Raw genomic sequence first — 115,343 nt, forward strand, 5'->3', positions numbered from 1 at the left:
CGGCTGAAGCTCTTATTTTCCGGGGTAGTCCAGCCATCTTCTGCATATGCAGCGAGGCGCGGATATACCTGGTGGTTCATGCTTTTGTTATCCGGTATCCACTCACCCCACATCTGGCACCCGCTTCCGAGTATTTTTGAGTAGTACTGCGGCGCCAGTCCTGCCGGGATCGGATCAAAGCTATAGGCTTTCTCCAGAGAAATAGAGGTATAGTCATAATCCAGGTAGGTCATGGCATGATAAGAATTGATCACATCATATCCTTTGGAAACCGCATCGGTGATCAGGTTCAGTTCTCCCTTCCAGAATTGTACAATAGTACCGGTGGCCAGTTTTTCGGTCGCTGGTGCATCTTTGGAATCGGAAAAATCATGCAGTTTGCTGCCCATGATCTCGTTCCAGCCGGCCATACGGCGGTTTTTACCTGCCAGGAAATTGGAAATGCTGTTGGTGAAAGCAATCTGCAGATCTGCCGGAGAAGCGAGATGATGTGCTTTCATATATGCATTGACGTTAGCATCGGCTTTCCACTGGTCATATTTTACTTCATCGCCGCCAATATGTATCACTTTAGACGGGAAAAGCGCAATCACTTCCTGTAATACGTCTTCGAGGAAGCTGACTACTTTAGGATCTGTTACATTGAATACATCGTAGTGCACTCCGAATTTGGTAGACACCTTCACCGGCTGATGGGTGGTTCCCAGCCAGGAATAGGCTGCAATAGCGGCGGTAGAGTGGCCGGGCATTTCTATCTCGGGAATGATAGTGATATGCCTGTCGGCTGCATACCTGATGATGTCTTTGATCTGCGCCTGGGTATAGAAGCCTTCATGCACTTTGCCGTCGTATACTTTACTGTTCCAGGTACCGATCTGGGTGGAGTCACGTTTACTGCCGATTTGCGTAAGCAGTGGATATTTCTTTATTTCTATGCGCCAGCCCTGATCATCGGTCAGGTGCCAGTGAAATACATTCATTTTTAACAGCGCCATTTCATCCAGTATCCGTTTTACGGTTTCTCCGCCCTTGAAATAGCGGCCTTCATCCAGCATGAACGCTCTCCAGCCGAAACGGGGCTTGTCCTTGATGGATACGGCGTTGATCGTATAACCGTTGCCGTTGGAGGTGATCAGCTGCCGCAGCGACTGTATCCCATAAAAGATACCGGCATTATCGGCCGCCGTGATCTGGATTTTACCAGGATTTACCTGCAGCAGGTAGCCTTCTTTTCCCAGTTCTTTCTCCAGTTTATTGTCCAGGGTGAGTTTGATAAAGTTATCAGGTGCATTGGGTTTCAGGGAGAGAGACAATCCCAGGGCGTCCTGCAATGATTGCTGTAACTGGTTGGCTTCGGTAGTACTTTTGCCTGGAATAATGGCAGTTGCAGCTGATAGTGTGAAAACGCCTGATAAGGTCTTAACCTCAGATGGCTGCGGAATGATATTAATGGCATGAAGCGGCAGGCTCTGCACCGATAACAGGAACAGGCAGGCAGCCGCCAGCGTGGAACGTAGTTTAGTCATACTAAGATTTTAATTGTTCACTATATTATGGAGTGATCAAAATACAAAGAAAATCTTGTGATTTGAAAAAAGCTACGTCAGGGCAATTTTACGGGAAACAGCCATATCTGTAATAGCCTCTGAATAAAAAATCGACGGAACATTTTTCAATGGCAGCAGGTAATCGGGTATTTCTGTGTCCCCATTCCGGAGGTGCCGCTTCTCGGCTTTGGTTTTATCAATGAAATAAAGCTTGCCCAGTTTACACAGGTTGTTGTTATTCCTCAAATTACTGCTCATTTCCATGATCACTTCCAGCTGGTGCTCATCGTCGGTTTTATACCAGGCATGACTGTATTTGCCGTCGGTTTGCTCACTCAGTTTCCAGCCCTTCTGTTCCATATACCGGTTGAGGGCATCACTTTCCAGGGAAATGTCTTCGAAATCATGCACTAGGGTAGTGGCTTCCAGTTGTGGTAGCAACGCGGCTACCGGTCTTTCCAATTGAGGAAAGACCGGCACCACAGACAGTGCATCAAATTTATGTTTCCATTGCTGGAGCACAGGCTGCTCCAGGTTAATCGGGTGAATGATCTTTACGGTACCATTCGGAGGCAGCACCACTGCGGTATCGTATATGCTTAACAGTGAGCCGTTTGCCCGGCAGTAGAAAGGAGTGATCAGCTGATCCTTTTCATCGAACAGGCCCCATAGTAGCCTGTTCGCGAATGCAAACAGGAGAGGGTTCTGAAGGAAGAGCAGCTGCCATCTGGCTGCGCTCCATTTCCGCTGTATCACCATGAAATGTTCCATTCTGAGCGCCTGTACTTTCGCTGCTGCCATTATCTCCCTGGTAACTGCTTTCAGGGCAGCACGTGTTTCAGGAGGAGTGGAGGCGGGTACCGCTTTCAGTCGCCGGCGTTTGTCGTTGAAGTAAACAGCCTTGAAGTTGCTGTCTACATAATAATGATAACGATCTTCGTTAACATAGAAAGGCTTGTACAGGCCCAGGAAGCCGAAATCCGGCACGAGCTGGTCGCCCAGCTCGTGGTAAGAAATGCCTGTTTCATCGGCTTTGTGCTGCAGGGTTTCTACCGCTGCTGCTCCTACTACGGACTTGCGGAAGCGGTATCTTCTGGAAAGATATTCCACTTCCCTCAATGCCCGCATACTTCCCTGCAGGCCCAGGGCGGCTACGCCGTGTTCGGCCATCTTCAGCCGCTTGGTATCGATCCAGTACTGGATATTGTGCCGGAGCTCCGGTATCAGGGTTTCATCGCCTACAGCGGCTGCGAGGGTCATCAGGTATTTATATTTAGCCTCGCCGCTTTGCGCCATATATGTTTTGAAGAGTTGTACTGCGAAATCCCCGCTGCGTTTGCGGTCTACCAGTTTCAATACCGGCAGCGCTTCCACGTTGGGTTGTATTTCTGCTTCGCGGCCCATGCGATAAAAAAGGAAGCGCATCATATCGGTGGACATTACCTCACCGTTCAGCAAATACATTGGCGGCAGGGCTTTATCATCGAGCCATTTTTCAGCAGGCTTGTTGAGCTTGAATCTCTTCTTCGCCAGCAGCACCAGCTGAGTTGCTATTTCTTCATCAGTACCAACGAGGTTATGTCCGCCCAGGGTTTCGAGCATGATATCGCGTGCGTCGTCGTTTACTTCGCTGTGAAGCGCCTGGAGCAGGAGCAGCCTGGCCTGCGGATGATCGAGCCGGCTTAGTATCTGTACGGCGGTCAGGCGCTGGTCGGCCTTCTTGTGCGTCAGCAGTTCGGATGCCCGCTCCAATGCCTGCGGATGTTCTGCAAGTACAACGGCAACGAGCGTACGAACCGACTTCAGTCGGTGTAAAGTGAACGGCCAGAGCTGTTCGAGGTAAAGTGACTTATCGAGTGTAGTCAGTGCCGGCAGCACGTCTCTTGGATCATAGTCGCCATCCAGTGCGGTTAACAGCAGGGGGGCGGCTTGTTCCTTTAACCCGTCGGCCAGTGCCAGGAAACTGCCAGGATGCAGATAACGGTTTTCTGCGATGTGCGCCCGCATGAACGGAATGCTGTTTCCGGGATCTTGCAGTAATATTTCCTTTATAGCAATAACACCCGCGGGGAGCCTGTCAGGAACCGGTTTGCGTAGCACCTGCGAATAAGGTATTTCACGATCCCCGCTTACATCACCGGGGGCAGCAAGATAATCGTAAGCAGTTTTCAGCAGCAGCAGCGCATACTTTTCCGGCAGTTGTGAAGCCAGAAGGTGATAGCCATACAGGGCAGCTCCAAAGTTGGACCGGGCTACCTGGTTCGCGGCAATATCGCCGATCAGCGGCTCATACCGGGTTACATTGCTGTGTAGCAATACCCGGCTCACTTCCTGCTGATCGATGAGATGTCCGGGTTGCTGCAATACGTTTTCGAGGTATTCCATTTCCCGGTCGGGATGTCCCTTCAGCAGGAGGCGATAGAACAGCGAGTTCCAGCCTTTATCCTTCCAGAAAACGAGATAATCGTCGATCATCGGCTTCTCCGCGCTTTTGATCAGGTCCTGGAGGAACTTGCGCATGGGAGAAAATTTCACCGGCGTCAGGTCAAAGTTATTCCCGTCGCCTGACCAGGAGATCAGCAGGGAGCCTACTTCCTGTGGTGAGCATCCCCGTTGCTGGAGGAAGCTGGTAAAGAAGCTGAAACGTAGCACCACCGAGCTGGTGGTGGCCGGCAGATCCAGCAGCGGTACAATGGTAGCCAGGAATCGTTCCCGGCATACATTCCATGTAACGGACGGCGAAATTAGTTGCAGAACAAGTCGGTCGTTGTCGTTCCATAGGTCAGGTATTTGCAGCAGGGGGATAAAGTACCCCATTAACTGGGCCTCTCCGGCAGAGGAAAATACCGGTACTTCAAAAGTTCGGCCTGTAAGGAAATCTACCCCGGATTGTAAAGTGGATGAGATGTTTTCATAGTCGGTCCGTTGTTTCAGTTTTTCAACAATAGGTAGTAATATTTCCTGTGTGTATGGCATAGAGTGTAAATAAATTCTTTTATTTTTTCAGCACAATATCTTCTTTAGCGGCCCATTGCGCAATATCCTGTTTGCTCAGGGCCATGGCCATCATGTCCGGGAATTTATCCGGTGAGCAGGCAAAAACGGGAATTCCCAGGTTAGCCAGGAATTGCGCATTTTCATGGTCATAACTGGGAGCGCCATCGTCATTTAATGCCAGCAATACGATGGTTTGTACCCCGGCAGCGGTCAATTCAATAAAGCGGTTACGCATATTTTTTTCATCGCCTCCTTCAAAGAGGTCTGTAACTAATACCAGTACAGTATCTGTTGGTTTGCTGATAATCTGGCTGCAGTATTTCAATGCAGCATTGATATCCGTGCCTCCTCCGAGCTGCACCCCGAACAACAGCTCCACCGGATCCTGCAATTCCTCCGTAAGGTCTGCAACGGCGGTGTCAAACACGACCATCTGCGTTTTCAGCGCCGGTATGGAAGCCATTACAGCCCCAAATATACCAGAATAAACGACAGATGTACCCATCGATCCGCTTTGATCGAGGCATAAAACTACTTCTTTCAGGGCGGATCGTTTCCTGCCGTATCCAATGAGGGTTTCGGGGATTATGGTTTTATAGTCGGGCTGATAGTGGCGGAGATTTTTTTGTATGGTCAGGTGCCAGTTGACCTCATTATGCCGGGGGCGCCGGTTGCGGGCGCTTCGGTTAAGGCTGCCGGTGATGGCTTGTTGGGTGGGGGCCGACAATTTCCTCATCAGCTCATCCACCACTTTACGTACTACCTGCCGGGCAGTGTCTTTGGTTTTTTCCGGAATCACCCGGCTAAGTGTCATCAGGGTGGCTACCAGGTGCACATCTGCTTCGGTATTTTCCAGCATCTCTTTCTCGAAAAGCATCTGGGTAAGGTTCAGGCGCTTCAGGGCATCCTGTTGCATCACCTGTACTACGGAAGCGGGAAAGTAAGTGCGTATATCGCCCAGCCAGCGGCTCACATTGGGCGACGAAGGGCCCAGGCCTCCCTGGCGGGTGGTATCATATAGTGCTTCCAGCGTTTTATCTAACTGCAGGTCGGCCTTATCTAATGTATAAGCAGTACCGTCGTGCTGAGCTCCTCCGAGGATGAGCCGCCACCTGCGGATCATTTCTTCATGCTCCATCACTCGATGATTTAAAGTCAGCCAATCCGAGCAGTTGCATGACAACCGGGATTCCCCTGTTGCCGCGTTCACCGTCGATGTTGTCAGGGGCTGCCACCCGGATACCGGTACTGGCGCCGCGATGCTTTACTTTATCTCCCAGTTTTTTCCGTTCCGGGGCGGTAAAGTTAGAAAAGGTGCGGCGTAATAACGGTAATACCTGTATGAAAATATCATTTTCCAGTTCACCTGCCCAGTTATATACCATGTTCCAGAGTTCTTCATCGAGCAGGAGCAGGGTGCCGCTACCGCGCAGAAAGCCTTCCAGCCAGGCGGCGGCCGAAGCCGGCGGGTTGGCAACGGACATGGATACACTGAAAGTCCGGGCCAGGGTATTGCCGTCGATTGCTTTGGTGTCGAACAGGAGCCTGGTAGCATATCCGGCGATCATCGGGGCCGAGTGGCTGTTACCGGAAATACTTTTCAGCGTTGCCTGCCAGGCGGCAGCCAGGTCAGGAACCTGCAACAGGCCGATGGCATCGTTCATGGCAAAGAACAGGTCGAGCAGCGGGAGGGCGGCATCGTCGGCAATGGCCGTACAGGCGGAAGGTAAACTGATACAGATGCGGCCTATCATGCTTTCCGTAATACTATTTACCAGCGCAGCATCCGTTTTACGGACGTTTCCATACCGGCTGATATTGACGAGGGAAGGGATGACCTCCATCAGCTGAAGCACATCGCCCGAAGCAGCAGCCAGGTTATTGATCCGTTGTATCAGCACATCTACAACGGCCGGTAGCTCGGCAGGAATGGCCGATTCCAGCATGCTGCAAACCTGCGGCAGGGTAGTCGTATTTTGGGCGGTATGGGTCACGTAGCGGGAGGCAGCTTCCCCGACAGTATTTCCCCAGTTGCCTTTTTCTATAATATCTATTGAGTAAGATGGATCCCATTGCAGTCGCCACTGCTCCTTGAAAGTCCCCTTGCCGGATACTTCGAACCGCTGCCCCCAGTTGATGCCCAGGAGTTGCAGGCGGTGCAGGAAAATACTTCGGTCGAGGTCCGTATCCTTTCGGAGGTCGAGGGTATAATCCTTGAAATCCGCCGTTTGCGGCAGGCGTAGTTTTTTCTGCAGCCGGGTAATGTCGGCCTGCAGTGGGGGAATGGGCACCTCCGATGGTACGGAGCCGATCTTGTTGCGTACAATCAGCTCGTCCCTTATCAGCTGCATCAGGATGCTTTCGCCATTACACAATACAGCGAGGGTAGCTTCATTGAGTTCCTCCAGGCCGGGGCGGGAAAAGTGCCGCAGCGAGGCGAGGGCGTTGGCAAGACGTACGGCTTCCATGACATGCGCCACCGAAGTGTCCTGTTGCTGCTCCCTGAATAATCGGGCAACCAATGCCATCCAGCGGGTACCATCGTCTTTGGGATGCTCCCAGATATGTTCGTACCAGCCCGGGGAGGGGATACCGGCGCCGTAGCCGCTTTCATAACTCAGGCGGCTATAGGTCCAGGGAATCCAGGTGCATTCCACTTTGGCTTTAGGTAATCCTTTCAGCAGGTCGTTGTCTTCTTTTTGTTTGGGCATTTCCTGTAAGGCCGGGGCATGCCAGGCGCCACATATTACCGCAATGCGCTGGAACATTTCCTTTTCAGCCTGCCGGATGCATTTCCGCATCCATGCCTCCCGGAGTTTTTCGCGCCGGCTTTCGCGACGGGGGAGTTCCTCCCGGAGTGCTTTCATGGCATCATGCACGGCGTCAAAAACCTGTTCCTGATCCTGGCGGTATTCAAACATATGTTCCCACCATCGCTCTCCATCGTCGTAACCAGCGGCCTCAGCAAGATGGGAAATAGGGTCCTGATAAGCGAACTGTGCCTCAACAGGGAGCGTTTCGGCAATTTCTTTTTCATTTTCAGCTGCAGAAAGGTAAAATGCGAGACTGTTTAATGATTTATTTGAATAAAATGCTTCTTTATTATTGACAATCAGATTATTATAGTCTTTTGATGGAAAAGAAGGCATTTTCGGAGAAAAACCCTGACAAAAGTGCATTTTCCGATCGTCCGGAAGGCTGTTTTTTCTTAATGAAATAATTGAATAGATATCATTTATTGAATTGATAATCTTTTTGTTATTATCTATTTCATTTTGTGTTGAAATAGATGAGTGAATTCCATTTATTTCCACCTTTTTGCTATCAGATCCTGTAGAGCTTGCTTGAATTGTCATATTGGTTCTTTTTTCAGAGAACCAGTCATTTTGATCGATATTCGCGTGTTTTTCGGACAATATTGCAGTTTTACTTCTCCAGGTTGAAGATTTACTTCCGGCAGATTTTTGAGTATTTTCCTGTCGTTCACTGTCCGGTTGATCCGTAATAAATGATGTATTTCCATCATGTGTTTCGCGGATTTCAGCGATGAAAGGTTCACTTTTTAACCTGCTTTTTTCATGATGAGAGCCGCAACATTTTCCAAAATGATCCGTGAAAGATAATGTGTTTTTATCATATGTTTGACAGATTTCAGAGAGGAATGTTTCACTTTTTGACCCGCTTTTTTCATGATGAGGAAGGCAAAATTTTTCATCAGGATCTATTGGAGATGATGAATTTTTATCATTTGTTTCGCGAATTTCGGGGGTTAAAATTTCACTTTTTGACCTGCTTTTTTCATGATGAGGAAGGCAAAATTTTTCATCAGGACCTATTGGAGATGATGTATTTTCATCATGTGTTTCGCGAATTTCGGGGATTAAAGTTTCACTTTTTGACCCGCTTTTTTCATGACGAGGGAGGCAACATTTCTCATCAGGGCCCATGAGAAATAATTTATTCTCATCATATGTTTCGCAAATTTCAGGAATGAAAATTTCACTTCTTAACTTGCTTTTTTCATGATCCGGAGGACAACATTTTTCGCAAAGTAATCCTGTTGGGAATGGTATATCTTGTAAATAGTCCTGCCGATTTTTTAACAGGCCGGAATTTTCGTTACTTTTTTTATTATCGGGAGATGGGAAGATGATAGGTTGATCCTCACGGGGATCGTTGCCAAAAGGTCCCGGGTGATTGCGGGTGAACCTCATCTGGCTGTTTTGAAGGCCCTGTGAAGGGCCTGCTGCCTGATTATTATTCAGGTGCTCCTTCCCGGAGGTACCTCCCTTCTCCGTATTAGCTACGCCGGTTGCCGCCCACCGGAATTGATTACCATTCAGGTGCTCCTCCCCGGAGATACCTCCCTTCTCCGTATTAGCTACGCCAGTTGCCGCCCACCGGAATTGGCTATCATTCAGGTGCTCCTTCCCGTCCTCCCCGGACGTATTCCCATTCTCCGTATCCGCCGCCGCTTTGGCCTCAGCTTCGTTATCTAATCCGAATACATGTGCCAGCGGAAGATCCATAAACCTGGCATGTATGTTATGCTCCCGGGCATACAGCATTGCCTGCCACTCCGGCGAAAAAGCTGCAAACGGATAAAAACAGGCCTTCTGCGGACTATCAGGCTGGTACGCAAGAATCGCCACCGGTGGCTGCAGATCTGCGTGCCCCGCCCATTGAATCAACCCATCGGCTTCCGGCGGACCTTCAATCAGCACTATATCCGGCTGCAGCTGTTCCAGGAATGCTCTTACATTCCTCGCCGACCCCGGGCCATGGTGCCGTATACCTAAAATATGTACAGACATAAATCTCTCTTTATCATAAAAACAATCCGGCTGCTAACACCGCCTTTCTCTCGTTCTCAATTCCACATTCCTCATCCTTAATTCAAATCACGGCAGGCCCTGTACACATCTTTCCAGTCTTCCCGTGTTTTCACTACCGTTTCCAGATATTCCTGCCAAACCAGTTTATCCTGAACCGGATCTTTAACTACTGCGCCCACAATACCTGCCGCCAGATCCGCTGCATTCAAAGTACCATCGCCGAAGTAGGCCGCCAGCGCCAGTCCATTGTTTACTACCGATATTGCTTCTGCCGTACTGAGGGTACCACCGGGCGATTTCAGTTTGGTTTTGCCATCCAGGGTAACGCCATTACGGAGCTCGCGGAATATGGTAACGATACGGCGGATCTCTTCCAGTGCAGGCTTCTCTGCCGGGAGCTCCATTACTTTTTCGAAACTTTCCACCCTTCTTCTTACGATATCAATTTCTTCCTCCATAGAATCCGGAACCGGGAGGATCACCGTATTAAAGCGGCGTTTCAAAGCGCTCGACAGTTCGTTGACGCCCTTATCACGATTATTGGCCGTGGCAATTACGTTGAACCCTTTGCTGGCTTGTACTTCCGTGTTCAGCTCCGGAACTGGCAGCGTTTTCTCCGACAGGATGGTGATCAGGGTATCCTGTACATCGGCACCGATACGGGTCAGCTCTTCTATACGTGCCAGTTTGCCTTCTTTCATGGCCCGCATCACCGGAGTTTCCACGAGTGCCTGTTGGGAAGGGCCTTCTGCAAGAAGACGCGCATAGTTCCATCCGTACCGGATGCTCTCTTCACTGGTACCGGCAGTTCCCTGTATAATCAGGGTAGAGTCGCCGCTGATAGCAGCAGCCAGGTGCTCGCTTACCCAGCTTTTAGCAGTACCGGGCAGCCCGTACAGCAACAGGGCCCTGTCGGTAGCCAGCGTAGCTACAGCAATTTCCATCAGCCGCCTGCTGCCTATATATTTAGGAGTTACTTCAAATCCGTTTTTCAGTTTTCCGCCTATCAGGTAGGTGACAACCGATTGGGGCGACAACTGCCAGTTAAAAGGACGTTTCTCCTGGTCCTGTTTTTTCAACTCCTCGAGTTCCTGCGCGTACAGTTGTTCGGCGTGATAACGTAAAATGTCTGACATGGTATGACAATTAAGCGGTTTGTGTTAAAGTGATTGAATCTGACTTTTGGCTTGCAGCAGCTTGCCAAGATGTACTTTGATATTGTTCCAGTAGCCGGTATGATAGGAAGCTGTTGGCGCTATTTCATCCAGTTTAGCCATAATGCCCACTGGTATCTGCCGGATAACATTACTCATGAATTGCTGGTTATAGGAATAAGGCTGCGTGGCCGCATACTTCAATATACGTTCACATAGCGGAAGGCTCCATTCATCTTCAATGGCTGCAACATACCCGATAACGGCCGCCGGATCCTGGTCGAAGCTGACTTCGGCAAAATGCTGTTGCAGGTCGGGGGGAAGTATGGGAATCAGCTCTATATAAAAGGTGCTACTCTCCAGCATAAACGACAACGCCCTTTGTTTATCTTCAAACCAGGTGATAGCCAGCACCAGCGCGGGAACAAATGGCTGCAGTACCTTGTCGAACAGGAACAGGCGTATCATTTCCCGGGTATTTTTCCCGAAGTATTTTTCCCAGCGGGAGGGATGTACGAAACTGAAAAGCTGATAGAGTATATGCGTTTCGTCGGATATCTTACTATCGCTGCTGAGCTTTTCAATACCGCTGCGGAAAACGTCTTCATTAATATTTTCTGGTAAGGATAGATGTATGTTACCATCGGCATCTACCTGAACGGAGGATTCCAGTACCTGCCAGTAAAGCTCATGCAGGGAAGAGCCGGGAATCTTTTTAAGCAGTTGCACCGCAGTTTCCCTGACCTGTTTGCTTTTATCGTTCAGTAAGTACTCCAGCCATTCCAGGTCTTCCGGATCGGCAGGCTGACCAAATACGCTCAGCAATTCTGCCCTCACGGAGGCACTTTCCTTAGCCCAGGTTTGTTGCAGCCAGCTGCGGGCGGCGGGCGGATCGGAGGCCCGTAGCTCCTTTAGTGCCTCCACCCGCTGGGCGGTAGCACCGTTCTGCCACCGTTCTTCGAGGGATTCTGCTACCCTGGAGAAATTCCAGTCGGGGTTGAGTTGTCCCAGCCATTCTGCCCGGTAGCCACCCGCTGCAGCAATGAATGTGCGAAGGGATTTGTTCCGCCAGCCACGGTCCAGCATCACCGGCAGAATGTCCGGCTGCATCAGGAAGCCTTTCTGCGTGCAGTATTCCAGCCACAGCTGCAGCAACTGAATACTGTCTGTATCCAATACCTGTTGCAGCACGCGATTGGCGGCGGGGGAGCAATAAGGTTTGGTCTCTGGCCGGCAGACGGCCAGTGGCGCGGCATTCGCTTTCACTGGCTGGGTACCGCTCTGGCGGAAATTATATATAAGAGAAGCCAGTTGCAAAAAATGCTCTTCCCGATCGCTGGCAGTAGCGGCGGAGATATTGTCTGCGGCCTGTTGCAGCACGTTACTTAGCGTACCTGCATCCGCAACTTTTTTACCGGTTCCTAATAATGCTGAATTGATGATGTTGGCCCACTGCTCCATTATAGTATTTTATATTCCTGGTTGTGCCATACTCCCAGTGGTTCATATTGCATTTCCTTTCCGGTTACAGCCATGGGCAGCGGTTGCCCGCCACTGAGCGCCAGCAGCTTCCAGATTTGCTGAAAAGTTTTCCGCACCGGCATCATGTGTTGATGGCTGTCTTGCAGCCACCATTGTTCCTGGTACCATACCGGTGTCAGTGAAGCGATGGTATACAGCTGGTCGCCATATATGGGCAATACTTCACTGATGGCGGTTTGCGCTTCCACGACTTCCTGCCAGCCGTGAAGGCCATGGAAGCTATGGCGGGCCGGCACAATTGTTTGTTGTTTGATGATGGCGCGCAACGGAGCTGCTGAAGGATAAAACACCAGCTCGGCATTAATAGCGGTTCCGGGAGTCAGCGGCTGGGTGATATTGCTCTGGCCCCGCACATAAAACTGTAGTATCAGCGCAGTTTTGCCGGTGTTGGTACCATACAGCCAGTAACGGTCTACTACCAGTTTGTCTTCTTCGGAAGTTTGTTTGCCGAGGATCTGCCAGGTATCCGTAATGCCTGTTTGCTCCTTTAATTCTTCCTGCGACCGGGAGAAGCCAATCAGTCCGCGTATATCCTGTTGCAGGGCTCCGGGCAGTTGTTCAATCCGCTGATATCCCTGTATCACGAGGTAAATGCGGATCAGCTGATTGACGAAAACAGACTGCCAGCCTTCATGGAAGTAGCTGATGTCGCCCAGTTCGCGCAGCATGGCAGCCAGGCCGGGAGCCTGAGCATCTACCATACGCCGTATCATATTTTCAAAGAAGGAATTGTCTTTTTCCGGAACATCCATGATACCGCTTCGCACCAGGTCTTTTATCCAGCGCACCAGATCTGCAGCACCGTCGGCTACTTTTTGTTGCCGGGCCTGTTGCCGCTTTGCCTGGGCGGCTGTATCCACTGTTTTTTCACCGGCAGCTGCCTGCGTGCTTTTCTTTTCTTCTTTTTCGGTGCGCTTCGACAGCCATTCACTCACCCAGTCGGGCGGGGTTTCCGAAGGAAACGAATCAGGCTGACGGGAATACAGCAATAGCAGTCCGAGTCCGTGTTTACAGGGAAATTTACGGCTAGGGCAACTGCATTTGAAGGCAGTATTGACGGTATCTATCTGGGTCCGGTACGGTTTGCTGCCGCTGCCCTGGCATTCGCCCCAGAGGGCATTTTCGCTGACACCTTTGCTCACCCATTTCGCCGGGTTCGCCAGATCCTTCCCCGATTTCCTCGAAGAATCGTCAGGTGCCATCGCTAGTACTTGTTCGTCGGATAGGTTCAATGGATTAACGGTTTTGCGCACAAATTAAAGAAGAATTACGAATTAGGAATTACGAATTACGAAATACCCCGGAGACCATAGCGATTGATAATATTATCCGCTATGGTCTCCGGGGTATTTCGTAATTCGTAATTCCTAATTCGTAATTCTTCTTTAATACGAGGGCATCATTAGTCATTAAATTGTAATGCTGCTAAAACTCTATGGGACATCAATTTGTGGTGGCTGTTCTTTTTAATATCTATTTATTCACTGTTATATTATCACGCCCTGTCATTTTTACTCCATAAAAACAGGATAATTTTATCAGATAAGATGTAAAAAGTACTTTTAATAGAGACGATCGTAAAATCCGTAGCACCGTTTTAGTGAACAAGCCCGCATTCCTTTGTACATGGAGCACTTAACGTATACCCAAACCCAAACCAAAATTCAAACCCACAAACATGAAAAATTATCCAATGATTTTGCTGTGCAGCCTCCTGCTGGGCGCATGTGCCAAACCCAACAACAGTGAACTTGTTAGCGATGCCGGTAAGAAACCTGTTACCGAGCTGGTATCGAAAAATGATACTGTAACGCTTTACAGCAATGGTTATGTTTACCCGAAAGATCAAAGCAATGGCTATGGTTCGATATCTGCATCAGGACTAGGCGCCTGGACCGATTCGAGCGGCTTTACACGCGTGTTCTTCTATCCTCAGCTTACAGGTACCATGAATGTATCTGTCGTGGTGAAAGCGCCGTCCAATACCAATACGTTGCGTATCCGGCTGGATAGCTCCGGCACCAGCTACAACGTAACAGTAAACCAGACTTCCGGCTATGTGACCCTGAATGTGGGCGCGTTCAACATTACCTCGGCACAATATCATTGCCTGGAAATAAAGGCGGTGACGAAGAACGGCACGTACCTGCCGGATGTGCAATCTGTAATCATCAACAGCGCATTGAATCTGAAATATAACAAGAGCCAGTACAAGAGTGCGCCTGCAACGCATCTGTCGTACCCGGTTCCTGGTGGTGGGCAGATGGAGTGGTTCTATACAGAGATCAATGTACCTGCCAGCGCTGATCCGCTGAATGCTTATTACATGACCAATGGTTTCTGGGATGGCTACTTTGGTATCCAGGTGAACAGCCCTACTGAAAGGCGTGTGCTGTTTTCTATCTGGAGCAACTATAACACCAACGACCCTACGCAGATACCATCCGACTATGCGGTTACGTTAGTGAAGAAAGGTAGTGGCGTTACCGCTAATCCTTTTGGGGGAGAGGGCTCCGGAGGACAGAGCTATCTGAAATTCTCCTGGCAAACCGGTAACACTTACAGGATGCTGGTGCATGCTGTTGCTTCCGGCACGCATACTATTTTTACCGCTTATTTCTATGCACCGGAGAATGGCGCGTGGCAGCTCATAGCACAGTGGGATAAATCCAAAACGAACGGGCAGTTACTCGGTGGACTTTATTCATTTGTGGAAAATTTTGGCAGCAATGGTAACGATTTCTTCAAAGCGCGTTATGGCAATCAGTGGGTGCGTAATACCAGTGGTACCTGGACAGAGCTGACGCAGGCTTCCTTCAGCACTACTGCCAGTGACGCTTCGCATCAACGTTATGATGAAGGGGCCGGCATTGAGAACGGTGTTTTTTATATGTTCAGTGGTGGTTTCAGGCAGGTGGGCAATAGTGTAGGGCAAACCTATACGCGCCCGGCAACGAACACACCACCGAATGTGGATCTTTCCGCATTGCCCAACAACTGATGACCATCGTGCTTCATGTAAAAGAAAAGCGGATAGCATCTACAGCTATCCGCTTTTTATTCAGGTCAGTGGCCGATCTTATTGGCAGGCTTACAAAAAGCCCAGTTCCAGTTTGGCCTCTTCACTCATCATATCTTTATTCCAGGGTGGATCAAAGGTCAGGTGAACATCTACATCAGATACGCTTTCTATGTTCCTTACTTTTTCTTCTACTTCCCGGATGATGTCGCCTGCAACCGGGCAGCCGGGGGCCGTCAGCGTCATTTCGATCCATATCCTGTTGTTCTCTTTGATGTTTACGGCGTAAACCAGTCCGAGCTCCCATATATTTACCGGTATTTCCGGATCAAATACAGTTCTCAGCTGTGCTTCTATCTGTTCTCTTAATATAGCTTCACTCATTGCTGGTTAATTTTTGCCTGGTAGGCCACCGCGTATAATTTCATCTGTTTGAGCATACTCAGTAATCCGTTGGAACGGGTAGGAGAGAGATGGCTGCTCAGGCCGATGGCATCGATGAAATGAATATCTGCGGCAGCTATATCCTTGGGAGTATGACCGGAAAGTACATATATCATCAGGCTAACCAGACCTTTTGTGATCACGGCATCGCTGTCGGCAGTGAAAAAAAGTTTTCCGTCTTTCAGCTCTGTATGTAACCACACGCGCGACTGGCAGCCTTTGATCAGATTATCCGGTGTTTTGTATTCGTCGGCAATCAGTGGTAATTCCTTACCGAGCTGGATGATGTATTCATATTTATCTTCCCAGCTGCCCATTACCGAAAAATCCGATATTATTTCTTCTTGTATTTCCTGAATCGTCATAGTCGCCTGTTTACAAAAGCATGGCAGCCGCACGTTTTATACCGGCTACCAGTTTGTCTATTTCTTCTTTCGTGTTATAAAAAGTCAGGGAAGCGCGCACCGTACCGGGTATTTTGAATAAGTCCATCAATGGTTCTGTACAGTGATGGCCTGTTCTTACCGCAATACCCTGCTTATCCAGCAATTCGCCCATATCGAAGGGGTGAATATTGTGTACCAGGAAGGAAATGACCCCGTTTCTGTGGGCGGCATCGCCGATAAAGCGGATACCGTCTATCTTACGCATTTCCTGCAGGGCATAGGCCATGAGTTCTTCTTCCCGTTGTTGTATTTTATCGAGACCCACCTGCTGCAGGTATTCGATGGCAACGCCCAAGCCGATGGATCCTGCGATATTCGGTGTGCCTGCCTCAAATTTATACGGCAGTTCGTTATAGGTGGTTTTGGCAAACGTAACGGTCTTGATCATATCGCCACCGCCCTGGTAGGGAGGCAGTTTGTTCAGCCATTCCGAGGTACCGTATAAAACACCGGTACCGGTGGGGCCGTAGATTTTATGTCCGGAGAATACCAGGAAATCCACCTGCAGGGCCTGCACATCAATAGCGATATGTTGTACGGCCTGTGCGGCATCCAGCATTACCGGGATATTACGTGCATGCGCCAGCGTTATGATATCCTGAACCGGGTTCACAGTACCCAGTGTATTGGAAACATAAGTGATGGCTACTATTTTCACGGTATCATCCAGCATGGCCTTGTACACATCCATCTCGAGTTCTCCGCGTTCATTGATCGGGATTACTTTCAGGGTAGCGCCGGTTTCCTCGCAGGCAATCTGCCAGGGTACAATGTTGCTGTGATGTTCCATGGCGGAAATAATCACGCTGTCGCCCGCTTTCAGGAAGCGGCGGCTCATGGTATTTGCCAGCAGGTTGATACCGTCGGTAGTGCCTTTTGTGAAGATGATCTCATGGGAGTGAGCTGCATTGATATACCCGGCTATGATGCGGCGGGCATTTTCATATGCTTCAGTAGCCACCTGGCTCAGGTGGTGTACGCCACGGTGCACATTGCTGTTATAAACTTCATAATAGCGCGCTTCGGCATCTATTACAACCTGCGGCTTTTGCGTGGTAGCTCCGTTGTCGAAGTACACCAGCGGTTTGCCATATACCTGTTGTTGCAGTATCGGAAAGTCCTTTCTAATCTGCGCTATATCCAGGTCGTCGGTTACTATATTAGCAATATGTTCCATCTTCTTTCTAGTTATTCATGATCTCTGCAATCTGCTCCTGCAGGTAATGTTGCAGGGCAGGTACCTGTATCGTGTCTGTGATGTCGTGAGAGAATGCGTTTACCATCAGGGCTTTGGCGGATTCTTCCCCGATTCCGCGGGAGCGGAGGTAGAACATCGCTTCTTCGCTGAACTGGCCGGCGGTAAAACCGTGGCTGCATTTCACGTCATCAGCATATATTTCCAGCTGTGGCTGGGAGTTGATATCTGCTTTGGCGCCCAGCAGCAGGTTGTTATTCTGCTGGAAGGCATTTGTTTTCTGGGCTTCCTGGTGCACCAGGATCTTACCGGTGAATACTCCATTGGAGTTATCCAGCAATACGCCTTTATACAGTTCATTACTGTGGCAGTCGGGCATGATATGATCCATGAAAGTATGGTTATCTACATGCTGATGTTTGTTGGTAATGTATAAGCCATTCAGGTTCGTTTCAGTATGGCTGCCATTCAGGGCCACGTTCAGGTTGTTACGGGTGAGTGGCGTACCTGGCAGGGTGAAGCTGAAATGGTGGTAGCGGCTGTCTTTTTGCTGGGCTGCAGCAGTAGTAAGTACTTCGCGGAAGCTATCAGCTCCCTGTTGTATGTTATAGTGCCACAGTTCAGCGTTTTCCATCACCACAGTTTCCTGTACGCTGTTGGCAAATGCCACGGCAGTGGCGCTGGCATGAACAGCAGTTTCAATGATGGTAGCGGAAGCGCTCCGGTTCAGCACCCACAGGTGGCGGGGCTGGATAAAGGAATGGTTGGTGCAGGCATATACGTGCACAATGTGCAGTGGTTTGTCCAGCACTGTATTGGCAGCCAGCTCCAGGTAAAGACCGTCTGCGAACAGGGCGGTATTCAGCTGTGCCAGCGATTCGGCGCTAAGATGCTGTTGTTTGTTGAAATGGTTCACAAAACCGGGAGCAGCCGTATGAGCGCTCAGCGCGCCGATGGTAATGCCTTTGCCTTCCGGGAGTACGGATTGGTTGGCCTGCAGATGACCATTTACCAGTACCGCACGGTAGCAATCGAGCTCCGGTATAGCGGCAGCTGCCGTGGTGGCGGCATCTACCGGGGCTGCTGAAGTCAGCAGCTCATATGGGAATTCTTTCAGATAACGCTGAATATTAGTGTAGCGCCATGCTTCCGTTTTCAGCGTAGGAAGCCCTATTGCTGAAAAGCGCTCCAGCGCCTCGCGGCGGATGTCTTGCAACCCGTCTGTAGCCAGTACCGGAGCCTGTGCCGACAGTGCTGTTACATCTTCTGTTAACGCCTGGTAAAATGGCAATATCATATCGCTTGTCATAATTCTTTCTTAAACGGATTCTTTCAAATGTAATTCCTCTTTCAGCCAGTCGTATCCTCTTTCTTCGAGTTCCAGTGCCAGTTCTTTGGTACCGGTTTTTATGATACGGCCATTGTACAGTACGTGTACAAAGTCGGGGATGATATACTCCAGCAGGCGCTGATAGTGAGTGATTACTACGAAAGATTTTTCTGCGTCACGCAATTTGTTCACGCCGTTGGAAACGATACGGAGCGCATCGATATCCAGACCGGAATCGGTTTCGTCCAGTATAGCCAGCTGAGGATCCAGCATAGCCAGCTGGAATATTTCGTTACGTTTCTTTTCACCACCGCTGAATCCTTCGTTCAGGGAACGGTTCATCAGGTTGGAGTGGAAGTCAACGAGTTGTTGTTTGTCTTTGGTCAGCTTCAGGAACTCCCTGGCTTCGAGGGCAGGAAGACCTTTATACGCCCGGATTTCATTCAGGGCTGTTTTCAGGAAGTTGAGATTGGAAACGCCTGGGATTTCCACAGGGTATTGGAAAGCGAGAAACACACCTTCGCGGGCACGGTCTTCGGGCGACAGTTCCAGCAGGTTTTTTCCATTGAACCACACTTCACCTTCAGTAACGGTGTAGTTATCGCGGCCTGCTAATACAGATGCCAGCGAACTTTTACCGGAACCGTTAGGCCCCATGATGGCATGCATTTCTCCTTTGTTGATTTCGAGATTAATGCCTTTCAGTATCTTTTTTCCTTCTACCTCTGCGTGCAGATTTTTAATCGTCAGCATGATTGTTTTTGTTTCGTTCTGTATTTTATTCATTGGATAATGAATTATCCAACGCTTCCTTCAAGTGTAATAGATAATAATTTCTGTGCTTCTACCGCAAATTCCATCGGCAGCTGGTTCAGTACTTCTTTTACATAACCGTTTACGATCAGGGCTACTGCTTTTTCGGTGTCGATACCACGCTGATTCAGGTAGAAGATCTGATCTTCCCCGATTTTAGAGGTCGTGGCTTCGTGTTCGATCATAGCAGTTTTGTTCCTGGATTCGATGTATGGGAACGTATGGGAACCGCATTGGTTACCGATCAGCAGGGAGTCGCACTGGGTGAAGTTACGAGCCTGGTCGGCACGTGGGCCGATAGATACGAGTCCACGGTAACTACCATCGCCATGGCCGGCTGAGATACCTTTGGAAATGATGCGGCTCTTGGTGCCTTTACCGATATGGTGGATCTTGGTACCGGTATCTGCGATCTGGCGGTTGCGGACAACGGCCACAGAGTAAAATTCACCTTCGGAGTGGTCACCCTGCAGAATTACGCTGGGATATTTCCAGGTAATAGCGGAGCCGGTTTCCACCTGCGTCCAGGAGATTTTGCTACCTGCACCTTTGCAGATACCTCTCTTGGTGACGAAGTTGTAAATACCGCCTTTTCCGTCTTTATCGCCGGGGTACCAGTTCTGTACGGTAGAGTATTTTATTTCGGCATGCTCCAGGGCTACCAGTTCTACCACGGCCGCGTGCAGCTGATTTTCATCGCGCATGGGAGCGGTACAACCTTCGAGGTAGCTCACGTAGCTATTGTCGTCGGCTATGATCAGGGTACGTTCAAACTGGCCGGTGTTCTGAGCATTGATACGGAAGTAAGTGCTCAGTTCCATCGGGCAGCGTACGCCTTTGGGAATGTAAACGAAAGAACCATCAGAGAATACAGCGGAATTGAGCGCGGCAAAAACATTGTCGGTATGCGGAACCACGCTGCCCAGGTATTTCTTTACCAGCTCAGGGTGTTCCTGCACGGCTTCACCGAATGAGCAGAAGATGACGCCCATTTCTTTCAGCTTCGTCTTGAAGGTAGTAGCTACGGAAACGCTGTCGAATACAGCATCTACGGCAACACCGCTCAATGCTTTCTGTTCGTTCAGCGGAATACCCAGTTTTTCGAAGGTAGCCAGCAGCTCAGGATCTACTTCGTCGAGGCTGTTCAGCTGTTTCTTTTTACGGGGTGCTGCATAGTAAGATACGGCCTGGAGGTCCAGTTCCGGCATTTTAAAATGCTGCCATTTGGGGAATTCCATCTTTTTGAACGCGGCAAACCCCTTCAGGCGCCATTCCAGCAGCCATTCAGGTTCATTTTTCTTCGCCGAAATAAAACGGATGACATCTTCATTCAGCCCCGGGGGAGCTATCTCCATTTCAATATCGGTGCTAAAGCCAAACTCATACTCCTTATTGGCTATATCATCAATTATTTCGTTACTGTTGATCATACTATTTTAAAATTTATACTGCAAAGCTTTCGCCGCAGCTACACGTTCTGGTTGCATTCGGATTGTTGAAGAAAAGACCTTTGCCATTCAGTCCGTCTGAATAGTCCAGTTCGGTACCATACAGGTACAACAGGCTTTTCATCTGTACCACCACCTTTACGCCTTTATCTTCAAATATCTGGTCGCCTTCTTCTTCTGTTGATTCAAATTTCAACACATACTCAAGACCTGAGCAGCCGCCACCCTTCACGCCTACACGTACAAAAGTGCCGGGCGCATGATGTTCTTTTTCCATCAGCGCTTTGATATATTCTACTGCTTTTTCTGAAACGGTTATCATACTCAGAATTGTTTTAATTAACTATCGCCGGTATACCGGTTTTTCTATCCTTCAATACCCGCCACTACATGCGATTTAGCCGCACATAGGAGTTGTATCATCGTATCCAGTTTATTTTTATAGAACGTCGTAAACCCGTGGGTTTCCGGGTCGTATAGGTTGTTTTTCAGGATAGGCAGCGAAAAAGGTAAAACCCATGCCCTCAACGCTTTAGCTACCGCATCCATCGCATTTATGCCCTGCATGGCTTGTGTGCCGTCTGCCCAGGACAGCAAAGCTACAACCTTTCCGGTTAAGTATGGGCGCTGGTTCCTGCTGGTCATTTCCAGCCAGTCCAGGCAGTTTTTCATGGCCCCGGTCATACTCCCATGATATAATGGCGTCATCCATATATGAAGGTCTGCCCTGCAAAAAGCCTCACACATTGCTTCCACCGCTGCGGGTTTTCGCCCCGCTTCCTCCATGGAGAAAAATGGAATGTTCGCATTGCCGAGGTTAAATATCTCCGGAGAAAAGCCCTTCTCTTTTAACCCGTTCGCCAGGTATGCCCCCAACTGGTTAGAAGTGGCATAAGGACGATCATCTATGGCTCCATTAAATATCAGGACGTTCATTAATATTTAATATTTAGAGATTTAAATGATTGTGAGATTAAATTTTGATGAACCTGGTCTCAAAATCATTAAAATCCCAAAATCTTTTTTTTAGCTTCTACAAAATTACGAGATTTGAAAATAAAACAAGTAAGAACTTGGAAAATTATCCAATACGAACCAAAAATGCTGCTGACCGTGTTTTGACTTTGCTCAAAACCAGGGGCCCTCTGTCTGCAGCCGAACTGGCCGGCGAATTGGGTATCACTGGCGAAGGAGCCCGGCTTCAGTTGCAGAAGCTGGGTGATGAGGGACTTGTACACGCCGACAGCAGCTCCAAAGGGGTGGGGCGCCCGGTATTAATCTGGAGCCTGACGGCCCTGGGCAATGCCCGCTTTCCGGATACGCATACCGAGCTTACCCTTGATTTCATACAAACCATCAAAACGGTATTGGGTAAGGAAGCGCTCGATAGCGTGGTGAACGCCAGAGAGAAAAATCAGCTCGACAAGTACAATAAAGCGCTGCAGGGTATAAGTGGACTGGAAAACAGGCTGAACTCGTTTGCCGAAATCCGTTCTACGGAAGGTTACCTGGCTGAGTGGAAAAAAGAAGGGGATACCTATTATTTTATAGAGAATCACTGCCCGATCTGCTGCGCCGCCAACGAGTGCGACAATATCTGTACGTCCGAAATGCGGACCTTCGTGAGTATATTAGGCGAAGAAATGAATGTTTCCAGGATGGAACATATCATTAATGGCGCCCGCCGCTGCGTTTATAAAATAGAGTCTCCCAGCCACTAGCTTCCGTTTATTTAATGATCAGCACTAATGTGCCTGCCATGATCAGCAGCGCGCCCACTGCCGTTTTCCAGGTCAGCGATTCATGCAGGAAAATGACGGACAGCGCTATCGTTAGCGCCACACTGAGTTTGTCGACCGGCGCTACCTGCGATACTTTCCCCACCTGCAACGCTTTGAAATAAAAAAGCCAGGAGGCACCTGTTGCTAAACCCGAGAGCACCAGGAAGATCATACTGTGTTTCGACAGTGCCCCGAAGTGTTTATACTCCCCCCGTGCCAGTACAATCCCCCAGACCATGACCAGGATAATGGCTGTTCTGATGGCAGTAGCCAGGTTGGAAGGGATGTCCGTAACGCCGATTTTCGCAAAAATGGCTGTCAGCGAGGCAAAGACGGCCGACATTAATGCATAGATCCACCACATAGTCCTGTTTTTTTATGAACGAATGTATTTCGGGAAGTTGAAGCGTTTCTGAAGCCGGAGCTAAACTTTTAGTCCGAATATCTTGAGGCTTCTCTTTTCACCATCCAGTATGGCAATCTCCGGGAGATGTCCCCATTCTTCGAAACCCATATCCATAAAGAGTTTGATGCTGGGCAGGTTATGGGCAAAAATCAATCCCATCAGCGTATCTATGGCTAACTGCGGAGCAATGCCGATAGCGTATTGTAATATCTTCTTACCATAACCTTTACCCCGGGAACTTTCATGCAGGTAAATACTTACTTCCACGGTACCATTGTAGGCGGGCCGGCCATAAAACGATTGAAAGCTCATCCAGCCTATATTCTGACCATCGGCATCTATCATCCATACAGGCCGGTTGGTAGTATTATGCGCATTAAACCAGGGCAGGCGGCTTTCTACCGAAACGGGGTCAGTATCTGCCGTTACCATTCTGCCGGCTATGGTACTGTTGTATATGTCAACTATCCTAGGCAGGTCTGTTATTGCGGCATGTCTGAATTGTAAACTCATATATAATAAAAAAATGTCAGTAAATAGTTTCGCGGGCATGTTCCCGTTTTAACAGGCTATATAGTTCTGCGTCCACAAATCTTCCTTTCTCAAAAAAAGCATCTCTCAGGAAGCCTTCATGCCGGAATCCCAATCGGGTCAACAGCCGGGATGAGGCCAGGTTATCGGGATCCACAAAAGCCTCTACCCTGTTGTATTGCAGCTCTTCATAGCCATAGCAGAGCATTAGCGATACCGCTTCACGCATAATTCCCTTACCCCAGTAAGCAGGCCGCAGGTCGTAGCCTATTTCCGCCTTGAAATGAGATTTGCTGATTTTATGATAACCGCAGGTACCAATTAATTCATCTGCTTCATTAAGGGTAATGGCCCAGCGCATACCTTCTCCTTTCTCCAGGCTTTCCCTGAAGAAGCGGATAATATGAGTAGCTTCGCTTATATTGGAAAAAGAATCTATATCCATATATTTTGTAACCGCATCATCCGAAAAATGTTGGAACAGGGCTGCGGTATCTTTATCTTCGATAGGTCTCAGTACCAGGTCGCCGGTACTTAAAACGGGTAAATGCATGATCCGGTTACCGATTTAGGTTGAGACAAAGCTAAAAGATATTGCTAAAATCTCCATGTGATAATTGATTTTAATCCGGCTTTAATTGGGCAACAGGTAAACAATGTTACTTTTGCCGGGGTTATTGCCTTAAATATTATATATGAAGATATTGGTTATTGAAGACGAGAATAAAGTGGGCGCGTTTATAAAACGGGGACTGGAAGAGCATAATCATCAGGTAGAAATATGTATAGATGGGATAGCAGGCCAGCAGGCCGCACTGGAACAGGATTTTGACCTGATTATTCTGGATCTGATGCTGCCGGGTATCAACGGACTGGCGCTTTGTAAAAATCTTCGCGCCCTTGATGTGAGCACGCCTATATTGATGTTAACAGCATTGAATGCCACTCAGGATATTGTAGACGGCCTCAATTCCGGAGCGGACGATTATCTCGCCAAGCCATTCCATTTTTCTGAGCTGGTAGCCCGGATCAATGCGCTATCCCGCCGTAAGAATCAATTTCATCAGGAACAGGCGGTAATATCGTTCGCCGGCCTGCAACTGAACACCCATACCAAAACCGCTACCCGCGAAGGCCAGGAAATCACCCTCACCGCCAAAGAATATGCCCTGCTGGAGCTGCTGATGAGAAATACCGGCAAGGTTTTATCCCGTGCCCTGATATCCGAAGCCGTATGGGGACTTGAATTCGATACCGGTACCAACACAATAGATGTATACGTCAACTATCTCCGGAATAAAATCGAAAAAGGCTTTGCCGGGGAGAAACTGATTCATACCGTAGTGGGAATGGGTTATATTATGAAACAGAAATAGCAGTTAGCAACTAGCAGCTAATAGCCAATGAAGATTCGCCATCGCCTCTCCTTACAGTTTACGTTGATTTCCGGGATCATACTTACGGTTGTTTTCGTATTGATATACCTGTTGTCAGCCCAGTACATCCAGAACAGCTTCTATAAGCTGCTGCAGATGCGAGCACTGGTAACAGCACAGGTGTACCTGGAAAAGGACGAGCTGACGAAAAAGAAATTTCTTGAAATAGAAAAGACCTACCGGGAACGTATACCCGATGAATCCAGTAATATTTACGACCAGAACAATCAGCCGGCGTTTATAGAGAACACCAGGTATAACTGGCCGGTGCCGCTGCTGGAAGCCATCCGCCAGAAGGAAGTATACCGGTTTACCTTTCAGAATAAGGCGGGATTGGGCATCTACTACCCGGATAACCAGGGCGATTTTGTGGTGATCGTAACGGCGCGTAACTCCGCCGGGGTACAGCAGCTGAACTACCTGTTATGGATACTCGTGATTATGTTCTTTGTAGCCCTGCTGGTGACTTTCCTGATGGGGCAGTGGTATGCCAAAAGGGCCCTGGGGCCTATCAAAAGCATTAACCGTCAGGTAAAGAACATACGGTCCAACAACCTGCATCAGCGGGTTAACCAGGGGCGTAATAAAGATGAAATCGACGAACTGGCTACCAACTTCAACGGGCTGCTGCAGCACCTGGAGCAGGCTTTCGATATGCAGCGTTCCTTTGTATCGAATGCTTCCCATGAGCTGAGAACGCCGCTGACCACTATTATAGGGGAGATAGAAGTAACCTTACAGCATGTTCGCAGCCAGGAAGAATATATACAGACCCTCGGATCCGTACTGGGCGAGTCGGAGAAGCTGAAGGTGATTACCGACGGCCTTTTGCAGCTGACCCGGGTAGATGCGAACCTCACTGATGCCAATACAGAACTGATCCGGCTCGATGAGCTGCTCTGGGAATTACAGGAGTTCTGGTTGCATAAGTCGCCTCCGCTGAAACTCAATGTCAGGCTCAATAATATGCCCGATGAGGCTATGAAGCTGTGTATACGGGGAAATCGCTCCCTGATTACCCTGGCCCTGCAGAACATCATCCGCAATGCCTTTAAGTTTTCTTATGATAAGGCGGTAAACTGTCAGCTGACCTGCGAGCCGAATGGCATTATACTGTCTGTCAGCGATCACGGGATAGGTATAGCGTCTACCGATTCAGAGAAGATCTTCATGCCCCTTTACCGGGCGGATAATGCGCATAGCTTTGAAGGATACGGTATTGGCCTGTCGATGACCTATAAAATATTACAGCTGCATAAAGCGGCTATTTCGGTCAGCAGCGTACTGGGAGAAGGCACTACGTTTAACATTTTCTTCCTGCCTGTAAATAATTTCTAATTTTATTTTAATCCCATTCTAATATGTAATTAATAGGCTATAGCCATCTTTGCAGCGAAATAAAAAGTTGTATGATCTATAGACCAGCATTTAGAGCCTATCTTGTACTGTTTGCTGCTTTGTTCCGCTTTAGTAGTGCATCTGCACAAATAAAAGACACGCTCCGGCTTACGCTTCCGGAAGCAGAACAACAGCTCCTGCAAAAGAATATTCCTTTATTGACCCAACGCTACAGCATCGATTCGGCCAAGGCCGGCGTGATTACAGCCAGGTTATTCGACAATCCGCAGGCGACCTTTGAGAATGTCCTGTACAATCATAGTAACAAAAAATGGTTCGACTTTTCCTATGAAGGGCAGAACTCTTACCAGATCCAGCAACTTTTCAAACTGGCAGGCAAGCGCAATAAGGAAGTAAAACTGGCTAAAAGCGGCGTGAAAATGTCGGAGTTCCAGTTTTTTGACCTGCTGCGTACCCTGCGTTTTTCGCTGAGAGATAATTTCTATGATCTCTATTATAAGCAGCGTTCCCTGCAAACATTCGCCAGCCAGATCGCCTTTTTACAGACAGTTGTTACTGTTTTCTCCGCTCAGCAGGCACAGGGGAACGTGGCGCCTAAGGAGGTTATCCGTATAAAATCTTTGTTATACGACCTGCAGCACGATCATCTGGCGCTGCAACAGGATATACAACAAACCCAGTCCGACCTGGCCACTCTCATCAGAGTACCAGCTACCACGCTTATCAGACCAGAGCTTTCCAGCACCGATACCGGGATGATGAAGGTGCCGGACTATACATTTGACGCTTTGCTTGATACCGCCCGGGAAAACCGGTACGACCTGAAAATTGCGCAGGAAAGCGTGAATTACAATCAGCTGAACCTGCGTTTGCAGAAGGCAATGGCCGTTCCTGACCTTCAGGTGGGCTTTTCCTTCGACAAGCAGGGCAACTTTGAGCGCAACTATAACGGTCTCAACGTATCCATGCCGCTGCCGTTCTTTAACCGTAACCAGGGTAATATCAAAATGGCGAAGGCACTGGTGGAAAGCAGCAAACTGCAGCTGCAGGGACAGGAAGATGATTTGTCGCACGATGTCATGAACAGCCTGCAACAGGTACTCCAGACAGAAAAGCTGATCAGGGAATTTGATCCGGGCTTCGAGAACGACTATACGAAAATGATGGTGGAGATAGAGAAAAACTTCCGTCTGCATAACATCGGTTTGCTCGAGTTCATTGATCTCTATGACGCCTACCGTAATAACGTACTTAAAATGAATGAACTGAAATACGATCGCCTGCGTGCATTGGAATCACTCAATTTCAGCACCGGCGCTACAATATTTCATCCCTGATAAATTTTTTGAACATGCAACATTCAATCAAGCAATATATCCCGTTTATCTTTTTTGCAGCAGCTGTTGGCCTTACCAGTACAGGATGCGGCAGCAAGCACGAATCTGAAGATCCTCAGCCCTGGAAGCTGACAGACTCCATGTTGAACACGCTGATAGTGGACACAGCTACCTCCCGGCCTGTGGAAAATGAGATGCTGCTCACAGGGAAAATATCTGCCAATGAAGATAAAACCGCCCGCATCTTCCCAATGGTAAGCGGTGTGGTAAAAGACGTAAGGGCACAAGCTGGCGATCTCATACAGAAAGGTCAGGTGCTGGCCATCCTGAAAAGTCCTGAAATGGCTGGGTTTACCGCTGATCAGCGCGTGAATGCCAACGACATGGCCATTGCAAAGCGGAACATGGAGGTAGCGGAATCTTTCTACAAAAGCGGACTGAATTCCCAGCGCGAATACGAAGAAGCAAAGAGCAATTACGATAAAGCGGTTGCCGCCTATAGTAAATCCCAGGCCATCCTGGAGATCAATGGTGGCGGACATCAAACCAACTATGCGGTAAAATCGCCGGTGCCGGGCTTTGTGATCAGTAAGAAAGCCGCTGAAAATATGCAGTGGCGACAGGATAACACTGATCCCATCTTCGTAGTGGCAGACCTGGCCAATGTATGGGCTATGATTAATGTCTTCGAATCAGATATCTCCAGCATCCGCATAGGCGATAAAGTACAAATGACTACACTGTCGTACCCCGATAAAACATTCTCCGGTACGATCGATAAAATATACAATGTACTCGACCCCGATAACAAAGTGATGAAAGCCAGGGTAGTGGTGGATAATCCAGGCTACCTGCTAAAACCGGAAATGTTCGTGCGGGTAAAAGCCAACCGCCACTCTGATACGAATATTGTCAGCATCCCGTCGAGAGGTATCATCTTCGACCACGACAAATATTACGTATTGGTACGTTCCAACGCAAAAGCGGGCGTGGAAACGAGGGAAGTGAAAGTTGACAAAACCGTGGAAGGCAGGGCCTATATCAGCGCCGGCCTGAAAGAAGGCGAGCGGGTGATAGCCTCCCGGCAGGTATTCATTTATGAAACGCTGAAGGATCAGCAGTAAAAAAGGCCATCGCTATGAACAAATTCATTAAGAAAGTTCTTGCTTTCTCACTAAAAAATAAATACTTCATTTTCTTTGCCACCGGCATCCTGGCGGTTGCGGGATATATAAGTTTTAAGCAAATCGGCGTTGATGCGTTCCCGGATGTAACCAATACTTCTGTGACTATCATTACACAATGGCCGGGAAGAAGTGCGGAAGAAGTAGAGAAATTTGTAACAAGACCTATAGAAATAGCCATGAACAGGGCGCAGAAGAAGACGCATATCCGCTCTTCCTCCCTGTTTGGCCTGTCGGTCGTAAAAGTGATTTTCGATGACGATGTAAACGATACATTCGCCCGTCAACAGATCAATAATAACATTACTTCAGCTGGCCTTCCCGACGGTGTGGATCCGGAAATAGAGCCGCCTTATGGTCCGACGGGAGAGATTTACCGCTATACCCTGCAAAGCAATAAACTGTCGATACAGGAACTGAAAACGCTGCAGGACTGGGTCATAGAGCGGAACCTCTTGTCGGTGCCCGGCGTTGCGGATATCGTAAGTTTCGGGGGGGAAGTAAAGATTTACCAGGTAACTATCAATCCTGATAAGGCCGTTCAGTATAATATTACGGCGCAGGAGATGTTCCAGGCGTTATCAAAAAGTAACATCAACGTAGGTGGAGATGTTATCGTGAAGAATGCGCAGGCCTATGTGGTGCGTGGTATCGGTATCCTCAATAATGCAGAGGAGATCCGGAACATTATCGTAGATAATATCAATGGAACGCCGATTTTGGTGAAAGATGTGGCGGAGGTAAATATCGCTTCTTTGCCGCGACTGGGCCAGGTGGGCCGCGACAGGGATCATGATGTGGTGGAAGGTATAGTTGTGATGCGTAAGGGAGAGAATCCGGCAGTAGTGATCACATCGCTGAAAGAAAAGATTGCAGAGCTCAACAACCGTATATTACCGGATGATGTTAAGATCAATACCTTTTACAACCGTGAGGATCTGATCAACTTCTCCACACATACCGTGCTGCATAATATGATCGAAGGGATCATCTTTGTAACGGTGATTGTGTTCCTGTTCATGGCCGACTGGCGCACTACGGTGATTGTATCGGTAGTGATTCCGTTGTCGCTGCTGTTTGCCTTCATCTGTCTGAAGCTGAAGGGAATGAGTGCTAACCTGTTGTCGATGGGAGCTATCGACTTCGGTATTATCATCGATGGGGGCGTGGTGATGATGGAGGGAATCTTTGTGATACTGGATAAGCGGGCCCACCAGGAAGGTATGGAGAAGTTCAACAAGCTGAGTAAGCTGGGAATGATCCGCAAGGCTTGCCTGGAGAATGGTAAAGGTATCTTCTTTGCGAAGCTGATTATTATTACCGGGTTGCTGCCCATCTTTACATTTGAAAAAGTAGAGGGCAAGATGTTCTCGCCGCTGGCATGGACACTGGGCTTCGCGCTGCTTGGAGCGCTGATCCTGACATTTACACTGGTGCCGGCACTGGCGAGTGTGCTGCTGAGAAAGAATGTAAAGGAAAAGCACAATATTTTCCTGGAGTTCATCCATAAAAATACCCTGAGGATCTTCAACTATTGTTTCCGTCATCGCCAGATTGCCTTCGGTATAGCGCTCGTCGTACTGGCATTCGGGTTATACTGCTTCCGCTTCCTGGGAACGGAGTTCCTGCCGCAGTTAAATGAGGGAGCTATTTATATCAGGGCAACGGGTCCGTTGAGCACATCCCTGGAAGAATCGGTGAAAGTGGCCAACGATATACGCAAAAAGCTGCGGACATTCCCGGAAGTGAAACAGGTGATGTCGCAGACCGGCCGGCCGAACGACGGTACCGATGCTACCGGGTTTTACAATATAGAATTCCATGTTGATATTTATCCGCAGGGAGAATGGAAAAGCAAGCTGACAAAGCCGGAGCTGATCGAGAAGATGAACCAGAAGCTGGCAGGTATACCGGGTATTACGCTGAACTTCTCCCAGCCAATCATGGATAACGTGGAAGAAGCGGTATCCGGTGTAAAGGGATCTATTGTAGTGAAGTTGTTTGGCGACGACTTCAAGCTGGTAGAGGAGAAAGAGGAATCTATAGAGAAGATACTGAAAGGAGTACATGGTATTGAGGATCTGGGGATATTGAGAAATATTGGCCAGCCGGAGCTACGCATTAACCTGAACCAGCAGAAGATGGCCCTGTACGGGGTTACTACAGAAGATGCGAACTCCGTTATTGAGATGGCCATCGGTGGTAAAGCAGCTACGCGTATCTATGAGGGAGAGAAAAGCTTTGATCTTCGTATACGCTATCCCGAGAGTTTCCGTGAGAACGAAGAAGCTATTGGTAACCTGACGATACCCACTCTGAGGGGGAACAAAATTCCGCTGAAGGAAGTAGCCGATATTCAGCATATCATAGGGCCCAGCATGATTTACCGCGATAAGCATATGCGTTACGGCGCCATTAAATTCTCTGTACGTGGAAGAGACTTAGGTAGTACTATTGCAGAAGCGCAGCATAAAGTAAATTCACAAATCACGCTGCCTAAAGGTTATTCCCTGGAATGGGCGGGTGACTTTGAGAACCAGCAACGTGCCACCAAACGGCTTTCGCAGGTAGTGCCGATCAGTTTGCTGCTGATATTCCTGATCCTGTTCATCCTCTTCGGTAAGATCAAGGATGCCCTGCTGGTGTTGAACAACGTGCCGTTTGCGATCATCGGGGGGATCTTCTCCCTGTGGCTGACCAACGTGAACTTCAGTATCTCCGCTGGTATCGGCTTCATTGCGTTGTTTGGGATTTGCGTACAGAATGGGGTGATCCTGCTGTCGAAATTCAAGACCAACGTACGAACGATGAACGCCTCGTCCAACTTCAGCCTGGCGCATGCCATCCTGGAAGGTGTGGAATCGAGGATACGGCCGGTTGTCATGACCGCCATGATGGCGGCAATAGGCCTGTTGCCAGCTGCCATGAGCTCCGGTATTGGCTCTGAAACAGCCCGTCCGCTGGCCCGTGTGGTGATCGGTGGGCTGATCACAGATACTTTTTTCAACCTCTTTATTTTCCCGATAGTATTCTATTGGGTGTATAGAAGGATGCTGAGAAAGGATACGGGCGATCCGGCAGGAAAGAAATAAGAATAGGGAATGAAGAATAAAGAATGAAGAATGAAGAAACAGAGCGAAGACCTAAGAGGATATAATAATAACTATATCCTCTTAGGTCTTCGCTCTGTTTCTTCATTCTTTATTCTTCATTCTTCATTCTTTATTCTTCATTCTTCATTCCCTATTCTTCATTCTCAGCTTCAGTTTCTTCTTCTTAGGCTTTTCCTCATCGCCGAGTAATATAGCCCAGGGGTTCATTTGTTCGATGTTTTCGCAGACAATCTTAATGATAGCGATGGTAGGAATGGCGAGGAACATGCCCGGGATACCCCATAGCATATTGCCAAGAACAACGCCTATAATAGTAACCAATGCGTTTATTTTTACTTTGGAACCTACGATACTCGGGAATAGTACGTTGCTGTCGAGTATATGTACGAGGAATAGCGCGATACCTGCCTGTACAGCCTGGAAAGGAGTACCGGTGGCCAGTGTAACCATTATGATAAGAATAGCAGCGGAAAGGATGCCCACATAGGGGATGATATTGAAGATGGCAGCCATTACTCCCAGGAGGATGGCATATTTGATTCCGAGAATGAGAAAGAGGACGGTATTCAGTATTGCAACAATCACCATTTCTATCATGAGGCCGCCCACGTAGCTTTTAATGATACTGCGGGTGCTGCCAATTACATTCAGTATTTTGGCGCGGTGTTCTTCCTGGAAGTTGCTGACAAGAAATTTTACGAGCAGCCGGCGGTAATAAAGAATGAAGAAGGCGTAGAGAAAAACAAAAACGATGAAGATCAGCAACGAGGAAAGCGACAGGAAAGTTTGGCTGATCACGGTGGTAGCGGTGCCTAGTGTTCCCATGAGTGCTTTCTGCACGTAGTTGAGCTGATCGTTGGAATTAATATGGAACTTTTCATTGATCCAATCCTGTGTAGTGGAGATGAGGGTCGTCAGCTTTTGCTGCAGTTGCGGAAAATCGCTGACGAATGCCTCCATCTGTTTACCCAGCAACAGTATGATCAGCAGAATGAATATGACAAATAACAGCACCGAAATAACAGCTGCCAGGCTCCGGGGCAGACGCCACTTTTCCAGCAGGTGTACTACTGGTAACAACATGATGGCAATGAGCATGGCAAACATCATGGGAATGATGATATTGCTGCCCATATGCGCCACGTAGATGACGAGTATAATTGACATCAGGGTAAAAGTCAGCCTTGCGGAAAACGGTAACTTAACTTCATTCATAGCGGTAGTGCTTTTACCAAAGATATTAAAAACCATCATGTATAACATTAGAATTACCGGTATACATTTATTCATGTATTAGGATTGCAGATACGGCCGGCTTTCATTATTTTTCCATTAGCCTGAAAAAATAACCTTATGAAAAAACTATTTGTGTTCTTGTTGCTGGTTTCCAGCCATATATTATCTTCCTATGCAGGAGCATTGCCGGTGGACAGCCTGCCTGTTCGTGGTTTTTGTATCGCTGCTCCCCGGGCGGCAGACCTGCCGGCGTTTATCCGGTTCATAGAAACAGAGCTGTCGCCGCGTCATATCAATACACTGGTATTGCGGGTAGATTTCAATTATGAGTTTAAATCGCATCCCGAACTCCGCGATGCGGGCGCCTTGACGGAGCAGCAGGTAAAGCAGCTGGTGCAGACCTGCCACAGGCTGAATATCCGGATTATACCGCAGATCAATCTTCTCGGGCATCAGTCATGGGCAGATAACACTACCAACCTGCTGCGGGTATACCCCGATTTTGATGAAACGCCCTGGGTAAAGATGCCGGCGAAATATGAATGGCCCAATGCCGACGGGCTGTATTGTAAGAGCTATTGCCCGCTGCATCCGGGTGTTCATAAGGTCGTATTTGAGCTGGTAGATGAAATATGCGATGTGTTTGAGGCTACCGCCTTTCATGCGGGCATGGACGAGGTGTTTTACATAGGGGAACATAAATGTCCGCGTTGCGGCGGAAAAGATAAAGCCGAGCTTTTTGCCGGAGAAGTATGGACGATCCGTAATCACCTGGCGGAAAAGAATCGTATGCTCTGGATCTGGGGCGACCGTTTGCTGGATGGCAAAACTACCGGCCTGGGTGAGTGGGAAGCCAGCTACAATAATACCTATCGTGCAGTAGATATGGTACCGAAGGATATCGTTATCTGTGACTGGCACTATGAGCGTCCTGATAAAACACCGGTGTATTTCGCGATGAAGGGGCTTTCCGTTATTACGTGTCCATGGCGGATGCCGGCCAATGCCCGGCTGCAGCTGCAAGACATGTACAGCTACCGGAAAGGCGCCACTGCTGAAATGAAACCCCGCTTCCAGGGAATGATGCAAACCATATGGTCAGATGCAGGCAGCTTCCTGCATGAATTCTATGGAACAGGAAAGCCGCAGAAAGATACGGTGAATACAAGTGCGAATTGTTTCAGGGCGGTATTTGAGAAATAGCTACCAGGATTATATCTTCCTCAACAACGGAATATAAATCTCCGAATATCTACGGGTATCTTCCATAGATATAAAGAAATGGTTGCCGCTCATTTTGAACACGCCTTCTTTACAACAGAGGCTGATGAAATTGTACATGGGAACGCCTGCAGTGGCGAAGTCCATTGGCACCGGCAGTTTCAGGTAATAGCCTCCGTTGATTCTTTTCGCCATGAGGTAGCCGAAGTTTTGTTGTAGTTGTATATGAGCGGTGATGGCGCTGGCGGGAACAAGCAGACCGGCGAACATCGAGAGTTTTTCGTAATTGGTAACCGGGATGGCATCGAGGGTACCTGTGATGATCCTGGTTTGCGGAAGATCGTACAGCAGTTTTATCTTGTTAAACAATGTGTAGTGTGTATTCATCCTGGATATCATCTCACCGATAGGATCCTGTCCCTTGGCGGCAAAAGAGTAGTATAAGATGCTATCGGGCAGCTTCACTTTTTCGCAGCGCTCATAGTTGAAAATATCCCGCAGCACATCATGGCCAAGCGTCATGGTGATGGCTTCCGTGATTTGCAGCGTTCTTTTTTCGTTGGGAAGAATGATGATCTTGCGGAAATCTTTCGGGCTTTCTCCGAAGTGCATCCGGAAGGCTTTGCTGAAAGCGGCCGTGGTAGCATATCCGCAGTAATCTGTTATTTCCCCGATGTTGTAACCACTGTGGCGGAGCAAACCAGCCGCAAGTTCCAGGCGGTGGCGCTTTACATAGTGCCAGAATGGCTCACCCATATAGGCAGTGAAAGTATGATAGAAGTAAGAATAAGAGATCCCAAGTCGTTCTGCTACGTCCCTTATGTTGAACGGATCACTCACGTGGTCGTCCGCATAGGATAATCCCTGGTAGGCGAAATTTTCGAGTTGTTCTTTTGTCAATAGGCTGCCCATAAAATAGGGGGTATTTTGAGATGCTCACCAGTTTGGCCATAGGCTGATGCGCAGTCAGCTAATTTAAATTTTTTTATGGTTTTGCAGAATGTAAATTTTTGAATCATTTTAATTGATTGGTTATCAATCTTCTGTTGTGTGGTATTTATTTAGAATTATTATAATATTTCAATTTCCTCTATGGAAGCCATTTTATTTTTCAGGTTATAATCAAAAAAAGCTAAAACGGACAAATGGGAATTAAATTGAATGGGTAATTTTAGCAGCATCGTCATGTTTATGTTTCGGCCATACTACACTATTGGAGGTTAAGTACTGAATTTTATTTGTCCTATCAATCCTGTTGTGGCGTTGCGCTGATCGCAACTCCATTGGGTTGCGGCAGACACACGGATATAATATTAATGAAGTATGATTATCGTTGTTGTTATTCTGGCTGCCATGTTATGCCTTGGATGGATTTTGCTGATCCGGCATTTCAGGGCTTTACAGCTGGCCCGCATTCATCTTGTCAGGCGGGAGCAGCGGGAGGTTTTCCTGCAGCAGGAACTGGAGGACGTAAAAGAAAAATACCGGAAGCTGGAAGATAAGTTCCGGAAACTGCAATATGAGCTATATGCAGCACGGCATAGAGATGATACCAACTGAAGATAAAGACACAGTAACATCCACCTTGTTTTCCCGGAATGCCGATATTTAGGTAGGTTTGTTCCCATGGAAGCAGTTTTTCAGATCACATCGGGCGAACGGGATGCGCAGTCAGCCATGCTCGGGCAGCTCAGGAATCTTCTCAGGTATACAGATGAAACCAATACCCGTGTAGCCGTGGAAGTGGTGGTGCATGGTCAGGCCTGGACTATGTTGCTGGCGGTTGACAATCCGCAGGCAGCAGGGGTGCAGGAGTTACATCAGCGGGGAATACGTTTTCTTATTTGCAGAAATACGATGAACAGTCATCAGCTGGAACTCTCATTGCTATTCCCTTTCGTGGAAGTGATCCCTGCCGGGGTAGTACACCTGATTATGCGGCAGCAGGAAGGTTGGGGGTATATCAGAGGTTAAGTGTTGAAAATTAATTTATTAGTTTATTTTTACATTTTAGAAGAAGGCACCAAATAAAAATTGTAAAATAACGTTAAAATGGGTGCACGATTAACAGGACTAACCTCTTAAAAACAAAATACATTGAAACTCACAAAAATTACCGGAATACTGTGGTTATTCATGGCAATCCCTATTTTCACTTTTGCTCAGGACTGGCACGTGGGTGCTTTTCTGGGTGCTTCCAATTATAGCGGCGATCTGGTAGAGAAAAGAGTGGACCTGCGGTATACCCGTCCGGCCCTGGGCATTTTACTAAGAAGAGACATCAACCGTTATATCACCATTCGTGGTGCGTTCACCTGGGGAGTTGCTACAGGAGCCGACAGTACCAATAGTTCGCCTGATCTGAAGGCCAGGAACCTCAGTTTCCGCAGTAACGTATTTGAGGGAAGTATCATAGGGGAGTTCAATTTTTTTGATATGGATGAGAAGGGGTTTACTCCTTATGTGTTCGTTGGGGTAGGTGGTTTTGGATTTGACCCTACAGCTAAAGACCGGTCGGGTAACCGGGTGAGATTGCGTCCGCTGGGTACAGAAGGAGAGGGCCTGCCGATGTATCCTGGCCGTCAGCCATACGATCTGTTTGCATTTTCATTTCCGTTCGGAGCAGGGGTGAAAGCTAACCTGAACGACAGGTGGACACTGGGTTTCGAGATCGGTCTGCGCCCTACTACTACCGACTACCTGGATGATGTGAGTAAAACATATGTAGATAAGAATACATTACTTACCTATCGCGGCCAGGAGGCCGTGGATATGGCTTTCCGTGGAGATGAGCTTACGGGGAAAGGAGCTACACCCGGCACCTATCCGCCTGACGGCACTATCCGGGGCTCGGATAAACACAAAGACTGGTACAGTTTCTCCGGGTTTACGATTACCTATCGCTTTGGCGGTGGTGGTGGTGGCAACAAATGGGGTAAGCAGAAGGCTACCCGTTGTCCGGTGTTGAGACCGTAGAGGAGAGAATGAAGAATATGGAATGAAGAATTAAGAAACAGAGCGGAGATATAAGCGATATCGAATAACGACATCCGCTTATATCTCCGCTCTGTTTCTTAATTCTTCATTCCATATTCTTCATTCTTTTGGCATAGTTGTTGGTTTTATCAGTTCAAACAGGTAATACTTTGCAGCCACCAGCTTATGGCGGAATAAGTATCACAAAATCGCGGAGAGAGTAATGGACCGATAGCCGCAAAAAATAAGTTGGTGAGCAGCTGCCTGTTAAGGTTAAAAAAAAGAACCATGAAAAAGTTTCTGTCGATAGTTTTAGTGATGTTGATTACAGGCAGCTCGGTTCTGTTTGCGCAGCGCAGGCCGCCACTTCCGCCGCCGCCTCCACATCCACGTCATCTACCGCATCCTCCAAGGCCACCTTTGCCGCCATTTCCGCCGAGGCCACATCATCACCGGCCGCCTTATCACAGACCGCCGCATCCGCCAAGGCCATACTGGCATAGAGGGCATTATCACAGGCCTCACCGTAAGCATCACAGGTACGCCTACGTAGTATATCCGGGAGCCGGTTATACTTTCAGTGAGGGAATGATATCAGCTTTAAGTTAAAAACACCACAACATTTAATTGCCAACCAATCTTGAACAAAAAACCGAAAAACATGAAAAAAGTAATGCTGATAATGCTGCTTATAGGTGGCACCGCGATTACGACCTACGCACAACGCGGTTGGGACAGGGGCTATCGCGATCATGGCCGTGGACATGGCCGTTGGGAAAGAGAGGGCAGATGGAGGGGGGATGATGATGACGACAGATGTGAAAGACGTCGTTATTATCGCGACGACTGCGAACGCCCGGACCGTTATTACTATGGCCGACGGGCCTATTATGCACCGGTTCCTGCTGTAATACCAGTGCCGGTTCCTGCTCCGGTCTATTATCCTTCAAGGCCGAGAGCCGTGTTCCATGCAGGAGTAACTATCGTGAACTGATATCTGGAATAAATAAAAATGAGATGCCTCCCATAATTAATGGGGGGCATTTTTTATTGCGGTGTGGGTTGGTTACTTTTGTTGGCTGGAATAAGCTTCAAACATGGCATATAAAAATCTCAGGCATTTTATTGATACGCTGGAACAGGCAGGAGAGCTGGTTCGCATTAAAACCTATGTGGACCCTAAACTGGAGATCGCTGAAATTACGGATAGGGTAAGCAAAACACCAGGTGGCGGGAAGGCCCTTCTTTTTGAAAATACCGGTACTGATTACCCGGTGCTGATTAATGCTATGGGCAGCTACAAAAGGATGTGCCTGGCACTGGGTGTGAGTGAGCTGGACGATATAGCCGGCGAGATTGAAAATCTCTTTAAACTATTATCAAAACCTAAAGAAAGTATACTGGACAAACTGGCGCTGCTGCCCAAGCTGGGGCAGTTTGCTTCCTGGATGCCCAAGGTAATTGCCGGTAAAGGCAGCTGTCAGGAAGTGGTGATGACCGACCCGGATTTATCCAAACTGCCGGTGCTTACCTGCTGGCCTAAAGACGGTGGCCCGTTCATTACCCTGCCGGTGATTCATACGAAAGATCCGCTGACGGGCACCCGTAATGTGGGGATGTACAGGATGCAGGTTTTCGAAAAGAATATGACCGGTATGCACTGGCATAAACACAAGGTGTCGGCCAGGCACTTTAATGAATATAAAAAGCTGAATAAACGTATGCCCGTTGCCGTTGTACTCGGCGGCGATCCGGTGTACACCTATTCGGCTACTGCACCTTTGCCGGAGAATGTGGATGAGTACATGCTGGCAGGTTTTCTTCGCAAGAAAAAAGTAGAACTCGTAAAGTGTATTACGCAACCTGACCTGGAAGTGCCGGCTGACGCTGATTTCGTGATAGAAGGTTATGTAGAGCCGTCGGAAGATTTGATCTGGGAAGGGCCTTTCGGGGATCATACCGGGTACTATTCCCTGGCCGACTGGTATCCGCGGTTTCACGTAACTGCTATTACCCATCGTAAAGATGCCGTTTACCCTTCAACTATTGTGGGGATACCTCCGCAGGAAGACGCCTGGATTGGTAAGGCAACGGAACGCATTTTCCTGGCGCCTATCAAGATGACGCTGGTGCCGGAGATCATAGATATGGAAATGCCTGTGGAAGGCGTATTTCACAACCTGGTGATTGCGCAGATCCGGAAAGACTTTGCCGGCCAGGCGCAGAAGGTAATGAACGCCATGTGGGGCGCGGGCCAGATGATGTTCAACAAGATCCTGGTAGTGGCGGATGAAGGCACGAATATCGGCAACTATAAAGAGCTGGCCCAGTACGTATTCCGGCATCTGAACCCGGCTACTGATATTTACCTGAGCCAGGGCCCGATGGATGTGCTGGATCACTCCTGTTCGAAGATGGGATTCGGCGGTAAAATGTGTATCGATGGTACCCGCAAATACGAAGAAGAAACAGATACCCGGTATCTGCAGCTGCCTACGCCACAGTTGATAGACACGGCTTCGCTGATGCAGCAATTCCCGGAGATCAAAGCGATCAACAGCACGCTGCTGCAAATGGATATCTCCTGTATTCTTGTGGCGGTAGAAAAGAGCCGTCCGTTTCATATACGCGAACTGAATGAACAGCTGTATATGCTGCCAGCCTTGTCGGGAGTGAAGATGGTGCTGTATGTTGAGCATACGGTAGATGTAAGTGACCTGGCTTCTGCGTTGTGGCGGTTTTGCAATAATCTTGATCCTAAGCGCGACAGCTTTGTCATTAGCCGGCCATCGGCCGTTGGTGCGCAGCATATTGGTGGCATCGGGATGGATGGTACGCTAAAGAACAAAATACTGGACAATTTCGAACGTGACTGGCCCAATATCATTGTGGCGGATGATGCTACCATTCAGAAGGTAGACGCCAAGTGGGCCGAATTAGGTATGGGACCGTTGTTGACGTCCCCGTCTCTCAAATATAAACATCAGATTTATGGGGAGGAAGCAGTGGTTCAGCAATAGCATCGCTCTTATCCTGATATGCCTGGCCGGAAGCTTTCATGCCGCCGGTCAGGTAAATACAGCGGATATCAGGTACCTGCAGCAACTGGAGGGGACCTGGAAGATGAATACGCGCAAAAGCACCATCATAGAAAGCTGGAACCGGGTCAACGATTCTACCTGGGCTGGCAAAACCTGGAGGGTGGTGGGGCCCGACAGCTCTGTGCAACAGTCGATGAAGCTGGTACGCCGCGGCAACGATATCTATTTTATGCCTACTTACGAGGGCAACACAAAAACGAATCCTATAGCACTGAAACTCCGTGTGCTGAAGCCTGTTGGCTTTGTAGCAGAAGACCTGAACAACGATTTTCCGCGTAAGATTACTTATCGCTTTAAAGACGCACGACATCTGGATGCCCGCGTGGAAGGCACCAGAGATGGCACTATTGAAGAATACATCTTTCAGTATACCAGCTTCTAGAATGAAGAATATGGAATGAAGAATTAAGAATGAGAGCGGAGATTAAAGCGGATAACAATACATCTATCCGCTTTAATCTCCGCTCTCATTCTTAATTCTTCATTCCATATTCTTCATTCTCCAATGTTTCCCGATTTCGTAAATCATTTTCCCGGTTTGAGATAACCGGCGGAAGGGGTATGCTGTACCTTTGTATCACACACGATACAAGCACTGAATCAAAGTATTCTCTATAAAGTAATAATTTGAGTTGGTCGTACAAGCGATACCGTTTCTGTTTCCAGAAACGGTTTTTTATTGGCTCCCGGCAGCCAGCTGCCGGGAGCTGTAGCTTATTTATGTATCTCTGAAGAGAAGTTGAATTGTATATCGGGGTTGTTGGTACGTTCTGTATTGAGGTACCATTCAGACTGGGCCAGGTATACGAGGTGTCCGTCTTTATCTTCCACGATGTTGGCGGATTTGAAGCGGATGAAATCTTCGATCTTATCTTTCGGTCCGGTGAGCCAGCAGGCTTTATAGAAGGGCAGTGTATTGAACTGGCACGCCGCGCCATATTCCTGCAGGAGGCGGTACTGGATTACTTCAAACTGGAGATCGCCCACGCAGCCGATGATTTTGCGGTTGCCGCCGTGCTGGGTGAAGAGCTGTGCTACACCTTCATCTGTAAGCTGGCGGATACCTTTTTCCAGTTGTTTGGTTTTCATCGGGTCTTTGTTCACCAGTTCCTTGAACAGTTCCGGAGAGAAGCTGGGGATACCGCTGAAGTAGAAGTTTTCGCCTTCTGTGAGGGTATCGCCGATCTTGAAGTTACCGGTATCGAACAGGCCTACCACGTCGCCGGGGAAAGCATCATCCACCACATTTTTTTCGCGGGCGAGGAAGCTATACGGGTTGCTGAACCTAACGTCTTTGTCTAAACGAACATGATGAAAGAATTTGTTCCTTTCAAATTTTCCGGAGCAAACACGCAGGAACGCAATACGGTCGCGGTGACGGGGATCCAGGTTGGCGTGTATCTTAAAGATGAAGCCACTGAATTTCTCTTCGTTCACGTCTATTTCCCGGGTCGTAGCTTCGCGGCTACGTGGTATGGGCGCGATATCCACGAAGGTATCGAGGAGGTCTTTCACTCCGAAGTTATTAACGGCGCTGCCGAAGAAAACGGGCGCCAGTTTGCCGGCGAGGTAGTCTTCGCGGTTGAAGGTATCGTATACACCTTCTATCAGCTCTACATCTCCGCGGATCTGGGTGGCATCTTTTTCGGAGAAATGTTCGTCTACGAAGTTGCTGCTGAGATCGGGGAGTGCCACCACATCTTCGTCGGTAGCTTTTTTATTGGGCTGGAACGCCACGAAGCTCTTATCGTAGAGGTTATACACGCCTTTAAAATCGGAGCCCATATTAATAGGCCAGCTAAGCGGACGAACGCGGATGTTCAGTTTTTCTTCCAGTTCATCCAGCAGGTCGAATGGATATTTACCATCGCGGTCCATTTTATTCACGAAGATGATCACTGGTGTATCGCGCATGCGGCACACCTCCATCAGTCTTTCTGTTTGTTCCTCCACGCCCTTCACACAGTCGATCACCAGCACCACACTGTCAACGGCAGTGAGCGTGCGGTAAGTATCTTCAGCAAAGTCTTTGTGGCCGGGAGTATCCAGCAGGTTAACAAGGATATCGCGGTATTCGAATGTCATTACAGAAGTAGCTACGGAGATACCTCTTTGTCTTTCAATTTCCATGAAATCCGAGGTAGTATGCTTCTTTATCTTGTTGGATTTTACGGCTCCGGCAGTCTGGATAGCCCCGCCGAACAGGAGAAATTTCTCTGTCAGTGTGGTTTTACCGGCATCCGGGTGAGCGATGATCGCAAAGGATTTTCTTTTACTGATTTCGTTAGCGTACTTCATATATATCCGAAAAATGGCAGCAAAGGTAACTAAATTTTTTGTCCGGCTATATTTCGTGTTTATTGGCTTCGTGCGTGCCAATAAATCCGCTAAATTTGAAATATGATAGCGACGCTTAAAATATTGTGGAATAGCTTCAAAATGGCGATGCAGGAATTACGGGTAAATAAGCTCCGGACTTTCCTGTCGTTGTTTGGGATTACGATTGGCATCTTCTGTATTATCGCGGTATTTACCTTAACAGGTAGTCTGGAGCATAATATCCGTAAGGATCTGGCGGATCTGGGCGACGATGTGATTTACCTGCAGAAATGGCCCTGGGGTGGAAACGGGGAATACGCCTGGTGGAAGTATATGAACCGTCCGCTGCCGGAGTATAAGGAGTTGAAGCTGATACAGGAAAAGGTACAGAGTGCGAGCTATGCCTCCTTTAACTTCGATGTAGGCGGTAAGAAGGTGGAATTTGGGGATGATTATATGGACGGGGTGACGATGATGGCCGTGAGTAATGATTTTGACCAGATACAGACATTACAGATCACCAGTGGCCGCTTTTTCAGCAATAGTGAGAGCAACAGTGGCTCTAATGTGGCTATACTGGGGTACAATATCTGGGACGGGCTTTTTTCGTCGCCGGAGTCGGCTATGGGAAAGATGGTGAAAATTGCGGGCCGGGATGTAAAGGTAATTGGCTTGCTGAAGCGAAAGGGAGAGAGTATGATTGGAGGCATTGGCTACGATAATGCGATTCTGGTGCCTTACCGTTTCGGGCGGACGGTGGTAGATGAGCGGCGTAACGCGGATCCTTACATACAGGTGAAGGCGAAGCCGAATGTATCCATCACGCAGCTGAAAGATGAGATGCGAGGGATTATGCGGGCGGCACACCGGTTGAAACCCAGGCAGGAAGATGATTTCGCTTTGAATGAGATCAGTGCGGCCAACGATAGCCTGGCCACCATGTTTGCCACCATTAACTCGGTAGGGTTCCTGATTGCGGTATTTGCATTGATTGTGGGTGCTTTCGGGATTGCCAATATTATGTTTGTGACGGTAAAGGAGCGGACAAATATCATTGGATTGAAGAAGGCGATTGGGGCGAGGAGGAGTATTATTATGATGGAATTTCTGCTGGAAGCGATGTGCCTTTGTTTGTTCGGAGGGGTGCTGGGACTGTTGCTGGTATATCTTATAGTAATAGCTGTTAATATGAGTGGAGTGTTTGAAATGGTACTTTCTCCGGGAGCCGTTATTTTCGGGCTTTCCGTATCGGCTATAGTGGGATTGCTGGCAGGTTTTATACCGGCTTATACAGCGAGCAAGCTGGATCCGGTGGTGGCGATCCGGAGTTCATGATAAAAATTAAATCAAAGAAACTACCATATCCTGTGCCGGGAGGCAGTAAATCGGTGAAAACGGACCCGGGCTCCCATGGAAGGAGTAGCTCTCCCGGAAATTTAATAGCAGCGATTGATACCTGAATTAGCTGATGGCTTCACGTTATCATTGGCTGCAAGGCTTTTACAGGCGGGTTTTCCCGCCTTTTTTTATTAATTTTGCCCCTTATGTCAGTTAAAATCTTAGCGATAGAATCGTCTTGTGATGATACAGGAGCGGCCGTGATAGTAGATGGGAAAGTATTATCCAATCATATTGCGGGTCAGAAAGTGCATGAGCAGTATGGCGGGGTGGTGCCGGAGCTGGCGTCGAGGGCGCACCAGGAGAACATTGTGCCGGTGGTGGATGTAGCGTTGAAAACAGCGGGTGTAGCGAGGGAAGAACTGAGTGCGATCGCATTTACGCAATCGCCGGGCCTGATAGGTTCCCTGCTGGTAGGCAGTTGTTTTGCGAAGTCGATGGCGATGGCGCTGAATATACCGCTGATAGGCGTGCATCATATGCAGGCGCATGTACTGGCGAATTTCATAGACGATCCCAGGCCGGATTTTCCTTTTCTGTGTTTGACCGTATCCGGGGGGCATACCCAGATAGTGTTGTGTGAAAGCCCGTTGCGTATGCGGGTGATTGGAGAAACCCTGGATGATGCAGCGGGAGAGGCTTTTGATAAAACAGCGAAGATACTCGGACTGCCTTATCCGGGAGGGCCGTTGATCGATAAATACGCTGCCACCGGGAATCCGGAGCGGTTTAAATTTCCCGAGCCGCGTATACCGGGACTGAATTTCAGTTTCAGCGGTTTGAAAACATCTATCTTATACTTCCTGCAGGATAATCAACAGCAGCAACCTGATTTCATCGCACAAAATCTGGCGGATATCTGTGCTTCTATACAGCATCGCATTGTCAGCATCTTGCTAAACAAGGTTATAAAAGCTTCACAGGAAACGGGTATCAGGGATATTGCCATTGCCGGCGGCGTAAGTGCCAACAGCGGGTTAAGAAATGCGTTGGAGGTATATGGGAAGAAGTATAACTGGCGCACTTTTATTCCTAAATTCGAGTATTGTACAGATAATGCCGGTATGATAGCCATCACGGCATATTATAAATACCTGGCGGGCGAGTTTGCAGGTTTGGATGCTGTGCCTACCGCCAGGGCTGCATTTTAAAGGAACAGCGGGAAGAGAAAAAGTAACCGCTAATGGGTAAAATCCTATACCTAACCATCATAAAATCGATTTAGTTTTATAGCAAAGCTATAATGATTATTATCTATGAAGAAAGTACTGACTGCTTTACTGGGTCTGACACTTGCCTATAACGTAGTACCGGCGCAGGCACCGGCAGCGCAAACGGAGTGGCAGCAACAGAAATATTCCATGTTTATTCACTGGGGGGCCATTTATTCCACTTTGGGCGGCGTTTGGGAAGGGAAACCGGTTACCCGGGGCTATAGCGAGCAAATACAGGCGCATGCCGGTATTTACAGCGATATATACGGCGCCATAGCGAAACAGTTTAACCCGCAGTACTGGAATGCAGATTCGATTGTATTGCTGGCGAAAGCAGCGGGTATGAAATCGGTGGTGATGACATCGAAGCACCATGATGGCTTTTGCATGTTCCATTCTGCCTATACCGACTATAACGTAGTAGATGCCACTCCTTTTAAAAGAGATGTACTGAAGGAATTATCGGAAGCCTGCCGGCGTCATGGTCTGAAATTCGGGATGTACTTTTCGCTGATCGACTGGCACTATCCGCAGGCGTACCCGATTTCCAGCACGAACAGTGATCCGATAACACCGGAGCATCATGAGTTTAACAAGAAGCAGGTAACGGAGCTGATGACCAATTATGGTCCGGTTTCGGAGATCTGGTTTGATATGGGATCATTGACAGAACAGCAAAGCCGTGATCTGGCGGAGATAGTACATCGTTTACAGCCGGGATGTATGGTGAGTGGGCGTTTGGGGAATGATGCCGGTGATTTTTGTGTAATGGGAGACAACCAATACCCGGATTACAAAATTGCATCGGCCTGGCAGACGCCGGCCTCTGTATATGACGAAACCTGGGGTTACCGTAGCTGGCAACAGCATGGAAAGGCGGTGGACAAAGCACATGAGAAGCTGCTGGGATTGATTAAAGTGGTGAGTCGCGGTGGTAATTACCTGTTGAATATTGGTCCGCGTGGAGATGGTTCGGTAGTAGATTTCGAGAAAGAAGTATTGCTGGCAAACGGCGCCTGGCTGAAACTCAATGGGGAAGCCATTTACGGCGCATCTGCAAATCCGTTTGATACCACTTTTGCCTGGGGAGAAGTAACCACTAAACCTGGAAAATTGTATCTGCACCTGCTGCAGACGCCACAGAACGGGGTGATTGAGTTACCGGGATTGAACAGCAAAGTGAGTCAGGTAACGTTGTTGAGCAATGGTAAAAAGGTGGCGGCCCGTGTATCAGTAAAAGATGGAAACACCCGTATTCAGCTGCCGGCAGATTTCAGGATAGCCGACAATGATGTTGCCGTATTAGCGTTGCATTGCGGAAACAGTGTGAGCATCACTCCCCTGCATTTATTGAAACATGCTACGGCCCTGAACCGTTATAATGCCACACCGTTATACAGTTTCTCCGGTGCCGATTATCCGAGTTACTATCGTAGTGAAGTAGGAGAGCGGTGGGCATTTACTGTGAAGAAACCGTCGTCATTGAAGCTGGTATATAGTGATGAAGAGAAAGGAAAACAGGCGAAGATTACGCTGAACGGCGTTACAAAAGACGTATTGCTGGATGGCAGTCAGCGTGCTCAGTTTTATAACGATCCCGCATCATTGCAATGGGGCCCGATATACAGCACGTCGTCTTTCCCTTCGTATATTGATGGCGCCAATGGATCAGTGAAGGAGGTGAATCCGGATCAACCGTGGCCGGGGGATAAAGATCAGCCGTGGACAAAGCACAGCGATTGGAAGAACGATGAAGTGCTGAAGATCCCGTCTGATCGTGGGCGGAGCCGCGCGGCTTACCTGTTGCAGGAGATCACTGCCCCTAAAGCGGGAGATTATCTGGTGGGATTTACGAGCGGCGATGGGATTGGCGTATTCCTCAACGGAGAAGAGCAGGTATTGCATAATAATCCGGCCAGGGGTACTACCGGATCGGAAGTAGCGTTATTATCGCTGAAGGAAGGGAAGAACCAGTTGATCGTTAAATACTATAATCGTTTTGCGAAGGAGATTACAGCCGGTATCAACAGGAATGTTCCGCAGGTAATGTATGAGCAGCCGGTAGATCTGAAGCTGAAGGGAAATGGCAGAGTGGAGACCGCAGAGATCAGGCAGGCTAATCCGGTTTCTATCCATCGTAATCTTCGTATGCCCAATCTTTCTGTAGTATTGGATCAGTAAAAAATAAATGAGTAACACTTACTTCAGATTTAAACAATTTACAGTTCACCAGGAACACTGCGCCATGAAAGTGTGTACAGACGCCTGTATACAAGGCGCATTCACGGCGCAGTACCTGAGCGACAATGATATAACGGTACCGGCTATACTGGATATAGGAGCCGGTACGGGTTTGTTAAGCCTGATGCTGGCTCAGGAGGTAGCGGGCAATATCACCGCCATAGAACTGGACGAGGGAGCGGCTAAGCAGGCTACTGCGAATTTCATGACATCGCCCTGGGACGACCGTCTGCAGCTGATCCGCAACGACATACGGAAAATGGAGAAGACCCGGGAGTATGATTTTATTATAACGAATCCGCCATTTTATGAAGATGCCCTGAAGAGTGGCCATGAAGGCAAGGACCGGGCGATGCATGCCACCAGCTTGGGTTACAGTGAGCTGATTGCCGCTATCGATCTGCACTTATCGCCGCAGGGAGAGGTATCGTTGTTGTTGCCTTATCAATCGTTCGAAGCATTTCACGGCCTGGCATTGGCGGCAGGGCTGCATCTGAAGCAGGCGCTGTATATCCGGCAAAGTGAGCAGCATGGCTTTTTCAGAGTGGTAGGTATCTTGTCGAGGCAACCGGTGAACACCGTAGTAACAGAAATGGCCATTCACGATAGCAACCGGAAATACACCCCTTTGTTTGCCCAATTGCTGCAGCCTTATTACCTGTATTTATAATCATCACGCCACATAATCTGCGAGGTAGCTGAAGTGATCGGTGAGTTTGCCACCGGCCGCAATGGTTGCGGCTGCGATCATTTCGCTTTCGGGCCGGAGTAGTTCTTCAAAAACATATTTCATCAGCTGATCGCCGAAATATTGGGAAGCATCGCGTGGAAGTTCGTTGGGCAGGTTGCTGACGCACATCATATCTACGCTGTTTTCGAGATAGGGAGCGGTTTTTTCCATGGTATACCGGTTAACGCCGTAAACGGGATCTTCGATGGTGCTATCGCCCAGGTTGGAGGGAACGGAGCCGTTGGTATCGTCGGTAATATCGGCGATGACCTTAATGCGGAAGTTTTCTTTTTTGAGGTCATCTTTCTGAAAAAGCGGTGGGATATTATGATCCCAATAGATGCCATTCATCAGTATATCGCTTACCGTTACATAGGGAAGGAACCGGCATTCATATAATTCAGGATGTGCGTGGAAGTCGCTGCGGCTGTAGGTTTTATCGTTTTTACGCAGGTATAGTTCGCCGGCTTTGAGCTGGGTATATACGGGGTATGCGTAGGAGTTGATGAGGTATTCTTCCGGCGGGATGTACTTGATACCGAGCAGTCCCATTATTTCGAGAGCGCCGGCGGCCACGCGGCCGGAGCCGGTGATGACGATTTTTATGGGAGGAAGTTTGATACCGAAGTAATGGCTGATCATTTCCTGGAAGTCGTGGCTGGTATGTACGCGTTTGAACTGGAAGCTGTTGGTTCTGTTGCCGTAGGCCATGAGGCCGTTGTGAGCGCCGACTACGCCGGCGAAGAAGCCGAAGCCGAGGATGCGTTGTCCATCGGGATGTACAAGGCATTCATAGTCGATAAGGGTAATATTTTTCTTCAGGATAGTCTGGAGCATTTCCCTGTTATGCGGTTGTTTCTTTTTGGTATGGCTGAAGAACAGGTAAGTTTTGCCAGCGATCAGTTTATCGGCGGGCACTTCTTTGATGCCGAGGAGGATGGAGCAGCGGGAGAGATCCTCCAGCAGTGCAGCGCCGGCTTTTTCGTATTCTTCGTCTTTGTAGCACCGGATGGGCGAAGGTTGTACATATAGATGGATGTGAGGGAAGTGGTGCCGTATCCATTGGCATTGTTTGGGGGTAAAGGCGACCCTGTTATCGTGTGGGTGTTTTTCTTCGCGAATGAGGCCTATGTGAATGGGAGTTTCCATTTTTGAAGTTAAGATATTTTGGGGTGTAGCGTGTATAAGATATAGTTGAGATATTTTTTTTGTTGAAAATGATAAAAATATTTGTGAGTTAAAGAGGAGTTGCTATATTTGCATCCCGCAATTGACGCGGAGAGTTCTTAAGGAGAATGCCCAGATGGCGGAATTGGTAGACGCGCTAGACTCAAAATCTTGTTTTCGAAAGGGAGTGCAGGTTCGATTCCTGTTCTGGGCACATTGATTTACAATAGTTATAAAGGCTCCTAAAAGGGGCCTTTGTTGTTTTTTAATGTTATGCAAACAATTAAGCAAACAAATGACTGGCCGGGAAATAAAGAACCAGATTTTCCAAAAATGCATTATTTCTTTTTCTAAGTAAACAATCCCATTCGAGTAAGTGCCAGTTTATCCTTTTCGTTGGATTAAGTTGAATTCCTGGGGAATATAGAAACAGTTCTCCTGGTATGGATGATGAACAATTGCTTACATCCATACAAGCCAATGCGGCAGCATGAAGGAGTGATAGGAGAAAGCAGGAGGATTAATGGGAGAATGATGCAGGTAAGGTGGAGTTGATCTGAAGATGGATGGATGATGTGGGGTCTTGTCCTTATATAGGTTTTACCTGTCGTTAGAAAACCCTGAATGAAGTTTACAAAGTAACAAAATGATCCTGAATAAGGTTTACGTGATTTCTAAGCCTCAATCAGGCATATACCTGTAAGAAAAGCGGGTATTCATACATCCGGACATGGGTATCCATGAACCAATTCCCTGGAAATAATATAAGAGCACCTAATAACAATCTCCGGTCAGGAAAAAGCTATACCTGTTCATTCCCGTTGTAAGGCTAATGAAGAGTAGCCAATAGCAGGACCCTTCAGTAACAGTACGTCCTGGTACAATGGCCATCGTTTCAATAGTGGCTTGCCGCGTTTTTTACCGGCTTGTGGGATTGGAGATGCTGCTGTACTTACAGCGACCACTTCTGCAGTCATGTATTTACTGTTGTCCGTAACCAGGCTCCCCTGGAAAGCGCGTACCTGTAATACGACGATCCCTGTTCCTTTTCCCGGAACGGTCATGTTCAGTTCCATGCCTTCGAACGGTTTACTGAGATCAATCCTCTTTGTGATGGAGACTGCGCCTGTAACCCGCCGGTGGGCAAAATGAGCCCGCACAGCGATGGCTTTTATCTCAAAATGGGTGAATCCGGACAATCGTGATAATTCCTGTGCAGGAATCAGCAGTATGCCATCGGGTGTGAATATGGGGGAGTGAGAGAAGAATTTTTCCAGGCTGGTGTGCCGGTTGAACCGGTATCCTTTTATGCCCTGTACGCCGGATTGTATCAGCACTTTGTTCAGCCGGTTTACGAAAGTACCGTCGCAACGAAGATCCAGGTGCGGGGCGAATGCTTTACGTATGAGGCTACCTTTACGGCTGGCCATACCAAAATTGCGGGCAGCCTGCCGGGTGGCCGTTGTTTGTTTTACCTGGGCAGGCATACTACGCAGGAAGTGAACTCCATTGCGTTCGTAGCCAATCACGTTATCCAGCCTGCCGGTAAAGAGGAATGGGCCTGTTTGTGTTGCCATGTTACCTACATTTTTCTTAAAGTTATGACAACCAGGGGATCAGCTCCCTAGACTTCTTTAGCCATTATCAAATGTGTCTGGCTTGTATGTTAGCGTATATTCAACGGGAGGTGCCCCGGAAGAGAGAATTGTTCAGTACTGATTACACGGGTATTAGAAGATTTCGAAAAGTTGGATGGCAAACTATTACAGGTCGCCTGCCCCCAGGATTTCAACTTGATCCCTTACCGTTTACAGCTATTAATATCATAACGTCTTACCATATAGGAAAAGGGGCCGTCTCGACACTATAACATAAACTGTGTAAACATAGAAAAACCAATGTTCGTAAGAGCCCCGATTTTCTATGTTTACACAGTTACCGGACCACTTCAAGGTAAATATGTTTTACGGTATTGACTAGGCGTTTGCTGTTTTACTTCCGCAAATTGTTTACTGAAATGTGCCCAGCTTTTATAACCACTTTCATAGCAGATATCCAGTATTGATTGATTACCGGTAGTAAGCAATTTGCACGCATGACTGATCCGCAGATCCCTCAGGAAATCAAAATAGGTTTTTTTGATATTCTTCTTAAAAAAACGGCAAAAGTTGGGTATACTCATATTAGCGATGGCTGCCACTTGTGTAAGGGTAATTTTTTCCTGGTAATGTTTAAAAGAGAAATCAATAACTTTTTCGATAACAGGATTTACCACGTTGCCGGTATCTGTGAAATCTTCCGTCAGTATTTTATATTGGGTGGAAAGCCCTATTTTATGGAGGCACTGCAATAATAGCATGAGTTTATCAAAGCCCCTTTTTCGATACATCAGTTGTATGCTCTCGGTTATCTCCTTTTTCAGGTTTTTTTCCAGTTGTATTCCGTTATTCTTTCGTAACAAAGATTGTATTGCTTTCATTTCGGCCATCTGCAGCAATTCCCCGCCCCAGCAATCGTTCGTGAAATGTATCACCAGCGCGGCCCCCGTCATTTTAGGATGATTTTTCCTGAACCAATGTGGCAGGTTGCCGGCTATAAAAAACAGGTCGTTAACGGAATAATCGCATACGTAGTCACCGATCATGGCGGTGCCATGTCCTTTTAGAATAAGGATCAGTTCATACTCGACATGTTTATGCCAGTTGGTTTCAAACTGAGGTGTTTGATAAATCCGGCAGGCAAAGCTCTGGCTGACATCATTGGTGATTTTTTGAAGAATTGTTTTCATATTTCCGGCAGATAGCCCATTTTATCATATAAAGTGCTAAATATTGCTCATCGTTGATAAGATAGCATATTTTATTTCAAAAATAGCAGTTGCCAACTTTTTAAATTCAAACAATATTTGCTAAAAATAATTCACGATATGAAAATAATAACAGGGAAGAAAGAATTTTTTAGCGGCATTTCCGCAGTTCAGTATGAAGGCCCACGTACAGACAATCCGTTAGCCTATCGCTGGTATGATGAAAACAAAATAGTAGCCGGTAAACCCATGAAAGAGTGGCTGCGTTTTGCGGTAGCTTACTGGCATTCTTTTAATGGAACAGGTGCAGATCCTTTTGGTGAAGCCACACATCTGTTTGAATGGGATAAAAGCACTGACCCGATTGAGCGGGCAAAAGATAAAGCAGATGCTGCTTTTGAAATGATCACTAAACTTAATCTGCCTTATTACTGCTTCCACGATGTGGACGTGGTGGATTATACCAATAACATTGAAGACAACGAAAAGCGTTTGCAAACGCTGACCAAATACCTGAAGCAAAAACAGGAGGAAAGCGGGGTTAAATTACTATGGGGCACTGCTAACCTGTTCAGTCATCGCCGTTACATGAATGGGGCGTCCACCAATCCCGATTTTCACGTACTTACCCATGCAGCTGCTCAGGTGAAAGCAGCCCTTGATGCTACCATAGCGCTCGGGGGAGAAAACTACGTGTTCTGGGGTGGCCGGGAAGGATATATGAGTCTTTTGAATACTAATATGAAGCGGGAGAAGGAACACCTGGCAAGATTCCTGCAGGCCTCAAGAGATTATGCCCGCAAAAATGGATTCACCGGTACTTTCTTTATCGAGCCAAAACCATGTGAACCGACCAAACATCAGTACGACTATGATGCAGAGACTGTGATAGGCTTCCTCCGTCAATACGATCTGCTGGGTGACTTCAAGCTGAACCTCGAAGTGAACCACGCCACTTTAGCAGGACATACATTCCAACATGAACTCCAGGTAGCGATTGATGCTGGTTTGCTTGGAAGTATTGATGCCAACAGGGGAGACTACCAGAATGGCTGGGATACAGACCAGTTCCCTACCAACCTCAACGAACTTACCGAGGCCATGTTAATTATCCTGGAAGGCGGTGGCTTTAAGGGAGGAGGTATCAATTTTGATGCAAAGATCAGGAGAAATTCCACCGACCCGGCCGATCTTTTCTATGCTCATATAGGAGGGGTAGATAGTTTTGCACGCGCCCTTATCACTGCTGATGCCATCCTGGAAAAAAGTGCTTATAAGAAGATCCGCCAGGAGCGCTACGCTTCTTTTGACACAGAAGCTGCACAAACTTTTGAAGCCGGACAGGCCACACTCGAAAGCTTGCGTGCATATGCGGTTGCCAACGGAGAACCAGCAGCAACCAGTGGCAGACAGGAATACCTGGAGAACATTATCAATAATTATTTGTAAAATATTGTTGTAAGACAATGATCAACTCCGCCGGTTAAATACCGGCGGAGTTTTTTATGCATTATATCCCCGCAACAGAACATTTTTACTCATCATTTCAACATTTGTAGCAGTCGGTTGAGGGAATGGCTGATTATTTTGCAGGCGAAAAAAATATTTGCCAGATGTTTTTAAGAGTATTGATTTTTGTTTTTGCATGGTTGACTTTGACGATTCAAAACGGGTTTGCCCAGCGAAGTAGCCTTCCCCGGCGGGTTATACTCCTTTACGTAACAGCTTAAAATTTATAGGCGTATCCTATCCTGAACACCTGCGTTTCGAGGTAATCTGTGCTCGTATAGGTGAACCCGTTACCTGTTACATCGCGTTTAATGCGCAGCGTATTGGCGATATCAGTAGCATTTACAAAGAACTCATTTCTGCCAATGGTCTTTTTAGCACCCATATCTATAGAGAAACGGGAATAAATTTTTCCCTGCGGAACAATATCCGGTGCCAGGTAAATGGCGGTGAGCTGCAGTTCTACCTTGGATGGCAACTGAAACGTACTATTGAGCTTTACGTTGCCGGAAAACATTTCCACGCGGGGTGCTGTGTAGACAGTAGGTTCCGGATACTTGTTAAGTACGGTAAATGCGTCGATGATATTCTGATAGCCATTCATGTTTAATTGCAGGCTGGCCCATTTATTTATTTTTTGAGACAGGGTTACTTCCAGGCCAGACTGGTAGCTTTTTCCCGCATTCTGAAATACGTTGTAGATCAGATTGCTGTTACCCACGGTAGTGCCTATACGGGAAATGGTGGCTTCCATTCGTTTATGGTACAGGGCAGGGTAGAGGTAACCATTGCGCCAGTTCGTTTTGTAGCCCAGTTCAAAGGTATTGGTAAACTGAGGCCGCAGCTCCGGGTTACCTACCTTAATGATTTCCGCATCGTCATATTTAGGGAAGATACGGATGTCTACTTCATTAGGCCGGTCTACCCGACGATTATAAAACAGTGATAATTTGTTATGGTCGTTCAGATGATAAGCCAGTCTGATATTGGGAAATGGCTGTATATAGTGGTACCCGTTACTACGATAGGTATTATGTTGCGGGTTTACTTCATAGTTCAGGTCTACGTATTCCACCCGCATGCCGGCTTCTACTTCAAAGTCTTTATTTTCAAATACGAACATACCATATACCGCCGGAATGATTTCGCCGTAATTAGCCCAGCCACCGGCGGTGGTATCAAGCGGAGAATGCAGGCCTGGCTTGAATTGCATATTGGTAGGAATGTACCGGCGCCGGAATTTAACGCCTCCTTCAAAGCGACCGAACCGCAAAGGATGTATATAATCAGCCGTCAGATCTGCTACGTGTTCGTCTGATAGTAATTTAAATGAATCCAATCCGGTATAAGAAGGCATGATGTTCGTGAAAAAATACTTTTCGTCTTCCCGGTGAAAGGTATAGTTCAGGTTTACCTGCAGTATGCGTCCGGGTTGTTTAAACTGATGCTGCCAGCCGGCGGAGAGGGTAGCGGTGGTTTTTAGTTCATCTTCCAGAAACTGCCACAGACGCTGCCTTTCGGAGAGGTCGGCTTTAAAGAAAGGCTGGTCGCCCCGGTCGAGGATTTTTTCACTGCTGAACAAACCGGAGATGGTAAATAGATTTTTATCGTCTGGTTGCCAGTCTATGCCTGTTTTGCCAGTAATAATGTTGGTGGTTCTGTTGCGTTTCACCTGTTGAATGATGGCATCTCCATGTTCGTACCATTTTTCGGTAAATTCATTTTTGTTGAGGGTTTTGGTGTACAGGTTATCTCCCTGAAAGAAGAAATTAACTTTATTTTTCCGATAGTTGAGCGACAGGGAAGGGTTGACTTTAGGGGTAGCTGTATACTGGGGGCGTATACCGGGCAGGTTGCCTTTCTTTTCCCATAGGGCGCCCAAACCGGTGGTGAGTCCCACCTTGCCGTTGAGTCCTTCACTTTTTTCTTTTTTGTAGATGATATTGATGATACCGGCGTTTCCGTTGGCATCATATTTTGCCGAGGGGTTATTGATGATCTCAATTTTAGCGATAGCAGAAGCCGGAATATTGTCCAGCCCCGACTGACCACCCATGCCGGTAAGCGCGGTTTGTTTACCATCTATCAGTATCATCACTTTATCGCTGCCCCGTAGTAATACCTTCCCATCCTGGCCGGCGGTAACACCCGGCAGATTTTTCATGGCATCCAGTGCAGATCCGCCAGCCTGGCTGATATTGGCAGCTGGTGAAAATGTTTTCTTATCCATTTTTTCGCTTACCTCATCCACCTTACCGGTGATAGTAACTTCGCTTATACTTACGGATGAGTGCTGCAAGGATACATGCCCCACAGATAGGAAATTGCTCAACTGCCCTACCAGCAATGGTTGCCATTTGGTGAGATATCCGAGATAGGAAAATTTAAGGAGATAGTTGCCGTGATCGATGCCTGCGATGCTAAAGCGACCTTCTTCGCTGGTGATAGTACCCGTTACAAAGATACTGTCGTGCGCCTTATGTAATGTTACATTTACAAATGCTAATGCGGCCTGGTTGCTGGTGTCTTTTACAAGTCCCGACAGGGTAACGGTATTTTTCTGTGCCTGACTACACATGGCCACCAGCACCAATAATATTCCGCTGATAAATCGTTTCATCCGTTCGCGTTTTATGATATACGCAAAGTTGGATAACGATTTAGAAGAAATTTCGAATCAAGCCCATTGAATGCTGAAGATATGAAATCTATTCTCAAAGTGGTAGCTTTCCTGCCAGCCATATACCTGACATATTTCGTGGACAATGGCCAGTCCCAGGCCCGTACCGGCAGTATTGGTGGCCGACAAGCCAAATCGTCGGAACAGGCGTTGGGGATCCAGTGCTTCGTCGCCCGTATTAGCTATCATGAGTTGGTGCCGGTTCAGGGAAATCCGGATAGTCCCCCCGGAGGCACTGTGACGGATGGCATTCATAAACAGGTTGGTGAGCAGCATTTCTACCAGGGTTTTGTTGGCAGAGAGTTGTACGGCTGCTGCAATATTTAGTTGTACTTGCAGCTGTTTATCGTCCAAAAAGTCCTGCAGAAACGGCACATAGCTTTCTATCAGCGCAGGCAGATCTATCAGTTCTTTCTCCGGAAACTGGCTATTTTCAATTTTAGCGAGTAGCAGCAGGTTCTTGTTTACCCTGGTTACCTTGGCCAAAGCCTGATGCGCCTGATCAATGATGTCTGACTGTTCTTCCGTCATAGGTGTGCTCTGGTGCAGCAGGTCCAGCTTAAATTTGATCACAGATAAAGGGGTTTGCAGTTCATGCGAGGCATGTTGGGTAAACTCCTTTTGTTGCTGATAGCTGGCAATATTGCCCATAATCAGTTTATGTAGGTGGTGATTCAGCACTTCAAATTCTTCTATATCTGTATTGTCGAACTGAATGCCCTGTGTTTTATGCAGATTAAACGACTGTATTTTTTCCAGGCAGCTATAGAAGGGCCGCCATAGCCGTTCTGCAATACGCCGGTTGATGAGAATGAAGCCTCCCAGCAGGATAAGAAAGAACAACACTGTTACTACGGCAATAGCCATAATAGTTTCATGAGTTTCTTCCATATTGGTTTCCAGGGTGAGCTGGAATGGCTTGCCATGAATAGAAAAGTAGGTAATCAACCCCTGAAAGCGGTCGTTTCCTTTAGTAGGGATGTATTTATTTTTTCGATATATATTGTAGGTGGAATCCGGTAATAGCGCCGCCGCCGGTTGCAGCTGCGTTTCAGGACGCAGTTTATTCCAGAGTGCCACACTTGCTGCTAATTCCTGATCCGAAAGAGCCAGTGACTGCAGATTTTGCTTAATGGTTTCACTTACAATGAGGTTATGTTCCTTCAGTTCATGTTCCCAGATAAGGTCTACGATCAGGTAATAAACAGGAATGCTGCCTGCCAGTACAATACCGGCGTACAGAATAAATACTTTCAGTGATTTGTTCAATAGTTTACTCATACTTCCCATTTGTATCCGGTAGCATAAACGGTTTTAAGGTAATTACCGCAACCTGCTTCCTGGAGCTTCCGCTTCAGATTTTTGATATGTGCGTATACAAAACCATGGTTGTCGAGCATATCGGCAATGTCGCCTGACAGGTGCTCTGCCAGCGCATTTTTGGAGATAACCCGGTTTTTGTTTCCGAGGAAATAAATAAGCAGGTCAAATTCTTTCCGGGTAAGCAGTACCGGTTTATCGTGAATATGCACTGTTTTGGCAAGGAGATCTATCTGTAGTTCTTCCTGCTGAACGATGTTGTTGTTCTGAAAGGAGCGTCGCCTGATCACAGAATATACCCTGGCCGCCAATTCAGGTAGGTGAAAGGGTTTGGCCAAATAGTCGTCTGCACCGGTTTGGAGGCCTTTTATTTTATCGTCATAGGAGTCTTTGGCGGAAATAATGATGACGCCTTCCTGTTGCTGTCTTTTTTTGATTTCTTCCAACAGTTGAAGTCCATTACCACCAGGGAGCATGAGGTCGAGCAATATGCACTGATATTCGTATAAATGCAGTTTCTCCAATGCCTGCTGATAAGTAGCGGCATGTTCACAAATATAATTCTCACCGGATAAATACCCGATAACACTCTGTGCCAGCTGTAGTTCATCCTCGATGATCAATACCTTCATGTGGCAAAAGTAGGCTCCAATTTTGAATTTTTCCTGAATTCGGGTAAACCTCTGTCCGCTACAGTTCCCCGGCGCTACTGGCGTAAAATGGGAAATGGAGAAACATAACTATGAAGCTGGTTTTAAAGAAAGCAATCAGCACGTTTCTGTTGTATTTGATGTAAAGGGTAACTGGATGGAAACAGAAACGCCGATCCCGGCGTCCGAACTGCCGAAAGCGGCAGCAGCATATATCGCCAGGCACTATAAAGGCGCAAAGATCAACGAAACCGCCCGTATTCAGAAAGCCAGCGGCGCTATCAACTATGAGGCGAAAATAAATGGTAAAGATGTTATATTCGATGACAAGGGCGTAGTACTGTAACAGCGGAGAGGCCGAAACAGCCTGTGAAAACCTGTAGTCGATGGTTGATCGTCTGGATAACCGGGATTGGGGTACTACTATAAGGGAAATTAGTCAATAAGCGGGGCGGAAGCTTCTCTGCCACAGGGATATATTTTCGCTTATGATCCATCTTAGATAATGCAGACCGGTCATTTTTTTTCGTACCTTCTCCCCGAATGCCCGATCCTGATAGCAACTTTTACTTCAAAGCAAACATCATGAAGCTTCTTCTCACTTCCGGCGGTATCAGCAATGCGAGTATTTACAACGCGCTGGTCGACCTTTTGGGAAAACCTATTGATGAATCTAATGCGCTGTTCATTCCGACGGCGATATACCCCCACCTGCATGGCGGCAGGATGGCATTGCAAGCTATTTGTGGAAAAGGTCAATCCCAGTTGTGCCAATTAGGATGGAAATCTTTGGGCGTGCTGGAGCTCACAGCCTTACCCAGTATAGCCAAAGAAATTTGGCTCCCATCGCTCGAGGAAGCCGATGTGCTGCTGGTTTGGGGTGGTGATGTGCTGTATTTATCTTATTGGATACAACAATCCGGACTGGCAGACTTATTACCATCGCTGCTTCACAAAATGGTTTATGTGGGAGTAAGCGCCGGGAGTATGGCGGCAAGCTCCCTCTTCGGTGAGACCTATAGAAACCCTCGCGGCGGAAGCGGTAATACGCTGACATCGGAAAACATCGTATTTCCCAGCCCTCAGGGAGAAATAAGCAGGACTTTTATCACGGCTCGTGGAACAGGATTAGTTGATTTTGCATTGATTCCCCATTTCTGCAATCCGGAATTCCCGGACGCGTCCGAGACAAACGCTGGAAAATGGGCTGGAATGCTTTCGGTACCGGTGTATGCTATTGATGATCAGTCCGCGATCAAAGTAGTCGGCGATTCGGTTGAAGTCGTTTCCGAAGGGTACTGGAAGCTGTTTTCTCCCGGGGACTAATGAGATGGATAAAAGAGGTATCTCTTTTCGCAGCAATGGGGCCATGGTTGCCTGACTTTTCGAAATACATTTCAAATCATAAAAAGCCTATCGGATATTTTTATTATGGATGCAAAGGAATTATTGAAGGAACATATTACCAAACAAGCGTCGCTTACTTCAGCAGAGTTTGACTATTTCTTTGGCCATTTCAAGCCGCTTTCTTTTAAAAAAGGGCAGGTAGTCATTCGGGAAGGAGATAAAGTAGACAACGAATATTTCGTTGTTTCCGGATGTATGAAAACATTTTATATCAATGATGAAGTAAAGATGCATATCCTGCAGTTTGCCATGCCTACCTGGTGGGCGTCGGACTATAATGCGTTATATACGCAAACGAGGGCTACAGTTAACCTGGATTGCATTACAGATGTGGAGTTATTGAGCCTTTCCAATGCTGATCGCGAAAAGTTGTGCAGAGAGATTCATCAGGTAGAATACTTTTTCCGTTGGCGTACCAACAGAGGCTATGTGGCCGCACATAAACGCCTACTTTCATTTATGAACAATGATGCCAAAACCCGCTATGAGGAACTTATGAAATTATATCCCCAGTTGTATAACCTGGTGCCTAAACATTTAATTGCCGCTTACCTCGGGGTATCGAGAGAAACTTTAAGCCGTCTTTATAACTCTCATAAGAATGTGATGTAAGTCACCTAATCGGCCGGAAATCCCATCGTTACTTTGTATCATAAATTTTAAAACATTTAAATACAAAGCAATGAAAACGCAAAAATTCAACATCGCAGCTGCGCAGAGCAACATTGATTGGGTGGGTAGAAAAGTAACCGGAGCCCACAATGGAACCATCCACCTTAAATCAGGTGAACTCTCCCTGGCAGATGGACAAATTACAGCCGGCAGGTTTGTGGTAGACACGAGGTCCATTAAAATACTTGATATTACAGATGCCGCTACCAATGCTCAATTCGCAGGGCACCTGGCCTCCGACGATTTCTTCGGCATTGAGCAATACCCGGAAGCATATTTCGACATTACTTCAGTTCAGGGCAAACAGGTGAAGGGTAATCTGACTATTAAAGGCATTACCAATCCTGTGGCATTTGACGTGGATACCATCTTGAGGGATGATACATTAACCGCAACAGGAAAGATCGTTATTGACCGCACTAAGTTCGGCATTAAATTCCGCTCAGGAAATTTCTTCCAAAACCTCGGCGATACGCTTATTTACAACGACTTTGACCTCAATATTGTGTTAACCGCAAAAGCAGTAGAAGTGCCTGCTTCAGCACAAATCTGATGATATGCCATTCGTTAAAATTGAAATGACACGCGAGGGGATTACCCGCGAAAAAAAGCAGCAATTGATAAAAGGTATAACAGACCTGTTCACTACCATTTTCAACAAAGATCCGCACCTGACCCATATTGCGATACAGGAAATTGAGCTGGACAACTGGGGATATGCAGGTGAGCAAGTATCAGTATTACGTGAAAAAGGCATTACTGCCGATAAAAAGTAACTTTATGAGCAAGCAAACAATAATAGTAACCGGGGCATCATCCGGCATAGGTGAAGCAATCGCAAAGTATTTTCTGGAAAGAGGAGACAATGTGGTCATTAATTCGGCTACATCAGAAAAATTGCAACAGACGTACCAGAGACTGGGAGGGGGAGCCAACCTGGCAATGGTAGCCGGCAATATTAAGGACAAAAAAACGGGAGAGCAACTGGTAGCAACGGCTATAGAAAAGTTTGGAGCTGCAGACGTTCTGGTGAACAATGCCGGCATATTTGAAACCAGACCTTTTCTGGAGGTAGATGAAGCCTATCTCGACCGTTTTTTGAACACTAATTTGAAAGGCACTTTTTTTACCACGCAGGCCGTTATTCCACAAATGTTGAAGCAGCGTGGCGGTGTTGTTATCAATATCGGCACACCGCTGGTCAATAAGGGCATTGGCGGTATACCGATTACTGCTCCGATGATGAGTAAAGCCGGTGTCCATTCGCTGACCATACAACTGGCAGCAGAGTTTGGCCGGCAGAATATCAGGGTAAATACGATTGCACCAGGCACCATACGTACGCCTATGCATGGCGGGGGAGCTGATAAAAGCGCTGGCCTGCATTTACTGGAGCGCGTGGGTGAAGCCGAAGATATCGCAGAAATGGTTTATACGGTTGCTAAAAGTAATTTTATCAATGGCGCCATTATTAATGTAGACGGTGGGTTAGGCGCTGGTTACAATCTGAACTAAAATGAAAATTATATTTCTGACAGCTTTGTTGTCCTGCGTATTGTGGGGCAGCGAAGCACAAAACAAAACTAAAATGGAAACTCAACAACAAGATTCATTAGCGATTTCTGACGTGCTGGAGAGTCGCTACTTTAAAGGAATATATGAAGGAGATGTTGCCCTGCTAAGCACTGTTTATCATCCGGGCACATTGTTTCTGGGCGACGTGAAGGGGCAGCCATACGCAAAGGATTTATCGCAATACCTGGATGGTGTGAAGAATCGTCAGAGCCCCAAAAATTCTGGCAAACCATTCAAAGGTGAGATACTTTCTATTAAAGTGGTTAATTCTATCGCCACCGTTGAAGTAAAAGTGGTGATGTACGATTTTGTCTATCAGGAATTTTTGTCTTTCCATAAAATTGATGGAAAATGGCTCCTGGTCAATAAAATGATTAGTGATACGGCTGGTCAGCTGGCTAATGAAAAGTCTTTGGATGTTCAGGGAACAGAAAGGAAGGCTAACCTGGTAGCATATATGGAAATACTCCCCGCCTTTGAGAAAGAGATGAAAGCGTCTCTGGCTGTCATGGCAGCAGAAAGCAACCGGGAGGCGGGTTGTGTGCAATTTGTGGTAAATACCCGGAATGATTCACCTCTTTCGATAGTAGTTTATGAAGAGTATAAGAACGACGCGGCTTTTGAGGTACATAAAACATCTGCTCATGCCAGAAAATTCTTTGAATTTGTGAAAGGAAAGATTGTGAATGATAAGATCGAAGCTGTTCTGCTGACAGCAGTAAACAGTTCAAATTAATTTTTTATATTCAAAGATATGTGGTATCAAACAAGCGTAACGGAGATATTAGGTATTGATTATCCTATCATGCAGGGGCCGTTTGGCGGTAACCTCTCGTCAGTACAGTTGGTGTCTGCTGTTTCAAATGCCGGTGGATTGGGTGGTTATGGCGCCTATACGAATAGTCCGCAGGAAATCGCGGAGATAGACAAACATATAAGAGCCGCTACCAATAAGCCATACAATCTCAACTTGTGGGTTTCAGATACAGATGTGGCAGGAGCAGATGGAACGGTTACTGATGAAGAATATCAGCGGGCTACCCGGTTGTTTAAACCTTACTTCGATGAATTGGAGGTGCCTTTACCGGCTAAGCCCGTACCTTTTCGATCCAGGTTTGAAAATCAGTTGCAGGTAGTACTTGACATCCGGCCTAAAGTATTCAGTTATATGTTTGGTACACTGACAGCCGATATTTTGGAACAATGCCGCAGAAGGGGGATTATCACTGTAGGAGCTGCTACAACGTTGGATGAAGCCATTGCATTGGAAGCAACAGGTACAGATATGATCATCGCTTCGGGGTTTGAAGCAGGTGGCCATCGACCTTCTTTCCTGCGGTCATCTGAAGCTTCAGTAACAGGGACATTTGTTTTGGTACAATTGATCCGGGAGAAAGTGAAAATCCCTGTTATTGCAGCCGGAGGGATAGCAACGGGTGCCGGCATCAGTGCTGCTTTGACACTGGGAGCAGATGCGGTTCAGATAGGAACAGCTTTCCTTGCCTGCGAAGAATCCAATGTTTTGCCTGTTCATAGAGAGATGTTGTTTTCGGAAAGGGCGAAATATACGACATTAACCCGCGCGTTTACGGGCAGACTTGGGCGCGGACTGACTGGCAGGATTGCGGAAGAGTTAAAAGGAAAAGAAGTTGAATTCCTGCCTTTCCCATTGCAGAGCCAATTTATGTCGTTCCTGCGGAAAGCCGCTTTAGATAAAGAGAAATGGGATATGATCCAGTTTTGGGGTGGACAGATTGCACCTATATTAAAACACCGGAAGGCAGACGAGTTAATGGGAGCATTGGTAAAGGACACAACTGCTTTATTCGAAAAATGATTGCATAGCAAAGGCGTAGCACTTGCTCTGCTATGAAAATGATACCTTCCGAACGCTATACTGTTGATGATGAACGTCGGTTGCTATATGGCAAATGTAATGCTCAAAATGATCGACAGATGAGACATACCACGGCTGACCGTTGAAATGGATGGTTGCGCCATCTGTTACATCGAGTGAGTCCAGGGAAGTAGAGATACCTCTTCCATCTGCTTTTAGAATAGCTTCTTTAATTGTCCAATATCGATAGAATAGAGGTTCCTGTGGAGAGGATTGTTCAATATTATTCCATTCCGTTGGTGAGAATTGCTTCTGAAAATCGCCGATAGAAATAGGCACGCATCGTTCTATATCTATACCAATGCGTCCATTATAGCTGATGGCACAAACCACCATTTGACCTGAGTGAGAGATATTAAAATCTGGTGCGTTGATTATGTATGGGCGTCCATACTTCGTATATACGATATCATTCAGCGTAGCATTGCAATGCTTCTCTTTAAAAGCATGCAAGAGAAGCAGCTTTCCCAGGAGATTGGCATGTGCGTCCTGCCATCTTCTAAACCTGTTTATTTTTTCCCTGAACCTGCCAGGGATTTCCTGTAATAGTTGAGAAAAACGTGCTGTTGATATAGGCGTATCGTAAGTAGCGTAATACACTACTGGAGATATTATTTGTTCCGGTATTTCGGGAAGATTGTTTGTTACCAACCTTAGCATATGGCTATTAAATTTTTAGTTTATCAAAGTTATTAGCTTTTTTTACATCATTAATCGATTATGAAGAAGCAGTGTGCACATTTTTAAGATTTGTTGAAATATAAAGTAGGTGTTGAGGCGTGTTTTAGTTGGTTCAGTAGCGCCGTTCTTACCTCATCTACGCTAATCCTGGTCATACAGAATTTGTCGTAAGGGCAGGGATGCCCGAGAATAAGATCCAGGCAGGGAGAACAGCGAACAGCCTTATAAATATTTATATTATTTTCGTGTCCCCATATAACCGGTTGTGCAGGTCCCCATACTACGACACCTGGAATGTCAAAGGCATTGGTAGCATGGGAGTAGATAGAATTAACGCCGGCAAAGCTTCTTGCATATTTAATCAATCCAAATGTTTCCCGTATTGAGGTTTTTCCTCTGAGATCAACCGCATTCTCTATTGGTTTTTCGTCTTTTAGCCCTACCTGTAAAAAAGTATATTCTGGCATAGATGCGACCAGTTCATTCCAGTTATGTACTGGCCATTCCTGATTAGAGGTGGTACGTGATGTAATATGCAGTACAATGGGATTCCGGTAAGCGGCGATACTTTCCTGCGCGTTACGATTTTCCTCATCAGAAAGGTATATTTGTACCTTTTTGTCTGCCAGGGTTACATTGTATAGGTCTGCGATGATTTCTTTTACATTTTTATTGCAGAATAATGTTGGTTGCATAGCACCATAAAAAATATTAAAAAAACTTTCCTTGTTTCGATAGTACCTGATGAATGATATTGGGTTTTCCCAAAAGGAGACAGAGGTAATTCTATTTATGTAAGGATTGTTCTTTAAAATGAGCTGCATCTTTTTGTTGACGCAAAACACGATTATCTTTTTTTTAGGATCTTTTTCTTTAATCGCTTTGAACACCGGGCTTGTTAATAATACGTCACCCAGGCCACCAAACATAATAACACGGAGGGTTTTATTATTCATACGGCAGAGCTTTATGAGTTGAAGGGTAGTCGGACGTTTCTTCTAATATCCACTCTAATTGAGTTAGAGCATATTCCCAGACTTTTCTTTCCTGAAAAAGGAAGCGGATTTTCCGTACACTGATGTCACCAACATATTGGGCCATTTCAAATTTGGCCTTTTCTTCTATTATAGATAGGTTGCGCCTGATCTCTTCAATCCTGTTCTGGATGTCTGTTTTAGTTTTCATGAAATAGTTGTTTAAAAGGAAGCTAACAGCTTTTTATTATTGAGTATTTTCCGGTTAATATTAAGGGAATTGATTTACGGAAAAGAAATATTAAGCAAACCAGTTTCACAGATTCTGCAAAAATATTTGGAGACAAGAAAAACCGAGCGTGATCAGTTTTTATTAATCGGCGTATAAATGAGTGATACTTTTATGTTCAGCATGATGTGTGATATGGGTTACGTGAGCATATTTTTCTGTATCGGACTTAGATTATTCTTTCGTTTGTTCATGAATATCTCTCACTGAGACATTGAAGTTAATAACTCGTCTATTGTTTTACGTGGAATGACTATAAATATACAGAAAAATATTTTGCAATGTCAATGCTTGATTTTAAGTACATAGTCATTTGAGGAAATGTAAAGGCGGCTACCTTAATTCCGCGATGCCTGTGCTTACTGTATTTGACCGGAATCGACTCCTCTTCTTCATTATTTATCTGACTGGATGAGCGATCGTAACGAGATGAATTATTTTTCAAATAAAATTTTTTCCGCCTATTGCATTTTTCAAAAAACATTCACTATATTCACTATCGAAAAAGTTACTATTTTGTGTTTATGGCTTGTAACCAGATTTTTCAACTATGTTAACTTTACTTTTTTTACCCTTTTAAATTGTTGTAATCCTGCTTTAAGCACGTTATCAATTCCAGGTTCTAAGGTCAGATGGCTACTCAGTAGTTTTTAGTGTTAGCCATTAATTCTAATCCGTAATTATTTTTTAAGTTTTTTTATTAAAGTGAATAAGTGTTACTTATTGTAGCGTTAGCTATGTGCTGTAAGCTGTATAAGTTACTGTCACTTTGTAGTATCCGGATATTTTTTGGACGTTTTTGTTTTGAGTATGTTTCGGTTTAGTAACCGTAACGATAGTCACTGTCTGCTCTAATGGCTTGTCTGATTGATTTTTGTTGAGATGTAAGCGCCTTTGATTTAGTGAATAATGATTGCTTGTTTCTGATGCGAACTATCAGATACTTTTTTTACACAACGATTTTTTAGCATAAACCCTACCAGGGCATTAGTACCGCTTTTGCCTTTTCACTTTGTATATATCTGAACGGTGCATTGTCTTAAAACGATTATGCCTGCGATAGCTATGCTTGGGAACTGCTGCCAGTACACAATAGGAGAGCATGACGTGTGCTGATAGGGATGGCTTTAACTATGGCGAATAATGAAATGATAAACCCAGGTTTATCTTAATCATAATACTTCCTAGTTGTAAAAATCAAAGTAACATGAGCAACTTCGTAGCAGGGTGGTACCTGATCTACACATTGGCACGTCAGGAAAAAAAGGTGGTGCAGCAGTTAACGGAAAGTGAAGTGGAATGTTTTTTTCCTACCAGTAAATCGGTGCGTCAATGGCATGATCGGAAAAAGGTGATGGATACTCCGCTTTTTCCCTCATATGTATTCGTTAATTTAAAAAGCCTGAAAGAATTTTACTACGGACAGCATGTTGCCGGCGCTGCATATTATGTAAAATTTGGAAAGCAATTGGCCAGAGTAGATCAGCAGGTAATCAATAAGATAGCAATGGTTGCACAACATGGCGAGGAACTCTGTGTATCTGCCGACAGATTTCAGGCAGGTCAGGTATTGTTGATCAACAAAGGGCCGCTATGTGGGCTTTCCTGCGAAGTAGTGAAGTATAATGGAGTAAAACGTATATTGGTGAGAGTAGCCCTCTTACAAAGAAATATCCTCATCGCTTTTCACCCGGAGTATTTATCTCTACAGAGTAATTATTCGATCGACTAGAGACTATACAGGAGAATACTTTTCAAATCTATATTATACAGCAACGATGTCAGAGACATTCAACACGCTTATTGATCTTTTGGAAGCAAGAAAGGCTGATATGCGCGGCGTGTGTTTTATTAAGAGTAATTCAGTTAAGGAGCATATTTCCTACACTACATTATATAATAAGGCTAGCTGTTTGCTCTTTTATTTGCAAAAAAAAGGGTTGAGGCCACATGACGAAATTATAGTGCAGATAGAAGAACCCTCATTGTTTCTCGTTACCTATTGGGCCTGTATATTGGGAGGTATCATTCCGGTACCTCTTGCTGTTGGCAAAACTTATGATCAATACCTGAAGTTGTACAACGTATGGACTTGTCTGGATAATCCCTCACTGATCACAACTAAGGAAACATTAGAGAAATTAAAAACAGGCTTCCCTTCCGGAATTGCGGACACCAGCCTGGAAAATCTGACTGACAGGATACTGTTGCTGGAGGAGTCCTGGGAAAATAAAGGTATCGGTGAGATATTCCCTGCAAATGAAAATGACATAGCTTACGTGCAATTTTCATCCGGATCTACCAACGCTCCCAAAGGAGTAACGCTCACTCATAAGAATATTCTTACTAATTGCAAAGCGATTCTCCGGCATATTGATGCACCTGAAAGTGGCGATATTTTTTTCAGCTGGATGCCCCTTACGCATGACATGGGACTAATTGGCTATCATTTAACACCGATGGTAGCAGGTTGGGAACATTATATAATGCCGACGGAATTATTTATACGACGGCCAGCTTTGTGGTTGGAGGTAATCAGCAAGTTCCGGATTACGTTTACCGCTTCACCTAATTTTGGCTATGCTTATATTCTCAATTACCTTGATAGCTACGAATTACAAGGTATTGATCTTTCCTGTCTTAGAATTATAACGAATGGTGCAGAGCCTATTTCCGCCGCCTTGTGTGATGCTTTTACATTGAGAATGGCACGTTATGGGCTGTCTGCCTGCACAATATTTCCTGTGTATGGATTGGCGGAGGCATGCCTGGCAGTGACTTTCAGTCAGCCAGGGGCACCGGTGAAGAGTATTACAATTAACCGGAAATCGTTGGGTATAGGTAGCAAAGCAGAGGTAATGCCCCTGCACAGCGAGGGGATTACCTTTGTAAATGTAGGTAAGCCACTCCGGGATAACTGCAGCGTTTTACTCACAGATAACGAGCGCCAGTCTGTAGAGCCAGGTATTATAGGACATATCCTGATCAAAGGTGATAATGTTACAGCCAGTTATTATAATAATGAGGCAGCTACAGCAGCAGCCATTTCGGGAGAAGGATGGCTGGACACAGGTGATCTTGGGTTTATGTTAGATGGAGAATTATATATAACCGGCAGGGAGAAGGACCTGATCCTGGTTAACGCGCAAAATTTTTATCCGCATGACCTGGAGCTACAGGCGCAGGGACACCCAAAGATACGCGCCGGGAAGATAGCAGTAGCAGGGTATTACAATCCTCAAAAGATTAAAGAAGAAGTATTGGTATTTGTACAGCATAGAGGTACTGTAACAGATTTTTTGAATTTATATTCGGGCCTGGAACAAATTATTAATGAAAGAACGGGGGTGGTACCGGAATACATTATTCCAGTCAGGGAAATACCCAAAACAACCAGTGGTAAAATACAACGTTACAAGCTCATTGCGCAATATGCGGCCGGAGATTTTGATGCGATTCTTGGAGATATAGCACAGAGTATCAGCGCTGTCGGCAGAAAGGAGCATAGGTCTGATAGTGTTACAATAGAAGCGTTGACGGCGATATGGGAAGAAGTACTGGGACTGCGGGAGGTGGGTGCTGATGATCAATTTTTTTCTATAGGAGGAAACTCAATGCTGGCTGCCAGGCTGCTCATGCGCATTCAGGTATCAATGGGTTTTGATTTATCGTTGGCAGATTTGTATACCTATCCTGATATAAGAAGGCTTTCCCGGTATATTGACCAGGCATATGCCGATACTATACCGCTTTCTGATTCCCATATACTATCGGCGGCTGGTTACCCGTTATCGTCTGCACAAGAGAGGTTATATTATTTATGGCAGTCAAATCCAGCTACTACCGCTTATAATATTCCATCCGCTTTTTGTTGGAAGGGAGAAATGAACACCCAGGCACTTGAGAAAAGTGTAAGTCAAATGTTGAGCAGGCACCAGCTGTTAAAGGCATTTTTTGGATACCAGGACGGGAAGCCGGTATTGTTTGTAAAAGCAGATGTTAATGTAGAAATAATTTATGAGGATATTTCTGCAGCAGATATAGATACTGCGTTAGTGAATGCTGTGCAGGCATTTGATCTCCACGAAGGACCGCTTTTCCGCATAAAGATATTCCATGTTTTAGAGGGAGATATTATTTTATTTGCGGACTTTCATCATATTATTGCGGACGGTATTTCGATTGGTATTTTCTTTAAGGAATTAATGCCTTTGTATAGAGGAGAAGTACTATCCCCGGCAATATATAATTACATGGACTATGTCGGTTGGCAGAAAAGTAGCGCCGGCAGTGATGTAATGACTATACATCAGTCTTTCTGGAAAGAGCATCTTCGGGGCGATTTGCCTGTATTATCTTTCTCCATTGATAAGACTCGTCCGCTGATATTTGATCATGGAGGAGGAAAGCAGACTTTCAATTGGGATATTGATTTAAAACAGCAACTACGTGTTACGGCAAAGGAACACGGTGTTTCGCTTTTTACCATTTGTTTGGCCGCCTGGTATATTACACTGGCAAAGTATACCGGACAGGAGGATATAATAGTCGGGGTACCGGTAAGCGGACGTTCTAAAGCTGCCTGGCAGGGTGTTTTTGGAATGTTTGTCAATAACCTGGCGCTAAGGGCAGCTCCCGATGGAAATAAAACACTTGCCGCATTTCTTAGCATACTCGCTGAAATATCACATGAGGCTATAGCCCGGCAGGACTATCCATTTAGTGAGATGGTAGCAGCAGCAGGAGCTCGACGTGAAATGAGCAGAAATCAGCTCTTCGATACCATGTTTATCTATCAGCAGCTGGAAGCACCTACATCTGACAAAGACAATATTCATCTCAGCAGATATTTCTTTGATCCTGGCATTACCAAGTATGATATTTCGTTGGAAATGTTTGAAACAGAAGATCAGTTTTATATCGAATACGCAACTACGCTTTTGGTACCTGCTACCATTGACAGGCTTGGACAGCACTACAAAAATGTACTACGATATTTTAGCGTATCAATAGATACAACTATCGCAGGGGTAAATATGCTTTCGTCGGGAGAATTTCAGGCGCATACTGTAGCCTTTAATGCTACTGCCGTAGATTATCCACGGCACATGCCGGTGAATGAGCTGATAAGTGAGGCAATCGCAAGGGATCCCGGGCATATTGTTATCACTGAGGATGGATTGGCAATGGCTGGCAGAGAACTGGAAAGCAAAGCTGAGCGGCTGGCCGCCTTCCTGGAAAAGGCCGCGCCAGGGAATAATGAGCCTGTAGGTATTCTTCTTGAAAGAGGCGCCGGCCTGGTAATCGCCATGTTGGCTGTACTTAAGTCGGGGCGCGCATTTGTTCCGATTGATCCGGTATTGCCGTTAGCAAGAATAAAATATATACTGAGAGATTGTGGCGCAATGATAGTGCTCACAGATGAAGAGAATATAGCAAGGCAATACGAATTGGAACTGCCTGATTGTATTTTTGTTAACGTGGATGGATACACTGTATATCCTGATTTAGATCTTCCATTTAAAAAAGATATTTCCCCGGAAAGTATTGCTTATATCATCTATACTTCCGGAACAACGGGTAACCCCAAAGGAGTGATGGTTACACACCGGTCGCTGGTCAATTACGCGTGGTGGGGGGCTAAAGTATATGCAGCAGAGAAGCCAGCAAATTTTCCATTGTTTACCTCGATATCATTTGATCTTACTATTACCAGCATTTTTGTTCCCTTGCTAAGCAATAACACCATTGTGATATATAAAGATACCAGCAATAAATTGTCGATTGAGCGGGTGCTGGAAGACAACTGCGTAGATGTTATCAAGTTAACTCCTTCACATCTGAAGATGATGGTGGGAGCTCCATCATTGATTAGCAGAGGAGAGGCAACACGCATCAGGAAAATCATTGTCGGCGGCGAGGCATTGACAACATCGCTGGTGTCTGCTATCACTAACCTTCTTGGGGAAAATGTTCATATTTATAACGAATATGGTCCAACAGAGGCAACAGTAGGATGTATGATATATTTATACCAGCCTGAAAGAGATAATGGACTGACCGTTCCAATTGGCAGGCCAATTGACAACACGGCTATCTATTTATTGGATCAATATCTGAATCCTGTACCATACGGAGTTACCGGGGAAATTTATATTGCAGGAGACTCTCTGGCAGCTGGTTACTGGCATGATCCTATCCTCACGGAACAACGGTTTATCAGCGATCCTTTTTGCTCAGGAAGAAGAATGTATAAAACGGGTGACCTGGCGCGGAAATTAAGCAGTGATGAGATTGATTTTCAGGGGAGGATAGATAGTCAGGTAAAAATAAACGGTTATAGAGTAGAACCAGCGGAAATAGAGCAGCAAATAAAAGTTGTTGCAGATATAAAAGACGTAGTGGTATTAGTTCGCAAAGACGAAGATGGGGGAGCATACTTATGTGCGTACCTGGTAATGGGTAGTAAGAATATCTCTGCAGAAAATTTCCTGAAAAGCCTGCAAATACAGTTGCGTTTGCATTTACCGGGTTACCTTATTCCGGCAAAGTTTGTCGTAGTCGACGCTATTCCGTTGACCAGAAACGGAAAAGTGGATCTGGAACGTTTACCATCGCCATCCGTTGAAAGCCATGTAAAATATATTGCACCGGGAAATATAATGGAAGAACGGTTAGTGGCTGCATGGGAGAAGGTTTTCAAGATGTCAAACATCGGTGTGGAGGATAATTTTTTTGATTACGGTGGTGATTCCATTAAAGCTGTTCAGATAGCCGGATACCTGAGAGATGAAAACATCAGTGTTTCTACAAGAAGTATACTTACCAATCCCACAATTTCGCAATTGAGTTTGCATGCATCTTTTACGGGTGAAGTAAATGTCGAACAGGGAATTACGGAAGGATTTAAAGTGAAGACGCCTATAGAACAATGGTTTTTCGGACAACAATTTAAAAATCCGCATTACTTTAATCAATCAATAGTACTGAAGTTTAAAAAGGACATTGATAAGTCTTTATTGGAAGCAGCTTTCGCAAAAATAATTGAGCATCATGATGCACTTCGTTTGAATTATGATAGAAAAATTAATTGCCTGTTCTTTAATAATGATTACCCGGGAGGATTTAAGATCGATACGCATACATTAAGCGGAACAGAGACCCTGGCGGAGATAGGACGTAGTATAAAAAATACATTCAACATCCATAATGCGCTACTTATAAAGCCAGTGATTATATTCCAGGATAGCACTATGTTATTGCTGGTCACAGCCCATCATCTGGTGATAGATGGTATTAGTTGGAGAATATTGTTGGAGGATTTGTATCGTTTGTATACTGCACTGGAAGATGGACGGCCGCCGTTGTTATCCAATAAAACAGTGTCATACAAAGAATGGCCGCAGTTATTGGAAAGATATGCGCTGCAAGAGAATATACTGGAGCGAACCTTCACATTCTGGCAGAACATGTCATCGACCGTATTTGATATCCCGATGAAGTACGGAAAATCGGTTGAGTTACCCGGCACCGGCGCTGCAGTGGCTCATCTTGATGAGAAGCTCACTGATTTTATATTAAAGGGCGCACATCTGGTGTATAATACTGATACGTTGATGTTACTTACTGTGGCGTTGGCAAGAGTTTTAAATGAATGGAGTAATACGCCCAATATCAAAATAGAAATGGAGCATCATGGGAGAAGCTTGCCCGGGGAAGATGCGGCAAGGACTATTGGCTGGTTTACTGTGATGTATCCGATTAGTCTGTATTGGGATACAGATGATATTGGCCTGCAAATAAGGTATGTAAAAGAGCTGCTTAATAACATACCCCAACAGGGCATAGGTTATTGTATATTAAAATACCTGTACGAAAAGTTTCATGATCAAGGCCAGGGGACGGCCGTAAGATTGAATTATTTGGGCCAGTTTGATCAGGATACGGACAATGATCTTTTCTCTTATGAAGACGTTTTTTCGGGGGAAGAAACTGCTCCGGAAAACAGTCCTACAGCAAAACTTGAAATAAATGTAATGGTGATCCACGGCCGAATGAAGGTAACGCTTAATTATGACAGGCGTTGCTTGACTATTCACGAGGCTACAAACTTTTTACAGCAATATATGACGGCACTGGATGAGATTCTCCGGCATATCATGGTGGCGCCGGGCCGTTATTTCACCGCATCGGATTTTGATACCTCTGAACTGGACGAAAATGACCTAAAAGCGCTGTTTAATCAGATTTGAACACACAATTTCCTTCTGTCAGTATATATTTTACATTAATAAATGAACAAAATGGTTATCTCCAGCATCCTAGAAAAAGTTGGTAATACACCGGTGATAAAACTGGATACACCAGAATTGCCCGACGTAAACCTGTTTTGTAAATTGGAATACTATAATCCTACAGGCAGCGTAAAAGACAGGGCAGCCTGTTATATTCTGCAAAAATGTCTGAGGGAGAAAATTATAGACCAGGATACTACGATCATAGAATCTTCTTCGGGTAATTTTGGAGTGGCCCTAGCTGCGTATTGCAAATTGTTTTCCCTAAAGTTTATCTGCGTTATTGATCCGAATATTTCCCCTATTAATGAAATGCTGATCGGTAGCTATTATAACAGCGAGATATGTAAGGTGACTACAATAGACAAGAATGGAGGATATTTATTGGCAAGGATTGAAAAAGTGAAAGAACTGAAGGCCTCTATCAAGAACAGTTACTGGATCAATCAGTATGGGAACGAGCTGAATGCGGAAGCTTATTATAAATCACTTGGAGAAGAGATTTGTACTGATTTTAATACAGGACTGGACTATGTTTTTCTGGGTGTCAGCTCTGGAGGTACTATTACAGGGGTTTCGAGAAGAATAAAAGAACGGTTTCCGGAGGTAGCTGTTATTGCAGTGGATATGGAAGGTTCTGTTATTTTCGGCGCAAAGCCAATGAAAAGATCTATTCCGGGAATTGGTTCCAGCATGGTGCCGGATATATTGAAAAGTGCGTTGATAGATCAGGTGGTTTGGGTGAGTGAAGCGGATGTTATAATGAATTGTCAGGAGCTGCTCAACGAGCATTCGATTTTTTCCGGCGGCTCTTCAGGAGCAGTATATGCAGCAATGAAGAAATTTTTTTCCGGGTTTTCACGCAAATATCCTGTGAATGTGCTTTGTGTATTGCCGGATAGGGGAGAACGTTATTGTAATACCATCTATAACAGGCAATGGTGTGAGGAAATACTTGCGAAAAGAACTATATTAATAGATTAGGAGATGAAGTATTTGAATGAAAATCATTTAAAACAAGCAGATCTCAACTGGCGGGAAACAATCGGCGTTATCGCTGACACAACAGGTTGTTTGTTCAACAATGAATATGCACAACCCATAAAGCCTTATCTGCGTTACAATGACATGAAAAACAGGATCATTGCCATGCCTGCATATGTAGGTGGCTCCTGTAATATGTCTGGTATTAAATGGATAGCCAGTTTTCCCGATAATATTAATAAAGGTCTTGCAAGAGCCCATAGTGTAGTAATCCTGAATAATGCCAGCACAGGTAAGCCAGAAGCAGTGATTAATACGGCGCTGCTTAGTGCTATCAGAACCGCCTCTGTAAGTGGAATGGTAATACAGCGATTCATGCGTGCCAGAAATCCGGAGGCGCTGACCCTTGGTATTTCCGGTTTTGGACCTATCGGAAGGTATCATCTTAAAATGTGTGATGCTATACTGGGTGAAAAGCTCGAAAGGATTCTGCTTTATGATTTAAAAGAAATAGACCTTTCAGAATTTTCATCAGACATCAGGGCGAAAATTCTGATAACGGATAGTTGGAGGGAGACATATGATACTGCAGATATCTTTATTACATGCACAGTAGCTAAGTCCCCATATATAGATAGACGGCCAAAGAATGGCTCTCTTCATTTGAACGTATCCCTGAGAGACTATATGCCGGTTGCCTTCGATTGGTTTCGGGAATCAATCATCGTGGATAATTGGGATGAAGTTTGTCGGGAAAAAACCGATATTGAAGTAATGCATACGGAGAGGGGACTTCAACAAGCGGAAACGAGGTCGATTGTTGATGTGGTGTATGGTGACTGTATTGCCGCATATCCACTCGCTATGCCTGTGATGTTTAATCCTATGGGAATGGCTGTTTTTGATATAGCCATAGGTACTTATTTCTTGTATAAGTTGTCGGAGACCAATGATATCATTGAGCTGGACTGAAGCCACAAAAGGTACTAACGGTGAATGAGATGGTTAATCAGAAAAGGATTTTTTTTCTGCTGGGTGAGAAGAGCGCCTACAACAGCAGTTTCATCCTGGCGCGGGAGTTGGAGCAAAAAGGATATATTGTGTTGTATCTTGTATTTGGTCGGGAAGCAAAATATATAAAAGATAATGGTTTCCGGTATGAATTGCTGGATCCCCGCCAGTCCAGAAAACGTCACCTGCGTGGATTGGGGGCTTATGTAAAATATTATTACATCTATCAATACATCGTTAATAGAAAAATTGAGCAGTTGATTTTGCGCGATAGACCGTGTCTATGCCTTGTCAATGTATTGAGTTTGCCACTTACAGTGAAGTTATTGCGCCATCAGGTGCCTGTGGTAAATTATGTGAATGAGTTTGTTTACCGCTTTAGTAATAAAGTGCCAGCTGTTTTTTCTGCTCTGCCTCCCGGGGAGGAATGGTATAGAGGAATCGCGAACGTGTACTCATGGATATCTACCTATTTTCAATTCTGCCGGAAGAAGGGATTGTTTTGTCTGTATGGTTTATTTTGGCTTTCTCGCCGGCCTTTCCGGAAGCTGGATTATCTGAGGGAAATCCGATCATATGGTGGAATTTATTACTGGTGTGAATATGGGTATCGTCTGAAAGCGCCTGATTATTTTTCATTTGCTGCTGAAATAGATATACCTGGTAAAAAACATCGCTCTGCATTTGTGTATGGCGGGGCGCATATTTACAGGGACCGGAATGATAATACTTTTTTTGAATTGAAGGCACGTGAAGGACAGAAGATAATCTATTGTTCGCTGGGAACCTGGAGTCTTCAACATCTGAAACAGCGGGAACGGCTTGATTTTTACAACCAGTTGCTGGCTGCAGTAGGGCCACAGCCACACCTCTATCTGGTGCTTAGTTTACCGAAGGAAGATCTTGAAAATCTGTTGTTGCCCATTCCGAAAAATGTGCAGGTACATTCCTTTGTTCCCCAGCTAAAGGTGTTGTCAGCAACAGATGTATTTATTACGCATGGAGGGTCGTCTTCCATAAAGGAAGCGATTAGCTTCGGTGTACCGATGATAGTATTTCCGGGTGCTGTTGATCAACCTGGCAATGCTGCAAGGGTAGTATATCATAAACTGGGTGTCCGTGGAAATTTCCGCAGGGTGTCCTCGAAGAAAATTGCCCGGATGATTAACTACATACTTAGCAATCGCGAAATCAAAGCGGCAGTACATGATTTTAAACAGATGTCGGGTACGCAATATGGTTGCAGCAAAGGTGTTTCTTTCCTGGAGGATATGATCAATACCCGGCGCCTGCCAATGTGAGTCCTCTGATCCATTTTACTGAATTTTCTCATGCAGCACACTTCCTTTGAGGGTGATACCAGGAAAAAGATATTTTTCTTATTACAAGAGACGAGTTCTTTGAACAGCAGTTTTGTATTAGCCAAACAACTGCTTAAGATGGGCTATGAGGTATTATATCTTGCCATGGGAAAGGAGAGCATGCATATCAGGGAGAATGGATTCAAGTATGTATTGTTGAATCCGCGGCAGAAGAAAAGAAATATCAAGTCACTGGGTGCACATGTCAGGCACTTTTATCTATATCAGCAGGTCGTAAACCGGAAGATTGAGAAGCGAATTCTGGAAGAACGCCCATGTGTTTGCCTGACTGAAAATCTGTTGCTATCGGTTAATTTCCTGAAATACGGTGTTCCGCTTATTTTTTTTGAGAATATCCTGGTGCATAGATTTAGTGCAAAGGTCCCCCCTGCATTTTCGGGCCTGCATTATACAACAAAGTGGTATTCGTGGCTACTTAACACTGGTGCATGGCTGTTGTCGCATAAAAATTTCGTCGCAAGAAGCTACCGCTTTTTTTTATATGGTTTTTACCTCAGAAATTATAAAGATAAGAAGTATAAAAAGTTGGATATATACCGGCAAATCAGAAAGTTGGGGGGCAGATACTATATGGCAGAACATCGCCATCGTCTGATTGGATTTGATTATTATGCTTTCCCGCCTGAACTGGATTTTCCTGGTAAAAAGCATCTTTCGGATTATGTTTACGGAGGTACGCATGTTTATCTGGATAGAGTAGATGGCAGATCGTTTGAGTTAAAAGCTACTTCACAACAAAGGGTAATATATTGTGCGTTGGGCACATTGAGTTTTTACACCAATGCAGATGACCGGTTTCATTTTTATCATCAGTTGTTAGCGGCATTTCGGCAAAGAGCAGATCTGCATCTTGTACTGAGTATGCCTAGGGAAGATATGCATCCGGATCTCCAGCCTTATCCGCCCAATGTACAGGTACAGGACTTTGTACCACAAATAAAGGTACTTGGCATTGCTGATCTTTTTATCACACATGGAGGGCCTTCTTCCATTAAAGAGGCTGTTTACTTTGGGGTACCAATGATTGTTTTTCCATTGAGATGTGACCAGCCCGGAAATGCGGCAAGGGTGATATATCATCGTCTGGGAGTCAGCAATTCATTTAAAAGTGTTACAGACAAGGAATTCCTGCGGCAGATTGACTATGTGTTGGGAAACGAGGAAATAAAGAAGTCGGTACTCCATTTTCAGCGGATCTTCCGTGCACAGAATGATTGTTCGGCTGGCGTAGCATTTGTGGAAAAAGTGATTCGGGAAAACCCGGTGGTATTTCCCTCTCCGATGGATGTAGTAACAAGAGGTAATTAATGGGATTAATATGCATAAAAGAGATTTTATTGATTTAAGGTCATTCTCCGGAGAGGAGCTTGAGCAGATATTGCAGGATGCTGAGGCAATTAAATCCGGCCAGAAAGATGTTGCACAGTTGCTGTCGGGGAAAACACTGGGGATGCTCTTCAGTGTGGCATCCACACGTACCCGTCTGTCTTTTCTTGCGGGGGTCAGACAAATGGGCGGGCATGCAGAATATCTGAATGCCAGTGATCTGCAACTTAAGAACAGAGAGACTATCAGAGATACCGCCAGAGTAATGGATAAATTTCTTGATGGTTTGATTGTAAGAATGTATGATATGAACAATTATGGTAGTGGAAGAGAGGCGCTGGAGACGCTTGCCGCCAATACGTCCTTTCCTGTTATAAATGCATTAGATGATAAAGATCATCCCTGCCAGGTAATGAGTGATGTGCTTACGATGAAGGAGCAACTGGGGCCTGATTTTCGAAAGAAGAAAGTAGTGTTGACATGGGGCTTTGCACAGCGGCAAAAATCTCCTGGTGTTACGCATTCCATGATGAGTGCAGCTGCGCTTCTCGGAATGAATTTGGTGTTGGCTTTTCCGGAGGGATTTGAGCCGGATGCCGCATATATAGACTTCGCTAAGGCGCAGGCAGCGATTTCAGGCGGCCAGTTGTCCTTTTCGCATAATATGATGGAAGCCTCAGAAGGGGCGGATGTGATTTATGTAAAGAGTTGGAAAGCACTGAATCTGAGTGATGAAAAGGAGCAGGAAGTAAAAAAAACAATAAGGACGGATTGGTGCCTTTCATCCCGGCATTTTGAAGTAGCTAATCAGGATGCTGTATACATGGATTGTTTGCCTAGCATACGGGGCGAAGAAGTAACCGCGGAGGTGAAAGACGGACCGCGTTCAATCATATTTGATGAGGCCGGTAACCGGTTACATATGCAGAAGGCGATCATGAACTTTGTATTTGAAAAGATAAAGGTTCCGCATAATACTCCTCTCTTTATTTAAGAAACAGCAATGAGTAATGACATTATAGCCGTTATCGGTGCCGGTACAATGGGCACCCATCTGGCAATGGACCTTGCGTTCCATGGTCATACAATTATCCTGAAGGATAAGGATCAGGATTCTTTGCAGGTAGCGGAAAAAAGAATGAGAGAAGACTTCAGGATGTTTCAGATGATAAGAAAAGACTGGAAGCAAAAAAGCCTTACGGATCTTTTGTCGCGCATTCAATTTACCACGGTGTATCAAAACTGGGAGCAGGTAAACCTGGTCATAGAGAATATACCGGAGAATGTGACATTGAAACAGCAGCTGTATCAGCAATTGTCTGCCATCACTAACAATAATGCCATTTATGCTGTAAATACCAGCTGTATTTCGATTACGAAAATTGCTTCGTGGCTTCCCGATCCGTCGAAGGTAATAGGCGCTCACTTCCTCAATCCAGTGCCACTGAAGGAGCTGGTAGAACTGGTGAGGGGGTATCATACTTCGGAAGGAACCATTGATTTTATGCGTTTTTTTTTACAGCGCATTGGCAAATTCCCGGTACTTGTAAATGATGCTACTGGCTTTGTGGCAAACAGATTATCACACTTATTTATGAATGAAGCAGCTTTCCTGGTACAGGAAGGCATAGCAGTGGCGGAAGATATAGATATTATTTTCAGAAAAGGTTATGGGCATGCTATGGGCCCGTTGGAAACGGCGGATCTTATAGGGTTAGATACAGTATTACATTCCCTTAAAATATTGTATGACAGCTATCAGGATCCGAAGTTTCGTTGTTGCCCGTTGCTGGAGAAAATGGTAGCAGCCGGACAACTCGGTAAAAAAACCGGGAGAGGATTTTATCAATATTAAAGTTGTTCAACATGAAAGAGGTCAAATGTGTGATATGGGATCTGGATAATACTATCTGGAAGGGTATTTTGTTGGAAGACAAAACAGTGGAGCTTCGGGATGGAATACGGGAAGTATTGGAGGAGTTGGATGACAGAGGCATATTACATTCCGTTGCGAGTAAGAATAATTACGAGGAAGCAATCGCAAAGCTGACAGAACTAGGTATTGTACATTATTTTCTCTTTCCTCAGATTGGCTGGAACGCTAAATCTCATGCAGTATTGAGAATACATGAGCAACTGAACCTGGGAATTGATACTTTCTTGTTTATAGATGATCAGCCATTTGAAAGAGAAGAGGTGAAAAATGTACATCAGGAAATTTCGTGCATAGATGCTGCGGACTTTAGACTTCTGCTAACCGATAAAAGATTGCAACCAAAATTCATTACCTCTGACAGCCGGCGACGAAGAATTATGTATGTAGAAGCTATGGAAAGAACCAGAGAGGAGGAGGAATTTAAGGGGCCCAGGGAACAGTTCCTTGCACAACTGAATATGGAGTTGTTGATATCTCCTGCTGCTGAAGCGGATCTGGAGAGAGCAGAGGAGCTTACGCTGCGCACTAATCAGTATAATGCTACAGGTACAGTATACAGTTATGATGAGCTTAATTATTTTAGGACCTCACCTCATCACGATTTGCTGGTATGTGAGCTGACGGACAAATTCGGATCTTATGGGAAAATAGCCCTGGCATTAGTGGAGAAGCTACCATCATACTGGCACCTGCGTATGATGTTGGTTTCCTGCCGGGTTATTTCACATGGTATTGGTACAGTACTGATTAACTATATTTTAAACCAGGCATTTCAGAATAATAAGAAAGTGAGCGCTGATTTTCAGCAAACCAGCAGCAACAGGATGATGTACCTCACATTTAAGTTTGCCGGGTTTATGGAAATCTCCGGCAAAGCAGGATTTATTTTGTTCGAAAATGGAGCGGCTCAGCCAGTGAAGTTGCCTGGATATATTAAAATTACAGACCATCAACTGATTTCAAAATGGAAGTAAAAGAAAGTATCCGAACATTTATCGGCCGGCATCTTGTTTCCTTCAATGACAATGTTTCCTTTAGTAATGAGGATAACATTTTTGAGTTAGGATTTGTAAACTCGTTGTTTGCAATGAAGTTACTCAATTATGTGGAGCAGACTTTTGATATTGTACTTGAGAACGAGGAGATTGATATCAATAATTTCAGCTCAGTAAATAACATAGAGCGGTTGGTTGTTAATAAGCTATCTTCAAAAACAGGTCATGACTGAAAATTGGCAGGAGATGGCGAAATGTTTTGCAGATATGTATCTGCGGCCATTTTCCGCGAATATTGAAGATAGTGGATGTGTGCCTGAAGAAATTATTCAAAGGCTGGCATCAAACGGGCTGCTTGCAGTTACTTTTCCGAAAGAATATGGTGGACTAGGCCTTGACCCACTGATTTATGGTTACATCACAGAAGAGATAGGAAAAGCATGTTGTTCTACCCGGTCCTTGTTAACAGTACATTCCTCTCTTGTTGGAGAAAGTATTCTCCGGTATGGTACTACTCCACAGAAAAATCACTGGTTGCCTTTAATGGCTAAAGGAGCTGTTATAGCGGCTTTTGCATTGTCTGAACCTCTTGCAGGCAGTGATGCTGCGGGGATTCAGACTACTTATAGGAAAAAATCAGGAGGGTATCTGATCAGCGGTAGGAAAAAGTGGATCACTTTTGGAAACAGGGCAGATCTTTTCCTGGTAATTGCTACTGGTGCTGAGGGTATAACGGCCTTTGTCGTGGAAAAGAACAGCCCGGGGCTAAGTGTGACGCCAATGAAAGGAATGATGGCAGGCCGGGCTGCCGCAATGGCAGAGCTGGAGTTCACAGAAGTTGCTGTAACAGATCAGCAGGTGTTAGGTAAACCTGGGAATGGCTTCCGTTACGTCGTAAATACTGCGTTGGATCATGGCCGTTATAGTGTTGCCTGGGGAGGTCTTGCTATAGCGCAGGAATCGCTTGAATCGATGGTGTCCTATGCCCGTAGAAGGAAACAGTTTGGAAAAGCATTGCATGAATATCAGTTGATACAAGGTTTAATTGGGGACGCAGTTGCCCAGGTACATGCTGCCAGAGCACTATGTATACAAGCTGGCACATGGCGAAAGGAAAATCATCCTGATATGATTACTGCTACCCAAATCGCAAAGTACTTTACCTCAGTTACGGCGATGAAGGTGGCAGCAGATGCAGTGCAGGTACACGGGGCGAATGGTTGCAACGCTATTTACCCGGTAGAAAAGCTTTTCCGGGAAGCAAAGATACTCGAAATCATCGAGGGCTCTTCACAGATACAACAGATGCAACTTTCCGATTTTGCGCTTAGCAGGTATTACCGGAATGGTTACTATGTAAATGAATAGTACTTTAAGTTTTCTCGCATGTTAAGAAGAAACATTATTTACGCCTGGCGGAATCTCATTCATCGGAATTTTATCGGATTGGCCAATATACTGTTGTTGGCACTGGTAACGGCCACTGTACTTCATCTGTTGAAGTATATCGCCTTTGAGAAAAGTTTTGATAAGTTCCACGCTAATGTTAAGAACCTCTACCGCATTCAAACCGAATTAGTGGCATCCGATGAAACCACCGAGTATGCTACCTCTTTGGGATTGACTGCTGATCTGATGAAAAGGACTATTAGTGGGGTAAAAGACTATGTGAACCTAACTCCTCTTTCGGATGGCTGTACGATAGTATATAAGAATGTGGTGTACCGGGAAAATAGAGTATTTGAGGTCGACTCCACTTTTTTTAATATCTTTTCGTTTCCCCTTGTGAAAGGAGATCCGTCCGAAGTACTAAAAAAACCTAATACTGTAGTGCTGACCGAATCAGCCGCCCGTAAGTATTTTGGCGGAGAAGATCCCATTGGTAAAACCGTGAAGATCAAAGGGAAATATGCCACCTTTCTGTTTGAAATAACCGGTATATGTAAGGATTTTCCAGCCAACTCACATATACAAATGGACTGGATCTGTTCTAATCATCATCTGTTTAAAATCCCTGAGCAATTTTATAGTTTCAAACTATCCATGAATCATTGGACATATTTGCTGCTGAACGATAATGTGAATATCAAAATGGTGGAAGATAAAACCAATGAAGAACTGGCTAAAATGGAGATATATAAAACAGCTACGGTCAGAATCAAGCTACAGCCAATGGAGATGATTCACCTGAAATCACAGCTGCAGAATGAAATTGTGGGCAGTGAAGGTGGCTATGAACAAACTATCTTACTGCTGGAGCTGATTGGTGTTATCTGTTTTCTTATTACTTATCTAAATTTTATCAATATTTCCCTTGTAAAAACAATCGGACGTGCGCGGGAGGTCGGTATCAGAACAATGATGGGAGCCACGCTCAAAGACAATATGATGATCTTCTTCGCAGAAGCCATATTGCAGATAGGTATTGCGCTTGTATTAAGCCTGCTTATTTACCTGGTTACTGCCGGGTTGGTAGCCAGGTACTTTAACTTCCCTCATAACTACGCCATTACAGCCTCATCATATTGGTTTTACCTCGGGATATTTTTAAGCTTCATTTTTTTTACGGTATTAATAAGCCTGTTATACGCATTTATATTTTCCAGAGTTAAACCAATCAATATTATTAAACGAAGCGATAAGATCCTCAGCAGGAGGCTTACACTGAAATCGGTACCGATTATCGTACAGTTTACTATCTGTATCTTTTTCCTTTCATTTACGCAGGTTGTATTTAAACAGGTAAGTTATATTCTTAATAAGGATATGGGATATAACAGAGAGAATATCATTTTTATTCCACAGCCACATCTGGAGGATATCGGCAGTGTGAAGTCAAAAATGGAGGCTTTTGATCAGGAAGCAAAAAGTCTTCCTGGTATCGTTAGCATTACCAGATCAGTATATGGCCCAGGCAGTAATGGTTACGCTCAATGGGGAGGCGTCTCCAATGAAAAAATCGGTAAAGATACCTACATTATGTTTGCACATAATGAAGTGATGTATAACTTTTTCGACCTCTATGGTATGAAATTGATGGCAGGTTCTTTTTTCACAAAGGAGAGTGATCAGGATGATATAATAGTTAATTATACAGCCTGCCGTAAGCTGGGGTATCAAAAGCCGGAAGATATTATAGGCCAGATGGTGTTTGTAAAGCATAAAAGGGCCAACAAAAAAGTAATAGGGGTAGTGACAGATTTTAACCAGGAAAGTTTGAAATTTAGGATTGAGCCTGTGATCTTTCACCTCGAACGGGAGAATATGAGGCATACGACCACTGTAAAAATATCTCCGTTTAACACTGCCAGTACAATTGGGTCGCTTAGGCAAATATGGAGCAGGATATTCCCGGAAAGTGAATTTGTGTATAGTATTTTTACTGAGGATTTTAAAACGCTTTATATCAGTGAGATCAGTTTGCAGAAATGGCTGAGGTTCTTTTGTGGTCTTACACTATTGATCTGTTCTTTCTGCATTTTTATGATCACTTATTATGCCTTCAAGGAAAGTGAGAAAGAGATCGCTATCCATAAAGTACTGGGCGCAAATTTGTTTGATCTCATGAAGTTATCCAGAAATTTTTTGAGATTTATGGCCATTTCTCTAACTGCTGGTTTTGTTCTGTCAGGTATTGTATCAGGAAGGTGGCTGAGTAATTATGCCTATCATATTGGGATAGACATTTGGTTCTTCCTGTTGCCAACTATAATCGTTGTGCTTTTTTTTCTAATTACTTTAACCTATTCCTTGTACAGAACGGTATCCGTAAATCCTGTTACCGCATTGCGATCAGAATAAATCATATCTGAAAATTCATAGCATTTATCATATTCCGGCCATAGCCTGAAGTTATCTCTATTTAATTGACTGAACACGACGTGTTTATGACAACAAAAAATATCGAGGATATTATTGGTCTTACTCCGCTGCAGGAGGGTATATTGTTTCATTACCTGGTGGATAAAGAAAGCGATTTGTATTATGAGCTGATCAGCCTTGATATATCCGGCAGCTTTGAAAAAGATATATTTATGAAAGCGTGGCAGCAGGTAGTTGATCATAACGAGATGCTGAGGGTTTTATTCAAATGGGAAAATATTAAAGCACCTGTACAGGTTATCTATACTACAGCCTCCCCTAATCTGCAATTTTATGATTTTTCAAAGGAGGGAGATCCGGAGACAGCACTAGCTGATTTGATGATGCAAATGAAGCAGTGTAGATTTGATTTGCAGGTAGAAACACCATTGCTGATAGCCCTTTGTAAATTAAAGGAACCTGAGTATAAGCTGATAATATTGAGCCATCATATTTTGTTTGATGGATGGAGTACAGGGATTTTGCTAAAGAGTTTTTTCCATTTTTATAGGTCGCTCGATGCCGGTGAAGTAATAGAGCTATCTGCTAAGAATAAATTCAAGGAATACGTAAGGTTTTTAAAAGCCCGGCCAGCAGATAGTACATTTTGGAGCGATTATCTGAAGGAGTTGCAGATAGCACCGCTGAGTCGTGCCCGGTCGCTTTCACTTCAGGAAACAGGTGCTACTGATCATCTGCAGTTTACATTGGAACCAGCATTGGTAAAAAATCTTCAGCGCCTTTTAAGCCAGCAACATCTTACGCTGGCAGCTTGTTTATATGGTTGCTGGGCGTTGACGATCGGTGTCTATTCTGGAAGCACAGACGTAGTCACCGGAACTACTGTGTCTGGCCGCAACGTGCCTATAAAGGGAGTTGGAGATATTGTAGGATTGTTTATCAATACAGTTCCTTTACGGGTGAAGGTACATGGAGAAATATCGGGGATCGGATTTTTGAAAGAAGTAGCTGCATCCCTGCTGACCAGAGAAGGACATGAACATACTTCTCTGGCGCTTATTAAGCAACTGTCAGGAATAGAACAAGGTGCATTGCTTTTTGAGTCATTGGTAGTGATAGAAAATTATCCACTGGATTTTAAGCAAAACAGTATTGCGGGAGGTTTCACCCTGAATGATTTTAATTACCATCAGCGAACCAATTATCCGCTTACCCTGACTATTTATCCTTCGCATGATAGCGTGTCATTGAAGCTGAGTTACAATGCGGGTTTATATGGGCGAGAACTGGCGGCGGCATTAATGGCGTCTTTCGAAAGGATTATCCGTCATGTAGTTGTGGCTCCGCATACTTTAGTGAAGGATATGCCGGTATTGTCTGAAGCTGATATGAATGAATTTTTGCAGGAGTCAGCCAGTCCGGATATGCCGCTTTCCGGAGAAAGTATTCATGCTATTATTGAACGAAATTGCAAGAAACATCCCGATAAGGTATCGATATTATTTAACGGGGAAAGGTTCACCTATGGCTATTTATCTGAGAAAGCGGAATTTATTGCCAGGGTACTTGTTGCGAAAGGGATTATTAAGGGCACTGTGGTGGGGATATATCTGGAACGTTCGCCGGAAATTATTGTTTCCATGTTGGCTATATTAAGGGCAGGTGGGGCCTATCTCCCCATAGATCCTTCATTGCCGGCAGAGAGGATAAAATATATGTTGGAGGATGCCGGCGTTGAATGTGTACTCGTTTCTCAGTTTACAAACGAAGATATAGATAGCAGCTATGGAAAAATAAATGTTGAAGAACTATCTGATAATCTGCCTGTGGCAGATGTATTGCCTGAGGTATTGCCGTCCGATTCCGCTTATATTATTTACACATCTGGCTCTACAGGGAAACCCAAGGGAGTGATTATTCGGCATGGAAGTGTTGTGAACTTTGTAGCGGGTATGGTGAGTATAATTCCATTTACGGAGGAGGTACGCTTTCTATCCCTTACTACCCTGTCATTTGATATTTTCGTACTGGAAACCTTGTTGCCACTTATGAATGGGCATACAATATGCCTGGGTAATAAATTAGAACAAAAAGATCCGGTATTGGCTGGTAGTATGCTATTGGAAAAAGAGGTGACGTTGGTACAGTTTACACCTTCACAGCTGTCGGCTTTTATGGCAGAACAGCGGTTCAGGGATGGATTACAGCAAGTGGAATTTTTACTACTTGGCGGAGAGCCACTTACCCAGGATCTGTTTGAAGAGATAAAAGCGGTTTACAAAGGAAAGATCTATAACGTTTACGGGCCTACGGAAACAACGGTCTGGACTTCTGTAAGTGATCTTACACAGAAGAACAGCATTGATATTGGACAACCCGTTGTGAATACTAATATGTTGATACTGGATGATAACCTCCGTGTTGTTCCTTTGGGAGTACAGGGTACGTTATATATCGGTGGTCAGGGGCTGGCTAAAGGGTATTTGAACAGCCCTGAGCTGACCGCGCAGAAATTTATCTCCCATCCATACTTCCCTGGCCGGCAGCTATATAATACCGGTGATCTGGTTATCAGGAATGTGGACCGCCAGTTTGAATTCATTGGAAGAAAAGATACACAGGTAAAGATAAGAGGTTACCGGATTGAATTAGGAGAGATTGAATTCCATTTACAGCAACATCCATTTTTGTCGGCAGTGGCAGTTTTATCCAGGGAGCGGGATGGTGCTGGACATCTGTATGCTTTTTATGTGACTACTGGTCCTGTTCTGGTAAGTGAACTGAAAGACTACCTGGGTCAGTTCTTACCGGAATACATGGTGCCATCTTTTTTCATACAGCTGGAAGCCATGCCGTTGACTGCAAACGGGAAAACCGACCGCAAGGAATTGGCTGCATATGAGGGGCGGATAGCAGAAAATATCAATGTAGAGCCACATACAGCGTTGGAGTCGGAACTGGTAGCTATTTGGAAGGAACTATTGAAAATAGACAAAATAGGTATCACCGACAGTTTTTTTGATGCCGGAGGCACCTCTCTGTTGAGTGTTCGGCTCGTTAGTCAGCTAAACAAAAAATTTCAGTCAGATTTATCTGTCGTGGATATTTTTGAACATACGACCATACGTAAACTGGCGAAGCGTATGTTGAAAACTGGTCAGCTGTCGGTGGCTGATACGTTATCCGTCGGCGACTGTAGGGCGGAGTATGACGATGATATTGCGGTTATAGGTATGGCCGGGAGGTTTCCAGGCAGCCAGGACATCACGGCGTTCTGGAATAGTCTGAAAGAAGGAAGGGAATGTATCAGTTTTTTCTCAGATGATAAATTGATACAACCCGGGTCGGCTGATACACAACATGTAGGGGCGAAAGGCAGACTGGAAGCGGCAGAGTATTTTGATGCCGCATTCTTTGGTTACACACCGCTTGAAGCGATTCATATGGATCCGCAGATGCGGATTTTTCATGAAATAACCTGGGAAGCACTTGAACATGCTGGTTATGATCCTTTTTCATATAAAGGTGCCATTGGAGTATATGCAGGGGCTACACCGAACAACAGGTTTGAGTCGGAAATTTTATTAACAGAACAAACCACTTTCTCTGAAAAGTGGAATGCGATGCAATATGCAGATAAGGATTTCTTATCTACAAGGATATCCTATAAGCTTAATCTAAAGGGGCCCAGTTTTACGATTCACTCAGCCTGCTCCACTTCTCTTGTAGCAATTGATCTTGCCTGTAATGAATTGAGGAGTGGAAAATGTGACATTGCACTTGCTGGTGGTATTTCCATAACATTTTATGACGAGGAAGGATATCAATATACGGAAGGGATGATTTTTTCACCGGATGGTCATTGTCGGGCATTTGACAAGGAAGCCAGGGGGACGGTTGGAGGAAACGGTGGAGGTGTAGTGGTGCTGAAGTCGTTGAAGCGGGCATTGAAGGATGGGGATCATATATTGGCGGTAATACTGGGAACAGCTGTTAACAATGATGGGAATGATAAAGCTGGATATACAGCACCTGGAGTTACTGGTCAGGAACAGGTGATCAGGGCCGCCCTCCGCAATGCCCGTATAGATCCTGCCACAGTCAGTTATATCGAAACACATGGTACTGGTACGCCCATTGGGGATGTAATAGAAATAGAAGCGTTGAAGCGAGGTTACGGAGATGGCGAAAAGCAGCGCTGCGCTATTGGTTCTGTGAAAACCAATATAGGGCATCTTGACGTAGCAGCCGGCGTAGCAGGATTTATAAAAACAGTGTTGGCGCTTCAACATCAGGAGTTACCGCCCAGCCTTCATTTTACCGCACCTAATCCAGCCTTGGATCTTTTAACATCGAGATTTTATGTTAACGCTACAGCGAAACAATGGGAGCGAACTGGTACGCCACTGAGAGCGGCGGTAACCTCCCTTGGTTTGGGGGGGACTAATGTGCACGTTATACTGGAAGAAGCGGCTGTAAAAAAAGAACCTGAGCGCCCGGTTAATCCGGCAGAAACTCTGCTGTTATCGGCAAATTCGCCAGATTCATTGGATTCGCTTACAACAAAATTTGCCAACTATCTTCAGGATAATCCTGAAATCAATTTTTCGGATGTTGCTTATACTTTACAAACAGGCAGGAAGCATTTTCGCTATAGAAGATCAATACCATGCACAAATGTCAGAGACGCAGTGACGTCCCTGATCGGGCAACAATATAGCACTACGGCTTTACCAAAAGAGGATAGCGCTATTATATTTATGTTTTCAGGACAGGGAACTCAGTATATAGATATGGGATTGGAGCTATATAAATATCTAGCTGAGTTCAGGGTTATTATTGACGGATTGTTTGACAAGTTAAAGATATTGTCCAACGATGATTTCCTGAATGTGTTGTATCCAGGTCTGTTTCAGGAGAGGCTTTCGGAAGATATACAACATGATACCTACTACCTGCAACCGGTTATTTTTATCTTCCAGTATGGACTAGCCACATTGTTAAATAGTTGGGGAGTAAAACCAGTTGCTATGGCAGGGCATAGCATGGGAGAATATACGGCTGCATGCCTGTCTGGTGTTTTTTCTGTTGATGATGCGTTGAAGCTACTGTTAAAAAGAGGGGAGCTGATGAAGAAAACCAGGGAAGGGAGAATGATGAGCGTGAATATATCAGAAGCAGATTTGCGGCCCTGGTTAGGGCCGGGTGTAGATCTCGCAGCACTCAATGCTCCTGGATTTTGTGTTGTTTCAGGTGAGGCAGATGTGATGGAAACATTGGCGAAATCCTTTAATGAAGCAGGTATAGAAACGCTGAATTTTAATGTGCGGTTGGGTGCTCACTCATTATTGATGGATCCTATATTGGAGGATTTTCGGAGAGCAGCGGAGGGCATCGTATATCATGATCCGGTTATTCCTTTTATCTCAGGGGTCAGTGGTAGCTGGATTATGGCAGCAGAAGCCAAATCGCCACAATATTGGACGGATCACATCAGGAAACCTACGATGTTTCATGATGGATTGAACAAATTGATCGCTACCTATGAAAATGCTGTATTCCTGCAGGTGGGCGCAGGAAGAGAGCTTTGCTTATTTGTTGAGAGAAATAACAATAGGAAGCCTGGTCAGGTAGTCGCCAATCTCATAAAACGAAAGCAGGATCCTGTATCTGATTTGTATTATCTTAATAAACAGCTGGGCGAAATTTGGTCAAACGGTGGGTATATTGATTGGGAGGCCTTTCACAGGCACGCGCCGCGTCAAAGAGTACCATTACCGACTTACGCTTTTGAAAGACATTTATTCCCGGTTAGTAAAGGGATGCAGCCAATTTTGCGGAGTCTTCCCCCAGTTACAAATGCAGCTGACAGTCTCTATATTCCTTCCTGGAAAAATACAATAAATGGTACGGGAAAGATAACACAACGCTATACTACTATACTGATATTTACAGATGATGAAGAAATAGGAAGTGTATTGTCTGATCGTCTGTCGGTTTGTACGGGGCAGATCATTTATGCTGCGAAGGGCAACACTTTCAAGAGAACTGCTGCATATAGCTATGAGATGAACCCTGTAGATCCTTCGCACTACTCGTTATTGCTGGAAGAGCTCTTAAAAGAAGGACTACTGCCCGATTTGATCATTCATCTCTGGAATGTCACTGGTGAGGGAAAAATCGCAGATCCGTTACAGGTACAGCAAAGCCTGGATACAGGATACTATAGCGTTTGTGCTTTGGGGGTAGCCTTGGAGAACATTATATCCACGGATGAGAAGACGACGTTACTGGTAATAACGGATCATATGCAGTACGTGGCAGGGGATATCCTGCTGGAACCTGGAAAAGCACCTGTGATGGCTGCTGTTGATGGATTGAATATTGAATGCACCAAAATATGCTGCAAAAGTATTGATGTTTCGCTGGATGCTAACACGGTATTGAACAGAGGTGTCATCCTGGCGGGAATTATTGTCGAAGAACTATCTATTATTGCAACAGATACATTTGTAGTTTATCGGGGCAGGGAACGGATGATCAGGCACTTTGAGCCGGCTGCCGTTGTTAAGAAGGATAACAGCATTTTCCGGCCGGCTGGTACTATTCTGTTAACAGGCGGGTTAAGTGGTGTTGGATTCGAAATAGCAAAGCATTTGATAGGAGAGGATATCGTACTGGTTATCGTAGGCCGGGTAGGTATTGACCAGGAAAGCCAGCAGCAAAAAAGGTTCAGGGAATTGAAGTCTGCGCATCAACATGTGCATTATTTTAGCTGTGATGTTTCTGATGCAAATGCAACAGCAGTGATGATTGATGCTGTGCAGTCGGCACACGGGAAAATAAATGGGGTATTGCATGCCGCTGGCATACCGGGAGGGAACGTATTACAGCGTTTAGATACAGCTACATCCGCAAAGGTATTGGCACCTAAAATTAACGGTGTTTTGAATCTTTATCATTGTCTGAAGAATCAGGCACTTGATTTCTTTATGCTCTTTTCTTCCATCGCCAGTATTACACCTTATTTGGGACAAACAGATTACTGTGCCGCTAATCATTTCCTGGATGCATTTGCCGGCTATACGAGGTTAAGCAATGGACCTCAGCTAATGTCTGTAAATTGGGATCGATGGATAAATGTCGGCATGGCCGTAAATGCTGAACAGCAGCATTATAGGCTGAGCGGTGAACAACTGGAAGGCGGTATTTCCGTGAGAGATAATATAATAATTTTCGATAAAATATTGCAGGCAGGATACTTCCACCTTGTAGTTTCGTCGATTCCTTTAATGCAGAGAATCCATGATAACCGGGAACAGGTAAATAAGAAAGAAAGCTTGTTGAGTAGCGTAATTGTTAATGCCACTTCTCAGGTAAATCGCTCGGGATTGAGCGCCGTTTATGTAGCAGTTACAAATGATTATGAACGCGCATTGCTGGAGTTCTGGGAAGATATATTGGGATATAGGAACATTGGCGTAGAGGATGATTTTTTTGAATTGGGGGGCGACTCTCTGAGGGCTACTATTTTGCTGGCAAAGATCTTTAAAGCCTTTCAGGTGAAAATTCCTCTGGTTGACTTCCTGCAACAGTCTACTATTTCAAAAACCGCAGCCAGAATACATCATAGCAGTAGAATGGCATTTTATGATATATCGCCTCAGGAAAAGTCAGATAGCTATCCCTTGTCACCTTCTCAACGCAGGCTTTACCTGATGCAGAAATGGGATCCCGCTATGGTTGCCTACAATGAAACTGAAATATTCCGGCTAAGGGGATTTGTGGATGAAGTAAAAGTGAAAGCAGCGCTACAGACACTGGTAAACAGGCACGAAAGCCTGCGGACCACTTTCGAAGTGTTGGAGGAGCAGGAGCGTCAGATAGTAAAGGATAATGTCATCATTGAAATAGAAATAAAGGAGGCTGTTTCAGATGAAGATGCTTTTATCCGTGACTTTGTGCAGCCGTTTGACCTGGCTACAGAGATACCTTTCCGGGTTGCATTAATAAAACGTGATGCGGAGGATTATTTGCTACTGATAGATATGCATCATATCGCCACTGATGGCTTTTCCCGCAATCTTTTGCTGGCTGATTTTATGCATATATATCAGGGGATAGATCTTTCACCGGTTTCCATACATCCAAAAGACTACGCCATCTGGTGTCTGGGGAAACAATATTCAGCAGAAATAGAGAAGCAGGCAGCATATTGGAAAAATCAATTTAAGGAAGCCTGGTCCCCGCTTCAGCTACCAATTGATTATAGCCGCTCCGCACTACCGACGTATGAAGGAGATAGCATACTTTTTGAAATTTCAAGTAGTGTAATGGATAATATCCGGACGATAGCACGGCAGAATAATACCAATGAATACATGGTACTCCTTTCCGTGTATTTTATTTTCCTTTCCAAGATATATGATCAGCAGGAAGTTATTGTCGGAACTCCGGTATCCGGAAGAAATCATGATGGATTATCGCACAGTATAGGTATGTTCGTAAATACGCTGCCATTACGTTGTCGCATCGATACCGGTATGCAGTTTACGGAGTTTATTAATCAGGTAAAGAATTGCGCACTCAACGCTATAGAAAATCAGGACTACCAGCTTGAAAGTATTATTATGGATTTGGATATTCCCATGTATAATGGTGTTAATCCATTGTTTGATACAGTATTTGTTTATAATGATGTTAGTTTTTCATCAGCTGTGGTAGAAAATATCGAGATCAGTTCATATCCGCAGAAAAGGAGAGTGTCTAAATTTGATCTGTCGCTTTATGTTCACTGCAATGATATGAAGGCATCTTCTTTTGAATTCTTTTATAAAACATCTTTGTTTAAAAGAGCAACAGTTTTACAATTTTCAAAATGCCTTACTCAGCTGCTTGAATCAGTAAGTGTTCAGCCTATTGCACTGATCAGCGAATTATCCATGCTTTCCGAAGACGTGCGCGCCCGGATAATGACCGTATTTAATCCTGCCTCCCCGAAGGAGCAGTGTGATAAAACAGTGCATGTCAGATTTGATGAACGGGTGAGTTTGCATCCTGGGCTTTCGGCAGTTGTTTCTAAAACACAAACGTTTACCTACGCTGAACTGAAGGATCAATCTGATCGCCTATGTGCCTGTTTGCAGCATAAGGGAGTTACAACAGGTACGATTGTAGCGTTGTTAACTGATCGGTCGGCAGAGATGATTGTTTTTAAGCTGGCGGTACTGAAAGCAGGTGCTGCCTATCTGCCTATTTCTTTAAAATATCCCCAATCACGTATTGATTATTTGCTGGATGACAGCGGTGCGGGTCTTGTTTTATGTTCTGCGGAAGTCGCGCAGCAGGTTGGTTCTATGCGCATACCTGCCATTACAATGCAGGAAGCACTTGAGAAAGTACATGCATTGCTACCGGTGAATGTTACCACCAACGATGTCGCCTATATTATTTATACATCCGGGTCTACCGGTCGGCCCAAAGGAGTGATGGTAGAGCACAAGGCAATTAATGCTATGCTCCGCCTGAAAGAAATGCTGAATATACCAGACGGTGTTAATTTCCTGCAAACTGGTGCAGCGGTATTTGATGCGGCTGTATTTGAGATATGGCACACGTTATTGAGCGGAGGAACGCTTTTCCTGATGGATGAAGAAGATCTGTTCATTGCTGATAAATTAGCTCCATTTATCCGCGAGCACCATATAGCATACACTTTCTTTACGCCGGCATTATTCAACCAGCTGGCGGATCAGGATCCATCTGTATTTAGTGGTATGCAGGGAATTGTACTCGGCGGAGATGTGGTGTCTCCCAAACATTTACGGATGGTAAAGGAGCATAGTCCGGGAGTCCGTATTTTTAACGGATACGGTCCTACGGAGAACACGGTTTTTACTACATTCTATGAAATAGAAGATCTCAGAACGGATGATCCTGTGCCTATTGGGAGAACTTTTAATTCGCCGGTATATGTGTTGGATCAGCATAAACAGTTATTGCCAGTGGGAATTCCAGGTGAGCTGTATATTGGCGGAGATCAATTAGGCAGAGGGTATTTAAATAATCCGCAGCTAACATCTGAGCGATTTATTCATAATCCCTTTGGAACGGGCAGATTGTATAAAACGGGTGATATTGTCAAGTGGTTGTCGGATGGTAATATCGCATTTATTGGCAGAAGAGATACACAGGTGAAAATAAGGGGGTTTCGTGTAGAAACCGCGGAAATAGAAATTTGTGTCGCTGATTTTCCAGGAATAGAAGCCGTGGTGGTTGATATACTGTCTGACCAGGATGCTCAGCATTATCTGGTTGCTTGGTTTACTGCCACCACATCTATTTCCCTTTCCCTGATACGACAGCATGTTGAGCAGAGACTGCCCTATTATATGATTCCCAGGCATTTTATGCAATTGGAGAAGCTGCCCGTTACGGTAAATGGTAAGATAAACAGGAAGGCGTTGCCGTTGCCCACTGTGGGGGCTGATAAAACAGATGATGGATTATTTACAACGCTGCAACGGCGTCTGGCGGATATCTGGTGTACTGTGTTACAACTGCCAGGAGTAGGTTTACACGACGATTTTTTCGAGTTGGGGGGCGATTCTATAAAATCAATCCAGATTTCTATAAAGCTACGGAGCATCGGATATAACATTGATATCCGTGATCTTTTCCTTTATCCGACAATAGCGCTAATAAGTCCGCGGGTGAAGGTGATCCGGGAACCGAATGCAGTACCTGAGGCAATGAGTGGTGATCTTGAATTGTCGCCCGCTCAGAGATGGTTTTTTCATCATCAGCCTGAATATCATGATCATTTCAATCAGCATGTCATGTTATTCCGGCGGGATGGTTTTGAGGAAGCTGTGATAAGGGAAGCTGTGGAAACAGTATTGTTACATCATGATATTATACAAAGCACTTTTAGCCTGAAAGAGGGTGGGGAGTTTGCAGCTGTGATTCATAAACGTAGTAGTGAAGTTGTTACCTTCGAAAAATATGATCTCAAATCGCTGGCTGACGTGGAAAAAGAGATCGAAGTATTGGCTGCTGCGATACAGTGTACATTAAATATTAAGACTGGCCCATTAGCGGCTTCAGCGCTGTTTAAAACAAATGCAGGTGATCACCTGCTGATAGTAATACATCATCTTGTTATAGATGCTGTATCCTGGCGTATTTTATTGGAACAGTTAGATACAGTTTATGGTCAGCTTCTGCAAAAGGCGCCGGTTGTTATGCCAGCAAAAAGCAATGCTTACGCTACGTGGACGGCACGATTAAAAGAATATACTATCAGTCTGCTGGATACGGGCCGGGATCGGACCGAGTTAGCATATTGGGAGGAGCTGAACATACCCGGGGCAGCGGTATTGGATAAAGCGTCAATCCTGCAGGAGCGGATGGAAGAAGATACCCTGATTATAACAACGGTACTTGATCCTGTCCGAACCGGGCAGCTATTAAAAAATAGCCATCGTGCTTACAATACAAGAGTACAGGATCTTTTGCTGGCAGCCCTTGGGATAGCTCTGAAAGCATGGACCGGCGAAGAAAAGTTCGTAGTTAATCAAGAGGCGCATGGGAGAGAATCCCTGTTTGCTGATATCGATATAACAGCTGTAGTGGGATGGTTTACATGTATGTTTCCCGTAATGTTAGATGTATCTGACGCAAATGATATTGGCTTTTATATTAGAAATATCAAGGAATATCAACGCAGGATTCCGCATAACGGCATTGGATATAATCTGATCCGGTATGCTACCGGATCACGGTCGGACCATGCTGTCTGGAATATAATGCCCGAGATCAGTTTCAATTATCTGGGCCAACTGGATAATCTGGCGCTGAACCACTTCACGAGATCAGGACTGTCGGGGGGGAGTGCATTTGATGGCCGGTTGAAGAGCTTGTTCCCGCTGAATATAAATTGTTTGGTGGAAGACGGACTACTGAAGATATATACCGGATATAACAAAAAGGAATTCACTACGGCAAGTATACAGGTATTTGCACAGGAATTTATTGCAGCATTGGAGGAAGTTATTGAACATTGTGTAACTGCTGCCACCAGGCAGACTCCCAGTGACTGCGATGCCGCCTTGAGTATAACAGAATTTGATAGTATACAGGAAATTATACGAATGGCCGTAGGCGACGGGCGTACGATACAGAAGGTGTTGGATTTATCTCCTATGCAGGAAGGTCTTTTGTTTTACCATCTCTATGGACCATCACCTACCGCTTATTTTGTACAATTAGTATTTGATATCGAAGAAGCCCTTGATCCGACCATTTTTATCGAAAGCATAAGACTGCTAAGTACCCGTCATGAAATACTGCGTACACGGATAGTAACCACCGGCTTTTCCCAACCCCGGCAAGTGGTATTATCAGGTAATATTACTGAGATCAGTTACCTGGATCTTTCGGAAATGGATGAAAGCGCCCGGTCAGCTGTCGTCGCAGATAAAGTACAGGGCGACCTGGCAGATGGATTTGATCTGTTAAACAATGATTTGCTGCGTGTGACATTGATAAAAACAGCAACAGACAGCTATTCGGTGATATGGAGTTTTCACCATATTATTATGGACGGGTGGTGCCTGAGTATACTATTGGAGGAATTGAAGGCCATATATAATGGGTTGCTTCACCAGTGTCTTCCCGTACTTAAGAACGCCGCGCAGTATTCCACGTATTTGAAATGGCTGTCGGCACAGGATAAGAAAACTGAAATGGCGTTCTGGTCTGGTTATTTATCTGGCGTCAGTGAAATTGCTGTATTGCCGGGCAGGCATAGTCTGGTTACAGCGTATAAGAATGCGGTTCAGACTACAATATTGGATAGTAATACTTTTGCTGCAATACAGGAAGCAGCCAGGCAGGCAGGCGTTACGCTGAATATGTTGGTTCAAATGGCATGGTTGCTGCTTTTGTCGAAATTGAACAACAATGATGATATTACTTTTGGGGCAGTTGTATCTGGCCGTCCTGATGAGGTGGAGGGGATAGATACCATGATCGGTCTTTTCATTAACACAGTGCCTGTTCGTATAAAAATAGCAGAAGACGATACCATAAGCAGTCTGCTGAAAAAAGTGATGGAAAACCATCTCCGGTGTGCTCCCCATCAGCACTATGCCTTAGCTGATATATTAGAAACGTCTGAGTTCAAGAGCCGGTTGATCAGCCATTTACTCATTTTTGAAAATTATCCCGAAATAAGTAAAAGGGGAACAGCTGAAGGAACGCTGTTTAAAATTTCCGGCTCCAGTACTTACGAAGAAACCAATTATGATTTTAACCTGCTGATACATCCTTTTCGGGATGATATGAAAGTGAGTGCGTATTATAATGAACTGGCATTTGAGCCTCAGCAGGTGGAAAGAACGATACAACAGTTTGTACAGGTGCTGGAAGCGATTGCCCGTAATCCGTCACAAAAGGTGAGTGAAATAGCTATTATTAGCGATGCGGAAAGCAGGGAGATACTGGAGGTATTTAACAAAACAGAAGCGATCCCGTCGCCGGCAAGCAGTATATGTTCGCTGTTGGAACAGCAGGCGTTGAAAAATGGCGGCCGTATTGCTCTCTCGTATCTTGATCGGCAGATTGATTATCTATCGCTGAATATTGCGGCCCGTAAGCTGGGTAATTATCTCCGGAGCAGAGGAGCCGGACCTGGTAGGAGAATTGCCATAAAGATGAACCGATCCATAGAAATGATGATTGCAGTTTATGGTGTGCTGAACGCTGGCGCAGCATATGTACCGATTGGTATGGATTTCCCGAGAGAACGTATTCAGTATATTTTGTCGGACAGTAGTGCTGTGATATTACTTTGCGATGAAGCGACTGATCAATATGAAGGAGTGGAATGCCTTTGCATGAAAGATGGATTTTATGGATCAGCATCTGAACAACAGCCGGCAATTGTTTCATCAGACGCACTGGCCTATATAATGTATACATCAGGCTCTACGGGTAAACCCAAAGGAGTAATGGTTACACATGCAAATATATTAAACACCCTGACCTGCCTGGCTAGCCGTTATCCCATGCTGCCCGATGACAGGTACCTGTTTAAAACCCCTTTCATTTTTGATGTATGTATACAGGAGTTATTTGTGACTTTGTATACGGGGAATTGCCTGGTAATATTACAGCAGGGACTGGAGAAGGATCCTTACGATATATTGTCTGCGGTACATCGTAATGCCATTACACATTTGTGTCTGGTACCATCGTTATTCAATGTACTTGCAGATATACTGGACAACGAGCTGGCGCAGCAACTGCTGAGTGTAAAATATTTATTTGTTGGAGGAGAGGTGATGCAGGGAGCTGCTGTTAGAAAATTCCGGCGATTAAATAAGACGACTCAGTTAATTAACGCCTACGGCCCCACGGAAGCCAGCATTTATGCTAGTCTTTTTAACCTGGAGGAATGGGACGAAGTGTCACCAATACCTATAGGCAGGCCAGTTAGCAACATGAAAGTACTTGTACTGGGGGCCGGAAGAAAAATGCAGCCAATAGGGGTGGAAGGTGAAATATTTATCTCCGGGCCAGGCATTGCAGCTGGCTATTTGAATAATGAATCGCTTACAGAGGCTGCTTTTATAGATGACCAATACTATGGAAATGGCCGCTTGTATAAGACAGGTGATATGGGAAAATGGATGCCATCAGGAGTATTGGCCTATACCGGTAGAAAGGATGAACAGATCAAATTGCGTGGCTTACGTATAGAGTTGGGAGAAATAGAAGCAGTGTTGAATAGTTTTTGCGGCATTGGAACAAGCGTCGTGTTGGTTACTAACACTAATAATAACCCGAATATTTGTGCCTGGTATACCGGCAGTGATAAACTTGATGTAAGAGATCTTAAGCATCACCTGCTGAAACAGTTACCGGATTATATGGTGCCGTCGCGTTTTATTCATATAGCGAGCATCCCATTAACATCTGGCGGGAAAGTGAATAAACCGGCACTGTTGGAATTGCCGGAAACGATATCGCCGGCTACTGTAGGGGATATGGGGGTGAATGTAGACGTCGCTGGCAGTGTTGAACGGAAATTGATAAAAATATGGGCGCATATTTTGAAAATCGACCCACAGAATATCCGTTTGTCAGATCATTTCTTTGAAAAAGGAGGACATTCTATTAAGGCAATTTATTTACTGGCTACTATCAGGAAGGAATTCAATACCCATCTTTCCCTGGAAGAGCTTTACAGATACCCTGTTGTAAAAGAGCTGGCCAGGCATATTGGCGTCAGCAGGCAACAAAACGGAGTGGGCATTAAGCGGGCGGAAAGAAAGGAATATTATCCACTATCACCTTCCCAACGAAGGATCTATTATTTCCAGGCGTTGAATCCTGAAAGCATAGCCTATAATATGCCTCAGATGATAAATATTGGCCTTGAAGTGACATTAGACCGCCTGCAACAGGTTCTTCAATATATCATTCGCGCGCATGATAGCTTTCGGTTATCATTTTCAATGATAGATAATATACCGGTACAAAAATTACATGAAGAAATCGAGCTGAAAATTGACTACTATACGGCTGGCAATGAGCAGGATCTGTCGGTTATCAGGAAACAGTTTATTCGCCCGTTTGATCTTAGTGCGGCCCCACTTATTCGTATAGGCGTTATAGAAATGAAGGATGCCAGGAAATTGATGATTGATGTACATCATATCATATACGACGGTACATCACAGCATATTGTGGGAGAAGAGTTCCTGAAATTATTATATGATGAATTAGCGCCAGTTTATACGTCGTTGGCATACATTGATTATGTAGCGTGGATGAAATCATCGGGTTACAAAGCCCGGATGGCTGATCAGGAAAGATTCTGGAAAAATGTATTTAGCAGGGAGCCTGTTTTACTATCGCTGCCGGCAGACCATCCTTTGCCGTCTGGTAATGGCTATACAGGAGCAATGATTCGCTTTCAGGCGGATAAGCAGACAGTTGAGAATGTATTTCAGTTTGCTGAAACCAGGCAGGTTTCGTTGTTTACCTTCATTTTTTCTGTATTTAATGTTCTTCTTGCGAAACTTGCAGGGCAGGAGGATATTATCATAGGCGTCCCTGTAGCAGGGAGGCCGGAGATAGAATTTGAGACAGTCGTTGGCATGTTTGTTAACTATCTTGCAATTAGAAGTGAAGTGAAAATGGAAGCAACTTTTGCTGAGTTTATGGCAGATACCAAGGCAAATATCCTGCAGTGTTTTGATAACCAGGATTATCAGTACGACAATTTGCTGGATACGCTGCAAATCCGTTCCGTAAAAGGCAGGAATCCGTTATTTGACGTGGTTTGCAACTATATAGATACAGAAAATGAAGCTGATAATTTTAATATAGTTGAGAACTGGAACAAATGGGAAAGGGAAACCGCAACCGCTAAAAATAATCTTATCCTGCGCGTCATAAAAGTTGGTAACAATCTGCTTTTTGAGTTCGAGTATGCTGTTCCAATGTTTAAGGAACAAACCATCCGGAATTTTGTGAATTACCTGCTGACATTGATTGAAGAGAGCCTGGAATATCCGGATAATCGTATCTCATCATTAAAAATGGTTGTCGGTAAACATAGCCAGGCAGATCTGCTACGGGCGGGATTGAAATAGAAAATTTCATTAATCTTAGTTAACATCATGTGTGGTATCTGCGGTATTGTTGATCTCTCTTACCAGGGCAGGAAAGAGCATTTTCCTATTATTGCCCCGATGACAGAAAAACTGCGTCATAGAGGCCCCGATAGCAGTGCCTATTACTATGGTGATAATTTTGTATTTGGATTTTCGAGGCTTAGCATCATAGATATGAAAGGAGGCATGCAGCCTATTGGTAATGAAGACGATTCTATTGTGTTGATTTGTAATGGTGAGATATTCAATTATATTGAACTCAGGCAGATGCTGATAGCGAAAGGGCATCTGTTTAAAACAGGATCAGATGTAGAAGTAATCATTCATTTATACGAGGAATATGGTACCGCATTGCTGGATTACTTAAACGGACAGTTTTCATTCGCTTTATTTGATCTGAAGAAACAAGTATTGCTATGTGCAAGAGATCATTTTGGTATTACTCCCTTTTATTATACAGTTGTAAATAATTACCTGGTATTTGCTTCAGAGATAAAATCAATTCTGGTCTTTCCGGAATATAAAAAGAAGGTAGATCTGACAGGTTTAGACCAGGTGTTCACCTTTCCGGGAATGGTGAGTGATAGAACACTTTTTGCTGGAATATTAAGTTTGAAAAATGGGCACTTCCTGCGTTACGATGGATATAAATTGACGGAAGAAGAATATTGGGATCTCATCTATCCTACGTCGGATGAAACTATATCAGTAGAAAATGAAAGCTATTATATCGACGGATTGAATGACCTCATCAATGACGCTATCAGGTTACGCCTGCGCAGTGATGTACCTGTGGGTCTTTACCTGAGTGGTGGATTGGATTCTTCACTGATAGCGGCCAAGGCAAAATCGATATCGCCGAAACAGGTTACCAATGCGTATTCTATTGTTTTCGGTGAAAAAGATATAAACGAGGAAAAATATCAGCATTTACTGGCACAGCACCTGCAACTTAAACACTATAAGAAGTTGTTTAATTATACCGATATCACAACGCGCTTACCTGATGCAGTTTATTTCTGTGAATGCCCTATAAAGGAAAGCTATAATACAGCATCTATGGCACTTTCCGAAATGGTGCACGATCATGATTACCGGGTAATACTTTCCGGAGAAGGAGCAGACGAATTTTTTGCCGGATATGTTGGTTACAGATTTGATAAGATCAGACAACAGCATGCCGATACTATTGAAGATAACTGGCAGGAGAGAGCCATTCGTAAGAAGTTATGGGGAGACGAGAATTTTTTTTATGAGAAGAATAAGACGGAGTTAGCCGGTATTAAACGTAGCCTGTATGCTGCCGGAGTAAAAGAGAAATTTGATCAGTTTAATTGTCTTGAGCATTTTGTCGTGAACAATAGCCGCCTTGTAAACCGGCATGTGTTGCATAAGAGGGCTTATCTCGACTATAAATTACGCTTGGTAGATCATCTTTTGTCAGATCATGGCGACCGGATGGGTTTAGCCAATTCGGTGGAGGTTAGATATCCATTTCTCGACAAACGTATCGCCGAATTTGCTGCCCGGATACCACCGGATCTTAAACTACATGATTTCGAGGAAAAGTATATCCTGAAGAAAATCGCATCGAAAGAGATTCCCGCAGAAATAGTAAGCCGTGAGAAGTTTGGCTTTGTAGCTCCGGGAAGTCCTTATATTCTGAAGAGGAATGTTTCATATGTCAATGATCTGCTGTCATATGATACCATAAAACGACAGGGATATTTTAATCCGGAAGCAGTACAGGCGCTTGTAAAGCAATATAGTCAGGACGATTTTTACCTCAATATCCCTTTTGACTCAGACCTGCTGATGGTCATCATTACATTTGGCATACTGCTGGACAAATTTGATCTTCCTGATCACTCCTGATATCCCCTTTTTTTAACCCTTATTATTTAGTGATATGTTTCCAACTGAAAAGAAATTGGGTATAATTGGCGGCATGGGTTCCTTTGCTTCTGCAAATCTTTACAATACCATTTTAAGTAAATCCCCCGCAAGAAATGATGCAGAGCATATTGAAATCATCATTCATAATAATGCACGGATCCCCGACCGGACCAGAGGGATTCTTTACAATGGGCCGGACCCTTTTCCTGAGATATTACGATCGGCAAGAATGATGGATAGTTTACAGGTAGACTATTTACTCATGGCTTGTGTAACTGCTCATTATTACTATGATATTTTGCAGGAAAAACTGCATTATACAACCATCCTCAACTTACTTGATGTATTAACTAATCATATACGGGAACATTTGCCGGCTGTGAAAACCATCGGATTACTGGCAACCACCGGCGTAATCAAAACACAGATGTGGCATAAGAAACTCCGGAATATAGGTGTAGAAGTGATCTGTTTGCCTCAAACAGAGCAGGAGTCTCTTTTCATGGAGGCCATCTATGGAGATAAAGGTGTGAAATCCGGCATGGTGTCAGATGAACCTCAGAAGAGATTGATAGAGGCCTGTCATATGCTCACCGCTATGGGAGCAGATGCCATCCTCTCTAGTTGTTCTGAAATTCCGCTGGTACTCAGGCAACAGCACGTTGAAGTATTATTAATAGATGCTTTCGATGTGCTGACAGATTACGTATTGAAGCAGTTTTATTCATAAAACGTATTTATATCTTCTAAAATGAAAATTAGAGTTTTACTGGGCGGTTTGGGCGATGATGCGCATTCTGTGGGATTGACTTTATTAAACTGGTTTTTACTGGAAGAAGGATTTCACGTAACCAGCCTTATCATTCAGAATTCAATCAACGATTTTTTCAGGCATGCCGATAGCCATGAAATAATATTTGTTTCCAGTCTGAATGGTCATTCGGATCTTTATCTTAAAGATTTTGCCGAAAAGCTGGCTGGTTTTAAGATGATTCATGACGAGCCTAAAATATGGTACATTGGTGGGAATCTTTCAACCAGTAAGACGGACGATGAAGTTATTGGTAGTTATCTCCAAAAAGGATTTACCCGGGTTTTTCCGAAGCCGGTGGGGCTCGATAGAATTAAAATCTGTCTGAAAGAAGATATTGGTTATTATAACATCAAAGGTCATCCTGTAGCTAAATCATATATCTATTTTAAGGAAGAAATTGATTATAGTATAGATCTGATTAATGATAATCCCCTTACAAGAGAAGCATTTGAAAAAGAGAGAAAGGAAGTTCTTTTAAGTTTCAGGACAGGTAAAGATGTAAATGAGCTGGCGGCAAGAAAGAGCCTTGCAAAGGTAAAGAATCTTAGTCAGCTTCTATGGCACAACAAGGAACATGGAAAAACTCCATTGGTACAACCTCGCACTGGTGTGGCAGATATTGGTCAACAGATAGCGCTGTTTAAGAAACTATCTGAACAGAACATCTCCGTTTTATCGGTACAGCTGGATGCAGCCAGCAGGCGTAATTTATATCATGTGGCAGAGGAAGGGCTGCTGGATAGTATTATGTGCGGAAAGTCGCGGTTGAATGGGTTTCCTGTACCGGTTCATGGAGTAACAGGGGTACAGAAGATCATAGAAAATTTCGATAAACCTTTCCAGATTCGTGGGGGAGCACCCGATCACCGGTTGACTTACGAGATAGGTATTGCTGGTGGGGCCACTGGAGTGGAAGGCGCTTTTCTTTGTTATCTGTTTCCATATGATAAAAGTACACCTCCTCACAAATCGCTGGCACATTGGAAGTATGTAGACAGGTTGGCAGCAAGGTACTTTTATCGTCATAATGTTTTAATTAACAGGGAGTTCTTTGGCCCGCTTACCAGCACACTGCTTGAGCCAAGTATACCAATTGTAATCAATATCGTGCAGGCTATACTTTCGGCCAAACAAGGTATCAGGAGTATTAGTGTTGGATATGCTGAACAGGGAAATAGAGAGCAGGATATAGCCGCGCTTGCGGTAATGGAAAACCTGACAAACGTTTACCTTCTTAAATATGGTTTAAGGCACTGTCAGGTAACTACTGTTTTCCATCAGTTCATGGCCGCTTTTCCCACCGATAATGAAAAATCAGAACAGGTTATCCGGGAAAGCGCTGTTACCGCTACCTGTGCAAATGCAACCAAAATTATGACGAAAACGCCCGTGGAATCCATCAAAATTCCAAGTGTAAATGATAATGTAAGAGGTGTGAAACTAACATTTGAAGGGATAAAAAAGGCAGGTGATGTAAAGTACAACCAGCAGGAAGTCAACGAGGAAATGAAGTTGTTGGAGGCAGAAGTTATCAGTATCATGAATGTGATTGAGATTATGGGCATGGGACATGTAGCACGGGGTGCTGTAAAGGCTTTCCAGGAAGGCATTCTGGATATTCCTTTCTCTCCCAGTAATTACAACCGGGGTAAAACTATTACTTTCAGAGCAATCACTGGCGCCATCCGATTTGCAAACCCCGATCATCTCCCTTTTTCTGATAAGATAAAAGACTTCCATCATAATGAGCTCATCATAAAAAAGAAATATGAAAGAGAGAGTAACCTGGTGAAATTGGTAGAGAATGATCTTTCCCGTATATGGAAAAATGAATTTTCACAATGGCCTCTGACACAACAATCGTTAACCTGATAGTTGCGTCTCCGAAGATATTTGCATTATATCATGCATCAGCAGTGCTTTAATTATATGAAACCAATCCAGGAATTATTGCAAAACGCTTTTGATAAATATGCCGGCAATACCGCTGTCAGGTATAGGGGGCAGCATATAACTTATGCTGAAATGGAGAAACTGGCTGGTAAATACGCGCATTTTATTGACCAACAATCTATAGCAGCCGGCAGTTTTATTGGAGTACATATAAAAGATAAGTTGGGTTTTATAGCCGCCATCATAGGGGTTTTAAGCCGGGGATGCATTTTTGTGCCTATTGACCCGCTATTACCATTTGGCCGGATATCAGTATTGGCCGGATTGATAGACTTTACAGCTATTTTTACCGGAGAGAAAGAATTGTTTGCTGATATCTGTGATTCTAAAAAGGTGTTCAATGAAATTGATGTTGCTACAGGAGAATATTTTACGGGGAGCATCTTTTCCGGTAACTATCAGCCACAGGATCCCATTTATACTTTTTTTACTTCTGGTACCAGCGGTTTACCTAAGGCAGTACTGGGCAGAAATGAGAGCCTTTCTCATTTTCTTACATGGGAAGCAGGTACTTTTGATGTAGACGAAACGTCCTGCGTGAGCCAGTTTTCGGCCGCCGGATTTGATGCCGTGCTGCGGGATATTTTTCTTCCGCTTGTTTTTGGTGCTACGCTATGTATACCCCAGGAAAACAATATCATCTTTGACCAGGAGATGTTGATAAACTGGCTGGAAGATAACAACATCACACATATACATTGTGTACCTGGCATATTCCGTTTACTGAAAGACTGCCCACTAACTGCATTGAGTTTGCCCCGCCTTCGTTACATTATTATGGCAGGCGAAGAACTCAGACCAAACGAGCTGAAGTCGTGGTTCGATATATTCAGGGATCGCATAGGATTAGTGAATCTGTATGGCGCCACAGAAGTCACAATGGCAAAAACCTATTATCTTATTTCGCCTGAAGATGTAAATATGGTGAGAATTCCTGTTGGGAAAGCAATAAGTAATACACAGGTATTCGTAATGGATAAGGAACTGCAGATTTGTGATGAACAGCTTACAGGCGATATTTATATTAGAACTCCCTATCGCACTTTAGGCTATTATAACGATGAAGAACTGAATAAATCAAAATTTATTCCTAATCCTTATAATGATGACCCGGACGATATGCTATATTATTCTGGTGATTTGGGCTATATGCTGCCGGATGGAAATCTCGTTTTTCTGGGTAGAAAGGATGACCAGGTAAAGATCCGGGGTAATCGGGTAGCATGTGGAGAAGTAGAGAATTATCTGCTTAGAAACCCTGATATCAGTAATTGCGTGGTGATTGTAAGAGATCACGTAGACGAAAAGGAATTATGTTGTTACTATATATCCAATTGCCTGACGCCACAGGAAGTAAGGAACTATGCCAGAGAAGGGTTAGCAGATTATATGGTTCCGGCCTTTTTTGTCAGGCTGTTACAGTTTCCGTTGACTGTTAATGGCAAAATAGACAAAGCGGCATTACCAGAGCCCACTTTTACAGCGGTGGAGTATATTCCGGCACGCAGCCCGATTGAAGCAACGCTTGTAGATTTATGGAGCCGAATATTACATCTGCCGGCCGAATTAATAAGTGTGAACACCACTTTTTTTGATACCGGTGGAAACTCCATCAGACTGATGTCGTTGATGTCAGAGATCCACAAAGTCTTTAATGTCAGGATTTCTCTGCAGGAGATTTTTAATCAATCTACTATAGAAGAAATAGCGGTGCTTATACAGTCTGGCCGAAGTCAGCATTTTACAGCTATTGCACCCGCACCAGAGAAGGCATATTATAGGATATCCTTTGCGCAGCACCGCATTTATTTTGCCTGCCAATTGGATACATTGAATACCGCCTACAACATGCCAGGGCGTATTGAGCTGGATCCTTCACTCGATCGGGAGACAATTGAAAATGCCATTCAACAATTGTTTGACAGGCATGAAAGTTTTCGTACTTCATTTCATTTGGTAGATGAAACATGCATGCAGCAGATAGAGACTGGTATAAAGTTTACGTTGGAAGAAGCTGCCAGTGAACAAAGGATGGACTTTGTGCAGCCATTTAATCTTGCCCAGGCTCCCTTGTTCCGGGCTTGTCTTGTGAGAAATGGATATAGTTTACATCTGTTGTATGATTTACACCACATTATATGTGATGGTACCTCTGAACAAATATTAGAGAAGGAGTTGTTGGGTCTACTTAATGGCAAAGTGTTATCACCGGTTAACCTGCAATACAGGGATTTTGCGGAATGGGAGCAAAGTGAGGCTGTACGTGGTGAAATAGAAAAACAGGGACAATACTGGAAAAATGCATTGAACGGAAACCTGCCTTTGTTGCAGCTCCCCGTAAACTATACCCGTGGTAATGCCAGTCAGGAGGAGGGCATTGTGTTGTTTTCTCTGGATGATACTGAACAGTTGATAATCAATCGGCTGCGCTTCAGTTATGGTCTTACGCCAGCCATGGTGCTACACAGCGTATTTCATCTTGTGCTGGCTAAGATCTGTGGGCAGGAAGATGTTATTACCGGCATGTTGTCGGAAGGAAGAATGCATGTGGACGCCTATGCGGTTATTGGTATGTTTGTTAATTTTCTTCCGGTTCTCAGCAGCCCGTCACAGAGCAAACGGGTAGGTGATTTTTTTATGGAGATGAAAACCAATATGCTTGCCGCACAAGCTAATAGCCTATACCCTTTTAATGAACTGGTTGCAGCATTGAATATAAAATGGAGTGATACCCGTAATCCGGTTTTTGACGTGGTTTTCAATTTTGTGAGCGGTTTTACAGAAACGGAACCCAATCAGGAAGATGTATTCTTGAACCAGGCATTAAAAAGAGGAGCTAAAGTGGATTTGCTCCTGACCTGTAAAGAAATAGGCAAAAGGATGTTTTTAGGGATGAGTTATAACCGTGGGTTATTCGAGCACGCCACAGTTGAGACGATCTGCCGGTTCTTCAGGCGGGTGCTTACATCGCTGGAAGATAAATGGGATCAGGCTATCAGCGATCTGGACATGTTTGACGCTGGTGAAAAAGTACGGATGGTATCGCAGTTGTCAGAACCATTAAGACAGCCGCTGAAATTCAATACTATACAGGAACTGTATACACATAGCTTCGAAAATTACAGTGATCATATCGCCATTGAATGGGGGGATCAGTCATGCAGCTACCGGGAGCTGAACGGACGGTCTGCAGCCGTTGCCCGCAGCCTGGCGGATATGCGCTTGCCTGATAAGAGCTTTGTTGGTATATACACCGACGACAGGATTGGATTTATTAGCGCCGTTATCGGAGTGCTGACGGCCGGGCATATTTTTGTTCCGATCGACAAAAAGCTACCACCAGAGAGAATAAAAGCACTGTTGCAGGAGGTGTCGCCAGCCGCCGTGATTGTAGATGATGAGACCCGGATTCCTGCGTTTATGGCAGACCTCTGCGTGATAAAGTGGTCGGATAATCCGATTTTTTCTCCACTGTTACCTCCTTCAATTGTCTACGCCCCGGATGATGCGGTGTATGTTTTCTTTACTTCCGGTTCCACGGGAAAACCAAAGGCCATTATAGGCAGGAATGAAAGCCTTTGTCATTTTGTTGAATGGGAAGCCTCCAGGTTGCAGCTGGATGCCTCATGTAGGGTAAGTCAGTTGACAGCCCCAGGCTTCGATGCTATACTTCGTGATATTTTTGTTCCTATACTAACAGGCGGCACTATTTGTATTCCGCCAGACAGGAATCTACTCTTTGATCCGGAGCTGCTGGCGTCGTGGATACAACAACAGCAGATAACGCTGTTACATTGTGTGCCGAGTATATTTCGGGTACTAAACGAGCAAACATTATTTCAAAAAGGATCTACAGCGCTGAAACACATCCTCCTGTCAGGAGAGGAAATAAAAGCCAATGAGTTGAGGCAATGGTATGAAAACTCAGCAGAGGAGGTTCAGCTGGTAAATTTATACGGTCCAACAGAAACAACAATGATTAAGACCTGCTATTTCATCCGCAGGATCGATGGCGGAAATAACAAGGTTGCGGTAGGGAATGCGATCGCCGGTAGCCAGGTATTTATACTGGATGAACGACAACAGCCGGTTCCGCATCTCGTGCCAGGGGATATATATATCCGGACACCCTATAGAACGCTGGGATATTTCCGTGAGGGGAGCCTGGATAAACATACTTTTCAGCCCAACCCATTTAATAGCGGTGATTCGGATGATTTGCTCTACAAAACTGGCGATATCGGCCGTTTACTGGCTAGTGGTGCCCTGGAATATATAGGAAGGAAAGATAATCAGGTGAAGATAAGAGGAAATCGGGTAGCGCCGGGCGAGATAGAAAATATGTTGATTGGATTCCCCGGCATCTCGCAGGCGGCCGTTTTGTCGGTAAAAGATGACAATGGAGAGATTGATTTGGTGGGGTATTATACAGCGAATAAGCAGTTGTCTGTTGCTGTGGTCAGAGACTACCTTGGCAGGACTTTACCGGAATATATGGTGCCCGTCGGCCTCCTGCAAATTACCAGCTGGCCCTTACTGCCAAATGGTAAGCTGGATCGAAATGCGCTGCCTGTGTGGGAAAGAAGCAGCGATGAGTATGTGCTGCCCCGGAATGAGGAAGAATTTAGGGTACAGAAAATATGGTCAGCGATATTATCCTCCGGTAAATCACCTGTTAGTATACATACGAAATTTTTTGACGCTGGTGGAAATTCATTGAAATTAATGAGCCTTATAGCTGGTATTCATCGCGAGTTTGATGTAAGGCTATCCCTGGGCGAAGTTTTTAAAACTCCTACTATTGCAGGTATCAGTACTGCTATCAGAAAAGCCCGTCCATCTTCTTTTCTGCAGCAGCTGCGGCCACGAGAAAAGCAAGCATATTATCCACTAACGCCGTCTCAGCAGCGATTATATTTTCTACAACATCTTCATCCCGATAGCAGGGCCTATACGATGTACCTGAAACTGGATGTAACGGGTTTATCTATAGACAGCATCCACATTGCATTGAATAAGCTGGTGGCAAGACACGAATGTCTGCGAACGTCCTTCCGGCTTTTTAATGAACAGCCCATTCAAATTGTGCACGACCAGCTGGAGCTGGAAGTGGTAGAAATGGAAGAACAGCAACTGGAAGAAGAATTTCTGCAACCTTTTGACCTGTCTGTTGCTCCATTGCTGAAAGCGGTAATTATTGCCGGTAAAGGGAAGAAAAACCTGTTTATAAAAATCCATCATATCATTAATGATGCTGTTACTGAACGGATTTTATCTGAAGAATTCAGTCTGCTGCTACTCGATCAGGCATTGCCACCATTAAGGATTCAATACCGCGATTATGAACGCTGGAAGAATAGCATGACTCATCGAAATCGCGTTGATTTGCAGGCGAAATTCTGGAAAAATGAGCTGGCAGGCAGATTGCCGGATATCATACTCCCTTACGATTATCCTCCCATTGGTAGCGACAAAGAACGACCGGGAACTGTTACTTATTTTAGCCTCCCTCCGACACTCAATGAACAGGTACTTGCATTGCTAAAAGAACATGACCTTACCCTGTTCATGTATTTGTTTACCGTTTATAATGTATTGCTTTATCGTTACAGTCGTAATGAGGAACTGTTGACCGCCTTTCCGGCAGCCGGTAGGAATAATCCTGATCTTGAAAATGTAGCAGGTTTCTTTGTGAACATGCTACTGGTAAGATCTTATCCCAAACCAACACAAAGTTTCTGTAACTATGTTTCTTTTATGAAGGAAAAGATAGGAACAATACTGGAAAACAGTGATTATGAATTTGACTGGCTGATGAAGGATTTACAGCATAGCGGCGTAGGCAGCCACGCCCTGGTGAAAACAGTATTTACAATGCAGCATGCACATCGGTTATACCGCTTCGAGGAAGTAGACGACAACTCCGCTTCGGAATACGCATTCATGAACAACATGGAAACCAAATTTGAGTTATCCCTCGATGCCATTGAGCATACCAATACTACCCGTTTCAGAATATCCTATGCACATAACTTGTTTCATGAGCATACTATTGAAAAGATAAAGGTCCATTTGATAGAAATTATACAGCAAACAACTGCCAATTTTTATCTTACACTTGAAGATATCAGCTTATCGGTGGATAAAAGGAAAGCGAAACTCAGTACAATGAATATGGGTAATGAAGAATTTGATCTCTAGCCATTTAATTTATTGCTATGCAGCCTGGTGAAGCATTAACATTTACGGACGATATTATATACGCTGATAAGCAGTATTGGGAAAAAAAACTGGATGGATTGTTGACCTACGCCGTACTGCCCTCAGATAGCGATTCGCTTCTTACACCCGAGTATGAAATTATCGTAGCTTCTACGGGGAGTGAGCTAACAGCCGCATTGTTGAAGGCCGCGGCATACAGTCAGGAGCAATTGTTCGTGTTATTGTTGTCTGGTGTTCAACTATTATTGAAGAAATATACAGATGAACCGGAATTATTAATAGGAACACCCATTTTCAGACAGGATGAACCAAAGGAACTTATTAACTATTTCCTTTTGCTGAGAAACGAAGTCAATGATGACCATACTTTCCGTGAACTGGCATCACAGACAAAGCGCCTTGTTATTGAAGCGGAACTGCATCAGAATTATCCGGGTTGGCAGCTGCTCGAAAGGAGAGGCTTACCACTGATAATGGATACAGTAGTACTATTTACAGGGCTTCAGGAAGAAACATACCTGGGAAATATTCCATATCACTTACTTTTTTGTTTTTCCCTGCAGAAGGGAATACTCGAGCTGAAGGTGTCTTATAACAAACATCGATTCTTGCAGGAATCAGTGGAAGGATTTATATCTGTATTTATGCAGTGTTTGCAGGCAGGTTTAGAACAACCTGCAGGGGCAATAGCTGGTTTGGTACCCCTTACAACAACGGAAAAATACAGACTTATTTATGATCTTAACAACTGCGGGCAGATTTTTCCGGTAAATAACCTTTGGGAAAGGTTACAGCAATATGTGACGAGTGACGACATTGCAGTAATGATTGACGATCAGAAGTGGAGCTACGCCGGGATATATAACCGGGCAAACAGGTTAGCACAATATCTGCAACATAAGCAGGTAGGTCCGGGTAACGTAGTGGCCATTATATTACCGCCGTCGTTGGATTTAGTTATTAGTATATTGGCGGTTTTTCAACTGGGGGCCTGCTTCCTGCCAATAGATCCGGTGATTCCCGGAAAACGAAAATCATTTATACTGTCAGATAGTGCTGCAAGTGTGATTTTGTCGGATATAAACCTGGTTAGAGATAAGGAAACAATAATTGCAGAAACAATCTTGCAGGTAGATGTAACAGTGATTGGTGAATTTGGGGAAGATGCTATGCTGAAGTACACAGAAGTTTCGCAGGATGCCCCAGCCTACATTATTTATACTTCTGGTTCTACAGGTTATCCCAAAGGAGTAGTAGTAAGCCGGCGTAATATCAATAACTATCTGTCGTGGGCGGCCGATCAATATGTATCCGGAGAACGGTTAACATTTCCATTATTTACCTCCATTTCTTTTGATCTTACTATCACCAGCATTTTTCTGCCACTCCTAACCGGTGGCAGGCTGCTTATATACGTACAGCGGGAACATGAAGTAATGCTTAGCAGGATAATAGAAGAAAATGAGATAGATATTATTAAATTAACTCCTTCTCATCTGAGAATAATCAAGGCACACGGCTATTGGCCAACCAGGTTAAAACGTGTAATAGTGGGTGGCGAATTCTTTGACAGGTGGCTGGCGGAAGAAATAGATCAGCTATCAGGTGGAGACATTGCAATATATAACGAGTATGGGCCTACGGAGGCAACTGTTGGCTGCACTGCTTATCGTTATGATCGGACTGTGGCTAAAGGAAGAAGTGTTCTGATAGGCCGGCCAGCGCCAAACTGCCGGCTGTATATTCTGGATAAACAACTGCAACCGGTGCCCGTAGGGGCTATGGGTGAAATCTATATCGGAGGAAGCCAGGTGGCAGCCGGATATATCTCTTCCGAAGAAAAAACGAAAGAGAAATTTATTGCTGATCCGTTTATAGACGGCGCCAGGATATACAGAACAGGAGACAGTGCAAGGATGTATGCTGATGGTAATATTGAGTACCTGGGTCGCTTGGATGAACAAGTAAAGATCAACGGATACCGCATTGAACCGGGAGAAATAGAAATGCAGCTAATGCAGTATCCGGGAATAGAACAGGCGA

75 protein-coding genes and 1 tRNA gene (2 of these 76 only partly in view) are annotated in these 115,343 nt (G+C 45.1%); 45 read left to right on the forward strand and 31 right to left on the reverse strand.

Features of this window, described 5'->3' with window-relative positions:
* The 7 genes from UNH61_RS10175 to UNH61_RS10205 form a co-directional block, all read right to left on the reverse strand.
* On the reverse strand, positions 1-1,526 hold the 5' portion of the coding sequence (locus tag UNH61_RS10175; protein WP_326991993.1) for a beta-N-acetylhexosaminidase. 73 nt of this gene lie to the left of the window's left edge; only the first 1,526 of its 1,599 coding nucleotides appear in the window; its start codon is at positions 1,524-1,526; the stop codon falls past the left edge of the window.
* A 72-nt stretch (positions 1,527-1,598) separates the two neighbouring features.
* Positions 1,599-4,523: a DUF4132 domain-containing protein gene (locus UNH61_RS10180; protein WP_326991994.1), complete on the reverse strand. Its 2,925-nt coding sequence runs from the start codon at positions 4,521-4,523 to the stop codon at positions 1,599-1,601.
* Between the two features lie 19 nt (positions 4,524-4,542).
* Positions 4,543-5,682, reverse strand: a complete 1,140-nt coding sequence (locus UNH61_RS10185; RefSeq protein ID WP_326991995.1) for a VWA domain-containing protein — start codon at positions 5,680-5,682, stop codon at positions 4,543-4,545.
* Entirely contained in the window at positions 5,672-9,358 is a 3,687-nt protein-coding gene (locus tag UNH61_RS10190) for a DUF5682 family protein (RefSeq protein WP_326991996.1), read from the reverse strand. The genes UNH61_RS10185 and UNH61_RS10190 overlap by 11 nt, the downstream gene beginning before the upstream one ends.
* Positions 9,359-9,435: 77 nt before the next feature.
* A complete protein-coding gene (locus UNH61_RS10195; protein ID WP_326991997.1) occupies positions 9,436-10,515 on the reverse strand; it encodes an AAA family ATPase in 1,080 nt (359 codons plus the stop codon).
* Between the two features lie 24 nt (positions 10,516-10,539).
* A complete protein-coding gene (locus UNH61_RS10200; RefSeq protein WP_326991998.1) occupies positions 10,540-11,994 on the reverse strand; it encodes a DUF5691 domain-containing protein in 1,455 nt (484 codons plus the stop codon).
* Entirely contained in the window at positions 11,994-13,307 is a 1,314-nt protein-coding gene (locus UNH61_RS10205; protein ID WP_326991999.1) for an SWIM zinc finger family protein, read from the reverse strand. Before UNH61_RS10205 ends, UNH61_RS10200 begins: the two co-directional genes overlap by 1 nt.
* 446 nt (positions 13,308-13,753) lie before the next feature.
* On the opposite strand from UNH61_RS10205, the gene UNH61_RS10210 reads away from it, so the two are divergent.
* Positions 13,754-15,076 (forward strand): DUF3472 domain-containing protein, encoded by a 1,323-nt coding sequence (locus UNH61_RS10210; RefSeq protein ID WP_326992000.1) that lies wholly within the window; start codon positions 13,754-13,756, stop codon positions 15,074-15,076.
* A 90-nt stretch (positions 15,077-15,166) separates the two neighbouring features.
* Here the strand turns inward: UNH61_RS10210 and UNH61_RS10215 are convergent, their stop codons facing one another.
* From UNH61_RS10215 to UNH61_RS10250, 8 genes are read right to left on the reverse strand one after another with little or no spacing between them, the layout of a single operon-like run.
* A complete protein-coding gene (locus UNH61_RS10215; RefSeq protein ID WP_326992001.1) occupies positions 15,167-15,478 on the reverse strand; it encodes an iron-sulfur cluster assembly protein in 312 nt (103 codons plus the stop codon).
* Positions 15,475-15,903: a SufE family protein gene (locus UNH61_RS10220; RefSeq protein ID WP_326992002.1), complete on the reverse strand. Its 429-nt coding sequence runs from the start codon at positions 15,901-15,903 to the stop codon at positions 15,475-15,477. The genes UNH61_RS10215 and UNH61_RS10220 overlap by 4 nt, the downstream gene beginning before the upstream one ends.
* Before the next feature lie 10 nt (positions 15,904-15,913).
* Entirely contained in the window at positions 15,914-17,161 is a 1,248-nt protein-coding gene (locus UNH61_RS10225) for a cysteine desulfurase (protein ID WP_326992003.1), read from the reverse strand.
* Between the two features lie 7 nt (positions 17,162-17,168).
* Complete coding sequence (gene sufD, locus UNH61_RS10230; RefSeq protein ID WP_326992004.1) at positions 17,169-18,488, reverse strand: Fe-S cluster assembly protein SufD; 1,320 nt, start codon at positions 18,486-18,488, stop codon at positions 17,169-17,171.
* Positions 18,489-18,497: 9 nt separating this feature from the next.
* A complete protein-coding gene (gene sufC, locus UNH61_RS10235) occupies positions 18,498-19,295 on the reverse strand; it encodes a Fe-S cluster assembly ATPase SufC (RefSeq protein WP_326992005.1) in 798 nt (265 codons plus the stop codon).
* Between the two features lie 11 nt (positions 19,296-19,306).
* Positions 19,307-20,752, reverse strand: a complete 1,446-nt coding sequence (sufB, locus tag UNH61_RS10240) for a Fe-S cluster assembly protein SufB (protein WP_326992006.1) — start codon at positions 20,750-20,752, stop codon at positions 19,307-19,309.
* Between the two features lie 13 nt (positions 20,753-20,765).
* Complete coding sequence (locus UNH61_RS10245; protein WP_326992007.1) at positions 20,766-21,092, reverse strand: iron-sulfur cluster assembly accessory protein; 327 nt, start codon at positions 21,090-21,092, stop codon at positions 20,766-20,768.
* A gap of 44 nt (positions 21,093-21,136) precedes the next feature.
* Complete coding sequence (locus UNH61_RS10250) at positions 21,137-21,706, reverse strand: NAD(P)H-dependent oxidoreductase (protein ID WP_326992008.1); 570 nt, start codon at positions 21,704-21,706, stop codon at positions 21,137-21,139.
* A 137-nt stretch (positions 21,707-21,843) separates the two neighbouring features.
* On the opposite strand from UNH61_RS10250, the gene UNH61_RS10255 reads away from it, so the two are divergent.
* Positions 21,844-22,491 (forward strand): metalloregulator ArsR/SmtB family transcription factor, encoded by a 648-nt coding sequence (locus UNH61_RS10255; protein ID WP_326992009.1) that lies wholly within the window; start codon positions 21,844-21,846, stop codon positions 22,489-22,491.
* Positions 22,492-22,498: 7 nt separating this feature from the next.
* On the opposite strand, the gene UNH61_RS10260 is transcribed toward UNH61_RS10255, so the two are convergent.
* From UNH61_RS10260 to UNH61_RS10270, 3 genes are read right to left on the reverse strand one after another with little or no spacing between them, the layout of a single operon-like run.
* On the reverse strand, positions 22,499-22,915 hold the full coding sequence (locus UNH61_RS10260; protein ID WP_326992010.1) for an EamA family transporter: 417 nt from the start codon (positions 22,913-22,915) through the stop codon (positions 22,499-22,501).
* Between the two features lie 60 nt (positions 22,916-22,975).
* Positions 22,976-23,470: an N-acetyltransferase family protein gene (locus UNH61_RS10265; protein ID WP_326992011.1), complete on the reverse strand. Its 495-nt coding sequence runs from the start codon at positions 23,468-23,470 to the stop codon at positions 22,976-22,978.
* A 16-nt stretch (positions 23,471-23,486) separates the two neighbouring features.
* Positions 23,487-24,041, reverse strand: a complete 555-nt coding sequence (locus tag UNH61_RS10270) for a GNAT family N-acetyltransferase (protein ID WP_326992012.1) — start codon at positions 24,039-24,041, stop codon at positions 23,487-23,489.
* Between the two features lie 142 nt (positions 24,042-24,183).
* Between UNH61_RS10270 and UNH61_RS10275 the strand changes: the two genes are divergently transcribed.
* The 5 genes from UNH61_RS10275 to UNH61_RS10295 all read left to right on the forward strand — a co-directional run bounded on the left by UNH61_RS10275 (position 24,184) and on the right by UNH61_RS10295 (position 31,896).
* The gene (locus UNH61_RS10275) at positions 24,184-24,864 is read left to right on the forward strand and encodes a response regulator transcription factor (protein ID WP_326992013.1); all 681 of its coding nucleotides are present in this window, start codon (positions 24,184-24,186) and stop codon (positions 24,862-24,864) included.
* A 27-nt stretch (positions 24,865-24,891) separates the two neighbouring features.
* On the forward strand, positions 24,892-26,262 hold the full coding sequence (locus UNH61_RS10280) for a HAMP domain-containing sensor histidine kinase (protein ID WP_326992014.1): 1,371 nt from the start codon (positions 24,892-24,894) through the stop codon (positions 26,260-26,262).
* Between the two features lie 71 nt (positions 26,263-26,333).
* Entirely contained in the window at positions 26,334-27,620 is a 1,287-nt protein-coding gene (locus UNH61_RS10285; RefSeq protein WP_326992015.1) for a TolC family protein, read from the forward strand.
* A gap of 14 nt (positions 27,621-27,634) precedes the next feature.
* Positions 27,635-28,744 (forward strand): efflux RND transporter periplasmic adaptor subunit, encoded by a 1,110-nt coding sequence (locus UNH61_RS10290; RefSeq protein ID WP_326992016.1) that lies wholly within the window; start codon positions 27,635-27,637, stop codon positions 28,742-28,744.
* 14 nt (positions 28,745-28,758) lie between these two features.
* Positions 28,759-31,896: a CusA/CzcA family heavy metal efflux RND transporter gene (locus UNH61_RS10295; protein ID WP_326992017.1), complete on the forward strand. Its 3,138-nt coding sequence runs from the start codon at positions 28,759-28,761 to the stop codon at positions 31,894-31,896.
* Between the two features lie 144 nt (positions 31,897-32,040).
* Here UNH61_RS10295 and UNH61_RS10300 read toward each other — a convergent pair whose 3' ends face one another.
* Entirely contained in the window at positions 32,041-33,132 is a 1,092-nt protein-coding gene (locus UNH61_RS10300; protein WP_326992018.1) for an AI-2E family transporter, read from the reverse strand.
* Positions 33,133-33,270: 138 nt separating this feature from the next.
* On the opposite strand from UNH61_RS10300, the gene UNH61_RS10305 reads away from it, so the two are divergent.
* The gene (locus UNH61_RS10305; protein ID WP_326992019.1) at positions 33,271-34,356 is read left to right on the forward strand and encodes a family 20 glycosylhydrolase; all 1,086 of its coding nucleotides are present in this window, start codon (positions 33,271-33,273) and stop codon (positions 34,354-34,356) included.
* Between the two features lie 9 nt (positions 34,357-34,365).
* Here the strand turns inward: UNH61_RS10305 and UNH61_RS10310 are convergent, their stop codons facing one another.
* Positions 34,366-35,286 (reverse strand): AraC family transcriptional regulator, encoded by a 921-nt coding sequence (locus tag UNH61_RS10310; protein ID WP_326992020.1) that lies wholly within the window; start codon positions 35,284-35,286, stop codon positions 34,366-34,368.
* A gap of 411 nt (positions 35,287-35,697) precedes the next feature.
* Here UNH61_RS10310 and UNH61_RS10315 point away from each other — a divergent pair, with 411 nt between their 5' ends.
* The 3 genes from UNH61_RS10315 to UNH61_RS10325 all read left to right on the forward strand — a co-directional run bounded on the left by UNH61_RS10315 (position 35,698) and on the right by UNH61_RS10325 (position 37,350).
* Entirely contained in the window at positions 35,698-35,934 is a 237-nt protein-coding gene (locus UNH61_RS10315) for a hypothetical protein (protein ID WP_326992021.1), read from the forward strand.
* 66 nt (positions 35,935-36,000) lie between these two features.
* Complete coding sequence (locus UNH61_RS10320) at positions 36,001-36,348, forward strand: DsrE family protein (RefSeq protein WP_326992022.1); 348 nt, start codon at positions 36,001-36,003, stop codon at positions 36,346-36,348.
* A 162-nt stretch (positions 36,349-36,510) separates the two neighbouring features.
* Positions 36,511-37,350, forward strand: a complete 840-nt coding sequence (locus UNH61_RS10325; protein WP_326992023.1) for a DUF6089 family protein — start codon at positions 36,511-36,513, stop codon at positions 37,348-37,350.
* A gap of 325 nt (positions 37,351-37,675) precedes the next feature.
* On the opposite strand, the gene UNH61_RS10330 is transcribed toward UNH61_RS10325, so the two are convergent.
* Positions 37,676-37,843, reverse strand: a complete 168-nt coding sequence (locus UNH61_RS10330) for a hypothetical protein (RefSeq protein ID WP_326992024.1) — start codon at positions 37,841-37,843, stop codon at positions 37,676-37,678.
* Positions 37,844-38,011: 168 nt separating this feature from the next.
* Between UNH61_RS10330 and UNH61_RS10335 the strand changes: the two genes are divergently transcribed.
* The 3 genes from UNH61_RS10335 (at position 38,012) to UNH61_RS10345 (ending at position 40,833) form a co-directional block, all read left to right on the forward strand.
* A complete protein-coding gene (locus UNH61_RS10335; protein ID WP_326992025.1) occupies positions 38,012-38,344 on the forward strand; it encodes a hypothetical protein in 333 nt (110 codons plus the stop codon).
* Between the two features lie 103 nt (positions 38,345-38,447).
* Positions 38,448-40,370, forward strand: a complete 1,923-nt coding sequence (locus tag UNH61_RS10340) for a menaquinone biosynthesis decarboxylase (RefSeq protein ID WP_326992026.1) — start codon at positions 38,448-38,450, stop codon at positions 40,368-40,370.
* On the forward strand, positions 40,342-40,833 hold the full coding sequence (locus UNH61_RS10345) for a DUF6265 family protein (RefSeq protein ID WP_326992027.1): 492 nt from the start codon (positions 40,342-40,344) through the stop codon (positions 40,831-40,833). Before UNH61_RS10340 ends, UNH61_RS10345 begins: the two co-directional genes overlap by 29 nt.
* Before the next feature lie 332 nt (positions 40,834-41,165).
* Here UNH61_RS10345 and UNH61_RS10350 read toward each other — a convergent pair whose 3' ends face one another.
* Positions 41,166-42,749: a peptide chain release factor 3 gene (locus tag UNH61_RS10350; protein WP_326992028.1), complete on the reverse strand. Its 1,584-nt coding sequence runs from the start codon at positions 42,747-42,749 to the stop codon at positions 41,166-41,168.
* 102 nt (positions 42,750-42,851) lie between these two features.
* Between UNH61_RS10350 and UNH61_RS10355 the strand changes: the two genes are divergently transcribed.
* The 4 genes from UNH61_RS10355 to UNH61_RS10370 all read left to right on the forward strand — a co-directional run bounded on the left by UNH61_RS10355 (position 42,852) and on the right by UNH61_RS10370 (position 48,293).
* Positions 42,852-44,105, forward strand: coding sequence for an ABC transporter permease (locus tag UNH61_RS10355; protein ID WP_326992029.1), 1,254 nt, complete (start codon positions 42,852-42,854; stop codon positions 44,103-44,105).
* A 209-nt stretch (positions 44,106-44,314) separates the two neighbouring features.
* Positions 44,315-45,319: a tRNA (adenosine(37)-N6)-threonylcarbamoyltransferase complex transferase subunit TsaD gene (gene tsaD, locus UNH61_RS10360; protein WP_326992030.1), complete on the forward strand. Its 1,005-nt coding sequence runs from the start codon at positions 44,315-44,317 to the stop codon at positions 45,317-45,319.
* Between the two features lie 105 nt (positions 45,320-45,424).
* On the forward strand, positions 45,425-47,563 hold the full coding sequence (locus UNH61_RS10365; RefSeq protein ID WP_326992031.1) for an alpha-L-fucosidase: 2,139 nt from the start codon (positions 45,425-45,427) through the stop codon (positions 47,561-47,563).
* Positions 47,564-47,627: 64 nt separating this feature from the next.
* Entirely contained in the window at positions 47,628-48,293 is a 666-nt protein-coding gene (locus UNH61_RS10370) for a methyltransferase (protein ID WP_326992032.1), read from the forward strand.
* A gap of 3 nt (positions 48,294-48,296) precedes the next feature.
* Here the strand turns inward: UNH61_RS10370 and UNH61_RS10375 are convergent, their stop codons facing one another.
* Positions 48,297-49,502: an NAD(P)-dependent oxidoreductase gene (locus tag UNH61_RS10375; RefSeq protein ID WP_326992033.1), complete on the reverse strand. Its 1,206-nt coding sequence runs from the start codon at positions 49,500-49,502 to the stop codon at positions 48,297-48,299.
* Positions 49,503-49,650: 148 nt separating this feature from the next.
* Between UNH61_RS10375 and UNH61_RS10380 the strand changes: the two genes are divergently transcribed.
* Positions 49,651-49,734, forward strand: a tRNA-Leu gene (locus UNH61_RS10380).
* A gap of 598 nt (positions 49,735-50,332) precedes the next feature.
* Here UNH61_RS10380 and UNH61_RS10385 read toward each other — a convergent pair.
* On the reverse strand, positions 50,333-51,097 hold the full coding sequence (locus UNH61_RS10385; RefSeq protein WP_326992034.1) for a hypothetical protein: 765 nt from the start codon (positions 51,095-51,097) through the stop codon (positions 50,333-50,335).
* 371 nt (positions 51,098-51,468) lie between these two features.
* Positions 51,469-52,308 (reverse strand): AraC family transcriptional regulator, encoded by an 840-nt coding sequence (locus tag UNH61_RS10390; RefSeq protein ID WP_326992035.1) that lies wholly within the window; start codon positions 52,306-52,308, stop codon positions 51,469-51,471.
* A gap of 138 nt (positions 52,309-52,446) precedes the next feature.
* Between UNH61_RS10390 and xylA the strand changes: the two genes are divergently transcribed.
* Positions 52,447-53,775, forward strand: coding sequence for a xylose isomerase (gene xylA / locus UNH61_RS10395; RefSeq protein WP_326992036.1), 1,329 nt, complete (start codon positions 52,447-52,449; stop codon positions 53,773-53,775).
* A gap of 277 nt (positions 53,776-54,052) precedes the next feature.
* Here xylA and UNH61_RS10400 read toward each other — a convergent pair whose 3' ends face one another.
* From UNH61_RS10400 to UNH61_RS10410, 3 genes are read right to left on the reverse strand one after another with little or no spacing between them, the layout of a single operon-like run.
* A complete protein-coding gene (locus tag UNH61_RS10400; protein ID WP_326992038.1) occupies positions 54,053-56,455 on the reverse strand; it encodes a TonB-dependent receptor family protein in 2,403 nt (800 codons plus the stop codon).
* Between the two features lie 57 nt (positions 56,456-56,512).
* Positions 56,513-57,796, reverse strand: a complete 1,284-nt coding sequence (locus tag UNH61_RS10405) for a HAMP domain-containing sensor histidine kinase (RefSeq protein WP_326992039.1) — start codon at positions 57,794-57,796, stop codon at positions 56,513-56,515.
* Entirely contained in the window at positions 57,793-58,467 is a 675-nt protein-coding gene (locus tag UNH61_RS10410) for a response regulator transcription factor (RefSeq protein ID WP_326992040.1), read from the reverse strand. The genes UNH61_RS10405 and UNH61_RS10410 overlap by 4 nt, the downstream gene beginning before the upstream one ends.
* A gap of 94 nt (positions 58,468-58,561) precedes the next feature.
* On the opposite strand from UNH61_RS10410, the gene UNH61_RS10415 reads away from it, so the two are divergent.
* The 8 genes from UNH61_RS10415 (at position 58,562) to UNH61_RS10450 (ending at position 63,976) form a co-directional block, all read left to right on the forward strand.
* Complete coding sequence (locus tag UNH61_RS10415) at positions 58,562-58,831, forward strand: PepSY-like domain-containing protein (RefSeq protein WP_326992041.1); 270 nt, start codon at positions 58,562-58,564, stop codon at positions 58,829-58,831.
* 239 nt (positions 58,832-59,070) lie between these two features.
* Positions 59,071-59,811 (forward strand): Type 1 glutamine amidotransferase-like domain-containing protein, encoded by a 741-nt coding sequence (locus UNH61_RS10420; protein ID WP_339070914.1) that lies wholly within the window; start codon positions 59,071-59,073, stop codon positions 59,809-59,811.
* A 105-nt stretch (positions 59,812-59,916) separates the two neighbouring features.
* Positions 59,917-60,504: a Crp/Fnr family transcriptional regulator gene (locus UNH61_RS10425; protein ID WP_326992043.1), complete on the forward strand. Its 588-nt coding sequence runs from the start codon at positions 59,917-59,919 to the stop codon at positions 60,502-60,504.
* 70 nt (positions 60,505-60,574) lie between these two features.
* Complete coding sequence (locus UNH61_RS10430; RefSeq protein WP_326992044.1) at positions 60,575-61,117, forward strand: YceI family protein; 543 nt, start codon at positions 60,575-60,577, stop codon at positions 61,115-61,117.
* Between the two features lie 4 nt (positions 61,118-61,121).
* Positions 61,122-61,340, forward strand: a complete 219-nt coding sequence (locus UNH61_RS10435; RefSeq protein ID WP_326992045.1) for a 4-oxalocrotonate tautomerase family protein — start codon at positions 61,122-61,124, stop codon at positions 61,338-61,340.
* A gap of 4 nt (positions 61,341-61,344) precedes the next feature.
* Positions 61,345-62,079: an SDR family oxidoreductase gene (locus tag UNH61_RS10440; RefSeq protein ID WP_326992046.1), complete on the forward strand. Its 735-nt coding sequence runs from the start codon at positions 61,345-61,347 to the stop codon at positions 62,077-62,079.
* Between the two features lies 1 nt (position 62,080).
* On the forward strand, positions 62,081-62,875 hold the full coding sequence (locus tag UNH61_RS10445) for a nuclear transport factor 2 family protein (protein WP_326992047.1): 795 nt from the start codon (positions 62,081-62,083) through the stop codon (positions 62,873-62,875).
* Positions 62,876-62,893: 18 nt separating this feature from the next.
* Positions 62,894-63,976 (forward strand): nitronate monooxygenase, encoded by a 1,083-nt coding sequence (locus tag UNH61_RS10450; RefSeq protein WP_326992048.1) that lies wholly within the window; start codon positions 62,894-62,896, stop codon positions 63,974-63,976.
* Positions 63,977-64,006: 30 nt separating this feature from the next.
* Here the strand turns inward: UNH61_RS10450 and UNH61_RS10455 are convergent, their stop codons facing one another.
* The 3 genes from UNH61_RS10455 to UNH61_RS10465 form a co-directional block, all read right to left on the reverse strand.
* Positions 64,007-64,696: a 4'-phosphopantetheinyl transferase superfamily protein gene (locus UNH61_RS10455; protein ID WP_326992049.1), complete on the reverse strand. Its 690-nt coding sequence runs from the start codon at positions 64,694-64,696 to the stop codon at positions 64,007-64,009.
* Between the two features lie 83 nt (positions 64,697-64,779).
* Positions 64,780-65,673, reverse strand: a complete 894-nt coding sequence (locus tag UNH61_RS10460) for a glycosyltransferase family 9 protein (RefSeq protein WP_326992050.1) — start codon at positions 65,671-65,673, stop codon at positions 64,780-64,782.
* Positions 65,666-65,902, reverse strand: a complete 237-nt coding sequence (locus UNH61_RS10465) for a hypothetical protein (RefSeq protein ID WP_326992052.1) — start codon at positions 65,900-65,902, stop codon at positions 65,666-65,668. Before UNH61_RS10465 ends, UNH61_RS10460 begins: the two co-directional genes overlap by 8 nt.
* A gap of 1,285 nt (positions 65,903-67,187) precedes the next feature.
* Here UNH61_RS10465 and UNH61_RS10470 point away from each other — a divergent pair.
* The 17 genes from UNH61_RS10470 to UNH61_RS10550 form a co-directional block, all read left to right on the forward strand.
* The gene (locus UNH61_RS10470; protein WP_326992053.1) at positions 67,188-67,712 is read left to right on the forward strand and encodes a UpxY family transcription antiterminator; all 525 of its coding nucleotides are present in this window, start codon (positions 67,188-67,190) and stop codon (positions 67,710-67,712) included.
* A 100-nt stretch (positions 67,713-67,812) separates the two neighbouring features.
* Positions 67,813-74,232, forward strand: a complete 6,420-nt coding sequence (locus UNH61_RS10475) for a non-ribosomal peptide synthetase (protein WP_326996162.1) — start codon at positions 67,813-67,815, stop codon at positions 74,230-74,232.
* 42 nt (positions 74,233-74,274) lie between these two features.
* On the forward strand, positions 74,275-75,258 hold the full coding sequence (gene sbnA / locus UNH61_RS10480) for a 2,3-diaminopropionate biosynthesis protein SbnA (protein WP_326992054.1): 984 nt from the start codon (positions 74,275-74,277) through the stop codon (positions 75,256-75,258).
* A 3-nt stretch (positions 75,259-75,261) separates the two neighbouring features.
* Positions 75,262-76,230 carry a 2,3-diaminopropionate biosynthesis protein SbnB gene (locus tag UNH61_RS10485; RefSeq protein WP_326992055.1) on the forward strand — a complete coding sequence of 323 codons (969 nt, stop codon included), beginning with the start codon at positions 75,262-75,264 and terminating at the stop codon, positions 76,228-76,230.
* Positions 76,231-76,259: 29 nt separating this feature from the next.
* Positions 76,260-77,570, forward strand: coding sequence for a nucleotide disphospho-sugar-binding domain-containing protein (locus UNH61_RS10490; protein ID WP_326992056.1), 1,311 nt, complete (start codon positions 76,260-76,262; stop codon positions 77,568-77,570).
* A gap of 99 nt (positions 77,571-77,669) precedes the next feature.
* On the forward strand, positions 77,670-78,959 hold the full coding sequence (locus UNH61_RS10495) for a nucleotide disphospho-sugar-binding domain-containing protein (RefSeq protein ID WP_326992057.1): 1,290 nt from the start codon (positions 77,670-77,672) through the stop codon (positions 78,957-78,959).
* 10 nt (positions 78,960-78,969) lie between these two features.
* Positions 78,970-79,971, forward strand: a complete 1,002-nt coding sequence (locus UNH61_RS10500) for a hypothetical protein (RefSeq protein WP_326992058.1) — start codon at positions 78,970-78,972, stop codon at positions 79,969-79,971.
* A gap of 9 nt (positions 79,972-79,980) precedes the next feature.
* Positions 79,981-80,832 carry a 3-hydroxyacyl-CoA dehydrogenase family protein gene (locus UNH61_RS10505; RefSeq protein WP_326992059.1) on the forward strand — a complete coding sequence of 284 codons (852 nt, stop codon included), beginning with the start codon at positions 79,981-79,983 and terminating at the stop codon, positions 80,830-80,832.
* An 11-nt stretch (positions 80,833-80,843) separates the two neighbouring features.
* The gene (locus tag UNH61_RS10510; RefSeq protein ID WP_326992060.1) at positions 80,844-81,887 is read left to right on the forward strand and encodes an HAD-IIIC family phosphatase; all 1,044 of its coding nucleotides are present in this window, start codon (positions 80,844-80,846) and stop codon (positions 81,885-81,887) included.
* Between the two features lie 246 nt (positions 81,888-82,133).
* The gene (locus UNH61_RS10515; RefSeq protein ID WP_326992061.1) at positions 82,134-83,276 is read left to right on the forward strand and encodes an acyl-CoA dehydrogenase family protein; all 1,143 of its coding nucleotides are present in this window, start codon (positions 82,134-82,136) and stop codon (positions 83,274-83,276) included.
* Between the two features lie 18 nt (positions 83,277-83,294).
* A complete protein-coding gene (locus UNH61_RS10520) occupies positions 83,295-85,709 on the forward strand; it encodes an ABC transporter permease (protein ID WP_326992062.1) in 2,415 nt (804 codons plus the stop codon).
* Positions 85,710-85,795: 86 nt separating this feature from the next.
* The gene (locus UNH61_RS10525; RefSeq protein ID WP_326992063.1) at positions 85,796-102,394 is read left to right on the forward strand and encodes a non-ribosomal peptide synthetase/type I polyketide synthase; all 16,599 of its coding nucleotides are present in this window, start codon (positions 85,796-85,798) and stop codon (positions 102,392-102,394) included.
* 27 nt (positions 102,395-102,421) lie between these two features.
* Positions 102,422-104,290, forward strand: coding sequence for an asparagine synthase (glutamine-hydrolyzing) (asnB, locus tag UNH61_RS10530; RefSeq protein WP_326992064.1), 1,869 nt, complete (start codon positions 102,422-102,424; stop codon positions 104,288-104,290).
* Between the two features lie 34 nt (positions 104,291-104,324).
* A complete protein-coding gene (locus UNH61_RS10535) occupies positions 104,325-105,041 on the forward strand; it encodes an amino acid racemase (protein ID WP_326992065.1) in 717 nt (238 codons plus the stop codon).
* A gap of 21 nt (positions 105,042-105,062) precedes the next feature.
* A complete protein-coding gene (locus UNH61_RS10540) occupies positions 105,063-106,997 on the forward strand; it encodes a methylaspartate mutase subunit E (protein ID WP_326992066.1) in 1,935 nt (644 codons plus the stop codon).
* Between the two features lie 57 nt (positions 106,998-107,054).
* Positions 107,055-113,279 (forward strand): non-ribosomal peptide synthetase, encoded by a 6,225-nt coding sequence (locus tag UNH61_RS10545; protein WP_326992067.1) that lies wholly within the window; start codon positions 107,055-107,057, stop codon positions 113,277-113,279.
* A gap of 17 nt (positions 113,280-113,296) precedes the next feature.
* Positions 113,297-115,343, forward strand: partial view of a non-ribosomal peptide synthetase gene (locus UNH61_RS10550; RefSeq protein WP_326992068.1) — the 5' portion only. Its footprint extends 3,203 nt past the window's final position; 2,047 of the gene's 5,250 nt are visible here — the first part of the coding sequence; its start codon is at positions 113,297-113,299; the stop codon falls past the right edge of the window.

It is taken from the genome of Chitinophaga sp. 180180018-3 (assembly GCF_037893185.1).
Classification (GTDB): Bacteria; Bacteroidota; Bacteroidia; order Chitinophagales; family Chitinophagaceae; genus Chitinophaga.

Excerpts from the sequence above, each read along its gene's own strand:
- UNH61_RS10210 (WP_326992000.1), top strand. The coding sequence starts at position 13,754 with ATGAAAAATTATCCAATGATTTTGCTGTGCAGCCTCCTGCTGGGCGCA.
- UNH61_RS10390 (WP_326992035.1), bottom strand. The coding sequence starts at position 52,308 with ATGAAAACAATTCTTCAAAAAATCACCAATGATGTCAGCCAGAGCTTT.
- sufD (WP_326992004.1), bottom strand. The coding sequence starts at position 18,488 with ATGACAAGCGATATGATATTGCCATTTTACCAGGCGTTAACAGAAGAT.
- UNH61_RS10300 (WP_326992018.1), bottom strand. The coding sequence starts at position 33,132 with ATGAATGAAGTTAAGTTACCGTTTTCCGCAAGGCTGACTTTTACCCTG.
- UNH61_RS10425 (WP_326992043.1), top strand. The coding sequence starts at position 59,917 with ATGGATGCAAAGGAATTATTGAAGGAACATATTACCAAACAAGCGTCG.
- UNH61_RS10535 (WP_326992065.1), top strand. The coding sequence starts at position 104,325 with ATGTTTCCAACTGAAAAGAAATTGGGTATAATTGGCGGCATGGGTTCC.
- UNH61_RS10430 (WP_326992044.1), top strand. The coding sequence starts at position 60,575 with ATGAAAACGCAAAAATTCAACATCGCAGCTGCGCAGAGCAACATTGAT.
- UNH61_RS10330 (WP_326992024.1), bottom strand. The coding sequence starts at position 37,843 with ATGGCCTTGGCGGATGCGGCGGTCTGTGATAAGGCGGCCGGTGATGAT.
- UNH61_RS10185 (WP_326991995.1), bottom strand. The coding sequence starts at position 5,682 with ATGGAGCATGAAGAAATGATCCGCAGGTGGCGGCTCATCCTCGGAGGA.
- UNH61_RS10270 (WP_326992012.1), bottom strand. The coding sequence starts at position 24,041 with ATGCATTTACCCGTTTTAAGTACCGGCGACCTGGTACTGAGACCTATC.
- UNH61_RS10370 (WP_326992032.1), top strand. The coding sequence starts at position 47,628 with ATGAAAGTGTGTACAGACGCCTGTATACAAGGCGCATTCACGGCGCAG.
- UNH61_RS10220 (WP_326992002.1), bottom strand. The coding sequence starts at position 15,903 with ATGACGATTCAGGAAATACAAGAAGAAATAATATCGGATTTTTCGGTA.
- UNH61_RS10215 (WP_326992001.1), bottom strand. The coding sequence starts at position 15,478 with ATGAGTGAAGCTATATTAAGAGAACAGATAGAAGCACAGCTGAGAACT.
- asnB (WP_326992064.1), top strand. The coding sequence starts at position 102,422 with ATGTGTGGTATCTGCGGTATTGTTGATCTCTCTTACCAGGGCAGGAAA.
- UNH61_RS10365 (WP_326992031.1), top strand. The coding sequence starts at position 45,425 with ATGAAGAAAGTACTGACTGCTTTACTGGGTCTGACACTTGCCTATAAC.
- UNH61_RS10315 (WP_326992021.1), top strand. The coding sequence starts at position 35,698 with ATGATTATCGTTGTTGTTATTCTGGCTGCCATGTTATGCCTTGGATGG.
- UNH61_RS10510 (WP_326992060.1), top strand. The coding sequence starts at position 80,844 with ATGAAAGAGGTCAAATGTGTGATATGGGATCTGGATAATACTATCTGG.
- UNH61_RS10190 (WP_326991996.1), bottom strand. The coding sequence starts at position 9,358 with ATGTCTGTACATATTTTAGGTATACGGCACCATGGCCCGGGGTCGGCG.
- UNH61_RS10415 (WP_326992041.1), top strand. The coding sequence starts at position 58,562 with ATGGAGAAACATAACTATGAAGCTGGTTTTAAAGAAAGCAATCAGCAC.
- UNH61_RS10520 (WP_326992062.1), top strand. The coding sequence starts at position 83,295 with ATGTTAAGAAGAAACATTATTTACGCCTGGCGGAATCTCATTCATCGG.
- UNH61_RS10200 (WP_326991998.1), bottom strand. The coding sequence starts at position 11,994 with ATGGAGCAGTGGGCCAACATCATCAATTCAGCATTATTAGGAACCGGT.
- UNH61_RS10305 (WP_326992019.1), top strand. The coding sequence starts at position 33,271 with ATGAAAAAACTATTTGTGTTCTTGTTGCTGGTTTCCAGCCATATATTA.
- UNH61_RS10400 (WP_326992038.1), bottom strand. The coding sequence starts at position 56,455 with ATGAAACGATTTATCAGCGGAATATTATTGGTGCTGGTGGCCATGTGT.
- xylA (WP_326992036.1), top strand. The coding sequence starts at position 52,447 with ATGAAAATAATAACAGGGAAGAAAGAATTTTTTAGCGGCATTTCCGCA.
- sufB (WP_326992006.1), bottom strand. The coding sequence starts at position 20,752 with ATGATCAACAGTAACGAAATAATTGATGATATAGCCAATAAGGAGTAT.
- UNH61_RS10350 (WP_326992028.1), bottom strand. The coding sequence starts at position 42,749 with ATGAAGTACGCTAACGAAATCAGTAAAAGAAAATCCTTTGCGATCATC.
- UNH61_RS10285 (WP_326992015.1), top strand. The coding sequence starts at position 26,334 with ATGATCTATAGACCAGCATTTAGAGCCTATCTTGTACTGTTTGCTGCT.
- UNH61_RS10260 (WP_326992010.1), bottom strand. The coding sequence starts at position 22,915 with ATGTGGTGGATCTATGCATTAATGTCGGCCGTCTTTGCCTCGCTGACA.
- UNH61_RS10475 (WP_326996162.1), top strand. The coding sequence starts at position 67,813 with ATGCGCGGCGTGTGTTTTATTAAGAGTAATTCAGTTAAGGAGCATATT.
- sufC (WP_326992005.1), bottom strand. The coding sequence starts at position 19,295 with ATGAATAAAATACAGAACGAAACAAAAACAATCATGCTGACGATTAAA.
- UNH61_RS10250 (WP_326992008.1), bottom strand. The coding sequence starts at position 21,706 with ATGAACGTCCTGATATTTAATGGAGCCATAGATGATCGTCCTTATGCC.
- UNH61_RS10420 (WP_339070914.1), top strand. The coding sequence starts at position 59,071 with ATGAAGCTTCTTCTCACTTCCGGCGGTATCAGCAATGCGAGTATTTAC.
- UNH61_RS10345 (WP_326992027.1), top strand. The coding sequence starts at position 40,342 with ATGGGGAGGAAGCAGTGGTTCAGCAATAGCATCGCTCTTATCCTGATA.
- UNH61_RS10465 (WP_326992052.1), bottom strand. The coding sequence starts at position 65,902 with ATGAAAACTAAAACAGACATCCAGAACAGGATTGAAGAGATCAGGCGC.
- UNH61_RS10275 (WP_326992013.1), top strand. The coding sequence starts at position 24,184 with ATGAAGATATTGGTTATTGAAGACGAGAATAAAGTGGGCGCGTTTATA.
- UNH61_RS10440 (WP_326992046.1), top strand. The coding sequence starts at position 61,345 with ATGAGCAAGCAAACAATAATAGTAACCGGGGCATCATCCGGCATAGGT.
- UNH61_RS10195 (WP_326991997.1), bottom strand. The coding sequence starts at position 10,515 with ATGTCAGACATTTTACGTTATCACGCCGAACAACTGTACGCGCAGGAA.
- UNH61_RS10525 (WP_326992063.1), top strand. The coding sequence starts at position 85,796 with ATGACAACAAAAAATATCGAGGATATTATTGGTCTTACTCCGCTGCAG.
- UNH61_RS10515 (WP_326992061.1), top strand. The coding sequence starts at position 82,134 with ATGACTGAAAATTGGCAGGAGATGGCGAAATGTTTTGCAGATATGTAT.
- UNH61_RS10485 (WP_326992055.1), top strand. The coding sequence starts at position 75,262 with ATGAAGTATTTGAATGAAAATCATTTAAAACAAGCAGATCTCAACTGG.
- UNH61_RS10450 (WP_326992048.1), top strand. The coding sequence starts at position 62,894 with ATGTGGTATCAAACAAGCGTAACGGAGATATTAGGTATTGATTATCCT.
- UNH61_RS10310 (WP_326992020.1), bottom strand. The coding sequence starts at position 35,286 with ATGGGCAGCCTATTGACAAAAGAACAACTCGAAAATTTCGCCTACCAG.
- UNH61_RS10375 (WP_326992033.1), bottom strand. The coding sequence starts at position 49,502 with ATGGAAACTCCCATTCACATAGGCCTCATTCGCGAAGAAAAACACCCA.
- UNH61_RS10445 (WP_326992047.1), top strand. The coding sequence starts at position 62,081 with ATGAAAATTATATTTCTGACAGCTTTGTTGTCCTGCGTATTGTGGGGC.
- UNH61_RS10460 (WP_326992050.1), bottom strand. The coding sequence starts at position 65,673 with ATGAATAATAAAACCCTCCGTGTTATTATGTTTGGTGGCCTGGGTGAC.
- UNH61_RS10455 (WP_326992049.1), bottom strand. The coding sequence starts at position 64,696 with ATGCTAAGGTTGGTAACAAACAATCTTCCCGAAATACCGGAACAAATA.
- UNH61_RS10540 (WP_326992066.1), top strand. The coding sequence starts at position 105,063 with ATGAAAATTAGAGTTTTACTGGGCGGTTTGGGCGATGATGCGCATTCT.
- tsaD (WP_326992030.1), top strand. The coding sequence starts at position 44,315 with ATGTCAGTTAAAATCTTAGCGATAGAATCGTCTTGTGATGATACAGGA.
- UNH61_RS10500 (WP_326992058.1), top strand. The coding sequence starts at position 78,970 with ATGCATAAAAGAGATTTTATTGATTTAAGGTCATTCTCCGGAGAGGAG.
- UNH61_RS10180 (WP_326991994.1), bottom strand. The coding sequence starts at position 4,523 with ATGCCATACACACAGGAAATATTACTACCTATTGTTGAAAAACTGAAA.
- UNH61_RS10295 (WP_326992017.1), top strand. The coding sequence starts at position 28,759 with ATGAACAAATTCATTAAGAAAGTTCTTGCTTTCTCACTAAAAAATAAA.
- UNH61_RS10355 (WP_326992029.1), top strand. The coding sequence starts at position 42,852 with ATGATAGCGACGCTTAAAATATTGTGGAATAGCTTCAAAATGGCGATG.
- UNH61_RS10410 (WP_326992040.1), bottom strand. The coding sequence starts at position 58,467 with ATGAAGGTATTGATCATCGAGGATGAACTACAGCTGGCACAGAGTGTT.
- sbnA (WP_326992054.1), top strand. The coding sequence starts at position 74,275 with ATGAACAAAATGGTTATCTCCAGCATCCTAGAAAAAGTTGGTAATACA.
- UNH61_RS10265 (WP_326992011.1), bottom strand. The coding sequence starts at position 23,470 with ATGAGTTTACAATTCAGACATGCCGCAATAACAGACCTGCCTAGGATA.
- UNH61_RS10245 (WP_326992007.1), bottom strand. The coding sequence starts at position 21,092 with ATGATAACCGTTTCAGAAAAAGCAGTAGAATATATCAAAGCGCTGATG.
- UNH61_RS10340 (WP_326992026.1), top strand. The coding sequence starts at position 38,448 with ATGGCATATAAAAATCTCAGGCATTTTATTGATACGCTGGAACAGGCA.
- UNH61_RS10405 (WP_326992039.1), bottom strand. The coding sequence starts at position 57,796 with ATGAGTAAACTATTGAACAAATCACTGAAAGTATTTATTCTGTACGCC.
- UNH61_RS10505 (WP_326992059.1), top strand. The coding sequence starts at position 79,981 with ATGAGTAATGACATTATAGCCGTTATCGGTGCCGGTACAATGGGCACC.
- UNH61_RS10280 (WP_326992014.1), top strand. The coding sequence starts at position 24,892 with ATGAAGATTCGCCATCGCCTCTCCTTACAGTTTACGTTGATTTCCGGG.
- UNH61_RS10385 (WP_326992034.1), bottom strand. The coding sequence starts at position 51,097 with ATGGCAACACAAACAGGCCCATTCCTCTTTACCGGCAGGCTGGATAAC.
- UNH61_RS10290 (WP_326992016.1), top strand. The coding sequence starts at position 27,635 with ATGCAACATTCAATCAAGCAATATATCCCGTTTATCTTTTTTGCAGCA.
- UNH61_RS10545 (WP_326992067.1), top strand. The coding sequence starts at position 107,055 with ATGAAACCAATCCAGGAATTATTGCAAAACGCTTTTGATAAATATGCC.
- UNH61_RS10490 (WP_326992056.1), top strand. The coding sequence starts at position 76,260 with ATGGTTAATCAGAAAAGGATTTTTTTTCTGCTGGGTGAGAAGAGCGCC.
- UNH61_RS10435 (WP_326992045.1), top strand. The coding sequence starts at position 61,122 with ATGCCATTCGTTAAAATTGAAATGACACGCGAGGGGATTACCCGCGAA.
- UNH61_RS10320 (WP_326992022.1), top strand. The coding sequence starts at position 36,001 with ATGGAAGCAGTTTTTCAGATCACATCGGGCGAACGGGATGCGCAGTCA.
- UNH61_RS10225 (WP_326992003.1), bottom strand. The coding sequence starts at position 17,161 with ATGGAACATATTGCTAATATAGTAACCGACGACCTGGATATAGCGCAG.
- UNH61_RS10325 (WP_326992023.1), top strand. The coding sequence starts at position 36,511 with ATGGCAATCCCTATTTTCACTTTTGCTCAGGACTGGCACGTGGGTGCT.
- UNH61_RS10335 (WP_326992025.1), top strand. The coding sequence starts at position 38,012 with ATGAAAAAAGTAATGCTGATAATGCTGCTTATAGGTGGCACCGCGATT.
- UNH61_RS10470 (WP_326992053.1), top strand. The coding sequence starts at position 67,188 with ATGAGCAACTTCGTAGCAGGGTGGTACCTGATCTACACATTGGCACGT.